Genomic DNA, 115,343 nt, shown 5'->3' with positions numbered 1-115,343 from the left:
AACCAAAAGTCAGCTGTGAAAAACGAGATAACGCACGTGGGAATACTTTTCACATCTAGTTGTGTCACTTCGAACCTGGGCAAGCAGCCATACGCTGTACGAACAAACTGCTCAAACTGATCCAGATCATGACTTTCGCAAATAATATCCAGATCGCTTTGCGCAACGTCAATGTCCAATGGAATGGTTCCGGCAAGCACTGGACGGTAATCGGATAGTACTTCCATGATATGCGTCTGTTGAATCACTTCCCACGCCGCTTTTTGGCGCATCGATCCTCTGCCCAAGTATGAGAGATCATGCCAATTTCTCATGAGACTACCTCCGTGTCTACTTTCTTTTAAAATAGTTTAGACAAAAGTAAATAAGTACGCAACGAAATCGGTAATCACTCGTATACCTAAAGGAAGGGAGTGTAGTAGATGGAAATATTTTTGTGGGTCGTAGTTGTGCTATTGTTCTTGCTAAGCATCGCAGGAATTTTCTTGCCCGTTTTACCTGATACGATCTTGCTGTGGGCGGGCTTTTTGCTCTATCACTTTTTTATTGCAGATCCTGGAGCGGGATTGCCAGCATCCTTTTGGTGGGGAATGGTCGTTCTAAGCATTCTGCTTTACGGTGCTGACTTGCTGACGAACATGTACTTCGTGAAAAAGTATGGAGGGTCAAAGTGGTCGTCCGTTGCTGCTGCGGTCGGAATTATCCTCGGGATTTTCGTTTTCCCACCGTTTGGTATGCTGATCTTGCCGTTCGTATTCGTCGTTCTCGTAGAGTTGATGGTGCAGAAGCAGTCGATGGAGCGAGCAGTGAAAGCAGGGGTAGGCTCACTGATCGGATTTTTGGGCAGCGCGGTCGTAAAAGTCATCTTGCAACTTGCGATGATCATCTGGTTTTTTATTGCTAGATAACATATAGAAAACAAAAAGGACAGCAGAGGCTGTCCTTTTTTATGTGGAAACTAGTGAATGAGGCGATAGACGCCGATGACTTTGCCGAGAATGGTGACATGCTCCAGAATGATTGGTTCCATCGTGGCATTTTCCGGTTGAAGACGGAAGTGGTTCTTTTCTTTGAAAAATCTTTTGACGGTCGCTTCGTCTTCTTCTGTCATGGCTACGACAATATCACCATTGTTCGCTACGTGCTGTTGGCGAACAATTACGTAATCTCCGTCGAGAATCCCGGCATCAATCATACTGTTTCCGGAGACGCGCAGCATGTAGACCTTGTCAGAAGTCACGATATTGTCCGGAAGCGGGAAGTATTCTTCCACATCCTCAATGGCAGTAATCGGTTGTCCAGCGGTTACTTTTCCGATTACGGGCACACGGACGACAGAGTCTTCGAAATTGTCTTGAAAACGATCTTCATCTGATAACAATTCGATGGCGCGAGGCTTGGTAGGATCTCGACGAATGAGGCCTTTTTTCTCTAAGCGTGCCAAATGACCATGTACTGTTGAGCTGGAAGCTAGTCCGACAGCCTCTCCAATTTCACGTACAGAAGGGGGATACCCTTTATCACGAACTTCCTTTCGTATGAACTCGATGATGGCTTGTTGTCTACTCGATAATTTTGACATAGAAAGACACCCCTGATTTCTCGAACATATTTTCCTATATTATACCATGGGAGCTTGCGTTCGACAAACATAAGTTCGATTCTTTGTTGACATGAACATATGTTCTCATTTATCATGAGGTTACAAATGATCAGAACGTATGTTTGTGAGGGGGCCATTATTATGAATTCATCAACAGTACGTAATCGTTTCGACAAAAAAGAAGAACGTCGTGTTCGTTTTGGTATCACGAGAGGACAAGCTCTCTTGTTTCTTATTACATTTACTCTCTTTTTTTACTTGTTGACCGAACTGGTGTTTGCTTCTTCGCCAATGGAGGAGCCACAAGGTGTAGAAGTAACCGTACAATCTGGAGATAGCCTATGGTCGTTAGCTGTTCGCTACTCAGATCAGCATACAGATGTTCGTGACTATATCATAGAAATCAAGGAAGCGAACGGTTTGGATAGCAACAGGCTTTACCCGGGTCAGACTCTGATCATGCCTGACATGCCGTAAGTGTTCGGTTGTCTTGCGGGAACATTCGAATGTGGTATAATAAAGCGGCACTACTACAGAGTGGGAGGAACCAGCAGTGGTATCTGACGCAGAAATTAAACGCATTAATGAATTGGTCAAAAAATCTCGCGAAGAAGGTTTGACTGAAGAGGAAAAGCTCGAACAAAAAGCATTGCGCCAAAAGTATATTGACGCCGTTAAGCTTTCATTGAGAGCAAATTTGGATTCCATCCGTTATGTGGAAGACCTTGAAGAAAATAAGCCAAAACAGTAAGATAACAATTACTGATACGACAGACATCCTCGCTTGACGCTAGGGTGTCTTTTTCTGTGACATACATAACGCTTTGATAGCCAGGGAGGGAAAGCGATGGCGTGGATAGCTGTGGCGGTTGGAGGAGCAGTTGGCTCTCTTTTGCGCTACCTATTGTCTTTGTTCGCAAATCAGCCGGGATGGCCGTGGGGAACCTGGATCGCCAATGTTTGTGGATCTTTGGTCATCGGCATCTTGTTCGTGCTGGGGAAAGAACGTGGTTTTTTATCTCCGACACTCTATCTCTTATTTGCAACGGGTGTCATGGGAGGATTTACGACTTTCTCTAGCTTCTCCTTGGAAGTGGTTACTTTTTGGGGAGAAGGCCATCTGTTGCGTGGCACTTTGTACGCTCTTCTCAGTTTGGGAGTCGGTCTCCTTTCTTGTGCGGTTGGAATATGGCTGGCGAGGCAATGGTCCTGATACATTCAATAACACGATACATGTGAGGGGGAATGAATGTGAGTACACAGCATCGTGATTATGAACTGGAACAAAAAAAGCTGGATGAAACCATTTCAGCGATCGACGAAGAAATGGAGCAGCTTCGCAATGATATTCGTGAGGCAACAGATGACTATGTGAAGCAGGTCGTTAACTTTAAAAAGGCAAAGGATTTGCGCTATCTGGAAGATCAGGGTCGAGAGAAGCCTTATTTCGGCAGAGTGGATTTCTTGAAGGATGAAATCTATGAGCTGGACCAGGTCTACATAGGGAAACGGGGAATTGTGCGCAGTGATACATTTGATTCTGTCGTCGTGGATTGGCGTGCACCTATCGCCAGTCTCTATTATTCGGGTGAAAGCAAAGACGCGTTCTATCGGATGGGACGCGAGATCGTGCGTGGTGAAGTTCGATTAAAGCGTAATTTTGCAATTGAAGACGGAAAGATTGTTGGCATCTATGATGGAGCAGTAAAAGAAACGATTAACCGCGAAATGGGGCATCCCGATGAGTTTTTGCAAGAGGGCTTCATCGATGAATTTTTGGCAGCCAATCTGAATCAGGCCAACGATAGCAGACTAAAAGACATCGTCGCTACGATTCAGTCCGAGCAAAATGATATTATTCGAGCGGAAAAGGAACGACCCATTGTTGTGCAAGGAGTAGCGGGGAGCGGAAAAACGACCATTGCGCTGCACCGACTCTCCTATTTGATTTATAACTACCAGGATTCCATGATGTCCAAAAAGTTCATGGTGTTTGCACCCAACCGGATGTTTCTTACCTATATATCCGAGGTTTTGCCAGAGTTAGGCGTCGATGACGTTCAACAGTCTACCTTTGTAGATTGGGCAGCGCGTCTTGTAAAGCCTCTGCTACCTAAAGGATGGAGAATCGTGAGTCCCGATAAGCCTCTTCAATTGTTCTTCGAGGAGGGGCAGGATGAGCGCCAGCAAGAAATGACGAGAAACAGGCTTCGCTTCAAAGGATCGCTTGCTTGTCGGGAGGCGCTGGAGCAATACATTCGGTATATCGTTGAAACGAGAATCCCTTTTAAGAAGCTCAGCTTTTTATACAACAAAACCAAGCAAGTCTTTACCATTCCGGGTGATTTTATTCGCCAATGCTTCCTGGAGCAATTCGCCAATATGCCGTATCATCGACGGGTAGAAGCGCTTCGCAAGCATTTGAAACAAGAAATGAACAAGCAATTGTTTGCCCATTTGCGAGAACGAAAAGTCGATTTGGACAAAGAAGGCTTGTACAAATTCGAGAAAATGCTGGAGCAAATATTGGATACGTACCTGACTGCGTTTCCCAGACTGGAAATCTTCGCAGCTTATCACGAGTTGATTGCTGACGAGGAATTACTGCGCAAGCTCGTACCTGCTGACATTTCAGACGAGGTTGTGCGTGATGTGGCTCAGTCAAGTGCTGCGTTATTTGCAGAGGAGAGATTGGAGCCGGAAGATATCGCGCCATTGCTATACTTGCAGCATATTGTTGAAGGAATGAACAAAGCGGAGCATTTTGATCATACGGTCGTAGATGAAGCGCAAGACTTGAGTGCGTTGGAAATAGCAGTCATTGCATTGGCAACGAAGCGAAACTCACTAACAATCGTGGGAGATATTGCGCAAGGCATTCATAGCTACCGGGGGATTCATGCCTGGGAAGAGTTGACGAAGGGGATATTTGCACAGCTGTTTCCTTCTTATTATACGTTGTCGCAAAGCTATCGTTCGACAATTGAGATCATGCGCTGTGCCAATGAAGTGTTACGGCAAATTGAATTGCCCGAGACGGTATTGGCAAAACCGGTTTTGCGTCATGGTGAAAAACCAATCATGGTCAAGGCTCGTTCGCGAGCGCAACTGTGGGAGGACATCTCTTCGCGTGTGGCTGCCTACAAATCTGAAGGCTTCAAAACGATTGCGATCGTAGCGAAAACCATCCAAGCGAGTAAAAAAGCACATAAAGGCTTGCAAGACAAGATAGCTGATCTGACTCTGTTAGGCAGCAAGGATAACCAATTTCCGGGTGGCGTAACTGTCATGCCTGCTTTTTTAACAAAAGGCTTGCAGTTCGATGTGGTCATTATACTGGATGTGGACGCCTATCAAAATAATGAATGGGACGCAAAACTGTTGTATGTCGCGATGACGCGTCCGGTCCATCGGCTTGTTATGACGAAGGTTGATGATGTTTCTTCACCGTTGCTGAAAGATTTACCGGCAGCGCTGTACACCATGGCTCCTGACGAATAAGAGAATCTACTCATCAAAGAAAACCCTCTGCCTGTAAAAAGCAGAGGGTTTATCTGTATCTTGCTTAGTGGTCGCCTGTGTTACCTTTTGAAGGGTTGGTAATTACAAAACCTTCTTGCGGCAAGAAGAGATAGTCAATGACGACGCCATCCAGCAATGGCTCATCTTTTTTCACGATCACATCAATCTCTTTGTCAGTCGAGATCACAAGATCTTCTTCTGTTGGCTTGTCCAGAGCGAGCCCGTAGTGTGCATGATCGCCGTGAGCGTGAGTAATATAAACGCGCAGTTTCAATTCTTTGTCTTCTTCTTGCTCGATGATTGGAGCCAATTGCTTAGCAGCGTTACGCGTGATTTTTAGTTTCACAGGTCAAATCCCCTAACTGTATGTAAGTTACCCCTCCATCTTAGCAAGAGGGAAATCAGGATGCAATGTTGAAAGTGTTACGATATGTCTAGAGAATAACAACAGGGTGGAAGGGGAGTCATCTATGAAAATCGATTTGCGCAGCGATACCGTTACGAAACCAACCGAGGAGATGCTTCGAGCAATGGCCGGTGCGGAGGTTGGTGATGATGTTTACCGAGAGGACCCAACTGTCAATCGTTTGGAAGCGATCGCGGCTGAAATACTCGGAAAGGAAGCTGCCCTGTTCGTAACAAGTGGCACACAAGGCAATCAGGTGGCTGTTTTGACGCACTGTGTCAACGGAGACGAGGTCATTGCAGAAGCGGATTCGCACATTTTTTACTATGAAGGCGGAGCTATGTCGGCATTGGCCGGCGTGCAAACACGGACGTTGGTTGGCGAACGTGGTGCTTTGCGTGCAGAAGATGTAGAGAGGGCGATTCGGGGCAACAATATCCATTTTCCTCGCACAAAATTGATTTGTCTCGAAAATACACATAATCGCGCGGGCGGGGCGGTAATCTCTGTCGCACAAATGAAAAGTGTCTATGATATCGCACAGAAACACAGGATTCCCGTTCATTTAGATGGTGCTCGTCTCTTCAATGCGGCTGTTGCCCAGGGTGTTGCAGTCAGTGAGCTAAGCGCTTTTGCCGATACCGTTCAGATCTGCTTGTCCAAAGGGCTGAGTGCTCCAGTTGGCTCCATTTTGGCTGGAGATCGTTCATTTATCGAAGAAGCGAGATGGTGGAGAAAAAAATTAGGCGGCGGGCTGCGTCAGGCAGGGTATTTGGCAGCACCGGGCATCATCGCTTTGACACAGATGACCGAACGATTGGCAGAAGACCATGAACGGGCTCAGCAATTGGCAAAAGGCTTGCGCCAGCTATCACTTCAGGTCGAGCAAGTCGACACGAATATCGTGCTTGTGAATACAGACTCGATTGGACAAACAGCTGTTGCCTTCTTGGAACGGCTGGAGGAAAAAGGAGTGCTCGCTGTTGATTTTGATGAGTATGTCATTCGCTTTACGACGCATCGACACATTAGCGATCCATGTATCAAGACCGTTGTGGAAGCAGTAGAGGAATTATTGAATACGTTGTAATCGTTTCGTTTCAAGATTTTTAGCCAGTCAAAAAAGGGACTGGCTTTTTCTTTGCTGAAATAACGAATTCAAAATAATTAGACAATTTGTACAAAATATGGGTCTTTACGCGATCAGTTTTTCGCCATACCGTCGGATTTGTTTCGTCTACACTTACGTTATCATGGTAGTGTGATGAAGTGAAAGCGCTTACTTTTGTATGGAATCAAGGGGGATGGACTAGATGAAAAAGAGGATGAGCTTCATTTTGAGCTGTTTCTTGCTGCTTCAAGCTTTAACGGGATGTAGTACAAGTGAAACGGGGGCGAATGATCAGGCATCTCAACCAACGAAGCCAACGGGAAAAGAGATGGTATTGAATTGGAACGCTGACGGTGGAGAGCCTCCGACAGCAGACCCCGGACTAGCTTCCGATGGCACTTCCTTTGATGTCATTACTGCCTGTTTTGAAGGACTGACTCGCTATGGACCGGATGGGAAAATAGCCAACGCAATCGCCGATAGTTATACGGTATCCGAGGACTTGACGACGTACACGTTCAAATTGAAAACGAATGCACTATGGAGCAACGGAGATTCGGTAACCGCCCATGATTTTGAGTTCGCCTGGAAAAGAAATCTCGACCCGAAGACAGCATCCGAATATGCCTATATGCTTTATTTCATTAAAGGGGCAGAGGAATTTAACACAGGAAAAGGATCGCATGAAGACGTAGGGGTCAAGGCACTAGACGATTTTACACTAGAGGTCAAGCTCAATTCGCCAGCTCCGTTTTTTTACGAGCTAACGGCTTTCCCGACATTGTTTCCTTTACATAAAAAGACCTTGGAAGCACACCCGGATTGGGCGGCGTCTCCAGACAACTACGTGGGCAACGGCCCGTTCAAAATGGAACTGTGGGAGCATAAAAACAAAATGGTTCTTGTGAAAAACGAGAAGTATCATGACAAAGATGCCGTGAAGCTCGACAAGATCGTCTGGAGCATGATTACCGATACCAACACTGCTCAAGCATTGTTTGATTCTGGTGAATTGGATTGGGGAGGGCATCCAAGCTACGTGTTGCCTGTCGATGTGATCCCCGCTTTGCAGGACGAAGGAAAAATCGTAATGGCGCCGTATCCGAATACAGTTGCAGTCACCTTTAATACAACCGTGGCCCCTTTTACGAATAAAAAGATTCGACAAGCCTTCTCGTATTCAATACAGCGGCAGCCTCTTGTAGACGGAATCGTACAGACAGGGGTACCTGCGGCTTTTGCATGGGTTCCTCCCTCGATGCAACTCAGCGGAAATAACTATTTCCAAGAGGATGTAAACAAAGCAAAACAGTTATTGGCTGAAGGGTTAAAGGAGCTTGGGCTTTCGACGATGCCTGAAGTGACCTTCACATATGGTTCAGGTGACGATCGTCAAAAAAAGCTGGCTGAAGCTCTTCAGGATCAATGGAAAAGAAGCCTTGGTGTAGATGTGAAAATCAGTGGCTTGGAGGAAAAAGTTTTTTTACAGAACAAGCGCTCCAAAAACTATCAGTTTGCCTACCGAAATTGGGGTGCTGATTTTAACGACCCCATCAATTTCCTGGAAATTTTCAAGGACAAAACAGTGGGCACGAACGACGCTGCTTGGGAAAACGACAGATACCGGGAGCTAATCGTCCAGAGTTACTTGGAAAAAGACCCGGCGAAGCGTAATGCGATCATGCGTGAGGCAGAGACCATCTTAATGGAGGAAATGCCGATTGCCCCTGTGTATTATGGTGCAAGACCGTATATAAAAAATGACAAAGTCAAAGGATTTTTGATCAACCCGTTTGGTGGTAGAGACTTTAAATATACAACCATTGAACAATAAAAAAGAGTCTTGCCGTGTCCGGAAACTTGGAGAGCGGCAAGGCTTTTTTTGGTTCCATTCGGTTGACTCACTTGCGTGTAATTCAGACCCGCCAATGAAATACTATAGCTATCCAACATAGGGGAAAAGAGGGATGGATATGATCTCGGCCAAAGAGCGAGAACGCATTCTCAATCAAATGAAACGGGACGAGAGCAAGATTGTCAACATCGTCCTAAACGATTCCAATCAGGTAGCGGGCGAAATTGAAAAAGCCAACCACCAAGGCATTTTCTTGGTGGATGGCCGGTACTACGGGTACGAGGACATCAAAGAAATCAATGGCTCGTAATGGTTACAGACGGGGAGGCGGGAAGAAGTAGCGCAAGGCGTCAGGCAGCTCTTTTTGCCACAAACCCCAGACGTGATTCCCCGGTTTTTCTCGATAGGACAAGGTTGCTTGCTTGTCCTCGAGAATTTGTTTTGCCTCGCGATTCCATTGCACGAAATCGAAGGTACCCGCACTTGTTTCCACAGCCGTCTCATCGAGGCCAACGACCATCCAGATTCGTAGCCAAGATAGACTAGATTGATTCAAAAGCGGGTCGAGCGTCGTCTGGAAAAACGCCCCGGACAGCGAGAGTACTTGTGGAAAGAGGTCGGGGTGTTCCAATGCGAGATGCAAAGAAACGGTTCCACCTAAAGAGTCTCCAGCCAGTACACGTGAAGCAGGATCACGGCGCACAGGATAGCGCTCCTCAATGTAAGGAATCAGCTCTTCGGTGAAAAAACGCTGATAGGCTGCATTTCTCGACCCCGAAGGAGAATACTCGCTGGTGCGCTTGTTGCGATCGACGGAAACACCTACGACGATGTAGGGTTCGATACCTTCTTCCAGAATCAATTGATTGGAGATGGTAGCGATTCGACCCATCGTAAAAAAGTCGTTTCCATCCTGGCAATACACAACAGGGTAAGAAAGAAGCTCATTGTACCCCGGCGGCAGGTATACTTTGACCGAGCGGGGAGTGTCCACGTGGATGCTGGGCACTTCTTCTTTTATAATGGTTCGCTTTACATAGTCAGACATCGATTACACTCCCTGTATGCTCAAATGAAAAACTAAGCCTTGAAAAAAACTGATACAGCTTATATAGTAAATGATAACAGAGAGGAAATAAACCCTGTAATATCAATACTGTAACACATTAAACAGGTATTTTGACTGCAATATAACAGGGTGTTGCAAACGGCGCTGTAAGCCCTTTCTTGCACCATGCAACTTTCTTCTGGTTTGTATCAGGGTCACTTCCGCCGCGAATTGCTTTTTCGCTTATCGAGCAGATGCTCAGATTAGGCGACAAAGAGCAACGCGGGAAAAGGAAGTCCCTTATTCTAGTGACGAGGTGAATGTGATGAGCGTATCCACTGCTGTTGAACAAACAGAGAACAACGCCCCGCTGCAAATTCTTGCCCCGGATGGTACGGTTGTTCGTCCTGACTTGATGCCTAAGCTCTCCGATGATGAATTGCGTGAACTGATGCGTAAAATGGTATTTACCCGTGTATGGGACCAACGCGCAATCAGCTTGAACCGCCAAGGTCGTCTTGGTTTCTATGCACCAGTCGCTGGTCAAGAAGCAAGCATGATCGGTTCCGAGGCTGCTCTTTCCAAAGAAGACTTTATCCTGCCTAGCTACCGTGATATTCCACAAATGGTATGGCACGGTTACCCAATGCACAAAGCATTCCTGTACTCCCGCGGACATATCGAGGGCGGCAGAATTCCTGAAGGTGTAAATGTATTGATGCCACAAATCATCATCGCGGCTCAATGTACACAAGCAACAGGTATTGCAATGGGTTACAAGCTGCGCGGTGAAAAGAAAGTGGCGATCAACTACTTTGGTGATGGTGCGACCTCCCAAGGTGACTTCTACGAGGGTATGAACTTTGCAGGTGTATACAAGCTGCCTGTTATCTTCTTCTCCCAAAACAACGGTTATGCGATCTCTCTGCCGTTCGAAAAACAAACGGCTTCTGAAAATATCGCAGTCAAAGCAGTTGCGGCTGGTATTGCTAGCGAACGCGTTGACGGTATGGACATTCTCGCCGTTTACTACGCAGTTCAACAAGCAAAAGAGCGCGGCGTGAATGGCGAAGGTGCGACTCTGATCGAAGCAATGACGTACCGTTATGGTCCTCACACTATGGCTGGTGACGACCCAACTCGTTACCGTACAGGTGAAGAGCAAAGCGAGTGGGAACTGCGCGATCCACTGATCCGCTTCCGCAAGTTCCTCGAAGCAAAAGGTCTCTGGAGTGAAAAAGACGAAGAAGCTGTCATCGAAGAAGCGAAAGCTGCTGTTGCGGACGCAATCAAAAAAGCGGACGAAACACCTAAGATGAAAGTTAGCGAACTGATCGATGTAATGTTTGAGACACTGCCGCCTGCACTCGAAGAGCAAAAGGCAGAATTCCTGGCGAAGGAGTCGAAATAAGCCATGGCACAAATGACAATGGTTCAAGCCATTACGGATGCAATGCGCGTAGAGTTGAAGCGCGATGAAACCGTTCTTGTCTTCGGTGAAGACGTAGGTAACAACGGCGGGGTGTTCCGTGCAACAGAAGGTCTGCAAGCTGAGTTCGGCGAGCAACGCGTTTTCGATACGCCGCTCGCTGAGTCCGGAATCGGCGGTTTGGCTGTTGGTCTTTCCGTAAACGGCTTCCGTCCAGTAGCAGAAATTCAGTTCTTTGGTTTCGTATTTGAAACGTTCGATGCAATTGCATCTCAAGCTACTCGTATGCGTTACCGTTCCGGCGGTCGCTTCACGAGCCCAGTTACATTCCGCTCCCCATTTGGTGGCGGTGTGAAAACGCCTGAGCTGCATGCTGACTCTTTGGAAGGCTTGATGATGCAAACTCCGGGACTGAAAGTGGTTATCCCTTCCAACCCTTATGATGCAAAAGGACTGTTGATCTCCGCGATTCGCGACAACGATCCAGTTGTATTCCTCGAGCACATGAAGCTGTACCGTTCCTTCCGTCAAGAAGTTCCTGAAGGCGAGTACACCATTCCACTCGGCAAAGCAAACGTAGTAAAAGAAGGAAGCGATGTTACCATCATCACCTATGGTGCGATGGTGCATACCAGCCTGAAAGCAGCAGAAGAAATTGAGAAAGCGCGTGGAGCAAAAGTAGAAGTAATCGACCTGCGCACCATCAGCCCACTCGATATCGATACGATCGTGGATTCTGTGAAGAAAACAAATCGTGCGATTGTGGTTCAAGAAGCACAAAAAACGTCTGGTGTTGCGGCGGAAATCATCACGCAAATCAACGAACGTGCAATCCTGCACCTCGAAGCGCCAGTGCTGCGTATTACAGCACCAGATACCGTTTACCCGTTTGCACAAGCAGAAGATGTGTGGCTGCCTGACGTAAAACGCGTAGTAGATGGTCTGACTCAAGTCCTCGATTTTTAATTGAGAAACGGACATAATGGCGGAAAAGTTGAAAGCTTTCCGCCTTCTTTTGGGAAATATAGGCTTACTACTATGGCGAAGTGTTATAAGGAGGAGATACTGTGAGTCGTTTTACATTTAGACTCCCGGAGCTCGGCGAGGGTATCCATGAAGGCGAAATCGTCAAATGGCACGTACAGCCCGGAGATTCCGTAGAAGAAGACCAAGTCATCATGGAAGTACAAAATGACAAGGCGGTTGTAGAAGTACCGTCGCCTGTTAAAGGGAAAGTTATCGACCTGAAAGTAACCGAGGGTACGGTTTCTGTAGTCGGCGATCCACTGATCGAGTTTGACGTAGAAGGCGAAATTCCGAATTTGCCAGACCATGGTCATGGCGATTCCCACGCTGCTGAGGCGGCACCAGCGCCTCAAGCTGAGGACAAAATGGAGCCAGGCTGCGACATCGGTTCCCAGGTGAGTGCAAATGCGAACCAAACTTTGGAAACGCCAATGGCACAAGCAACGGCTACAGCAGTAGTTGCACCAATTGACCGTAAGCATGTGTTGGCTACACCTTCCGTTCGTAAATACGCTCGCGAAAAAGGCGTTCAATTGGCTAACGTACCTGGTACAGGCAAATTGGGTCGCATCACACGCGAAGACGTAGATCGCTTCGTATCTGGCGGAGCAGCAGCGCCAACTGCACAAGCGGTTGCAGCTCCAGTAGCAACTGAAACTTCTGCAGCAGCTACAGGTGTAGCACAAGCAGCAGCGGCTCCAACCGTTCACCACACACCTCAAGCAGGCGAGCTGGAAGAGCGCGTTCCGCTGAAAGGTATGCGTAAAGCAATCGCAAAAGCAATGGTGAAATCTGCTTACACAGCACCACACGTAACGATCTTCGACGAAGTGGATGTTACAGCGCTTGTCGCAATGCGTAAAGATGCGAAGCCACTTGCTGAAGAGCGTGGTGTGAAGCTGACTTACCTGCCTATGATCGTGAAAGCAGTTGTAGCTGGTCTGAAGAAATTCCCAGAACTCAACGCTTCTATCGACGATGAAAAACAAGAAATCATCTTTAAAAAGTACTACAACATCGGTATCGCTACCTCGACAGAGGACGGCTTGCTCGTTCCAGTTGTGAAATCCGCTGACAGCAAATCCATCTTCCAGATCGCAGGCGAAATCGGCGAGCTGGCGAAGAAAGCACGCGACCGCAAAGCGACTGCTGACGAGCTGAAAGGTTCTACTTTCAGCATCACAAACATCGGTTCTGCGGGCGGTATGTTCTTCACGCCTATCATTAACTATCCAGAAGTAGCTATTCTGGGTGTTGGCCGCATTAGCGAAAAGCCGATTGTGAAAAATGGTGAAATCGCGGTAGGTCAAATGTTGCATCTGTCTTTGAGCTTTGATCACCGCTTGGTTGATGGCGAACCTGCACAGCGTTTCGTCAACTACGTGAAGCAGCTCCTCGAAAACCCAACGCTGCTCGTCATGGAGGGATAAGAGACAATGGTAGTAGGTGAATTTACTACAGAGGTTGACGTACTCGTAATCGGTGCTGGTCCAGGTGGATATGTTGCAGCGATTCGTGCCGCTCAACTTGGTAAAACAGTAGCTATCGTGGAAAAAGCTGAGCTGGGCGGCGTGTGCCTGAACGTAGGTTGCATCCCTTCCAAAGCAATGATCCACGCTGCACACACATATGAGCACACACAACATACAGAATCCATGGGTATTACCATGGAAAATGTGAAAGTTGATTTTGCTAAAGTACAAGAGTGGAAAAGCGGCATCGTGAAGCAACTGACTGGTGGCGTAGGCTCCCTCTTCAAAGGCCACAAAATCCAGGTAATCCCTGGTGAAGCTCTGTTCGTAAGTGAAAATGAAGTACGCGTATTCCACGGTTATGATGTCAACCGTTATCGCTTCCAGCATTGCATCATTGCAACTGGTTCGCGTCCGATCGAGTTGCCTGCATTCCCGTTTGGCAAACGCGTAATGTCTTCTACTGAAGCGCTGTCCTTGACTGAACTGCCGAAGAGCCTCGTGGTAATCGGCGGCGGATACATCGGTATCGAGCTCGGTACAGTGTTTGCGAAGTTTGGTACAAAAGTAACGATTTTGGAAGGTTCCGATCAAATCTTGCCAGGATTTGAGCCAGACATGCCGCGTTTGGTGGAACGCAAGCTGAAGAAGCTCGACGTTACCATCCATACAAAAGCATTGGCACAAGGAATGGAAGAGACAGAAAACGGCGTGATCGTGACTGCAGAAGTAAAAGGCGAGCAACAAAAAATCGAGGCGGAATACGTACTCGTTACTGTTGGACGTCGTCCGAATACTGATGAGCTCGGTATTCGCGATATCGGCATGAACATGACTGACCGTGGGTTGATCGTTGTTGACAAGCAAGGCCGCACGAGCATTCCTAACGTGTACGCGATCGGGGATATCGTAGCAGGTCCTGCGCTGGCTCACAAAGCTTCCTACGAAGGTAAGGTTGCTGCTGAGGCGATTGCTGGTCATCCAGCAGAAGTAGACTACAAAGCGATTCCAGCGGTTGTATTCTGCGATCCAGAAATCGCAAGCGTTGGAATCAATGAGAAAGAAGCAAAAGAAAAAGGCATTGATTACATTGTAGGTCGTTTCCCATTCGCAGCAAACGGTCGCGCTCTGTCTGTAAATGCAGGCGAAGGCTACGTGAAGCTGATTGCAGAAAAAGAAACGAATCTCGTATTGGGTGCACAAATCGTTGGTCCAGAAGCATCCAACATCATCGCAGAGATCGGATTGGCGATCGAAATGGGCGCAACACTCGAAGACATCGAGCTGACCATTCACGCACATCCAACACTGGGTGAAGTAACAATGGAAGCTGCTGAATTGGCTCTGGGTCGTCCGATCCACGTCATGAAATAGGAAGCGGGAAAAGCCTTGTGCCGGAAATGGGTACAAGGCTTTTTCTTCCACATCTTACCCTTTCCACCAGTTCTTAAATAATGTAAAATAGTGGGAGACAACGTTAGGTGGGGGCCTGCAGCATGGAAACGATGAGTAAGATGATTGATGACTTGCGACTAAAGCTAGAGCGCGCAGCAAAAGATGCAGGTTACAATTTTCTCGACCCTGAAATCGTGAGAATCAGTCAACAATTAGATAAACTAATTGTCGCACATATGCAACATGAAAAACGCCCTTCATGAGGGCGTTTTTGGTTGAGTGGGTCCTTCCGAGATGGAATAAAGCAAATGGGCATTACAGCCTTTTTTCGTAAGTGTGGGTTCTTGAGCATAATAATAGCTCGGATATAGAATGAGATGCTGCGCATCATAGCTAGGACCATTACTCGGACAGGTAAGCCGATGAGTTTCAGTGTCATAGGTAATTACGGGAGAAATGGATTGCAGATAGGCAGTAAGGGATTCGATTCCTTGTAACGAGTAATAAATCCGTTCTGCTTCACGCACAAATTTTGGAGCAATAGCCTCCCAATTCGCCTCAAAAAATAGCTGCCAATAAGATGATACGAACAGGCTGAAACGGCCTTTCACATAATCGGCATCCTCTTCTAAATCGAAGGCAACTTCAGGAGCATCGTGATGCAGTATCCACTCTTCCAAGATCGGTTTTATACTACGCATAAAATGATCGGTGGGGAGTGTTACGAAGTACTCATATTGATCATCGACAGCCATCACGCCTTTTGTATGTAGGGGGTCAAATGAGTCAGGGATCCCATATCGAAAGAGGGGCACAAAATAGCCCCATTCTTTTAAAAGACGGGCAGACTCAAACTGCTCTAACTTTTCTTCGGTCCAATACGCAAATCGCTCGGGAGGTGTTTCTTGGGCGAGTGTATACAAACTGGCAGCCATCTCGTACAGCGGTGAAACACTATAGCTGATCAAATTGGAAAGAGGGCTATGGTTGCCCGGAAGTGGAATGGTGATCATCTTCACTTAACCTCCATCAAGGATACTAAATTTATCATAGTGCATCCTTGTGGGACAATTCAATCTTTTTTGATGTAAAAAAAAGGAAGAGCAAAGACACCCGACTGCAATAGAGCCGGGTGCCATTCATTATCCTTCTCGTGTTCGAATCGCGCGCGAATGATTTTGCTGTTTCACTTTTTTAGAGCCGGACTGGGGTTCGCCAGTCTGTTCCAGCGGTCGAGCTACATTATTGTAAGTTTGATGCGGATTTTCATCAAGAATATGATCCTTTTCCATAAAATCAACTCCTTCTTTACCTAGTTTGGCGTAAACACATGATGACGAATCATAGGAAATGCTGGTATTCTATAATGAGGTTGTTCAAAAAGTCGTCTTTTGATCACGATGTTGTTCTGTAAGAAGCTTACTCGACATCGAAAGTGGCGTTCACCTTCGAAGTCCGGTGCTCATGTAGGTACCCTACACTCCGCTCCTCCTTCATCAGGTTCTCGCCACTTTCTTGGTGCTGAAAAGACGACTTTTGAACTTGTATGGTAAGGAAGCATGTCCACATTTAGAAGGAATTGATATGTTGTCAAAACTACAGAATGGCACGATACTGTTTATAGAACATAATATTTATTATGTAAACAATAAACGAGCTCTGCTGGTCTGGAAGGAGCGAGAACTATGCCGGTCTTAATCGCCCCCGTATTCAATTCAACAACAGCACAGCCCGTTCGGATCGATTTGCCTAATTCGTACACGCTCATATCAGGCGCAAAGAGGCCATATGAGATCGCGTCACGCTTCTTGCGCAATGAGATGGACGAGAACAAGCGAACCTTTGATTTGCGTGTAGATCCCAGCAGTTTATTTTTAGTTGGGGATCACGAAGAGATGAAAGTAACGGATGATCGGGTGTGGATTGAAGAAATCGAAAGTAAGCTGAATCTAGCGTCCACGACAGGGACTTGTTCGATTCCTTACATTATCACAGTCAGTGGAAATATGTATGGCATTACGTATTTGAAGCGATCGCTTGATGGTGATAAGTACACATTTGATGATGGAACGGCGGGCATTTTTACTTCATTAGTCGAACAGAAGCTGCCATCCCTTGCTTTTCGTCGCTATGCGCTTTCGCTGGAGCGGAAAAATTACGAGGATCAGCTGTTGGATTTGTGGATTGCATTGGAATCATTGTTCGTTCCCGATGGCAAAAAAGGCGAGATTACCTATAAATTGCGTGTCCGAATGGCGTACTATTTTGGAGAAACCGCCTTGCAGCGTGAACGGATTGCACAGTTCGTAAAAAAATCGTACAATCATCGCTCAGAGATTGTGCATAGCGGCAAGCTGTTCGATGACAAGCTGGCTACAGAAGTCACTATTCTAAGGGCTATGACACGAGCCGCGATTTTGAACATCGCCGGGGAAAGTGTCAACCTGCAGGATATGCGTGTCCGGCTAGACGAATTGGTATTTACGGGCGAATCTTATGTGGCACGGTACGCCCCTACTTTTTTTGAAAGAATTTTGTTGTAAGCCTCATAGAGGAAACAGATCAGGAGGAAGAATCGAGCATGAGTGTTTTGATTGTAGAGAATTTGTCCCATGGTTTTGGGGACCGTGTTTTGTTTCGCGATGTGTCTTTCCGTTTGCAACCGAATGACCGTGTAGGACTCGTAGGTGCAAATGGTACCGGAAAATCAACGATGATGGGGATTTTGACAGGCCAAAACTTGCCTGATAACGGTCGTGTTGAATGGATGCCCAAAATCGAGTACGGATATTTGGATCAGCATACCAAGCTGCAAGCTGGTAAAACGATTCGTGACGTACTCAAGGACGCCTTCCTGCCGCTTTTGGAGCAAGAGGCTGAACTGATGACGATTGGTGAAAAGATGGCCGAGGCATCTCCAGAGGAACTGGAAGAATTGCTGGAGCGCATGGGCGAAATTCAAGACAAGCTGGAAACAAGCGGCTTTTATTTGATCGATGCAAAAGTAGATGAAATCGCCAACGCTCTGGGTTTGAGTGCAATCGGTTTGGAACGTGACGTTGCCTCCCTCTCTGGTGGTCAGCGTACCAAGGTTCTTTTGGCAAAATTGCTGCTGGAACAACCAACTGTTCTTTTGCTGGATGAGCCGACTAACTACTTGGATGAAGAGCATATCGTGTGGCTGAAAAACTACTTGAAGGAATATCCTTATGCCTTCATGCTGATTTCCCATGATACGACCTTCATGAACGAAGTCGTAAATGTGATTTATCATTTGGAATTTACCAAGCTGAATCGTTACACAGGGAACTACGAATCCTTCCTGGCACAGTCTGAGATGAAACGCAGTCAGCACTTTGACGCATTTGAGAAGCAGCAGGAAGAAATCGCAAAAATGGAAGACTTTATTGCCCGCAATAAAGCACGTGCGTCTACTACTGGTCGCGCGAAGAGCCGTCAAAAGCAGCTCGATAAAATGGATCGCATCGACAAGCCGGAAACAGCTGCGAAACCATCGTTTATTTTTAAAGAATCCCGGGCGAGTAGCCGTTTTGTCATTGAGGCTGAAAACCTGGAGATCGGATATTCCCATCCATTGCTGCCGAAGCTTAGTGTGAAGCTGGAGCGCGGTGAAAAAGTAGCGATTGTCGGCATGAACGGTGTTGGTAAGTCTACTTTGTTGAAAACGTTGCTGGGTGTGATTCCTCCGCTGGGTGGAAAGCTGGAGAAAGGCGATTTCCTCCATCCTGCTTACTTCGAGCAAGAAGTAAAGGCGAAGCCAATTACTGCACTGGATGATGTATGGAATGAATTCCCTTCCATGAATAACCATGAGGTTCGCGGAGCGCTGGCACGTTGTGGCTTGAAAAATGAGCACATCAATCGTAACTTGAATGCTCTGTCCGGGGGCGAGCAAGCAAAAGTTCGTCTCTGTAAATTACTGCAGCGCGAAAGCAACTGGCTGGTATTTGACGAGCCGACGAACCACTTGGATGTCGTCGCCAAGGAAGAGCTTAAACGTTCCTTGAAGGAGTTCAAAGGGACCGTCCTTCTCGTATGCCACGAACCTGAATTTTATGAGGATTGGGTTACACAGACGTGGGATGTTGAGAAATGGAGCTTGGAGCAGGCAAAAACTCCAATTAAATTGTAAAAGCAAAAACAGGCAGCCGCCCATTGAGGGAGACTGCCTGTTTTTTATGTGAGCGACGCATTCCGCATGCGGATCATAGAAAAGTGCAAACTGCTTTGTAGCAATGAATCTCGGAGCGGCAACAGCGAAGGAGTGATTCGCAATTCAACATCTGCTTGGCTAAGGCAGTGTACGAGGTCTCCTAACGGCCTTACGTCTAGTGGCGTAACGGTTTCCTCTGACAAATAGTAGCCTGCACCTTCGTCCCAGCAATAAAAAGATTCTGGAGAGAAGGTATATTCATACAGCGTTGTTTGTGTAAGCGCGGGATACCATTTGCTTTCGATCGCAATAACCATTTTGGCGTTTGTCAAGCCAAGAAAGCGTTCGACGTCTGGCTGCACAGAATCTGCTTTTTTGTAAAAGCAAATCCTCGGGCAATCACGCGGTAAATAATACATCGGCGCTCGTTCTTCATCAATCGCCCATACAACCGGAGCGAGTGTGGCGTGGGAGGGATGTGCCCGAGGCTGAAAAATCGTAATGGCCGGATCTTCACTATAGTGAAACAATTTGTGCAAGAATTTAAAAACCTCCTCTAAATCACCTTAGTCGTTCTTTAAAAAACAGCCCACGCATTTGGCAAATAACGACCTCGATGATACGGAGAAGACGTTTTGGTGATAGCTTCACCATTGTGCAGCATCATGGAGCTGGAACCCCCGTCCATAGCCATTGCCGTAACCACACCACGCTCATCCAATATTTCCGCCATGTCGTTCATGCTTGCGCCGATGGAATGGCCAGGCTGGCGTCCGTCAATGACAGCAAATACGATCGTCCCGTCTTCTTTTTGTCCAATTGCGGTACGCGGTTGAATGCCCCAGCTTTTTGCAGGCTTACCTTCAAACATATTTTTCCCGTTAACAATCAATTGCGGACGGAAGCTGACAGCGTCACGCACACCCATTTTAACGAGTTGTTCAGCCGAGTAGCTGCCCGTAATCAGTTTACCGTCATAGGTAAGCCCTAGTGCAGTTTCTCCGCTTCTCGGATTGTAGCCCTGCAAAATCTTTCCGTCGTGGATGACGACGCCGTAGGCTCGCGCTCCTTTGCCGTAGCCGTCTGGGTCAGCGAATCCGCTCGCATTGACAATTCCGATGGCTCCTGTTTTCTTTACAAACTCATCGAGCAAATCTCCGCGGTCCTTGCGATTCGTGACGACGAGTCGTACTCTGCTCGGGTCGCTAATGTACATGATTTTTCCTTTAAAATAATAACTGCCTTTCGAGACGTCAATTTCCTCGATCTCGATCAGCTCTTTTGGTTTCTCCGGGAGTGTAACAGTTACCAGATTCGTTTTCGCCGGAATCGCAGGTCCTGCCGTGGCTGAGCCTGTATCTTCAGAATTGATAACGGTCGGATGTGTAATTTGCTGCTTTAGTTCTTTTAGTTTTTCATCAGGTAAAAATGTATAAGGAGCCCAGTAATCGTGCTGGGTTGTCAGCAAAGTACCTGCCGCCCACTCACGTAATTCTACTCCGTTTTTCGTTCCAAATAAAAAAATAATTCCCAGTAGCGCTAAGGTTGTGCAGGTCAAGGCAGTACCGAGCATCCACTTCTTAACCCAACGCCATGGTCTTTTACGCTTGGCTCGCTTGCGTGTGCGAGTGCGCGACAACGTCTCCATTCACTATTCACATCCATTTGACAAATTGTACAAGGGTTATCACTCCTATAGGAGAAGACGCATGACCGGGAAAAAGGTTTCAGGAAAATAATATGTGATCACCCTGGTCAAAATAAAGGACAGGGGGTGAAAGGTGTGCGTGACTATGATGAGGCGTTTCAAAAGGAAGTAGAGGAGTACATGGAAAGTCCAAAAGGGACACGTAACCAAACCACCAGCCGGGACCGTCAAGACCAGGGTGAGAAGCAGGAAACCCGTTTCGATTCCAATAACGGGTAGATGGAAGGTCAGGCGAAGTCCAATGCGGATTTCGCCTGTTTTTATCTATCTCTAAATGGACCTTACCTCACGAGGACTGGCTTACCTCTGTATTCTACCTGCAAAGTGTGGTAAGCTTACCCAATGCACGACTTTATGCCAGGAGGGTTTTTGTGAGCACCACGTTTGCAGATTTACAAATTAGCGCACCGCTGTTGACTATATTGCGAGAGCGAAAAATGGAAACACCTACCCCTGTACAGAGTGAAGCCATCCCGTTGATAATGGCTGGTCGAGATGCCTTGATTGAATCACCGACAGGGACAGGCAAGACGTTTGCTTATCTACTGCCGATTTTATCGAAAATCAATATGGAGCAAAAAGATGTACAGGCTATTGTACTCGCGCCGACGCATGAGCTTGTTGTGCAGATTGCGCGGGAAGCTGAAAGCCTTCTGCCAGGCAAGGACACGGCCGTGATGTCCATTATTGGCGGTGTCGATGTGAAACGCCAAATCGAGAGACTGAAAAAGAAGCCTGTATTGATCGTAGCAACACCAGGCAGACTACTGGAGCTGATTGATCAGCGCAAGCTGAAGGTCCACGAAGTGAAGACTGTTGTTGTTGACGAGGCAGACCGTATGCTGGATGCGGGCTTTGGCAAGCCAGTCCAAGAGGTCATGAAAAAAACATTGCGTGATACACAACGACTGTTATTCTCAGCGACTATCGCAGAGGAAGTCGTACATACGGCTGAAATTTTTACCAGAGATGCTGCAGTTATTCGCGCAGCAGCACCAGAAGGCGCTGCGGGAGTAGCTCACATGTATTTGGTCACCGATCCACGCAAAAAGGTGGATACGCTCCGTCGTTTACTGCGCCTCGTCAATGTTCGCTCCTCAATTGTTTTTGTCAATCAAATCGAAAAAGTGGACGAGATTGTATCGAAGCTCAATTACCACCATTTGCCGTGCAGACTCCTGCACCGTGATGCTACGAAAGAAGAGCGTGCCCGCACCTTGCAACAATTTCGGGATGGAGCATTCCCCGTGCTGATTACGACAGACGTATCGGCACGTGGCATTGATATTCCGGGTGTGGAATGTATTGTGCATTACGATCCTGCATCGGATGCAGACACGTACATTCATCGCAGTGGCCGAACTGGGCGAATGGGGCGTGCCGGGCTGGTATTTTCGATCATTACGACACAGGAACGTTTCATCATCCAAAAATTTTCCAAGCAAACAGGCTTGCCGATTGCTGAAAAATTCATGTCGCACGGAGCACTGGAAGATCCGCGTCCTGTACGAAAGCCTGCGCCAGCACAAAAATCAGGCGCTCCAACAAAAAATGCGAGCCCTGCCAAACGGAATCAAAATCGCGCACATAAGAAGGGCAGCTTTGGAACAAAGTAGGACAAGAAGTACACAACTTGTCTGCAGGAGGTTTCCATGCGCAAAGATCGGTTATATGAAGAGGATTTGCTGGTAAATGGCACAGTTGGTGGAGAAGTTCTGACGAAACACGAACGACAAGCGCTGCGCCAGGAAGCAGGGGAACTGAAGGAAAAGATAGAACAGGCGAAACAAGAGCCGATTGCAGAATGAAGGACGAAGAAGAGCAGGGAGAATCCGTGAGGTCTACGGATGCCCTGCTCTTTTTTCTTGGTAGTGGATCAAATAGCGGTCCAACTCTGCTAGCCAATCCTGTACGCTCTCATAAGGGGTGTCCATTTGCAACAAACGCCGAATCATCATGCGAATGGGAGGAGATAAAGAAAGCTCTTCTTCCCAGCTTCTTTCAGGTGCGTCTTGTTCCGGTTCGTATCCGGAATAGAGCAAAAATAGAAAGAAATGTCCCAAAGCGTACAAATCACTGGAAGGAGCAACTTCTCGCTTTAATTGTTTTTCAGACGGGTAGGCTGAAAGAGCATCAGCCGTGTAAGTAGGCCGATCACCAACGAACCGAGCGAGGCCAAAATCAATCAGGTAAGGCTTGTCCTCTTTCCAGATGACGTTTGGGATGCGTACGTCGCGGTGAATGACATTTTGCTCATGGAGGTAGGCCACGAGCTCTCCGATTTGGCGGATCCATTCGGCGCATTTTTGCTCATTAGCCACGATGTTTTGATCAAATAACATGTCTTCGAGTGTCGGGCCTGCTATATAAGTCATGACCATAAACGAGTCTTTCCGATAAGGGAAGGAATCCAGACAGCGAGGGATTTGCGGATGCGAGAGGGACATCAGCACCTTTTTTTCATATGCCTGCATGGCTTCTCCTTTTGGTGTGTGACGCAGGCTTGGTTTCACTTGCTTCAGCACAACCTGATTACCTGTAGGGTTGTGAGTAGCGAGATATGCGATCCCGTAGCTTCCCATCCCTAGTACTTTTGTTATTTCATAGTGGCCTGCCAGGTGACCGGGCCGATATGGTTTATCGCGTATCGTTTCGTTCCACCATGATTTTATACGAGTCCACATTGTCTGATTTTCCCCTCCTCCCTTCATCTTATCATGATTTGAAAAAGCTGACCTTTTTTTCAATAGGTTTGCTATAATCAGTTCGTTACATGCAGACAGGAGCGAAGGGTATGAATTTTACAATTGATTGGTTATCCTTTTATCTAATGGAACAGCCTGAAGAAGAGGATGGCATAAAACAAGTGCGGATGACGCGCTATTTGGGTCATGATGAATATCAGAAAAGCGAGCTGAAAGATTTTCTCGATGGGGAATTCGCCCGGATTGCAAAAAGAAAAGTCGAGATGAATCCGAAGACAGAAGGCACCCCTACAAAACTGGGTCAATTTGTGCTGGAGCCTGGACATCCATTGGACTCGAACCCCAACTATGCCCTCTTGAATCGATTGTTGGCAGCGGAAACGCCAGGGGAGAGCAAGGAGCCTTGTCAGGAGTTGATTCAGTCGTATTTGCGAACCTCTCAGGTGAGAGGCGGGGTCATGATTGTGGTGCGGACGAGGCTTGATCTAATTGATGAGCGCTATGTCTTTATTTTAAAATGCGATTTTGAACAAAAAACAGCGGTCATCACAGATGAGAAGAGCCTCATATCGAATGTACGCATGGCGATCAATGCCAAAAACATGAAATCGCTGATGTACCCGTATATGATCGAATCGGGGATGAATGATCCTTATCACGTGAAAATTCATCAGTTCTCCCACGCGCGGTATTTCGAGGAATTTCTGCGCTTTATCGAGTATCCACAGACGATGACGCAGATCGTTTCTGAAGAAGTCATTTCATTGGCGAGACAGCACATCGAATATACGTATCCCGAAGAGTCGGAAGAGCGGATTCGGGAAGAGGAAGCCATCGAACTCATTGCCGCAAGTCCTAAGCGGGAGCTCGCAGAAAAATGGGAGCATGAGACTGTGATGGAAGCGATGCAAATCATTACAGATCGCCAACCAGAGGTCGAGCTGAAGTTCAAGCTGGATCATATGCAGATCCGCACATTATTGGCCGATTACGGTACCAGCCTGCATATCGCCAAAGTAAACGGGCGATATTTGGTATTATTAGAAGGTGAGCAGCTACAGTTCGAGCGTGGCATGTCCCCCGTTGAGTTTTTAAAGCCAAAGGCATTGACGGACATCGTGAAAGAAATCGAAGAGCGAAGCCAAAACGTAGCGTATACCCCAGTGAGCACGCCAACGGAGGACGACGATAGTCCACCTTGGTAATAAACGAAGAAGGGAGTGATGAAGTTGGATCGACAACTAAAGGTAAACGGTCAAGAACATAACATTTACCCGGTATTGCGTCATGCCTCCATGATCAACAAGTACCCGGAGAGGTGGGTTGTGAAGGAACATACAGCAGATACGTACGTTCTGTATGCGCTAGATCAAGGTGAAGGCTACGCATTGATAGAGAAGCGGATGTTGCAGGAATCAGGCTGGACGACCGAGCAGCTTCATTCATACGCGATGGAAAACTTGCGAAAGCTCCCCTTTTCAGTAAAGTCGCAAGAGGTTGGAGGTCAGCGCATCCATTTTATTAGTCCGACAGACGGCTACGCGGCAAGTCGAATTTTGCTGGATTCATTTCTAGCGGAGATGGATCAGAAAAAGCAAGGAGACGCGCTTGGTGTCGCGATTCCGCATCAGGATGTGCTGATTGTGGCGGATATGGCAGGAGAAGCTGGAGCCCATCTGTTAGCTCGTCTCACGTATGATTTTGCATCCAAAGGGCAAGTCCCGATTTCTGTCTTGCCTTTTTACTGGGAGGAAGGGGAATTGACCCCATTTCTCGTGGTGACGCACGACTCGGGTACGAAAATTGAAAGAAAGTAGAGCAAGCGCGGGGAGAGGCTTCCCGCGTTTTCTATCCCGTGGGAAAATCGGAGGAAACCCTCGAATGAAAAATTTCATGATTGGTCAATATGGAGGTTTTGATCAGGCAAAATACGCACGAGATTTTAAGGAGGGCTTTTACGGAATAGAGGCATGCTTGTTTGATTCGGAGGAGGATATCCAAATCCTCCAGCGTGAATCTCAAGCAAAAGGATTTGCGGTTGGTGTTCATTTTCCGCTGCGTGCGGGCCAATCTGAGCTGCGGGATGCTTTATTCATGGATATTCATGATCAGACAAGAGCCGAGGCATTCGAAAGGATAGAGAGGGAACTGGCGTTTATGGCATTCATTCAGCCAACCTATGTCTTATTCCATTATCCGAAGCCTGTCATTTTGGATGAGCGCGTGGACTGGAATGTATGGCGCTTTCATGATTCTCGAGACTATGTATGGGAGCGTGTCTACACAGAAGCAGAGTTTCAATATCGGAGTGAGCAGATGTTTGCCTGGTTGGCTGAGAAAGGCAAGGAGTTTCACTTCACGCCAGTCCTTGAATTCGATGCACTCAATCGATATGTCTATGAGTCAGAATTTTTAGAGTGCTTGCTGCAAAAATATCCAACGATCAAGCTCTGTCTCGATACCGGTCGATTATTCCTGCAAGAAAAAATCGACCCATTTTTCAATGCGCGTCACGTCATCCAAACGTATACGAAATATGCGTGGAGCATTCATTTGAAGAGTATGAAGGTAACCGCTGATAAGGTTAATTTCATTCATTTTCCCGTTCTTCCCGAATGTAAACCGGAAGAAGGGTGGGCTCCGATTGAAGACTACCTGACGATCATCCGAAAGGAGAACCCACACGTAAAGATCATGTTCGAGCATCGTTCCGACCTGGTAACAGACGAACAACTTGAGCGTTGCTATCATTGGGTGGAGCAACTCTTATCTGAACGTCATGAATCCAAGTTCAGTAATAATTCAATATAGCGTCCGGCATCTTGAATGAGCCAGTACGGGTACCTGGGACCGTGTATGTACAAGTCTGTGGCGGTCACGAGCATGGTCTTCACCCGTGTTTTATCACCCATCAACTGCGCGCATACCCCCATCGTCATCCAAGGATATAAATCACCAGTCTGAAACGTATCAAAATGCGGGAATGTGTCTGTGATCCTTTGGTAGAGCAGCGAGGCCGTGTTGGCATCTGTCATGCTGTAGACAATGGGAAACGCTTGGGAAGTCACGTCCGGGTACCATTTTCGCCAGCCGGGGTACGTACGATCATACATGGCGTACGACTTGCGAATTCGACTGTACATTCCACTGATGCCGAGCTCACAGGCTTTCGCACGTGAAGCCGCTTCCTCAGCAGCCTCCACATCACCGATCAACGAAAATAAATAGGAAGCATCTGCCAGCCCCTTGGCCACCTCGCAATTGTCCATCAAATATTTAACCCGATACGAATGCTTTGCCCAAGTCAAACCCTCCTTCTGTTGAAGGCGGGCAACTGCTCGGAGAAGGGACAAAAGAGTAGCGTGGTTGGCATGCAGCCACTCTATATGCCCTGTCGCTCGTATCCATTCCGCAAGCAGGCTGAAATAAGTGGTGTGGTAGCTATCTTCGCTGTCATTTGTGCCGGTATCGATTTCTTTGCCCTGTTCAAGACGAAAATCATTGATGTAGCCGTCCGCATTCAGGTTTTGCAAATACCAATCGAGATGACCGCGAACAGCCTCTACCTCCTTCATGCGGACGAGGGAAATAATTCCGAGGTTAGTAAAGTACGGATTGATTTGATCACGTTGGGGGCCGAGGCGAAAGGTACCGCTCGGCAATTGGCAGGATAGCAAAAAACGTGTTTGATTCAACGTCATTTCTTGCATCCATTTTTCCATGAGATTGGCCTCCTCTCCAAGCTACGTGATTGCTGAGACGAGTTTGACTCCGTATTCGATCCATTGCAGTGAACGCACATAAGAATTACTGTCGATGGAAGGCAGTGAAGCAGGCTCTTTTACGACCTTGTGCCATTTTTCATCTCGAAACCAATCTACCCCATCTGCCGGATCATGTCCATAATCAGCCCATGCATCTTGAAGACGTGGGCTGTATATCTTCGGACTTCCTTCTAGCAACTCGTGTCCATCCAATCGCAGCTGGTATTCATCGTCTGTGGTAGAAGGAGCATGGTGAGGTGTGAACAAATGCGGCCAATAATCCGCTCGTGAGCCCGTGTGAGGAATACGAGAGCAGTAGGACAGTATTTTCTCGAAGCGAAGACGATCCCCAAACAATTGCTGATACAACGTCTTTCCGACCTGAATGCGGTTTTTGACGTCGGGAAAATGATGGACATTCAACCCGATCAAGCTAAGTCGGCGGTCAGTAGCGTGCGCTTTATAAGGAATGAGTACTTGATTCATCGAGAGAGCAGATTGGGCGACGAAGGCAAACGAAGCAAAAATACGATTCAGTGTAAACGGCTTCTGTACAACACGTTGTTCGATATATTGCTGTTCATTGACGATGAGTGCATGTGTAATGTTCGCACTGTCTTTGGATGCGAGGAACTCTTTCCAATACGATTGCATAAAAACTGAAACACCAAGTGGTACCAAAAGCTTTGTTAAATCTGTACCCGTTCGTTTCATCTCCGCATACAGAAGTAATTGCGGATAGGCATCGTGAAAAATCAGCCAGTTACATCTTTCCAAAAACCAAAAAAACGGCTCGATTGCTTGTGCGTCCATAATAAGCGGTAGCCATTCTCCTTTTAAATCGGTCATGTTCCACCCGCCGTTTCGTGAGACCAGATGGGCCAATAATGCCCAGTGAACCTCTTGGTGCTCGAGATAAAAGGCGAGGTATGCTTGTGTGCGGGTGACATTGTTGCGATTGGCTTTGGCTGTTGCTTGTCTGATTTGAGCAACCAGATGCTGCTCGGCCATTTTCATTGTTGTCGTATCTGTCATGGGTATGGGAAGCTCCTTGTTGTTTTCACATGGAAAAAAGCAGGTCCATTGGGCGACCCGCTTTTTGCTTAACCAATCATTTCTAGTACGAGAAGCCGAACGAGTAGTTTTTCCTTGGCTTCCTCCCACGTGTTCGCAAAAATGACAACGTGCTCCGATTGGAACTCCGTTTCAGCGACAAAAATCCCATCTTGTTCGTAGATGTTCATAGATGATCGTCCTTTCTGCTGCCTTTCAAGCATTGTATGCTATCATGTAAGAGATGATGCATCCAGCATGCTGGAAAATCATGAGAAGGGTGGCACCAAATATGATAGTAAAAGTGACAAAAGAAGCTGTAGAACGCATAGCCAGTACGGACAAGCCCATTCGGATCAACGGGGAGCTAGTCGGTGGCTGCGGGATGAATGTAGAGTATGCGTTGTGGTGGGATACCCAAGGTCCAGAAGATGAAGTCTACCAGGTCGATTCTTTGACGTTTCTGATAGATCGCGAAACGATCGCCTACATCGGGTCTGATGTACTTACGATTGATTATCGTGCGCAGCAAGGCTTCCGTATGGTTACACCACAGCAAATTTTGGCCTATGGCCTTCAGCTGAAAGAGCGCTGGACCTAATCACTTGGGAAGAAATTGCAAAATAAAGGCGAGAATACCTGCCGCAATTAAAGGACCGACTGCAACACCACGGAAAAAAGTGACACCAGCGATTGTACCTAGCAGCAGTCCAGTAACGATCAAAGGATTTTGGGTCATTAAGGCCGTTCCTTTTCCTGCTAGGTAAGCCACAAACATACCGACGGCGACGGCCAGTAACGAATGCCAATTTGTAAAAATCTCCAAGATGGACGAAGGATTGATTTTGCCGCTTGCAAGCGGAGTCATGATGCCAATCGTCAGTATAATGATCCCGAGCTGTAATCCGTGCTGCTCGAGTAGGGGGAAATATCGGTCCAATGACAGGAGCCTCATTAAGAGAAGGATCGCAACTGCAATGGAGACGGTTGCATTGTTGCCAATGACACCGAGCGCCAGTAGTACCAAAAGGATGATAGAAATCCAGTCCATATGCGGGTTGGCTCCCTTTCGTTTTTCTTAGTATATCCATGCTGCAACGGCATGTGCCCGGGCAAGAAAAAAGAGATCAGCATGCACAAGAGTGCGAGTGCCGATCTCTTTTTCTAGTCAAACCACAGTTCCAGCATTCCTACTGGAAAACCTGTCTGTTCATCCGAATCAGGGAAACGTCCCCATGCAAAGACGCCGTTGAAATAATCGATTGTAAACGGCTGATCGTAATCAGGCACGCTGTATTTGCTGCCGATTCGGAACTCACCCGTTCCTAAATAGTACGATTTCGCCATAAAGTACTTTTGTGTAATGATCGCAAGCTGTGAGTGATCACCAAGCTCCTTTTTCTCTTTCGCTTCTACGTGCAGGCGCTCCATTTCCTCCTGCAGCTCGGCGAGTGTCATCTGACTGTACAAACGCAACGGACTGCCCCCTTTCCATACAGGTATATTGTAGCAAAAGACAAGGGAAAAGGCGATGGATGCAGAATCCTCTAAGGAAACGAAAGGGGAGTCGGTTCGAAAATGACACGTTTTGATTTGCATGGAAAGAAAGCAATCATAACAGGTGCTGGAAGAGGGATTGGGAAGGCACTTGCGCTGGGAATCGCAGAAGCGGGGGCGGAGGTTGCGGTAGTCTCGCGAACAGCTTCTGATTTGCAAGAGGTGGTATCAGAGATTGAAGCAAAAGGCGGAGTGGCTTTTCCTGTCGAGGCGGACTTGACTGTGTCTGATGCAGCGGACCGTGTGGTGAAGCAAGCACTTGATGGGCTAGGGGGTGTTCATATCCTGATCAATAATGCAGGAATGAATATCCGCAAGAAGGCTCATGAGGTAACGGAAGAAGAATGGGACAGGGTAGTGGATTTGAATTTGAAAGCAGCGTTTTTCATGAGTCAAGCTGCAGGGAAAATCATGTGCGAGCAGCGCTATGGAAGAATCGTCAATATTGCTTCAGTCGCAGGTGTAGTAGCGCTTCGCACGGGTGTAGCGTATGGTGCCAGCAAAGCAGGGCTGATCCAGATGACGCGGGTGCTGGCATTAGAATGGAGCAAGTTTGGCGTCAACGTAAATGCAATCGCACCGTGGTATTTCCGTACGCCATTAACGGAGAGCTTGCTTAGTGACGAAGCGTTCGTCCAAGAGGTGTTGCAGAGAACGCCGAGTGGTCGAATTGGGGATGTGGAGGACTTGGTAGGACCAGCGATTTTCTTGTCCTCTGATGCTGCTTCATACATATCAGGGCAAACCATTTCGGTTGATGGCGGTATGTCTGTATACGGGTTTTAAAATAAAAAAGGGGCATTCCCAGTTGGGAATGCCTAATTATTGGGGGCGATTGAGAAAAAGTACGACTGATTGTTCTATGACTGATTTGCTCTCACCCAAACCAGTCAATCAATCAAAGCTATTAGCGTAGGCATACTCAGATTGATTGATCGATCTAAACATGCTTACGTTAAAAAGTCATCCAAAGAAGATAATCGAACCTTTTCTCAATGCGTTGAAAAAGTGCTTACATCTACAACATAGCAAGCAAAAGTAAAACATCAATAAAATAAAAATAAAGTATTATTAAATATTTTTCTGTAAGTAGCGCGTTAACGAGCAAAACGATGGTTACCGATCTCAACCGTTACAGGACGTGACCAAATCCACTTGGATGTAGCCGTATCCGGATTGAAGAAGTAGAGGGAGCCGTTGCTCGGATCCTTACCATTCACCGCGTCCCGAACCGCTTTTCTCGTACGCTCATTTGACTTATGTGTCAAATTGCCGTCATGGACAGGCGAAAACGCATTGGGAGCATAAATAACCTCCCGTACCGTATTTGGAAATTTATGTGAAGCAACCCGATTCAATACAACGGCAGCAATCGCTACCTGTCCTTCATATGGTTCTCCCCGGCCTTCCGCATACACCAACCGGGCGAGCAGTTCCATATCCCTCTCCGAAATCTTCACTTTTCCATTGCGAACTACTTTTGGGCGACTATCGCGACTAACCTTCACAGACTCACGCTTTACTGGTGCAGCAGATGTGGCTGTTTTCTTTTCCTTCTTCGAATCATGTTCCAATGGTGCCTGTGCACTACTGAGAACAGGGAGTATTTGTATGGGCTGTGGTGCCATTGCACTTGTCGGTGTGACAAATAAGCATAACAGCATCAAGGCAATACTGTTCAAAAAGAAGAAAAAGCGCGTTGGCGCTTCTCGTCTCAACATGGTGTGAACCACTCCTTTTCGCTTTTTGCGTTTTGATTGCGGAAGCGAATCAGGTCTTTAGCAAGTCTATCGGTCTTATCGGAGTGGTTCAAGAGGTAATTGGTTCCATAGAACTATTTACAAAAATATGAGATTTGTGAAAGTGTTTTCACAAAAGGATGTTTCTTCTATTAAAAAAGCCACTTTCCCATTGAGAAAGTGGCTTTCAAGTGCAGTGTGAGGCTGCTCTTATTTTTCCGTAATCGTAATGGATTTAATGGTAATTGTTTGCTCAGGAACACTTGGTTCACCCGTTTGTGGGTGTTTCTTTACTTTTGTTCCTGCAATTTTTTGAACAATATCCATGCCACCCGTGACTTTTCCGAAAATCGTGTATTTCGGAGAGTTGTCCAAGCCTGTCACGTCAGGTCCAGAACCAATGAAGAATTGGCTACCATTCGTGTTTTTACCGGAATTCGCCATGGCAACCACGCCTGGTTCATATTTATGACCATTTTGCAATTCGTCTTCAAACGTGTAACCAGGGCCACCCATGCCAGATCCTAATGGATCACCTGTTTGAATCATAAAGTCTTTGATAACGCGGTGGAACGTGATGCCGTCATAGAACTTGTCCTTTGCTAGGAAAACAAAGTTATTGACAGCAATTGGGGCATCTTTTTCAAACAGATCGATCGTGATGTCTCCCATGGAAGTAGAGATTTTTGCTTGATAGTCCTTTGCTTTGTCAATCTGCATAGCCGGAGCCTTCTCGTATTTCTTCTCTCCGGTTGGACCCGGTGGGTTAGCTGGCTCTTTGGATGCTGGTTTCTCTGCTGGCGCAGTCGGTTGATTAGGAGCGGCTTCATTGCTTCCTGTAGAACAACCCGTAACCAAGGCGATTGCCGTCAGACATGTGAACAGAGTTGTCATCATCTTTCTCATCTTATGCACCTTCCTTTGTTTCATACTATTGGGTGGTTCGGTTTCGAATTATAACACAAATAGTCGAGCTTTTGCCAATCCGCTAGTTTCCTTTCCAATCTCGCATGGTATGATTGGGAGAAAAGGGTGATCAATGTGGCAGAGCGATTTGAGACTAAAACGGTACATATCGGACATGACCCTTTACGGGGAGTAAAAAGCAAAACGACACCGATTTATCAAACCTCTGTTTTTGCCTTCGAAGGGTTGGAAGAAGTAGAGCAGTACTACGTCGGCGAAGGAGAATACTTGTACACCCGAAATGGGAATCCCAACCAAGCCGAACTGGCTCGAGCGATCGCTGTTTTAGAAGGCGCAGAGGCAGGTGTCAGTGCTGCCTCCGGTATGGGAGCGATCATGGCGGGTTTACTTGCCGTTCTTTCCCCTGGCGATCACGTTCTGGCTTCCCATGAAATTTATGGCGGTACCTATGCTCTCCTGCACAAGGAGCTGTCGCGATTTGGGATCGAGCTTGAGTGCATCCAGCTCGGTCAAATGACAAAGCTTGCTGATCATGTTCGCCCAACGACGCGGCTGTTTTTCGTGGAGACCATCACCAATCCGCTGTTGACTGTTGTGGATTTGCCTTACTGGATCAAGGAAGCAAAAAGTCTTGGCTTAACCGTTATGGTGGATAATACGTTTGCGACCCCGTATTTGGTACAACCCGTTCTATTTGGAGCAGATCTCGTGGTACATAGTGGAACCAAATACATAGGTGGACATAGCGATGTGACTTCAGGTGTTCTGGTTGGATCACAGGCGACAATCAAGCGTGCCACAGAGATCGTAGCCAACTACGGTGCATCTCTCAGTCCCTTTGAGGCCTGGTTGACATCACGCGGTTTGAAAACATTGGCTGTGAGAATGGAGCGTCAATGCGATAATGCCTGCCAGATCGCTTCGTTTCTTCGTGATCATCCTGCAGTTGGACGAGTGTATTACCCAAGTCCTACGGATACCTTCTTTTTTTCAAGGCAAAAACAGGGGGCAATGGTATCCTTTGTTCTGGCAGACGAGACGAAGATTTATGACTTTTACCGGGCACTTGACTGGATCAAGCTGGCTCCGTCTCTTGCAGGTGTGGAGACGAGTGTATCTCATCCAGTTACGACGTCCCATCGTGCTTTTTCTGAAGAGCAGCGCAAGGAAACGGGAATCACGATGGGACTGATACGGTTATCGGTCGGAATCGAGGCTGTGCAAGACATTCAGATAGCATTAGATGCCGCATTAGGGAAATAATTCAAAAAACTTTGCCACATTATGAAACTTTCTTCCTAAGAAATACGTATTACTTAGTTAGAGTAGTCTCAGAATGCAGTGGAGAAAGTCCATTCTGAGAACATGCTTCAGTCTGGAAGAAACCGAGGAAAACGCAAATGGGAATGGCTATGAAGCAACCATCGGGGCCATCATCCGGAGATTATTATGAATCTCGTCCATTTACGGAACTGTATGACGAATATTTTGATCGCGTCAACCGGTATTTACGATGCCGGGTTCAAAGTACGTGGGATGCCGATGATTTGACCACCGTGGTCTTTTTAAAAGCGCTAGAAAAATTCGAGCAATATAGCAGAACAAGTCCTTTCGCATCATGGATTTTTCGTATTGCTCACAATACATATGTGGATTTTATGCGGAAAAACAGGGAGCTACCGGTTGACCAGGAAGATTTTCTTGGAGCAGAACCGGACGACACATGGCAGCCAGAACGACAGGCGCTGACGAATGAAGAGATTCGTCTGCTTCGTGATCGTCTGGACTTGTTGTCTCAGGATCAACGAGACGTGTTGATGCTCCGGTACTTTGCTGACCTCAAAATCAGTCAGGTAGCTGAGGTGCTCGGCAAAACAGAATCGAGTATCAAAATGATTTCTTATCGCGGCTTACAAAAACTTCAGAAGATGTATGAGAGGGGGGACTCCGAATGAGAGAAGAGGAGAAGCACCCCCAGGATCATCAATCGGATGATCAGACCGTAACCCAACTCCTAGCCCATTTAAAGCAGATGCGCGGATCGGTTCCCGTCAATTATCAGTTAAAATCAGATCTCAAAAAGCAATTGCTCCAGAAAATGAGAGATCTCGAAGCCAAACAGGCAAAAGCCCCAAATGTCGCACCCAAAAAGCTTGGGAAGTTGGTTTGGAGCGGAATCGCTGCTGCTGCTCTCACCCTTGCCATAGGCGGATTTGTGTGGTGGAACATTACCTCTCTTGCCGTTCGAGAGCATGAAGTACTTAAGCTGCCAGCACAAGCAGCCGTGGAGCTTGTTGATATTGATCGCAAAGCCACTCAGCTAGCTTATATCAATAACAATACAGAGCTGAAGACCATTCCAATCGACGAAGAATTAAAGCCAGTCACGATCAAGCTGCCGCCAACGGAAGGGAAATACACGGGGGTAGCGTGGTCAAATTATGGAAAGCAAATCGCTGTCGTCGAGCAGGTTAAAAACTTATCGCGGATATGGATTGTGGAGATGCCAACGACTTACAGCATGGGAAGCAGCCGATTGCTGAAGGAAGAAGATGGAGTAGTATACTCTTCACCAAGCTGGTCTGAACATGATGATTCGCTTGCCTTTTCCCGCTCTAAAAATGGCGTCGAAGAGATTTGGGTGAGCAGCACAGTATCGTTCCAAGAATGGAAGCTTGTTGAAGGCTCTCAGCCTGAATGGTCACCAGATGGAAGCTTGCTTGCCTTCAATAAAGCCGGAGAAGTACAGCTAATGGAAATGCGGACGGGGAAAGTTACCTCGCTTGCATTGGGACAGTGGGCATCGTGGAGCTCCGATACGCGATTGACCTTTACACATCCAAATGGAACGCTGATGGAAGTGAACGTGAGTGAAGAGCCTTTTGTGACACGCGAGCTACCATTGCGAAACCAGTCATCTGAAGAGCTGATCAAAGGCAACTGGGCAAACAAAGGTAAGGACTTACTGCTTATCTCACGCCATGATCAGCTGCAACAACTGGTTATCTCTTTGGCGTCACGAAAATGAGCGGAGGAACAAGCATGAGATGGAAATGGGTGTTAATCTTTGTCATCACATGGCTTAGCTTTTCGATACGCCCAGCTATGGCAGAGAGCAACGTAGACATACAATTCGAAATTCCTTTAAGTGGGATCGTCAAGTATGAATCATGGATGAGACTAAACGTAAAGGTAACCAGCCAAGAACAGAATTTCACAGGAGCTGTAGAGTTATCACAGCGAGAAGTCAAAAAAAATAATGAATTTAAGCTTCGGCGTCCAATAAAGCTCGAGCAAGGGAAGAGTACAACCGTATACTTTGATATGCCTTCGCAAATATTGCTCGATGATTGGTACGTCCAGGTGACGCAAAACGGTCAAGTTGTCAAAAGCGAAAAGCTGCGTATCTCATATCCAACAGACGGGCGCACCATTGGGGTAATCAGCGAGGAGGGCAATGCGTTTCATTTCCTTGCCGTTAATCAATCACAATCCAAAATGAATCGCCCCTTGTCCGTACAAAATCTCACGGAACAAATGTTGCCTGACCAATCATGGATTTACGAAAACATAGACATGTTAGCGCTGGCGGGCAATAGTGGTTCCACAATTAATGATCAACAGATGGCAGCGATCAAGGAGTGGATCCAGCTGGGAGGGATCGTGGTTGTTTCCGCAGGTCCCAATCAAGATGGAATGATCCAGCGGTTTGCTGATATTCTCCCAGTGGAAGCCGGAAAAGCTGGTAATATTGAGCTACAGCAAGCATTGCATGAGTATGACATTGCAAAAGTCGCGCCAAATGGCAGTATCGGTGTATACAACCGCGACTTGCCCTTATTTGTGTCAAAATCGTACGGCAGAGGGTTGCTGCTATTTGTCAACTATGATGTGACTGCTGAGCCGTTGGCATCGTGGCAGTTCAATCCACAACTGTGGCAAAATGCAATGACCCAGCATGGCGCCAAGAAGATTTTTGAAGAGAAGCCGTATATGGATCAAATGACCAGACCTTTTCTTGACTTGAGCAAGAAGATTCCTGTAGTACAAACTCCTCCGCCAATCTGGATGGTGACGTTGTGGGGCGGATATGTAATTGTGCTCGCCCCATTGACATACTTCGTTTTAAAAAGAATGAGAAAACCTGAATGGGCGTGGGGAGTCATCCCGGCAGGAGCAATTTTCTTGACCGTCGCTATATTCGCGGTTGGAAAGCCTGCTGTTGTGAAAACGAGTACGAGTTACGCCGTAACCAAGATCGATATATTAGATGAGTCTCTGGCTCATGTTCGCTCAGCCGCAACGTTTTTAGGGGTGGATCAGAACCAATACGATGTTCAGCTTGAGCCTTCAATCGCTGCACTGCCCTTGACAGTCGGGCGAAATGATTATCGACCGGAGGGGCTAATGGGTGGCGATGAGGTTCTCTCTTTCCGCAATGTCCCCTATTTGACACCGAAACAGGCAATCGGTATCGGGGTTAAGCACGACATGGGGGCTTTTGATGCTTCGTTGCAAATCAATGAGAATCGTCTGCAAGGGCACGTGAAAAACAATACGGAGTTTGCCTACGATCAGACTTATATTGAAATTGGTTTTCAGCGAATTCCGCTTGGGCCATTGAAAAAGGGGGAAGAAAAGCAGGTTGACAGTGTGCTTGAGCCCCTGTTTATGCCAAGAAAACCACAAGCACCAAAAGAATTGCAGACGATAGAAGAACGAATCAAAGAAATGCAGGAAAGAGTCGTTGAGTATGAAGAGGGGAATCAAGTAAGTATCATCGGCATAACGACAGAGCCTCTTCCTCTGATGACAATGCAGGTGCCTCACCAAGCGCATTATTGGAATGTTATTCAGCAGCCTATTCAATTCCAGCCGAATGAACAAGGTCTAGTGACTTTTCCTTATGGCCTGCTTGATGCCGAGATGTATGAAATGACTGGAGACTTTGACAGTACCGGGTATATTTGGCAGCTTGGAAAGGGCAGCATTACGTTTGAGCTGCGCACAGACAAAGCCGCGGTCAATATGAAGCGAATAACGGTACCGCTGAATCACAGTTCATTCAAGCCTTTCCGGATAGAATACTTCCACCAAAAGAGCGGCAGGTGGATACCTGTTGCGCGAGGGACGAGACTTGTCCTCGATAAAGAACTTCAGCAAGTATTGACGCCAAATCAATCGTTATTGCTTCGTTTTTCCCACAATGGAACGTCGCGATTAGCTCTACCAGAGCCAATTTTCCAGGTAGAGGGGGTGCGGAAATGGTAATCGAAACCGTTCATTTAGGGAAAAGATACGGTAATTTGCAAGCATTGTCAGATTTGAACCTCTCGATTGAGCAAGGAAAGGTATTCGGCTTTATTGGTCCAAATGGTGCCGGGAAATCTACTACGATGCTCATCTTGTCTACCCTTTTGGAACAGAGTGAAGGAGAAGCGTTTGTCTGTGGCTACAATGTGCGAAAAGACCCTGCAAGTGTGCGCCAGTCTGTTGGCTACATGCCTGATTTTTTTGGGGTATATGACAATTTGACAGCGGTGGAGTATTTGGAGTTTTATGCAGGAGCATACAAAATTCCAGCCTCCAAGAGACGAGCGCTCGTCGGTGATCTTTTAGAACTGGTGAATTTGTCTCACAAAGCAGATGCTTTCGTCGATTCTTTATCTCGAGGCATGCAACAGCGTCTGGGGTTAGCTCGTTGTCTCGTACATGATCCGGCCGTGCTGATTTTGGATGAACCCGCGTCAGGACTGGACCCGCGAGCTCGTATCGAGTTGCGCGAAATTATGAAGCAACTACGCGAAATGGGCAAAACGATTATTATCAGCTCCCATGTTTTGCCTGAGCTAGCCGAGCTGTGTGATGATATTGGTGTCATTGAAAAAGGAAGATTAATTGCGTATGGGTCTGTTCACGAGGTCAGTAATCGGGACACTGGGCAAAGCCGCATGCAACTAAGAGCCCTGCGGAACTTGGACAAAGCGGGACTTCTGTTAGCGAGCTCTCCGTATGTGCATCAATTGTCGGAATATATGGGAGGCTTTCGCTTCTACTTTCAAGGGACGGAGCAACAAAAAGCTGAATTGCTTCAAGAACTGCTGGATGAGCAGGTCGCAGTCGTCTACTATGGCGATTCCAAGAAAGATTTAGAAGACGTCTTCTTAGCGATTACGGAAGGAGTCGGTATGGAGTGAGCGACTTCTTGTTCAATCCACTTTTGGTAAAAGAAATGCGGGAAAGATTCCGCTCGAGAAAGACCATGCTTATATTAGCGATTTACTTATTAGTCATGGGGGGAATACCGATGGGCTTTTTGCTCATGGACCCCCTAAAGGCTGAATCGTTAGGGGATAACCGCGATCTGTTTCTGATATCCGCGGGGATACACTACGCGATGGTTTGCTTTGTGGCACCTGCCCTGACTGCTGGAGCGATCAGTGGGGAGAGAGAACGCCAGACCTTGCATATTTTGCTGACGACCCAGTTGTCGACGCGCACGATTATTTTGAGCAAGCTCATTACGTCTTTGGCTTTCTCCACACTGCTTTTGGTTGCCTCGATGCCTTTGTACAGTATCGTGATGCTGTACGGTAGCGTCTCCCCGGAACAAATGGCCCAGCTCGTGCTTTTTCTCGCAGTGAATATGTTTTTTCTCGGGTCGCTGGGATTGTTCTGCTCTACTTGGATTAAGCGAACATCGATTTCGACGGTCACCACTTACGGCATTGCCTTCTTTTTTGTGGTAGGTACTGGCTTGCTGTTCTTTTTTATCGGTGAGTCCTTGCAACAGGCATATCCGGAACGGTACGTCAATTCAAATGTCTGGAGCATGTATGAGCTACAGATGTTGGCAGGGATGAATCCTATCATCGTGCTGGTGGATATTTTAGGCGAGTCGTTCGATCAATCCAACGACATCACCTTCGCACCGTGGTTGTTTTTCTCATGTGTGTACGTCGTTCTTTCCTTTGTGCTCGTCATCTGGAGCGCTTATTTATTACAACCAATTCGCCGGAAATGGTGGAGTTGGAAGAAACGACCTGTTCGTGTACAATGAGAAAGGTGTATGGGAAAAGGGAGGTTTTTTTGTGAGCGATCAACAAGTGCAGATCATTGATTTTGAAGAACTGCTTCGTGCGATTGAGAGCCGTCTGGCATCCGCTGGAATGTATGTCAAACGCGAAGCGATCGTGACCATTCTTCAGGCAGAAGAAGCATTTTTGCTTGAAAAAGGTGTTCTTGAAGAGTATAGTGAGTAATCAGCTAACAACCTGCCAAACGTGGTAGGTTGTTTTTCATGGACAGGAAAGGCACAGAGTTATTCGCCTGTTTGCTTCTCCCGGAAAAAAACGGTATGATGGAACCGAGTACGAATATCAGCATAAGGACGTGAACACATTGACAGAAGAGAACAAAGACCTCGAGTTGGGCGATATCATTACATTGGATGACGAAAATGGTGAGCCGTTGGGGGATTTTGAAGTATTGGCTATGTTCGACCTGAACGGTAAAGAATATATTGCCTTGGCTGAAGCTGTGGAAGATGAGGAAAGCGAAGAAGATGAAGAAGTGGATATCTTCGTATTCCAAGTGGACGGCGGCGAAATGGTACCATTGGAAGAAGATGAGGAAAGCACTGTTTACGCGAAGCTGAACGAAGTGCTGGAAGGCATCGAACTCATTAAAGAAGACAAGTAATCCCAGTGTATGAATGAAACAAGCCACTGCTGGCGTTAAAACCCAAGCAGTGGCTTTTTCTTGCGGTCGATCAGTCATTCATTTTAATAATGTTATCCTTAAGGTCTCGTACAACGAGAAGGCATGTATAGTCGGTTTCTTGCAGTTCCCGAACCAAAGCAGAGCACTCGTCTTTCGTAAGACCTAGCTTTTCGAGACGGGTACGGAGTTCTTTACCGCCATTGTCAAAGAAATGCGCCATGCTGTCAATGTGACCGACGGCACTTTCAAAGTGGGTACTGTATTTATAAAAATTGTTTCGCTGATTGGAGTGATTTTTATCAGGATTCCATTTCAAAACCCAGATGTCGTCACTGTTGTATCCGGCAGAATTTAACGCGTGAACGTCAGAAGCTAGCTCAGCATCATACTTATGGAATTTGACAAACGGCTTGGTAGCACTGATCAAAAGTATTCCCCCCTTTTTCGCCTCAGGAATCGATGCCTTACTAGGATGCCCAAAGCAAAAACGCGGATGAATGGAAATACCTGAAGCACGGCGATAAATGCTATGTAAGAACAGTTGACATATTTTCCTTGATCGTAGCAGGATTTACGCTGTGGGGGAAGAAATAGAAAAAGGGAAACAAATGTTTTGGTTTTTCGTTTTGACCAATCTTCACCATTAGTGCTACACTAATTAATGGAATATGCATGTCATGTACAGAACGAATGCGAAACGAGGAATACTGAGAAGAATCGGCCATCTCGCTAGGGGCGAGGTGGCTTTTTTGCCCCATTTTGCTACTGGCGTTGAATACTATGGGAACCATACGGTACAATAGCGATTAAGTGTTCGCTTTTATTAGGAAAACGTTCCTCTAATGGGGATTGAATCATCTCGGCGTTTTTCAAAAAAGGTGAATACGACCCTAGCCATCAGTAAAAAAGGCATGATCGTTTTTCTACGTGTCCGAAGAGTAGAGGGGAGAGCGCGATTGAAGGAAACAGAAACACAGCAAACATTAACGTATACGGAAGAAGATATTCAGGTCTTAGAAGGCTTGATTGCCGTTCGAAAGCGCCCTGGAATGTACATAGGCTCCACGGGCTCGCGTGGCCTGCATCATCTGCTGTGGGAAATTGTAGATAACGCCAAAGACGAGGCGCTTGCCGGCGTTAATGATAGCATCATCGTCACTTTGTACAAGGATGGCAGTGTTAGTGTAGAGGACCATGGACGCGGAATTCCAACGGGTATGCACAAGACTGGCCGACCGGTACCAGAGGTTATTTTTACGACGCTCCATGCCGGTGGTAAATTCGGCGGTGGCGGATATAAAAAAAGTGGTGGCTTGCACGGGGTAGGCTCCAGCGTCGTTGTTGCCTTGTCCAAATGGCTTGAGGTCGAAATCCACCGGGAAGGCAAAATTCATAAGCAACGCTTTGAATATGTAGTGGATGCAAATGGAACTGAGCACGTCGGTAAACCCGTTACCGGTCTAGAAATCACAGGGAACACCAAACGCACAGGAACAACGGTACGTTTTCTGCCGGATGACGCGGTGTTTGGCCATGCTCGCTTTGACTATGAGACGATTCGTGATCGTTTTCGTGAGACGGCATTCCTTCTGAAAAAGCTGCGCATGGTTTTGATTGACGAGCGTGGACCTGAAAAGAAACGGGAAGAGTTTTACTTCGAAGATGGCTTGAAATCATACGTTTCTTACTTGAACGAGGGGAAAAATACGCTGCATCCGATCGTTTACTTCGAAGGGGAAAAGGACAATATCTACGTGGAGCTGGCTTTTCAGTACAATGACGGCTATGCAGAGACACTGGTGTCCTATGTCAACTCGATTGTAACCACCGATGGCGGAACCCATGTTACGGGCTTCCGTAACGGGACGACCCGGATCTTTAACGAATTTGCCCGGAAAAAAGGGTACTTGAAAGAAAAGGACCCGAACTTGACTGGAAACGATTTGCGGGAAGGTTTCCTCGGTGTATTGTCATTGCAAATGGCTGACGTCCAGTTTGAGTCCCAAACAAAAGACAAGCTGGGGAACGAAGAAGCACGGGCAATCGTAGAACAGATTGTTTCCGAAAAGCTAGGCTTCTTCCTCGAGGAAAATCCGGAAATAGGCAAGCTGCTGATTGACAAGGCATTGCGCTCTGCTGAGATTCGCGAAGAGCTGCGCAAACAACGCGAGGCCCTGCGCGGCGACAAGAAAGGCAAAACCGCGAAAAAGCGCAAATCGATTTCGGAAAAGTTCACTCCGCCGCAATACAGAGATTCCAAGCGCAATGAGCTCTTCCTCGTTGAGGGGGATTCTGCGGGTGGCTCTGCAAAACAAGCGCGTAATTCAGAGTTCCAAGCCTTGTTCAGCCTCCGCGGAAAGCCGTTGAACACGGAAAAAGCAAAGCTATCCGAGGTATTGGCGAATGAAGAGTTCCGCACGATCCTAGAGGTGCTTGAAACCGATATTGGTGAAGAGTTTTCCATTGAAAACTGTGCATTTGACAAAGTAATCATCATGTCCGACGCGGACGTTGACGGCTCACATATTCAAACGCTGCTGCTGACCTTCTTCTTCCGATACATGCGCCCGATGATTGCAGCTGGTCACTTGTATATTGCCCAACCGCCACTGTATCAGGTGAAAAAGCAAAGTAAGGGCAAGCAAACAGAGGCGATTTACTGTTGGAGCGATTACGAGCTGGAACAGGCGTTGAAAAAGGCTGGACGCGGTGCTGAAGTGCAGCGCTACAAAGGTTTGGGTGAGATGAACGCCGATCAGCTCTGGGAAACAACCATGGACCCTGAGACGCGCAAGCTCATTAAGGTTGAACTGGAAGACCTCGCTCACTGTGAGAAGCTGGTAACGGTTTTGATGGGTGACAAAGTCCCGCCACGGCGTGAGTGGATTGAGAACCACGTCACCTTTGAAGTGGGGGAGGATGAATAAGCATGCTGTCCAATCAAATTATTAATCAGAGCTTCGCGGAGATTATGGGAAAGCGCTTTGGGGACTACGCCAATCTGGTTATTCTCTCACGCGCGATCCCAGATGCTCGCGATGGACTAAAACCGGTACAGCGCCGGATTTTGTATGCGATGTACCAAGAAGGCAACACGAACGATAAACCATACCGTAAATCTGCGAAAACGGTCGGGTACGTGATGGGTACCTATCACCCGCACGGTGACTCGGCGATTTACGAAACGATGGTGCGGATGGCGCAATGGTGGAAAATGCGCCAGGTGCTCATTCAAGGCCATGGAAACTTTGGTAGCTTGGACGCAGACCCGCCAGCCGCTATGCGTTATACCGAATCCAGATTGTCGGCATTGGCCAATGAGCTTTTGCGTGATATTGAAAAGGATACGGTTACATTCATCCCGAACTACGACAACTCCGCTCAACAACCGGCAGTATTGCCTTCACGGTTTCCTAATCTTCTCGTGAATGGAGCTGCCGGGATCGCGGTTGGTTTTGCAACGGACATCCCTACGCACAATTTGGGGGAGGTCATTGATGCAGCTGTTGCACAAATGAAGAACCCGAATATCTCGCTGGATGAGTTGATGCAGCACGTCAAAGGTCCAGATTTTCCGACAGGCGGCATTGTTCAAGGGTTGTCCGGAATTCGCAAGGCGTTTGAGACAGGCCGTGGCCAATTCATCATTCGCGGGAAGACGCATGTAGAGGAGCCAAAAGGCGGCAAGATCAAAAAAATCGTCATTTCCGAAATCCCTTACGAAGTGGTCAAGTCGAAGCTGGTCGGCCAGATCGATGAGCTCGTAATGGAGCGAAAAATCGAAGGGGCACTGGCGGTTCGCGATGAAACCGGTCGCAAAGAGGCCGAGCAGAAAAAAGTCCGTATCGTAGTGGATATTCGCAAGGAAGCGGATGAGCAGGCGATTCTCAACTACCTGTACAAAAATACGGATCTGCAAATCTATTACAATTACAACATGAATGTGATTCATGAGGGGACCATCCGCCAGATGGGACTCAAGGCTTTGCTGGGGGCGTACATTGACCACCAAAAAGAAGTCGTCACGAATCGCTGCCAATATGATCTGAATCGAAAGCAAAGCCGCGAGCATATCGTGGAAGGCTTGATTCGTGCCAAGTCTATTTTGCGTCAGATCGTCGATACGATTATGGATTCGGAAGACCGCGCAGATGCTAAGAAAAACATCATGGAGAAATACGGCTTCACCGAAAACCAAGCAGATGCGATCTTGAGCATTCAGCTCGCTTCTTTGACACGTTTGGATATCGTCAAGCTGGAAAAAGAATTGGCTACACTGGCAAAAGAAATCGAGGAACTGAAATCGATTTTGGCAAGCGAGAAAAAGCTGATTCAAGTCATTACAGGCGAGCTGAACGAGATCAAGAAAAAATACGCAGAAGAGCGTCTGACAGAAATCCAGGGCGAGATCGAGGAAATCAAAATCGATATCGCGATGCAAATCAATGCCGAAGATTGCATTGTTACCCTCACAAACGAAGGATATATCAAGCGGACGAGCCCGCGCTCCTTCAAATCAGTGGGGGGAACGCTGGAGACATGTGGGGTAAAAGAAGGAGACCGTGTCCGTTATTTCATGGAGACGAATACGTCTCACACAGCTCTTTTCTTTACCCAGGACGGTAAATACTTCGCCACACTGGTTAACGCCTTCCCGGACGATAAGTGGAAGGATATCGGTTCGGCCCTCGTCAACATCATCCCGTTGGAGAAGAATCAGCGGATCGTTGGCTTTACGATCGTAGAAAACTTCAAACAACCGCTGTATGTATACCATGTAAGCAAAAATGGTTTGATGAAAAAGACGGCGTTGTCCGAATACGAAACGAATCGTTCCAGTGCGTTGGTAGCTGCAAAGCTAAAAGGCGACGAAGACGAGTTTGTGAATGTATTTGTGGCGGACGAAGCTGGGGCGATACTCGGTGCGACGAAAGATGGCATGGGCATTCGATTCCAGCGCAGTGAAGTCAGCGCTACTGGTAGAGCGTCGAGCGGGGTAAAAGCAATCGCACTTGCTCCTGGCGACGACGTCATCACGATGCTTCCGATTGAAGAAGTCGATTCTCGTGCCTTTAGCTTGTTGACCGCAGAAGGGGTAGTAAAACGCACAGCTATTGCTGCGATCCCACTCCAGGCTCGCGCAGGCAAAGGCGTACAGTTGATTCGCAAACGAAAAAACAATCCGCATGAGCTTGTAGCGATGTTCATCGAGGAAACGGTTTATGCCTGGACGTCCCAGAATGAATGGACCCTTGTTGAGACAGAGCAAGTGATCGTCAACGAGCAAGGTGGCATCGGCCGACAACTTGTTGAGGGTGGGGTAAAAGCAGTTGCTTTTGAAACCGTTTTGCCGACAGATGAACCAAAGGACGAAGCGACTGCAAAAGGCTCAGGAGACGGAACTGGCCCAGCAGGACAACAGAAAACGCCGAATGTCCAGACTAACCTGTTCAATGGAGATCACCGTGAATAAAAGGAATGATGAATAAATGGCTTTTGAAGCCTTTGTTTCACCGCTAAGCTGGCAGCAGGTTTCTCTGCTCCTCGATACTGTGCAATACTTCGAAGATGCGCCGAAACTGCTCTCTCTTCCACAAGAGCAAGGAGCAAGTGTGCCCGTGCCGATAACATCAGACACATTGAAGACGATGCTTGGTTGTCTGGATGAAGAGGAAGCATTTAGCCGCAAATCTTTTTCTTTGAGTTGGGAAGCAGCTGAGGACGAAGGAAGTGGCTATCTCGTTGTCGAGCTCCCGAATGGAGACACCGTGAGACAGCCAGCCGTGCTATCCGCTTTTTCTCCGGTTTAACAAAAAACGCTTTGGTGACGCACTTGCATTCATGACAGGATGTGAGCCGCTTAGCCAAAGCGTTTTTTTGCATACAAAAAGATTGCCAGCGAATTGGAATATGTGGTACATTTTGAACACGGGTTGTTATGTAATAAAGTTAGTAACTTACTAAATTCGCATACTTACTACTGGAGGATGGAATCATGGGAAAAGTTATCGATCAAAAGGCTTTTATGGACGTCATTCGGGAGCGGCGTTCCGTACGTCATTACGATCCAACAGCAAAAATCTCGCGGGATGAAATCAAGGAAATGCTAAAGGAAGCAACCTTGGCACCTTCCAGCTCCAACCTCCAGCCATGGCGGTTTTTGATTATCGATGAACAGCCATTGATGGAGAAGCTTCTCCCCATCGCATTCAACCAAAAGCAGGTGGTAGAGGCTGCGGCGATTATTGCAGTCCTGGCTGATTATGAGGGCTACAAACAAGCCGGAAACATTTACAAAAAAGCGGTAGAAGCAGGCTACATGACAGAGGAAGTAAAAGCTACACTCATCGACAACATCAACAAGCGTTATGAGAATCGGGATCGAGCAACTATCAAGGAAATTGCTTTGGTAGACGGAGGTCTCGTCTCGATGCAATTGATGCTCGTTGCCAAGGCAAGAGGGTATGACACAGTACCAATGGGAGGCTATAACAGCGAGAAATTCAAGGAAGCTTTCCAAATCCCAGATCAATATGAAACGGTTATGTTGATTGCAGTCGGCAAAGCGGCAGAGCCTGGTCATCCGACTACTCGCCTGGATGTGGAAGAGATTACGTTCTGGAATGAGATGCCGAGTAAATAAGCATGGAGATATGGAAAAGCCTTGGCCTGATAAGATTTTTGGGCCTGGGCTTTTTCACGTTTGCAAGCTTTCGAGGGACACACATGCTGGTAATCAGATGAAATGGGGCGTACAATAGAGAGACATGTCGGTAACGAAAGAGAAGCCGCAGACGAGCGAAAGAAGGGTGTAGGATGAAAAGATTGTTGGCAATCAGCGATATTCATGGGGAATTGGAGAAACTGGAATCGTTGATGGAGAAAATTCAGTACGATCCACAAAACGATCAATTGATCCTGCTAGGTGATTATATAGACCGTGGACCAGAGTCGAAGGGGGTCGTCGACAAGGTTAAACAGCTCCATGCAGAAGGGGCAATCGTGTTGATGGGCAACCATGATCATATGATGGTTAAATCATTCGAGCAAGATTCTGTCTTTATCGAACGATGGTTCCGAAACGGCGCACAAAAGACGTTGGCGAGCTATGGTCATGCCGCAGCCGATACGGAGTCTGGCGCACCGGAGGCCTTGGAAATCACCTCGTCAATAAAAGAGCATCTGGAATTTTTGGCTGGCTTGGACTGCTTTTATGAAACCGATGATTATATTTTTGTTCACGGGGGTGTACATCCCGAGACTCCGGTCGCGGAGACTGACCCGTACCTGCTGATGTGGATACGTGATGAATTCCATAAAGGCTACCAGGGGGAAAAGACCGTTGTTTTTGGTCACACGCCGACCAGTTATTTGCACGGTAAACATGATGTGTTTTACGGAGAAAATAAAATCATTGGCATTGACGGAGGTGCTGTATACGGCGGCCGTCTGCATTGCTTGGAGCTGCCCAGCCAAAAGGTTTACTCGGTAGAGTAATAGAACTAGAACGAAAGGCTTTCACCTCTCTTTACAAAGAGTGGGTGAAAGCCTTTTTGATAGGAGTCAAGATAAGTTAAGAGTAATATTGTAATGAAATTTATTTAAATAAATTGCAAAAATTAATAATTAAAGGCTTGTCTTCTAATATTTGGGATAGTAAAATATTCCCAACTCACTCATATTTTTATTCTTTACTATCATATTAGCCCACGTGAATATTTGCTAATCAATGACCAATTTCCCCTGCCATACTCGCTGTAATGTGACCGTTACTCTAATCGTCGACCTTATTCCACTACTAAAAAAGACAAAAGAACTAGCTCATTTTGTCGCTGGTTTCTTACTGCTTGGAACTTCAAAAAAAATCAATTAAAGGGAATATAAGTAAAAGTGTTTATTTGGTCGCTTTTTCTTCCGGGTAAGTGGCGCTATCATTTTTGGTTAAAGGTTCCTAATATTCAGAACGAAAAGCTATTTTCTCAGTATCAGCTTGCGTTACCCGGAAAAAGATAGTGGGAGACAGGCGATTCATGCAACGAGTCACAGCTTGGGGATAATCACTTCTCTTGTATCACGTGGGCAGAGCAACGAAGGGCTCTATGTATTCGGTTTTACAAATGCAAGAGGGAGCATTTTGAGTGGTTATGCTCACCAGACAAGCTAGAAACTATCAAACACGGGACAAGGGAGGAACAACGCTTTGCATTTTGTTCAGACATTAGTAGAAGCGCTGGAATTGCGGAAGAACGAGGACCATAAAGGCGTTACCTTCATTTTGGGAGACCAGAATGAGGTGTTTGTTTCCTATAAAGAATTGTATGAAGAAGCCCTCGGCTATTTATTTGTCCTTCAAAATAATGGAATCAAGCCAGGAGATGAGGTCGTCTTTCAAATTGAGGATAGTAATCTCCGAACATTTGTCTGCCTTTTTTGGGGATGCTTACTCGGTGGAATGATTGCTGTTCCGATCTCTGTAGGGGATAACGAAGAGCATCGTCTTAAGCTGTTAAAGGTTTGGAAGACATTAATCAATCCGTATCTCATTACGACGGACAGCGTCTGGAAACGACTGGAGGATTTCTTTAGCAAGCACAACTACGTAACAGAAATGGAATCATTAAAGTCGAAGTCCTTCCTGCTTAATGAGACCGGGAAAAAAGAAGAGAAGGGCACAATCTATTATCCTACTGCAGATCAAGTGGCCTTTATTCAATTTTCATCCGGTTCTACAGGAGATCCAAAAGGGGTTACCTTGACCCATGAAAACCTTGTCCATAATGTGCTTGCGATTAATAACAGACTTGGAACGACTGAGTCTGACTCATTTCTAAGCTGGATGCCCTTAACTCATGACATGGGGATGATCGCGTTCCATTTATCCCCGTTGTATGCAGGAGTTCAGCATTATTTTATTCATACCTCACTATTTATCAGGCGGCCTACGCTATGGCTGAAGAAAGTAAGCGAGCACAAGGCGACGATTTCTTCTTCCCCGAACTTTGGGTATAAATATGTGTTGTCCAGGTTTAAACCGGAAGTGGCAGAAGAGTGGGATTTGTCTACGCTTCGCACGATTTTAAATGGAGCAGAACCGATTGCTTCAGAATTAATCCATCATTTCTTGGATCAGATGAGCCCTTATGGATTGAAGAAAACGAGCATGCTCCCGTGCTATGGATTAGCAGAAGCCTCTGTGGGAGTATCGATGCCTGATCAGAATCAGCTTTTTACAACGCTTTCTCTAGATCGTAGGTTTATCCAGATAGGGAAGCCAATCAAGATGACGGATCATACAAATCCAGAGGCTCTCACACTGGTAGAAGTCGGTTACCCCATCGATTTTTGCGAGGTAAGAATATGTGATGACGAGGATCATGAGCTGCCAAGCGAAACGGTTGGCCATATCCAGATTAGAGGGAAGAATGTAACCGCTGGATACTACAACAACCCTACTGCCACCGCAAATGTAATGACGGCTGATGGATGGCTCAGAACAGGGGATCTGGGTTTTATGCGAAAGGAACGCCTTGTCATTACGGGGCGTGCGAAAGACATTATTTTCGTGAATGGTCAAAACGTTTATCCGCATGATATTGAGCGGATTGCTGAAGAAGTCGAAGGAGTCGAGCTTGGGAAGGTCGTTGCTTGCGGAGTATTCAACGAGGAAAGCAAAGAAGAAGACATTCTTGTGTTTATCCTTCACCGGAAAAGTGTAGACGAGTTCATTGAGCTTTCCAAGAAAGTGAAAACACATTTGAACGAGCGAACTGGATGGAGAATAAGCGAGGTCTTGCCGATTCAGCGCATCCCCAAAACAACGAGTGGAAAAGTTGAACGTTATAGAGTGGCTAGGGAGTATCAGTCTGGAGCATTTCGCGATGTTTCCGAGGAAATGCAACGCCGAATCACCGAACAGGTAGAAGAAAGAACTGATAAATCACCCCACTTGCGCGAAGAAATAGAAAAACAAATGCTTGCCATTTGTCGCGAGGTGCTTCAATCAGACAAATTGGGACCAAACGACAGTTATTTTGATGTAGGCGTGTCCTCTATGCAGTTGACCCAGTTAGCGGGGCAGATAGAAGAGGAGATGGGGATCACGTTGGCGGTAACAGATTTGTTTGCCTATCCGACAATCTCCAAGCTTGCTCGCAGTCTCTTCCACGACGATCAGGCGACTGAGCGCATAAAAGAGACAGATACGAGCCAACAGAAACAAAAGGATATCGCAATTATCGGGATTTCCTGTCGGTTCCCGCAGGCTGAGGACGTGGATCAATTTTGGCAAAACATCCGGGGTGGAAAGGATTGCATTCATGAGCTTCATGGTCAGAGACGAAAGGACGCAGAACAATATGTTTCGCTGGTAAGAGGCGAGCAGGGTAATCCTAACCTTGTGGAGGGTGGATATTTAGAGGAGATTGACAAGTTTGACTATTCGTTCTTCTCGATCACCCCGAAAGAAGCGAAGCTAATGGACCCCAACCAAAGGCTGTTCCTCCAGAATGCTTGGAATACGCTAGAGGATGCGGGCTATGGCGGGCACAGGCTTTCAGGGGAAAAAGTAGGGGTGTATGTCGGCTTCTCCAAGTTGGGATACGATTACGAACGCCTTTTGTCAGTCGTAAGTCCCAAGGATTTACCCTCTTATGTAGTAGGCAACCTTCCTTCCATTATTGCAAGCCGCATTTCACACCTGCTTGATCTACGCGGCCCTGCAGTCACCGTTGATACAGCTTGCTCTTCTTCCTTGGTTGCGGTTCATATGGCGTGCAAGGCTATCCAAAACGGTGATTGTGAAATGGCATTGGCAGGGGGAGTCAAAACCATTCTGCTGGCGCTGAAGGCTGGAATTGGAATGGAATCCTCTGACAACCGTTCAAGGGCGTTTGACGATCAATCTGATGGAACGGGTTGGGGTGAAGGCGTAGCTTCTGTTCTGTTAAAACCTTTGGACAAAGCCATCGAGGATGGGGATCACATCTATGCCGTGATTAAGGGAAGTGCTGTTAATCAGGACGGTGTTACAGTCGGGATTACCGCACCGAACTCACAGGCCCAGGCAGAATTAATTGTAGATGCTTGGGAGGATGCGCAAGTCGACCCTGAAACGATTAGCTATATAGAGGCTCATGGAACGGGTACGAAGCTGGGGGACCCTGTTGAGCTGGATGGAATTCAGAGAGCATTCCGACAATATACACAGAAGAAACAGTTTTGTGGAATCGGCACTGTCAAAGCGAATATTGGACATTTATATGAAGCGGCGGGAATCGCTGGCTTGATTAAGGCTGCTTTGCAGTTAAAACATAAAGAGCTGCCGGCCCTCGTCCATTTCCAGAAGCCCAATCGGAATTTCGCATTTGAAAAGTCCCCAGTCTATGTGCAGAACAGATTGGAAAAATGGGAAACAGATGGACATCCGAGGAGATGCGGGGTTAGCTCGTTTGGGTTTAGCGGTACTAATAGCCACGTTATCTTGGAAGAGTATGTGCCAGCTAATGAAACGGAGATGACCGTCTCAGACGAGGTGCAAGTGTTTACCTTGTCGGCTAAATCCGAGTCAGCCCTTCAACGTCTGATTCAAAAGTATCGGGAGTTTCTTTCTTCCAGTGGACCGCTTTCTTTGTCTGATGTGTGCTATACGGCAAACACCGGGAGAGAAACGCTTCCCTATCGGATTGCGCTTATTTTGCATAGCCGCAGCGATTTTGAACAAAAGCTCGACCGATTGGCGGTCCGGCTTGAAAATGATCGTGATGTTTTTGTTTACTCACCTGGTAAAAAGCTGGTTCCAGAAGAAACCGTTCATCTATTGAGTCAATCCGCTCGGGATGTACAGGACAAGTACCGAATGGCGAGTACAGAAATGAAGTATTCGTATGCAACGACATTATGCGATTTGTATGTACAGGGCGCTATGGTTGACTGGGATGAGTTCTACAGAGATGGCAAAAAGAGAAAAAGAATGCCATTGCCGGTCTATCCTTTCGATCAGCATCGCTCTTGGATTACAGATGATGTAAGCAGTATCATTCCAGAACAGATGAATACTATAGGCGGAAACAGAGGTGCTACTGTGTCAGAGATAGGAACTGCGCCAATCGCAAAAGTTCTGATAGAGTTGGTTCATCATGCTTCAGGTTTTGCTGTAGAAGAAATTGATCCATCCCTTCATTTTCTGGAGCTAGGCTTAGATTCTATTATGCTTGTACAAATCAATCGTGAAATTCAGGAAAAGTTTGGAGTGGTTATTCCGGCTCAAGAGCTGTTTGAAACCATTACCAGCGTTGATATGCTCGCAGCGCACATCGCTCAGGAGCTATCCAGCAGCCCGGCTGTAGCTTCTGCCAAACAAATGGAATGGATGGCAATCGAGCAACCGAAAGCAAACGAAGTAGTGGAACAAAATGAGGTTCAGAGCATTCAACAATCAGAGCCGAGAGAACAAACTTCGAAAATGCCAGCCTCGATAAACACAGGGGCAGTTGAAACCATTATCGAAAAGCAGATTTCGCTCTTATCTGAACACCAAAACCAAATGGCTACGTTGTTACAAAAGCAATTGGAGCTGTTGAATCAAGAACAAAGCTACGCACCAAAACAACACGTCGAATCTGTGCCAGTTGCTCCAGAGATCAAAAAAACTGAGGCAAAACCACCAGTCAAGGTCAAGGTGAATGAAGAGGAACGCCAGAAGCCATTTATACCGTATCAGCCACTGATGATTGGAGAACGAGGCAATTTTACACCGAAACAAAGAGAGTATCTGAATGCATTTATTCAAAGCTATACGGAAAAGACAAAGCAATCCAAGAAGTATACGCAAGAGCACCGATTTGTTCATGCCAACAATCGCAATGTGTCTGGATTCCGTTCTTATTGGAAGGAAATGGTTTACCCGATCATTACGCAAGCATCAGCTGGTTCCAAAATGTGGGATCTGGATGGGAATGAATATGTCGATCTGACGATGGGTTTCGGTGTAAACCTGCTCGGTCATAATCCCGCATTTATCATGAAAAAGCTGGAGGAGCAGATTCAATCTGATCTGCCTCCACTCGGTCCTATGTCGGATGTAGCTGGAAGAGTTGCGGAATTAATCAGCGAGCTAACCGGCGTGGAGCGTGTCGCCTTCTACAATTCGGGGACAGAGGCAGTAATGGTGGCACTGCGCCTGGCCAGAGCTGTTACAGGCCGTTCAAAAATCGCATTATTCTCCGGTTCCTATCACGGTACATTTGATGGCATTCTGACTGTTGCTGATCCTGAGTCCCAGGACGGGAAGGCCATACCGATGGCACCAGGTATTACCCAGCATACAGTGGATGACGTCCTGGTCCTAAACTACAACCATCCAAAATCAATCGAGCTGATCAAAAAACATGCACATGAACTGGCCGCAGTGTTGGTCGAGCCTGTTCAAAGCCGCCGTCCAGATTTGCAGCCGGTGGAATTCTTGAAGGAAGTCAGAGAGATTACCAGCCAATCAGGCACTGCGCTTATTTTTGACGAGATCATTACGGGATTCCGTATACATCTTGGTGGCGCACAGGCATGGTACGGAATAGAAGCAGACCTCGTTACGTATGGGAAAGTTCCGGGTGGCGGCATGCCGATCGGTGTTGTAGCCGGGAAAGCTGCGTTCATGGATGCAGTAGATGGGGGGATTTGGAATTTTGGAGATCAATCTTACCCGGTAAATGCGGAGAAAAAGACGTTTGTGGGCGGAACGTTTTGCACGCATCCACTGACAATGCATGCTGCGATCGCTACGCTGGAATATTTGAAGGAGCAGGGGCCGAAGCTTCAGGAAGCGTTAACGCAAAAGACTCTCTACTTGGTAGAAACGCTTAACGCGTATTTTAAGAACGAGCAGATTCCAATCCAGATGATTAATTGCGGTTCCTTGTTCCGCTTCGTATCGTTTACCGATATAGAATTGTTCTTCTATCATCTGATCAGCAAGGGAATTTATATATGGGAGGGCAGAAATTGCTTCCTTTCCACTGCTCATTCTGATGAGGATATCGAGCGACTGATCCAAGCGGTGAAGGAAAGCATTGATGATCTGCGTCGAGGAGGCTTTTTGCCGGAGCCACCTCCCACTTCTCCAAATGGAGGGCGCAAACAAAATCAAGTCGTCGAAATGACAAACTTTACGAGACGGGATGGGCAAAAGCCTGAGGCAACGCTTGTGGAAAGGGTGGGGGAAGAACTGAGGCTTCCCCTTAGCCCGGAACAGAAACAAATGTGGTTTGCAGTCAAATATCGCGTGGAAGCATCCGCCGCTTTTAACGAGACCGCCACACTTCAGGTCGAGGGTGAGCTAGATATCCCAGTGTTTGAGCAGGCAGTCCAAGCCATGGTGGATCGCCATGAAGCGTTGCGAACCATCATTGATTCCAACGGTGAGTATCAGGTGGTACTGCCCAAGAGGGACATATGTGTTCGATTCGTGGATTTGAGCCATTTTTCATCTGAGGAGCAGGAAGAAAAAAAGAATCAGCTTTTGGAGGAACAAACAGGCACGCCATTTGAGCTGTCTTCCGAGGACCCACTGTTTCGGGTAAGTGTCATCAAGCTGGCTGCCGCCAAATTCCTAACCTCCTACACCTTCCATCACATGATTGCGGATGGATGGTCCATGGCTGTTTTTATCAAAGAGCTGGATGATATCTACTCGGCTCTTACGCAAAAACGACCAATATCGCTAGAGCCTTCTACACCGTTTTCTGCTTACCGAAACTGGCAAGAAGATCAGATGCAGAAACCAGCGTTTGAGGAAGCGCTCGCGTACTGGAACGAAAAATTAGCTGATCCAATTCCCAAGCTCGTTTTTCCTTTGGAGCAACGGGAAACGGGAAAACCATCTTTTACAGGCGAGAGAATCACTTTCAAGATCGACAGCAGCATCACTAGGAAGGCAAGAAAAAGAAGCATTCAAAACAAGAACAGTCTGTTTATTACCTTACTGGCTTCTTTTAACCTCTTCCTGCATCGTATTTTTGGAAATAAAAAAATGGTGGTTGCGATTCCTACTGCGGGTCAATCCCATATCGGCAAAATGTCCTTGATCGGAAACTGCGTTAATCTTTTGCCGATTTGCACGGAAATTGACGGGAATGATACGGCTGCGGATTATTTGTCCCGAGTGAAACAGGCGGTAGCGGAGATGGAAAAACATCAAGCCTACTCCTTTGCAGCATTAGCTGAGAATTTGCCGCCTCAAAACTTGCCGGAGCTTTCTGTGTTGTTCAATATGGATCGACCGCTTCACAACCTGACTTTCGCTCAAATGAAGGCTACGCTGTTGCCCAATCGGATCATTTACAGCAAGTACGATCTTTTTGTAAACGTGACAGAAGTGGGTGGAGAGCTTGTCGTTGATGTGGATGCACGAAGCGGAGTAGTGACCACGGAGATTCTTCGCCAGTGGGGCGTCTACTTTGCCAATCTTTTGCATCGCATTGCCGAAGACGACCAGGAAAAAATTCGTGCACTATCACTTTTACAGCCCGACGAGATGGAAAAAATGAAACGCGAATCCAGCGGCAACCTGGGCAAATATGCAGCGGATTGGACAGAGCTTTTGCAGGATATGCCAGATGATCAGGTAGGACCAGCTTCCCTCTATGTCCTGGATCAGTATGAGCAATTGGCTCCTGTGGGTGCGGTCGGACAGGTGTATCTGGCTAATGGGGGATTCGAGCATGCAGATCCGTCTCATTGGCAGCGAACTACGAAATCTGCTGTTCCCCTAGGAAATGGAGAAATCCACATTATCCATTCATCCGATGGGCGTGTAGGCCAAAGAAATACGAGCGGCAGAGAAGTAGAGCCGGCTGGAACGGTGACCGAAGAGACCATCAGGGTCATTTGGCAGGAAATCTTAGGAAGCTCCCCGATGTATCTGGATGATAATTTTTTTGAACAAGGCGGGAACTCCTTACAAGCGACTGTCATGCTCAGCAGAATCTACAAGGAATGCCACGTGCAAATTCCTTTGCATCAAATTTTTCAATCGCAGACGATACGTGAATTAGCCAAATATGTAGACTCTTCAAAGCATCAAGCTTTTACACCCATTCGTTCATGCGAGTTGCAGCCATACTATAAATCTTCTTCCGCACAGAAAAGAATGTACATCCTCCAAGGTCTGGATGGGGGAACCGCCTATAACCTATCCGGATACTTACAATTGGATGGGGAACTGGAACTTGATCGTCTGATTCACTCTTTGCGACAAGTTATACAAAGACATGATTCTTTCCGGACCAACTTTGTCATCAAAGATAATGAGGTCGTGCAAGTTTTACATGACGATTTGCCATTGGATATTGAGGTTGAACAGCTGGCCGAAGAGGATGTAAATGAGGCGATTCGGACTTTTATCCAGCCATTTGATCTCAGTAAAGCACCGCTTATTCGGGCGAAAATCTTCCAAATATCAGCCAAACGCTTCATTGTGGCGGTGGACATGCACCACATTATTTCGGACGGCTATTCGGTCTCTCTGTTTATCCGTGAGCTGCTCCATACGTATAGAGGAGAATCTCTGCCGGAGCTCAGCGTGACGTATAAAGATTTCGTGGCATGGGAGCAAGAGAGGGAGCAGTCAGAACAGCTCTTGGCTCAAAAGGAGTACTGGCTGAAGCAATTTAGCCAAGGAGAGCTTCCAGTACTGAAGCTTCCCGTTGATTACCAAAGACCGCCGGTTCAATCCTTTGAAGGAGACCGCTTGACGGTGGGAATCAGTGAGGAAGTCAGAAAGCAGTTGCTCCAATTGGCTAGGGAAACTGACACGACGTTGTATATGGTGTTGCTGGCTGCTTACAATGTATTGCTTTATCGATACACCGGGCAGGAGGAGCTGATTGTCGGTTCTGCTGTGGCGGGAAGACAACACCCTGATTTGGAACGAATGATCGGCATGTTTGTAAATACGTTGGCGATCCGTAACTATCCAACAGGAAGCAAGACCTTTAAGGACTTCCTGAAAGAAGTGAAAAATCAAGCCATCCTTGCCTTTGAAAATCAGGAATACCCATTTGAAAAACTGGTTGATTCTCTGCAACTAAACAAAGATTTAAGCCGCAATCCTCTTTTTGATACGATGTTTGACTACCATTACGAATCCTTTGACGACGTGGCCTCAGATGATTTCAAAGTCACGACGTATGAATATCCAAAGGGCGAGTCCCTCTTTGATCTCAGTCTTGATGTCCATGACGATGGGACAATGCTCACTTGCCAATTTGATTACAGCACTCATCTGTTTAAACGTGATACGGTTGAGCGAATGGCTAATCACTTTGCCAAGATTCTTCACTCCATTGTGCAGTCTAAAGAGAGCTGCCTAGCTGATTTGGAGTACTTGTCCAGCGAAGACGTCAAGCAGGTAGTTTCCGATTTTAATCAAGCGAGAAAGCAAATCCCCGCTCCTCTCCATCCAACGTTCTATGAATGGTTTGAGGCAGAAGCCATACGCCATGCAGAGCAAGCTGCTGTCTCTTACGGGGAAGAGCAGATCAGCTATCAGGAACTCAATGCAAAAGCAAATCGTCTGGCCCGGACGCTGCGTGATCAAGGTGTAAAACCAAACAGCTCCGTTGCGATTTTGGCAGAACGCTCGATTAACATGGTCGTTGCCGTTCTGGCAGTCATGAAGGCGGGTGGAGCCTATGTTCCGATTGATCCTCAGTATCCGAAGGACCGCATTTCGTTCATGCTGGAAGACAGTCAGGCAAAGGTCATGCTGGTCAATCAAAATGGCCAGAGCGGAGTAGACTTCAGCGGCGCCATTATCGATCTGGACGCTGAGGCCAGTTACGGGGAGGATTCGTCCAATCTCGACGCCATCTCTGGACCGAGCGATCTCGCTTATATCATTTATACATCCGGCACTACTGGCAAACCCAAAGGGGTCATGATCGAGCATCGCAACCTGGTGAGTGTAGCCAATACATGGCGGTACGAGTACGGACTTGAACAGATGAATGTGAATCTTTTGCAGATGGCGAGTTTCTCATTTGACGTGTTTGCAGGGGATTTGTGCAGAGCTCTTTTGCATGGTGGGCATTTGGTGATTTGTCCAAGTGATGTAAGGATTGATCTTCCGGCTCTTTATCAGTGGTTGACCCGGTACGAAATTTCCTTGTTTGAATCGACACCCGCTCTTGTTCTTCCTTTTATGGAGTACATTTATCAAAATGGATTGCCGCTCGATCATCTGAAGCTGCTGATTCTTGGTTCAGATACATGCCAAAGCGAAGCGTTTGTCCGCTTGGCCGAGCGTTTCGGGCAGATCAAAATCATCAATAGCTATGGGGTCACGGAGGCTGCTATTGATTCCAGCTACTTCGAAATGGCTGGCGATACCGAGATGACAACCGGAAATGTTCCGATCGGAAAACCGCTGCAAAATACAGAATTTTATGTGCTGGATTCCCAATTGCGGCCACAGCCGGTAGGCGTGTACGGTGAACTATATATCGGGGGAGCAGGTGTTGCGCGGGGGTATCTGAACCGAGAGGAATTAACCCGTGAGCGCTTCATCCAAAATCCTTTCCGTCCTGGTGAGACCATGTATAAGACCGGCGATATTGTGCGCTGGATGGCAGATGGAAATATGGAGTTTGTTGGTCGTTCGGACTACCAATTGAAGATTCGTGGATACCGTGTGGAGCTGGGCGAAGTCGAAAATCAGCTGTTACGTCATGAAAAGGTTCGCAATGCCATTGTGCTCCCGAAGACAAAGGGAGATGAATCCGTTGTGTTGTGCGCTTATTACACGACGGATGAGGGAGTAAGTCCATCCGAAATCAAGGGGTTTTTAGCCGATTCCCTGCCCGAGTTCATGGTTCCGACCTTTATCATCCAATTGGCAGAGTTGCCTGTGACGCCAAACGGCAAAATCGATCGCAATGCGTTGCCTGAACCCGATCTGTCTAAGCTGGTATCAGAGGAATTCGTAGCGCCTGCGACAGAAAATGAAAGAAAACTTGCAGGAATATGGCAAGAGGTTTTGGGGCTCGAACGAGTTGGCGTTCTGGATCGATTCTTTGAAATCGGTGGACATTCCCTGCATGCTGCTATTCTTCTTGCCAAAGTAAACAAGGAGTGGCAGGTAGAAATTCCGCTGCGCGCCGTTTTCCAAAATCCTACCGTCAGGAGCTTTGCCCACGTCATTTCCGAAGCAACTCAAGCAGAAATGCCGTTGATTCAGACGGTTGGAAAACAAGAGCATTATGAGCTCTCTCCTTCACAAAAAAGGATTTTCACGGTTCAATCACTCGATGAAACGAGTGTGGCCTATAATATGGCGGGCGCTCTGGTTCTTTCCGGGCAGTTGGATTCTGTGGCACTGGAAAACGCATTCCAGTCTCTCATCCAAAGGCATGAGGCGTTCCGTACGTCCTTCGACTACGTAAATGGTGAGCCGAAACAATTTGTCCATGACTCTGTCCGTTTTGCCATCGATTATGCTCGCGCAGAGGACAGCCCTCAGCATATAGAAAATCTCATTCGGACGTTCATCCAGCCATTCCAATTGAGCCAGGCACCATTATTGCGCGTCAAGTTAGTAAAACTGATGGAGGACAAGCATTTACTCCTGATTGACATGCACCACATCATTGCAGATGGAACATCTGTGAGCATTGTGATTGATGAGTTGAATCAATTGTATAACGGGCAAAATCCAGAACCACTCACCGTTCAGTACAAGGATTATTCGGCTTGGTTGAAACAGATCAAGACGACGGGGCAGTCGCATAAGCAGGAAAAGTTCTGGATAGATGAATTCAGCGGGGAATTACCTGTTATGAATCTGCCTACGGACTATCAGCGACCCCAGTTTCAGAGTTTTGAAGGGGGTACGGTCGAAAGTGAGATTGAGGCGGATGTATCCCGCAGATTGCACGCCTTGGCGAAGGAAGCAAACGTAACGGTCTTTTCGATTCTATTGGCGGCGTACAACGTTTTGCTGTCCAAATATACCGGGCAAGAGGATATTGTCGTAGGGACCCCAGTGGCAGGACGAAACCACACCGATGTTCAAAATGTAGTGGGAATGTTTGTAAATACGCTTGCCCTGCGAAACTATCCAGCAGGCAGCAAGACGTTCCGCGAGTTTGTCCGAGAGCTAAGTGAGAAGTCGCTATTGGCGTTTGAACATCAGGATTATCCATTGGAAGACCTGGTTGAAAAGCTTCAGGTTCGACGCGACCCAAGCAGGAATCCGTTGTTTGACACCATGTTCTCCTATGACAATGTGGCAGATACGGCCTTTGACTGGAACGGGGTAGACGTGAGCCTTTATCCATTCCAAACGAAAATATCCAAGTTAGACATCGTCATGAATGTCGAGACGAGAAATGATAGATTTTTTGTGGAGTGCGAATATAGCACCAGTCTATTTACGCCTGAAACGATGGAGCGTTTTATCAACCATTTTACAAACGTACTGCGTCAGGTAGCGGCGAACATGGATATTCTTGTGGGTGAGATTGACCTCATGTCTTCGGAAGAAGTGCAGTTTTTGGAGAAGCTCAGTAATGATACAAGGCGAGAGTATTCGGTGGTACAACCGATCCATGTTGCCATCGAGGAATCAGCCAAGCTTTATCCGAATCGAATTGCCGTTTCCTATCAAGGCTCGACAATCACTTACCAACAACTGAACGAGAAAGCCAACGCAGTCGCATCCGATCTTTTGAAGCGCGGTGTAGGAAAAGGCAAGTATGTACCTGTGCTTATGGAAAGAAGTCTGGAATTGGTCGTATCGTTATTGGGTGTAATGAAGACGGGAGCAGCCTTTTCACCACTGGACATTCAGTGGCCTGTCGATCGACTCCAGTCTGTCATTGCCGAGCTGGGTAGCGAGTTTGTATTCGTTGAATCTGACCATTCCTTTACGGAAACGGATCTGGGAGCCAAATGTGTCACTATTGATCTCGGGAACCTGACAACGGAAGCCGAAAATCCTAATCTGTCGGTATCGCTGGAAGACCCCATCTATGTCATTTTTACTTCCGGCTCAACAGGCAAACCAAAAGGAGTCGTCGTACCGCATAGAGGGATCGTCAACCGTTTTCTCTGGATGGATGATTACTTTGGACAAGACGCAGCGCAATCTGTCCTTCAGACCACCAACCATGTATATGACAGTGCCATTTGGCAATTCTTCTGGCCGCTGACCAATGGCGGAAAAACGGTCTTGCCTACTACGGGGATGACTGTATCGGCTGATTACATGGCTGGAATCATTGAAGACGAACAAATTACCTTAACTGATTTCGTCCCATCTGTTTTTAACGTGATCGTTAATCAGTTAGCTGAAAATCTCGAACTGCAGGGCAAATTACAATCACTTAAAAAGATCATTATCGGCGGCGAAGAAATTGTTCCGTCCGCAGTTTCCAAATTCCTGAAAATATTCCAATATGTATCGCCAACGAATTTGTATGGTCCGACTGAAGCAAGTATCGGATGCATTGCCTATCAAATTACGGGAGAAGAAGATCGCATCCCGATTGGAAAACCGATATACAACACGAAAATCCTTCTACTCGATGCCTACGGAAAACGAGTGCCGATAGGTGTCCCAGGAGAAATCTACATCTCAGGCATGCCGCTTGGATTAGGTTATTTGCATAACGAGCAGCTAACGAGACAGAGCTTTGTCGATAATCCATATGCGGAACCGGGCTACGAAAAAATGTATAAGACTGGGGATTTGGCTGTCTATTTACCGGACGGGAACATCCACTTCCTGGGCAGGAAGGATTTCCAAATCAAAATCAGGGGATATCGAATCGAGCCAGGGGAAATTGAAAGCAAGCTGCTTTCGCTGGAACAGGTAAAAGAAGCAATCGTGATCGCCAGAGAAGAAGAAAATGGAAGCAAGTACTTATGCGCGTATATTGTGACAGAGCATGAGCTTGCGGCTGACGAGTGGAGAGACCTGCTCGCTAAAGATTTGCCCGATTACATGATCCCGTCTTTCTTCGTTCGACTAGACGCTATGCCGATTACCGCTGTTGGAAAAGTGGATCGGAAAAAACTCCCTCTTCCTGATCGCTCTCTCTTGGTAGAGGAACACATCGTCGAGCCGTCCGATGAACAGGAACAAATCATGGTCACCATCTGGAAGGATGTGCTGGGGCTCGCGCAAGTAAGTGTGACCCACAACTTCTTTGAGCTTGGGGGAGACTCCATTAAAGCTCTTCAGATGATAGCGAGATTGAGAAGTCATGGATATGAGCTCCGATTGAAAGACTTGTTCCAAAACCCGCGTATTCGCAGTGCAGCCAGATATCTCCAGCCGCTGACCAGACAAATTGAGCAAGGGCCTGTAATGGGAGCAGTAGCGTTGACACCGATCCAGATGAACTTCTTTGAACAAAACCATCAGAACCCTCATCATTACAATCAATCTGTCATGCTGTACAGAAAAGCTGGCTTCGATCCAGAACTGGTTCAACAAGCATTTGCGAAGCTGATTGAGCATCATGATGCTTTGCGAATGAAATTCCAAATGAATGAGTCAGACATTGTCCAGGAACATCGGAAACCGGACGAGTGCCTGGTTCCCATTATGATCAAGGAGTTTTCGGCGCAAAACGTAGAGGAGATGGAGCAAGCTGCTCAGCTAATACAGGAAGGGATCCATTTGACGGATACTGCGTTGATAAATCTCGGTCTTTTCCGAACAGAAAATGGAGATCACCTGTTAATCGTGATTCATCATCTCGTTGTCGATGGTGTCTCTTGGCGGATTCTTCTGGAAGATTTCCATACCGTGTATGACTCCTTGCTGCAAAGAGAAGAGCCTGCTTTGCCTATGAAAACCGATTCTTATCAAACATGGTCAGAAGAATTGCAAAAATATGCGCAGGGAAGCGAAATTCAACAGGAAATCGGATATTGGAAGCAGGTAGAGGAAATCCCATTCTCTCCTCTGGTAAAGAAGGAAGTGATTGGGGCACCGCTCATGCAAGATACAACAGATGTCACCATCGAGCTTGATGAAGCCTACACAGAAAAGCTGCTGAAGCAGAGCCACCAAGCTTATAACACGGAAGTGAACGATCTGTTGCTTACGGCGTTGGGTTTGGCGGTAAAAGAGTGGGCGGGGATAGAGCATGTACTCGTCAATCTGGAGGGACATGGCAGGGAAGAGATCGTGAAGGGCATCGATATTTCACGCACGGTCGGATGGTTTACAGCCCAGTATCCATTCGTTCTGGATATGAGCCGATCGGAATCCCTTGGCTACCAGATCAAAATGGTGAAAGACAGCCTGCGACGTGTGCCGAACAAAGGTATTGGATACAGCATTTTACAATATCTGTCTGCGAGACAAGCCGATGTTGCGTTAACGTTCCAGATAAAGCCCGAGATCAGTTTTAACTACTTGGGCCAATTCGATACAGATTTGGAATCAGGAAGCATGACGACTTCCTCCCTGTCACCGGGCCGAGAAATCAGTCCGACCGCCATCCGATCCTTTGCGCTTGATGTGAATGGAATGGTCGTGAATCGCAAGCTGACACTTACTTTTACGTATCATCGTGAAGAGTTTGAAGAAGGAACCATTCAGCGCCTCGTGAATGCCTACCGAGATAAGATCGTAGAAATCATTACGCACTGCTTATCGAAAGAGTCAGTCGAGCAAAGCCCAACAGATTTCACATATGATGAGCTGTCCATTGAGGAATTAGATCATCTTTCTCAACTGCTGGGTGAAAAAATTCAATGATAGATGGTGATGAGGTTTGAATGGTGTTCAGATAAAAAATATATACCGCTTGACACCTATGCAAGAAGGCATGCTGTATCACTTTATCCTTCATCCTGAATCAGAGGTTCACTTTGAACAAACGGTGATTACGATGGAGGAGGCATTGCGGCTTGATCTCCTTGATCAGAGCTTTCGCGACCTCGTCGAGAGATTCGATATCCTGCGAACAGTCTTTCACTATAAAGAAAGCAAAAAGCCTCTGCAAATCGTGTTGAAGCAAAGAGAGGCAGCTATTCAGACCGAGGACATCTCTGACCTGACTCAAGATGAACAAGAAGCATTTATAGAGCAATTTCTTGTAAGGGATCGGCGCAAGAGATTTGATCTGGAGAAAGATCTGTTGTTTCGGATGACCGTTATGAAATTGAGTGAATCAAAATACAAGATGGTGTGGAGCTTTCACCATATTATTATGGATGGCTGGTGCTTGGGGATTGTCGCAAAAGACTTTTTCCATATCTACCGTTCGTATCTTCAAAATAAGAAGGCTGAGCTGGCTCCACCGTATTCCTTCAGTAGCTATATCACGTGGCTTGGCAAGCAAAATAAACAAGAAGGACTCTCGTTCTGGCGAGATAGTCTGGATGGGTTTGATCAGCAATCTCCTTTACCGGTTGAATACATTTCAACCGGTAAGGGGTACCAACGAGAATCGATCGTGTTCCGCATTGATCAAGTAACAACTGCCCGTCTAGAGCAAATAGCGAGATCAAATGATGTAACACTGAGCATCGTTTTTCATTCCCTCTGGGGATTGTTGCTGCAACGATACAATTATGCCAATGATGTTGTCTTCGGATCAGTTGTTTCGGGACGTCCTTCAGAGCTCGTTGGCGTAGAAGAAATGGTTGGGTTGTTTGTCAATACGATCCCCATGCGAATTCGCAGTGAAGGTAAACAGACATTTTCCGAGTTGCTCAGGCAGGTGCAACAATTCTTCGCAGCTACAAGCAGCTATCAATACTTGTCTCTGGCGGATATTCAGTCCGAAACCGCATTAAAACAAAACCTGATTCAGCACCTCATGGTCTTTGAAAATTATCCATTGACGGAGGAGGCATTCGAGGAAGATGGAAAAGGCGGTTTATTTGGAATCACGGATGTCCAAGGATATGAGCAAACCAGCTACGACTTCAACTTGTGCATCATTCCCGGAAAGGAATTAGAAATTCACTTTATCTATAATGGACTTGCCTACAGCGATGCCTATCTGCAAAAAGTCCGAGCGCATCTGAATCAGTTGATTGAGAGTGTCATCCGCAATCCTGACCAGCCAATTGCAAGCATGCAAATGGTCACGGACGAGGAGCAGGCTCTCATTCTACAACAATGGAATGACACGGAGATGCTGGTTGACCAAACGCGAACCATTGACCAGCTATTTAAGGAACAGGTCAAAAAGGGGCCGCATCACATTGCCGTGGTCGATCAGGAACGCACCTTCACGTATCAGGAATTGGATGAGAAATCCGATGCGCTGGCCCACGTGCTGCGTGAGAAAGGGGTAAAACCAGGCAGCATTGTTGGTGTGATGGTGGAGCGCTCTACCGCTTACAGCCTCGCCATCTTGGCTGTTCTGAAAGCGGGCGGTGCCTTTCTCCCTATTAGCACCGACCATCCGAGCGAACGGATCAGCTATATGATCGAAGATAGCGGGGCCAGCATTGTTTTGATCCATGATCCGACTGTAGCGTATGCAGAGCGTATTCTCCCATCAGCAATGTTGATCAATCTTGATGATAGGAGCGTATACAACGGCGCTGCATCTGATGTACAGAGCCTTCATCGTTCCAGTGATCTGGCCTATGTCATTTATACATCCGGGTCAACGGGGAAGCCAAAGGGGGTAAGGCTGCACCACGTCGGGATTGCCAACCTCCAGCAGTTTTTCATCAACGATCTAGGTATTACCCAAAATGACAAGGTGTTGCAGTTTGCCAGCATCTCTTTTGATGCCTCAGTCTGGGAGTTTACGATGGGGGTATTGACGGGGGCGAGACTGGTCGTAGTTTCAAAGGATGTCGTACTCGATTCGCAGGCTTTCAGTGAGTATCTGCTCCGGCATGAAGTAACAGTCGCGACGCTCCCGCCTACCTTTGTGACGTATTTGGAGCCGGAGAATTTTCCGAAATTGCAAACGTTAATCACCGCAGGTTCCGCAGCCAACTGGGAGCTCGTCCATAAATGGAGTGCGCATTGCCGCTACATCAATGCATACGGTCCCACCGAAACAACCATTTGTGCAACGACTTGGACGTATGAAGGACAAGAGGAGCTGCCGCAGCAAGTGCCAATCGGAAAGCCCATTGCCAACACAAAAGTATACGTGCTAGATGCGCATGGTCATTTGCAGCCCCAGGGACTTCCTGGTGAGTTAGCTATCGCGGGCATTAGCGTCGCTGATGGCTACATCAATCGCGAGGAATTGACGAACGAGAAATTTGTGGCAGATCCGTTTATTTCCGGTTCGAGGCTCTACAAGACGGGAGATATGGTGAAGTGGCTTGCGGATGGAAGTCTGGAATATTTGGGGCGAATGGACAACCAGGTCAAGATACGCGGTTTCCGTATCGAGCTTGATGAGGTTGAAAACGTGATCCTCTCCCAGGCAGGAGTAAAGGAAGCGGTCGTATTGGCAAAAAAAGAGCAGGGAGGAGATGCCTGCCTGATCGCTTATCTGGTCTGGGAGCAGCCTGATTGGAACAGAGATTTGCGTCAGGAGCTTTTGGCCACCCTTCCGGCCTATATGGTACCAACGTATATCCATGTACTTGAGAGAATGCCTGTAACACCGAATGGAAAAATAGATCGGAAAGCATTACCTGAGCCTGTCATGAACCGGGAGGCGAATAAGCAACTGAATCCCCCTGTTACAGAGCAGGAGATCAAGCTGGCGGATATCTGGAAAGAAGTGCTCGATCTGCAGGAAATCAGTGTGGATGACCATTTTTATGATCTGGGCGGGCATTCTATCAAAGCGATCCAACTGGTAGCACGGCTTCATAAGGAAGGAATAGAAGTAAAGATTCAAACGATCTTCCAATATGACACAGTAAGAGCGCTAGCAGGATATTTAGATACCGTTAACCGGATTCGCACCACTAAAGCGCAGGATAAAAAAGAGCTGGAAACCTTGATCTACGCTCATTTTCAAGTATGGAGCAATTATGTAGAGGTGCCCTATGGCAGCAAGCACCGAGCTGTTCTGTACGTAGAGGAAAATGCGCGGGACAAACATCAAGAGATCCTGTCCTTATTGCGTAGGTCTTGTGATCCTGCGATGCAGCCGCACGCTATTGAATATCTGGATCTCTCGCAAAAAGCATGGGAAAAAGAGAAGAATCATTTGCAAGAGGCTGCGCTTAATGAGAAGGAATCGTTGCCATGGCAGGAGCATCTCGTCAACGACTTGGATCAGAAGCTCCTTCGTTATTCGGAGGCGATCATTAATCAGCAGACTTTTATCAGGCAGCCACTGTCACCTTCACAGCGCTATCATGTACAGGAAAAGGATATTTCTGGAACAGTGATTCGCTTTGAGCGGATGATCGATCCTAAGACGCTGGAAAAGGCCTTTCTTGACGTTTTGAAGCGGCATCATTTACTGCGTTGCACGTTGGCTTTTGAAGAAGAAGAGCCATATTGGAAAGAGTATCCTTGCCCTAATGAGATTGCGCTCCCTATTGTTGATGTATCGGGCGATTCGGATGAAAGAAAAGAAGCAGTGCGCCATCTTTTACTGAGAGAATATTTTTATAAGCAGCATGACTCGATCGGCTCTTTGTCATACAAAGTGATTTTGCTGAAAGAAAGCGAGAAAGAGTACTCGTTCATATTCCCGGCCTCGCATCTCATTTTTGATTTGATCAGCAGTGAGGTTCTGCAAAACGACATGAACCTGTATTACGAAGCGTTGGAAAATGGCACAGACCTCTCGGAAACTGATCGAAATACGTATTGGGATTTCGTCCGGCAAATTACCAAGGGTCCAGTCGGAATCGAAGATCAGCAGCTTGTGGAGGAATTTGATCTTCACGGATTTGAGAATAGTCTTTTGTCCATAGAAAGACAGCTTCCCTCCTCATCCATTTTGGACGGATTCACGATTGTTACCTGCGAAGTAGATATGGACAACCCGCAGGAGACAGAAAATGCGCGTATTCCGATTGCTCTTTTAGCCAGATTTTGTGAAAGAAGTTATGGAGTCCAAAAGGCCCCCATCTTCCTTATGAACTTTGGCAGATCCTTTATGGGGAACCATTTCTTCGATGTGCTTGGTGAGTGCATCGATCATATTCCGCTTCATATTGATCCGGCGTGGAGTTTGGATGAGTTGGAAAGTTATGTGAAAGTTCGGTTGGATCTCGCAAAGGAGAGGAACATCCATTTTACCAATCTCGTGCAAAATCCTGACGCAGCGGAAAACTATCCTCTTTCCCAGCACTCCCTCATCCAATCCTTGCAGATGACACCTATTATTTGCAACTTTTTGGGTGAGCAGAACAAGAGTCAACCAAGTGAATACGATCACCTGTTTATCAAAGGAAAGAAGCGTATTCTCTTTGAGGCTTCCTATACATCCATGGGCAAAATGACTATTTTTATGGCTCTGCCATTTCGAGAGGATGAAAGGAAGCTGCGAGTGATCTTGGAGGAGGAAGCGAAAAAATTGATAGGGATGCCTCTAGTCATACGTTAAAGGTCGCCTAGGCATCGTATTGGAAATCGGCAGATGAATTCCGCTCTATTCCGGGTTTCTTGTCCGTGAAGTGTAGCGGATCATCTTGCCGAAATAAATCGTCAGCTAGAGGGATTACTATTCAGGGAGGTTAAGATGGGCAACCAATCATACGGATTAAATATTTTTCTCTTTTCTTTTACTCGTTTCATCACGGAATTAGGTAGCGGTGTCTACAAATTTGCTCTTGCCCTGTACATTGCGGATGTGACGGGTTCTTCCGCTGCATTTGCAACTGTTTTGGGCTTTTCGTACTTGCCAGGGGTGCTGATTAATATTTTTGCAGGCGCCTATATTGATAGACACAACAAGAAAACAATCATGGTTGTCACCGAGCTGCTAAGCGGTGCGCTCGTTCTTTTGTTTTTACTGTTTTTCCTCCAGTTTCCGACGAATCTATGGCTGTTTGTCGGATACGCCTTTGTGATCAGTACCATTCAGGCTTTTACGTATCTCGCTTTGCAAGCATCCATTCCTGAGCTGGTAGATGAGGACAGAGTGGGAAGTATGAACTCTATTTACCAAGCGATCAGCGCCATTCTCAATGTAGCGGGTCCTTTGGTAGGGGCGGTTGCCTATGGTTTACTGGGGATGAAAATGATCTTGCTGATTGATGGCCTTTCTTTTATCGGAGCAGGCATCTTGCAGATGTTCCTCCGTTTCCGCAAGACCGAGGCAGTACAGGAGACAACGCAAAGCTATACAGATACTATCAAGGAAGTCTTCCAATATATTCGTGAACAGGTTGTCATCAAGTACTTGTTCCTGATTTTCCTTGTGCTCAACTTTATTTTCCCTCCGCTCATGTATGTGGGGCTGCTGCATATTGCCTATCGAGTCGAAAAAGTATCGATGGAGCAATTCTCCTTTATTCAGTCCTCCTGGTTTATCGGGATTATTATCGGAGCGGCTGTTGTCTCTATGAAAAAAGTGAGCAAATACGTTGAGAATAAAATCTTCCTTTTGATTCAAGTGCAAGGGCTTCTCTTGCTGTCATGGGTATTTCCGATTTTTGTTCCAGAAACGAGTAACTCCTCATGGATCATTACCGGCGTATTTGTCGCGATTTTATTGGTCTCCGCCATCTTCAACTCCATGGGGAACATCCCGATCTTTACCTTTGTTCAATTAAACACGCCTGAGCATTTGCGTGCCAGCATGTTTGGAGTGGTCGGCACTTTTACTGGAGTGGCCGTACCTTTTGGGATCTGGTTGTACGGTATTTTACTGGAGGCCGTGCATTGGACGTATCTCGTGTTGGCATCGGGTGCCATCATTTTCGTGATCGCCTTGATCGCTCATCTGAACAAGCAAGTAAGTCAATACTTTAAGAAAAAAGAAGAACACGTGGTTGCAGACAAGTCTGCTTGAGCAAGGTCACGATAACGAGAGAGAATGGGATGTCAGTTTCATTCAAAAAGACAATGACAAAACTACTGGAGGACTCTACGTGAAGAGTATGCACTATGTCGTTTTGACAATTGTACTGATGTTCATCGCGGGATGTGGAGAGGAAGCGAAACAGGAAACGGAGCAAGCCAAACAAAAGATCGTACAAGTGCACACCGTAAAACAGACGGATTCCTTGCCGATACCACTTACTGCTTTCGTTGAATACAAACAGGAGAGCCATTTAGCCTTTGGGGCTTCTGGTACGATTGAAAGAATGAACGTAACAAAAGGGGCAAAGGTGACACAAGGCCAGGTGTTAAGTTCACTAAATACAAACTATTATCAAAAAGGGCTGGAAGCAGCACAAAGCCAGGTTCAAAGTGCATCGGCGTTGCGTTCAAAAACGTTGCAAGGAGTAAGCCCAGATCTCATCAGCAAACAACGCCTGGCAGTGGACAGCCAGGAAAAGCGCTTGAAGGATGCGCTACGGAAATGGGAGACAGCCCAGGAGCTGTTTAAGGGTGGCGCTATTTCACAGAGTGAGCTGGATAGTGCGCAGTCGGAAAAAGAGCAAGTCGAGATTTCGCTACAAGAGGCGAGAATTACACTGGATAAGTTGCTAAAGGGTGCAGAAATAAACGAGATTGCCAGTGCAGATGCCGAGTTGAAGCAAGCGGCCAGTGAAGTAGAGCTGGCAAAGAAAACCCTTCAAGAAACAAAACTCGTCGCCCCGTTTAGCGGTACGGTCATCGATGTAACCAAAAAGGCAGGCAGTCTTGCCCAGCCAGGTGAAAGTATCATTCACCTGGTTGATAGCTCGGAAGTGAAGCTGAAGGTCGATGTCCCATTGGATGTGATGGGAAACTACAAGCAAGGGGACACGGTGCCTGTGGCAGTGGAGGGAAAGGCTAAGAGTACAGGGACCATAACATTTATCTCCCCCGTTCTCAACGCGGAAACGGGAAAGTATCTTGTAGAGATAGCTGTTCCCAATAAAGACAGCGTGTTGATCGAGGGGATGGTCGCGACTGTAGAGATGTCACGTAAAGTAAACGGGATGCTCGTTCCCGTCCAAAGCGTGGGCGTTAAAGAATCGCAGCGCTTCGTCATGGTTGTCGAGAATGGTGTAATCAAGAGACGTGATGTGGAAGTGGGGCAAATCATTGGAAATAACGTCGAGATTTTATCTGGCCTACAGCCAGGCAATCAAATCTTAATCTCCGGCATAACGTACTATGCCGAAGGAGAAGTCGTTACGGTGAAAGGGGAGTAACCGGTGGACAAGGTCATTCTCTTTTTGCTGAAACGAAAAGTGATCCTCTATTTGTGCACATTCCTCATCGTGCTTACCGGAATCGGTGCTCTCTTTTCCTTCCACGTGGAGCTTGTACCGAAAACAAATTTGCCTTGGATTGAAGTGAATATTTCAGGGGGAGCGCTACCGCCTGAAGAGATGGTGGAAAAAGTCACAAAAAAAATAGAGCAGGAATTAAAATCTGTGACTGGGATTAAAAATTTCTCATCGAAAACAGGGACGGGGTTTTCTGGCATCTCGATCCTTGCAGAGGATGGGGAAGGTGAAAAGGTCAAGCAAGAGACACAAAATATTGTGAATCGGCTGCGCAACGAATTTCCTAAAGTAGTGGATACCGTAACCGTCACTCAAACGAATCTAGGTGATGAGGACTTAATCGACTACGCAATGGTTGGTGCCGATACACAGACCATGCTCACCTTGCTGAAGACGACCATTAAGGATCGAATAGAATCCATCCCGGGTGTGAAGGAAGTAGTCGTATCCGAGGACGGTTTTGAAAATAAGGTTGCGATAACATTTCGTCCTGAACGGCTTACTGCCTATCGAACAACAGCAGCGGATGTTGTGGGTCAGCTTCAGGGTGCCAATTGGAAAAAAGCCGTGGGGATATTGGAAAATCCCGGGTTTGACACCGTTGTCATGATTGACAACAGCTTGAAAAATGTAGAAGAGTTCAAAGCCATTTTGATCAAGACACCCAAGGGCAAGGTGGCACTCGAACAACTGGCAACGGTGAGTGACCTGCGCGGTAGCGTGAAGGACGCTATTTCCATGACAGAAGGAGACCTCTTTGTACAAATCAGTGTAAAGCGCGCTGCGGGGAGTGACTTGATCACCACACAGAAAAAAGTAGAGGATGTCGTGAGGCAAATCAATGATGAAGCGGGCGGAAATTACGAGCTAAGAGTCATGTTTGAATCTGTCTCCTTTATTAAAAAAGCGATCACCAATTTGAGTCGAGATGTTATCATCGGGGGAATATTGGCAATCCTCGTACTCTGGATATTCCTGCGAAATTGGCGTGTAACAATGGTCATTGCAACTACGCTACCTCTGTCTATCCTGATGACTTTCATCGCTCTGAAAGCTGCTGGTTATAACATTGACATGGTGGTATTGATATCACTGAGTTTGTCAATCGGATTGATTGTCGATGCCGCGATCGTTGTTTTGGAAAGTATTTATCATTTGAGAGAAAAGGGAATGCAACTGAAACAGGCCATCGTTCAGGGCTCAAAAGAGGTAATAGCACCTGTATTTGCTTCCCAATTAACCTTGATCGTTGTGTTTTTACCGCTAGTGGTCGCGGATTTTGAACAGTGGCTGAAGCCTATTCTTCATACCATTGCGTTTACCGTTACCTCTACGATTCTTGCATCAACGATTGCAGCTTTTCTGTTTGTTCCGATTTTTTCCGAACGTTTTCTCCAACATGATAAACAGTTGCAGCCCCGTACCGAGAAAGGGAAAAATGGGATTATTTCTCTCTTTCAGCGATTACTGCTGTTAACCCTTCGTCATCGAATTCTCACATTGCTGGTAGCTCTTGCGGTGTTTGTAGGAGCCTTGACTCTCTTCCCATTGATTAAAATGGGAAATGGCTTGAATGCCAATGAGAATCAAATTTTTGCCACGTTAACGATGCCAGATGGCACTAGCTTGGAACAGGCGCAAACAGTGGCAGTTGAAGCGGAAAAAGCGTTAAGAGAGCTGTCCGACGTGAATCAAGTCTTTTTTACGGCAAAGAAAGAGACTGTGGAGTTAAATATTACATTAGTAACCAAGTCGCAACGAACACAAGAGAAAGAAGCGTTTATGCAAGAAGTAAACGGTCGCTTGAATGCAATTGACGGTGTGGAACAAACAAGTATGACTTTTGGATTCTCTGGTCAATCGGCACCCATTGAGTTGCAGGTTGCTGGTGAAGATTTGGAGGTTTCGCGGTCGATTTCCGCAAAAGTAGAAGAAATGCTGGCGAGTATCCCAGGTGTAGTCAATATTCGGAATGACTTCGAAAGAGGGAAGGAAAAAGTAACACTGATACCGAATCAGGAGGCAATGTCTCAATTACAGGTTGACTCAGAATCATTGGACAGCCAAATCAGCCTGCTGCTTGGGGAGCAGCCCCTATCCACAATCAGTCAAAATGGTATCGAAACCTCGATTGTGGCCAGGTTTCCGGAGACATGGGTGACACATCCTGACCAGCTCCAGCAGATTATGATACGAACAGAAACAGGCTCGCAGGTGCCGTTACATGAGCTGGTCGATTTCCATTTCAGCAAATCTCCGATTACGATCAAACATGAAAAAGGAGAACAAATCATCACGGTATCAGCAGAAGTGCTGGGCACGGATATTGGTACGGCGGGCAGAGAAATAAATGAGAAGCTGGGTACAGTGGAATTGCCCGCTGGTTACAAGATCGAGATCGCTGGCGATTTGAAGGAACAGAATAACACCTTTACGCAAGGAATTATCGTCCTGGTAGCGGTCGTCTCCCTCATCTACGTGATTATGGTGGCACAGTTTGGGAGGTTATCTCAGCCATTCATTATCATGCTGTCGTTGCCAATGGCCTTGGTGGGAGTCATTCTCGGATTCGTGGTCACGCAGCGAACCTTTGGTGAGATGGCGATGATTGGGCTCATCATGCTGATAGGCATTGTTGTTTCCAATGCGATTTTGTTAATTGACAGAATTAATCTGCTCCGCTCACGAGGGATGGGGTTGGAAGAAGCGATTGTACAGGGCACGCGAGATCGTGTTCGTCCGGTGATCATGACCAAGCTGACAGCGATACTCGGTATGCTACCGATGGGACTCGCTGTTGCGGAAGGAGCGGAACTAGAAGCACCGCTTGCTACCGGGGTAATTGCGGGGTTGATTTTTCACACGCTCGTAACGCTTGTATTGGTTCCCGTGCTTTATTCGATTTTTGAGGGAATTCGCGAAAAGAGGTTAGCGCGAAAAAAAGCACATCGCACTGCTGATTTGTAGAAAAGGGAAATGGGGTACGGCGCTGGAGAACCAGCGTTGTGCCCTCTAACCACTTCATTGAGCGAATCACATTACGACAGGTGATTCGGCAAGGGTTAAACACAAGGGAGGAGCAATCATGAGCATAAAAGTAGGCATTATTGGCTGCGGTTCCATTGCAAACGAACGGCATGCGCCGGAGTATCACCATCATCCAAATGTCGAGCTTTTCCTTGTGTATGACCCGAATCCAGATCGTGCTCAGAAGCTGGTTGCCAAGCATGGGGGCACGGTAGCTGCTAGCTGGCAAGAGGTCGTTCATCATCCTGAGGTCCAAGCGATCAGCGACTGCTCGACGAACGAAATGCACCATATCATCTCGACAGAAGCATTATTGGCGGGAAAACATGTCTTGTGTGAAAAGCCGATCGCGACGACAAGCGAAGGTGCACAGGCTATGCTTGCAGCTGCCAAGGCTACGGGAGCGATTCTCATGGTCGACCACAATCAACGGCTGGTTATCGCCCATCAAAAAGCGCGTCAGATCATTGATTCAGGTGAGCTGGGGCGCATCTTATCCTTTAAAACAAGCTTTGGACATAAAGGGCCTGAGCATTGGAGTATCAATAAAACAAACGCCACATGGTTTTTTAAAAAGAACCGTTCTGCACTCGGTGTTGCTGGAGACTTGGGCATCCATAAAGTAGATCTGCTGCGTTATTTGCTTCAGGATGAAATCGTGCAGGTCAGTGCCTTAACAGCTGTTTTGGACAAAAAAGACGAGGACGGCCTACCAATTGAGGTATGCGATCATATGGTATGCCTTTTACGAACACAATCGGGTGCGGTGGGGACTGCTTCCTTTAGCTGGAGCTACTACGGTGAGGAGGACAATAGTACAATTCTTTACGGCGAGCGTGGGATCATGAAGATTTTTGCTGATCCAGAAAAGGATATCGAAATCATAGCAGCTACGGGCGAAAGAAGAGTAGAGCGAACTGGAGCGATACAGACCAACGATCATCAGACGAACAGTGGGGTAATCGATGCCTTTATAGACGCGATCCAAAATCAAAAAACGCCAATCGTCACAGGAAAAGATGGGCTTATCGCTCTTTTGATTATCGAAGCGGCCATGGAGTCAGCTGCAACGGGGAAAACGATTTCTTTGCAACAAAATATTGGATGATTGCCATGTTGCTTGGTCACACTAAGGTGGGAGGTGTAACCATGGAACGAACCATTCAGGTCAATGGTGAGGATTATCATTTCGAATCAACGTATGATGGGGATTCCCAGTATAATGTACAAGTGCGATGCGGCAAGAAAGTCGTATCGAGTTTCAAAATCTCGGTCGGATCGGAAAGTGAAGTGTTTGAGGCTGCCCGTGCTCATTTCAGTGCGGATAAGGAATTGGGCAATCTAAATGGATAGAGACCGATCTCGGAACGCAGCTTGCGAATGCAGGGCTGCGGTTTTTTCTTGCACAAAAGGAAAACTCATGATAAAGTGATTTCGTTTCCAAGGAAACAAAAGTCGAACTAGATGAGGAGCTGATGCTGCATTGGACCCGAAAAAGAAGCTTTGGAATCGATGGATCACCTTTCTGCATAAACAGGAGGAGCGCAGCAAGCTACGTGAAGAAATGCTATTGCGCCAGATTAAAATCAGCGTACCAGATTACGATAAAGTTGGAAGGTTATCCGTAACAGAGCTGCACGTCCTTCAAGAGGTAGGGAGGAAGGATCGAGTCAATGTTACGACAATTGCACAGCATATTGGGGTAACAAAGAGTGCGATATCCAAAATAACAGTCAAACTTTTGAAGAAAGGATTACTCGAGCGCTATCAGCTCGAAGACAATCAGAAAGAAGTTTTTTTCAGGCTGACATCAGCAGGAGAAATGGTAAACGAGATTCACGAACACTACCATCAACGCCTGGAGAATGACGTGTACCGATTCTTGGATAGGTATACTCCTGCTGAATTGGCATTTTTGGAAAAGGTCATAAGAGAAGCAACAGAAGATTAGGGGAAACAAACAACTGGTGTTCATTATTTTTTTTATGAAAATTGTTTCCAAGGACACAATATTAAAGAGATAAGAGGAGAGCAACCATGAATCCAAAAAAAGTACTATACCTACTTGGGATAACGCTAATGCTAGGTATGTTCGCGCAAAATTTGTTCATGCCTATTTTACCAGCCATGCAAAAAGAGTTTCAGACGAGTGCAACCATGATTAACTGGACGGTTTCAATCTTTACTGTCATGCTCGCGATTATGCAAATCATCTACGGACCATTTATCGATCGGTTCGGCCGAAAACGTGTCATGATACCTGCCCTGATCCTGTTTGCGATCGCGTCGATCGGATGCTATCTGGTCGATTCTATTTATGGGCTACTATTTTTCCGGGCTTTACAAGGAGCAGGGTTTGCTGCCATTCCGATCGTAGCCGCAACGATCATTGGAGACTTATTTACAGGAATCCAACGTGCATCTGCGATGGGTACTTATCAGATGCTGCTTGCGCTCAGTCCGGCAATTGGTCCATTGTTGGGAGGCTGGATTGGCGGTATCGGCGGACATTCAGCGGTCTTTTTGTTTTTGGCAGTCTGCGCAGTCTTTCTCGTCGGCATCAATGCTACGCTGCTACCCGAAACGAAAAAGGCTCAAGCTACATCATCAGGCGGTTTTACACGAGGGTCTTTCCGTAATATATTACTCCACCCAGTTGGTGGATCTGTCATTTTGATCGGTTTTAGCCAAATGTACGCCTATTATTGCTTTCTGCTGTTTCTCCCGGTCCAATTAACGAACCACTACGCAGTCTCCGTTGAAAGAATCGGATTGGTTTTCTTGCTCGTGTCAGTTGTCTTTATTATCAGCAGCAAGCTGTCTGCTTTCCTGCAAAATAGATGGGGAGCACGTAAAACATTACTGGTGACGACCGGTTCAAATGCTTTGGCGATGTTTCTTTTTATGACTGCGGCTGATGTTTCTTTTCTTCTGCTTGTCATAACAAGTACGCTGTTTGCCTTAACCTTGGGGGTGGGTATGCCTGCACATACGATTTTGCTATCCGAAGTATTTGAAGCAGAGCGTGCAACGTCCATTGGTGTGTACAATTTCATCCGCTATACGGGGATGGCTGCAGGTCCAGTTGTAGGTGCGATGCTGTTAGAATGGGGAGGGGTCTGGTTTGAATTTGGTATGGCCGGTATCCTCATTTCTTTGGCGGCTTTATTCGCACGACAAAAGGTGAAAAGAACCGCAGTGAATATGCAAGGGGAGCTCTAATGTTCGGACAGACTTTTCATGTTCGGCTAAATATGCTACAACAGGGATGAAACAATGGAGCGGGAGGAGCAATATAAAGATGCAGCATCAAGAAGAACGGGACCCGAGGGTACTGATTGCAGGTTTTAGCGAAAATCCGTCCAGCATCCAGTCACTATCCGAAGGCGAATGCCTGACATTCCTGCAAATGCTCCAACAGTATCGCCAAGAACATCCAGGCGAAGAGCTTGATTTGATGGAAGCGATGGTGTTGACGCGGATGTCTGCTTTGCGGATACACAAAACAGGAGGTCATACGCTTGCAGCTGAATGGGTAGATCGTGCGCTTCAAATAGCCCCTGATTATCCCTACGCTGGGGAAGTTAAGCTCGAGCTATACTTTACACAGTTGCGATCCCATGCCTTTCTCACTGAATTCAAGTCCGTGCGTGAAACGGATAATGTCGTCATGCGCAGGAGAACAGTAGAGGTGCTGGAAGAGCAGGCAACCAATGAACTGGCTGAAATTACAAAGTGGCGCTCTCTTGCGGAGGAAACGCTACTGGCAGCGCGACAGTGGAACGATTCGGAGGCGGAAGCTACAGCTGCTGGCCTCGTGGTGTTATACACGGAACGAGAAAACTTATTAATACAATTGCAAGAACGTGTTCAAGCATATGGAGCGTCTTTATCTGGGGTCTTTTACTCCAGTGAAATGCTCGTCCAATTGCAAGAGACGATTCGCGCTTTAACGAACCAGCAAGAGCAGAAAGAAAAGCTCCTGCCGCAAAGGAACGAAAGGGTAGAAGATCGCGAGAAAGCGCCTCAGCAAGATAGGAGTGCTTTAGAGCAATTGGAGCAGTTGATCGGCTTGGACGAGATCAAACATCGGGTTCGGCAGTTGGCGCAATTTCTTCACTACCGCCAGCTGCGGGAAGAAAAGGGCTGGCATATGAAAGACCAGCTCCCCCTTCATCTCGTACTAATGGGGAACCCAGGCACGGGGAAGACGACTTTGGCTCGCTTGATTGCCAAGCTGTATCATGAGCTCGGGTTGTTGGCAAAAGGACAGCTCATCGAGATGGATCGTTCTCAGCTGGTCGGCGCTTACGTGGGACAGACCGAGCAGCGCGTCATGGAAGCGATCAAGCAGGCAGACGGCGGTGTCCTGTTTATCGATGAAGCATACAGCTTGAAGCGTCCAGATAGCTCCGGCAGTGATTACGGGCAAGTGGCGATAGACACGCTTGTATCCGCTATGACGAGTGGAGAGTATGCAGGACGCTTCGTCGTGATGCTGGCGGGCTATCCCGAAGAAATGCGTCATTTTTTGTACGCCAACCCTGGGCTTAATAGCCGTTTTCCAGAGACAGGCCACTTTTTGCTGCCGGACTATCAGGCAGACGAGCTGGTACAAATCGCAGAAGAAGTAGCCGTACGGAACGATTTTACTCTGACAGAGGCGGCAAAAGTTACGCTACGCCAGCGCATTGAAAAAGCACAAGTAGATGAGACGTTTGGCAATGCACGGGCAGTCACGAATATCGTGCTCGATGCTATCTTTGCCAAAGGACGCGAGACAGACGGTAAGGAACTGAAATGGGATGACTTTACGATTCTGAAACCCGAGGATGTACGTAGCTTCGATCCGCCACAAAAAGAAAGAAATGCGGAAGCTCGACTGCAAGCGTTGATTGGTCTTGCCCAAGTGAAGACGGAGCTGAAAAAAATCGCTGCGTATGTGTCCGTCCAGCAAGAACGCGCAGCAAGAGGAATGCCGAAAAGTCCGATTGAGCTGCATGCCGTCTTTACGGGAAATCCAGGCACAGGGAAGACGACAGTTGCCCAGCTGTATGCGCAGATTTTGCAAGAAATCGGCTATTTGAAACGCGGTCATCTTGTTACGGCGAGTAGAGCCGACTTGGTAGCAGGGTATGTCGGTCAGACCGCAGCGCTTACTCGCAGAAAAGTTCGAGAAGCATTGGGTGGCGTTTTATTTATCGATGAAGCGTATTCCCTGCTCGGTGGGGGAGAGAGGGATTTTGGGCAGGAAGCGGTTGACACGCTCGTAGAGGAGATGACCAAACACGAAGAGAATCTGGTCGTGGTCCTCGCAGGCTACCCACTCGAAATGAATTCATTACTAATGAGCAACCCTGGACTTTTGTCACGGTTTAAAAAATATATTGCGTTCCCCGATTACACGGTGCAGGAACTCGTGCACATTCTTGAGCAGGCTGCATGTCATGTGGGGTATGTGATTGAGAAAAACGTGCTGGAAATGATCTCACTGTCCTTGGATAAAGCAGCCAGTGATCATCGATTGAATGGCAACGGTCGTTTTAGCCATAACCTTTTGCAAGAGGCGATCCAAAACCAGGCTGTGCGACTAATGGATATTCCGAAGCAGGAATGGAATCAGGAAATGCTAATGCAGTTGGCATGGACCGATTTTCAACCGCTATTACAGTGGACGGTAGAAGAGGATGGGACAAAAAATTAGTTTTTGTCCCATGTCTATGCCATCTTACTCTTTTGACAATTCACCCTTTCTCTTATAATGGATAGAAATGGTTTTATTATGCCATGGGGGGAAGGGTGTTTGGTTTGCGAAAAAAATGGCAGGCAGCTTTATGCACGACACTTGTTCTGACACTTTCGCTGGAGGGCATTCCGGCGGATGCCAAGCAGGAGGGAGAGCGTCGGGGCAATATCCAGATCGAAGCAGATAAGGGTCTTGCACTGGACAAGCTATCGTCGAAAAAGAGAGAGTCTGAGCTCGTCGTTATTCAGTTATCTGGTCCTGTTCGTGAGGAGTGGAAAGAAGAACTGGAAGATATCGGCGTCACGCTTGGTGATTACATACCGGATTATGCATTCATCGCAAAAATAGAGGATGAACAGGTAAGAAGGGAAGTCGAGGAGCTTACCTTTGTCGAAGATGTGATGGCCTTTACACCGAAGTCCAAGGTATCGTCCGAGCTTCGCTTTGAAGGAGGAAACAGAGAGCGGGTCGATGTTGCCGTCATTGGTTTCAATCAACGGGTTGACATGTATCGAACAATGACGAAAATGACGGAGGATCAAGATATACGAGACATTCAATCACCAGAGGATGCTCCGCATATATCAATCGCTAAGATGGATCAGGAAACGATTGAACAAGTGATCGAATCAGATGATGTCATTGCGGTTGTCCCCGTTCCAGAAAACAAGCTGCACAATGATGTGGCAGCTACCATCATTCATTCGGACAAGCTGGCTTCGACAGGGTACACGGGCAAGGGACAAATCGTCGGAGTCGCCGATACCGGACTTGATACTGGGAAGCTCCAAACGATGCATCCAGATTTTAAGGGCCAGATTGAGAAGCTCATTTCACTTGGCCGACCGAATGATGCAAGCGATGTCCATGGTCATGGTACGCATGTAGCAGGGTCCCTTGTAGGTACAGGTGAAGCATCAGATGGACAGTATAAAGGAACGGCACCGGGTGCCAAGCTCATATTTCATTCCATAGAGAACGCGAAAGGGAAGCTCGTTACGGATGTCGAGACCATTTTGCAGGAAGCATACGAAGAGGGAGCCCGCATTCACTCTAATTCATGGGGGGCGGATGATAAGGGAGAGTACAGCCTGTCATCGCTGCTGTTTGATCGCTTTTTATGGGAGCATCCAGATATGACGGTGCTTGTTGCGGCTGGAAACGACGGCGAGAAAGGCTATAAAACGATCGGGAGCCCAGCCACGGCTAAAAACGTCATTGCCGTTGGCGCTACGGAAAATGTTCGTCCCAACTTGGGGAAGAACTCCGATAAAGCGGACGATGTGTGGGTATCGAGCAGTCGCGGTTTAACAGGCGACGGGCGTTTAAAGCCCGATATTGTCGCGCCTGGTACAGCGATCTTGTCCACGCGCTCTTCACTGGCACCGAGCAAAAATTTCTACAAGCGTTTTAATGAACATTACGCCTATATGAGCGGCACGAGCATGGCGACACCGATTTTAGCGGGTGGTGTGGCACAAATCCGAGAATTTTTGCAAGAAGAAGGGGAAAAAAATCCGAGCGGTGCATTGGTAAAAGCTATGCTGTTGACGAGTGCAGACAACTTGGATGAAGACATACGAGAGCAAGGCTTCGGGCGAGCCAATCTGGCGAATGCGATTGAAACGAGCTACAAGGACGAGAAGGATGGTATACGCACGCGTGAAAAAGTTACGTATAAGGTCAAGGTCTCAGATGATTCCAAGCCTTTGGCCATTACGCTTGCGTGGACGGATTATCCGGCTGCCATTGTCGCAAAGCGTGCACTCGTCAACGATTTGAATCTGAAGGTGACGACACCGAGTGGAGAAAAACTGAATGGCAACGACTTTTTTGAGGCCCCGTACAACGACGAAGTGGACAACCTCAACAACGTCGAGCAAGTATGGATTACCGAGCCGGAAGAGGGGACCTACACCGTGATGGTCGAGGGCTATAACATCCCAAAAGGACCTCAGCCGTATGCGCTGGCAACAACGGGAAAATGGCAAAAGACCGATGACGAGGAAGAGGAGGAGCCACCGGTTGAAGAGGAGCCTTTCCGAACAGGAAAGCTGACTAAAAAGAAGAAATACATGGACTATTCCATTCGCGTCAATGAGCCTGGGGATTTGGAATTGTCCGTAGACTGGAAAGAGGATGCAGATGTTGATTTGTACGTGTATAACAGTCGTTCAAAAGAGCTTGCGTCTGCCACAACGTCCGACAATCCTGAGCAACTAACCGTGAATATCGAACAAACCGGCCTGTACAAAATTCGTGTCATGCTAAAGGAAGGCAAAGAAGCGAAGTATCGCTTGTATATGAATAAGCCACAAAAATAAATCAAAGACACAACCTCCATCTTCTGAACAGATGAAAGGTTGTGTCTTTTTTTAGTGCTGCTCTTCCTTGCTTAACCAGTCCCGCGCTCGCATGGCGATTTCCAAGCAAATCCTGTTTTGCGTTGCCGTGAAATCCTTACCGAGAATTTCTTCGATTTTTTCCAAGCGATGATAGAGCGTTTGACGATGAATGAACAGTATTTCCGCAGCTTCCTGCTTGGACAGGTTACTATCCAAATAGACACGCAGCGTATGAACGAGCGAGGAGCCATGTGCTTGGTCATGGGCTAACAGCGGGCCGAGGTAATCGCTTATGAAGGTCTTTAGCACTGGCTCACTAGGGATGTGGAACAGGAGTCGGAACAACCCGAGATCAGCGAAAAACGGACTCGATGATTCCTGACAAAAAGCCAGTGCCTGTTCCGCCTCGGCGAGGTGCCGTCCAGCGTCTGACAACCGTTTTCCGGCTCGACTGATGCCCATCCTGATTTGAGCATCTGCTCCTAGCATTTGCGTCATGATTCTTTTGACATCGCAAAAAGCTTTTTCCAGGGTGTGCCGGGAATCTGTAAGCGGCCGTTGCTCGATCAGCAAAAAGTAAAAGCGATGGCCCATGCAACGTATGAAAGGACGAAAGTGATGACGGGTCAAAAGTGAACGGAAGATAGCGGTCAGATCGTGCGGCGGAAGCGAGTCCTCGGCCACGTTCTTCCGCTTCTCAAACGATAAAATGATGATGTGATAGGCAGAGGTTTTACCGCTGCCCGTGATACCGAGCAAGGAACGCATTTGTTCCTCTGTTATGGAGCGGTTGGCGATCAGATCATCAAACAGCCGATTTTCGGTAGCAAGCGCCTGTTCTTCCACAAACATTTTCCGCATTAAAATTTGGGCCATCGCGCTGACCGTATTGTCTAAGGTCAGGAGCAAATACTCATCCGGACTGCGTTCATACAAAACAATGCCGACATAAGCGAGCACGTGTCCCATTGCCATCACGGGTTGATAGGCAAGCTGCCTGGTCGCAGATAGAGAAAGGAAGCGGACGCCAGCTTCACTACTGTCCAGTCGCGAAAAATGAGAGCGCATCAAATCGCTCATCTCCACTGCCACATCATGCGGTACCACTGGAGCAAATTGTGTCGAGCCATCTGGTGAGTAATAGAAGACCTGCGTCTGAACTGCCACCTGAAAATGCTGCAATAGCTTGAGTATGCCCGCTGCCTGCAAGCTGAGCTGTTGCAAACTGCGAGAGTAGGCTTCGAGATTGCGGAGTGCTTGCATCTGTGCATGGATCAAATGCTCGTGCAAATCTTGCGTGATGTCCACAAAGCGGACAGGCTGATGAAAAACGAGCAATGGAAACTGGTGGTGGTTCGCCAACTCAATCATATCTTCAGGGATGGAGGGGATGTAACGTCCCAGCTCGATGCACAGCCCGACTGCTTTTCGCCGAATCAGCTCTGTTAAATACGCAAGTCGCTTTTCCTTTTCTTCGCCAAATCCTAGTCCGGTTGAAAGGATCAGCTCGCCGCCATTTAAAAACTGTCCCGTATCGGCAGTCTCCAAGACGTGAACCCAGCGAACAGGACGGGACAGGCCACGATGCCCCGCCACGACTTGGGCATGCTGAAACAATGGACGCTTGATGATTTCTGCAATGGTCAGGCGCAAATCGTTGCTCATCAGGATCACCTCTTCTATTTACACTCTGTAAGATTAACCCTACGTAATGCGTTACGCTTTGTCTAGTGCTGACAGGCATTATTTTTGGATAAAATGGAATTGTCAATCAATTGAACGTGAGGAGTTGAAGGGATGAACATAGCTATCGTTGGAAATCCATTGAAAAACTACATTGGGGGACAGTGGGTAGATTCACTAACGACACGTTTTGAGGATGTACCCAATCCGGCAACAGGAGAATTGTTGTCGCGCGTGCCACTGTCGACAAAAGAAGATGTGGACAAGGCTGTTGCTGCTGCAAAGGAAGCGTTTGTGAGCTGGAGTGCTACCCCTGTTGTGGATCGTGCGCGCATTATGTTTCGTTTTCATAGTCTTCTCGTAAAGCACGAGGATGAACTCGCCCGGATGATCACCATGGAGAACGGGAAAAATCTGCCTGAGGCACAGGCGGAGCTATTGCGCGGGTTGGAAATGGTAGAGTTCGCTTGTGGGATGCCGACATTGATGATGGGAGAAACATTGCCTAATATCGCAAACAGCATCGACAGTCAGGTGATCCGCTTTCCTTTGGGGGTAGTCGGCGGGATTACACCGTTTAACTTCCCTGTGATGGTCCCGATGTGGATGTACCCGATAGCGATTACCGCAGGAAATACGTTTGTTCTGAAGCCCTCGGAGCGTACACCGCTGTCTTCGATCCGGATTGCCGAACTGCTAAAGGAAGCAGGGCTGCCAGACGGTGTATTCAACGTCGTAAACGGAGCGCATGATGTCGTCAATGGTCTGTTGGAGCATCCTGACGTAAAAGCGATCTCGTTTGTCGGCTCGCAGCCGGTTGCAGAATACGTGTACAAGACAGCAGCGGCGAATGGGAAGCGCGTGCAAGCACTGGCTGGGGCGAAAAATCACCATTTGGTCATGCCTGACACGGATTTGAAGCGCGCGGCAAAAACAATTACGAGTTCAGCATTCGGCTGTGCAGGAGAGCGGTGTATGGCAGCCAGCGCTGTAGTAGCTGTCGAGGAGATTGCCGATGAGCTGATCGCTCATCTGATCGAGGAAGCGAATATTCTCGCGATGGGGAATGGATTGGAGGAAGGCGTCGATCTCGGTCCTGTCATCCGTGATTCGCATTTGTCCAAAGTACATGACTATATCAAAAAAGGTGTCGAGTCTGGTGCCGTGCTGGTACGGGATGGTCGCGAGGATGCGAAAAAGCTGCCAGATGGCTACTTCCTCGGGCCAACGATTTTTGACAAAGCAGATGCAGAGATGGTCATTGTCCGCGACGAGATTTTCGCGCCTGTCCTGAGTGTCATGCGTGTGAAGGACTTTGAAGAGGGCTTGGAGACGATTAGCCGCTCGCGTTTTGGCAATGGGGCGACCATCTACACGAACAACGGAAAATGGGGAAGAGAATTCGTTCAGCAAGTGGAAGCGGGGATGGTCGGTGTCAATGTGGGGGTGCCTGCTCCGATGGGCTTCTTTGCTTTCTCGGGTTGGAAACAGTCCTTTTACGGTGATTTGCATGCAAATGGAAAAGATGGCGTCCTCTTTTTCACGAAGAAAAAAACGGTCACATCTAGATGGTTTGAAGATGGCGATACCAGCATAGGCTCGCAAAAAGTGTTTGTAAAATAACCACTTACGAAAAAAGAAGGAGGATTGCGCGATGGAGCACGAACAAGTGACAAAAGATTTCGATAAAGAGAGCTTGCTGGATGCCGACCGTTCGCATATGTGGCACCATATGTCCCCCTACAACCCCAATCCGATGATCGTAACGGAAGCGAGCGGATCATGGATCACCGATATCGACGGGAACCGCTATCTGGATGGGATGTCTGGCTTGTGGTGCGTCAACGTTGGCTATGGCCGTCAGGAGCTCGCAGAAGCCGCTTACGAGCAGTTGAAGCAATTGGCATATTTTCCACTCACCCAAAGCCACGTACCCGCTATTCGTCTATCCGAGAAGATCAGCGAATGGCTTGGGGAGGAGTATCGGGTTTTCTTTTCTAACAGCGGCTCGGAAGCGAACGAGGTCGCATTCAAGATTGCCCGACAATATCATCACCAGAACGGGGAGCCAGGCCGTTACAAATTCATTTCGCGCCATCGCGCTTACCACGGGAATACGATGGGGGCTCTCGCTGCAACTGGTCAATCCATACGAAAGGAAAAATACGAGCCATTGGCACCTGGCTTCCTTCATGTGCCGCCGCCTTACTGCTATCGCTGTCCAGCTGGAAAATCGTACGGCAAATGCAATCTGGAGTGCGCCGAATACTACGATCAAGTGATCAATTGGGAAGGCGAAAGGACAGTGGCTGCCGTCATCATGGAGCCGACCATTACCGGGGGAGGCGTCCTCGTTCCTTCGCCGGAATACATGCCAAAAGTGCGGGAAATCTGCGATAAGTACGGTGTGTTGATGATTGTAGATGAGGTCATCTGCGGATTTGGCCGCTCCGGTCAAAAATTCGGGCACCAAAACTTCGGAATCAAGCCAGACATTGTGACCATGGCCAAAGGTATTACGAGCGCCTACTTGCCACTTTCCGCAACAGCTGTGCGGGCTGAAATCGCAGACAAATTCAATGAGCAGGGGAATAATCTGCATTTTCGTCATGTCAATACGTTCGGCGGCAATCCGGCGGCATGCGCACTGGCCCTGAAAAATCTCGAAATTTTAGAAGAGGAAAAACTGGTGGAGAGAGCTGAGGAGCTCGGTGCAGAATTGCGTGTCAAGCTGGCGTTTCTCGCAGATCATCCATACGTTGGAGACATCCGCAGCTTCGGCTTCCTGATGGGGATTGAGATGGTAGAGGATCGTAAAACGAAGGAACCTGCGGCGCCAGCGAAATTGACACAGGTGATTGCCGAGTGCAAGAAGCGTGGGCTGATCATCGGGCGTAATGGCGACACCATTCCGAGCTTCAACAATGTGCTGACACTGTCGCCACCGTTTACGACGACGAGCGATGATATCGATTTTATTGCGCAGGTTATGAAGGAAGCCTTTGACACACTGGAGTAGGGGTAGCTTGGACGAAAAGAACGAATAGATGAAAGCAGCGGCAGACTAGGAGATGCGAAAATCCTAGTCTGCCGCTGTATTTATTCAACGATGGAGCTGATAGCGCTTTTGCAGCTTTGCTCGATGAGCTTCCAAAATCTCTTCAAAAGGAACCTCGTATTGATTGGCCAGCAAGATTAAATTCCCGAGTACATCGCCCAGCTCTTCCACCAGCTCCTGCCGAGCTTCCCCAGCGAGTTTTTCCCCTTCATCAGGACGATCTCGCCCAATTTCAATGGTTCGAACAGCTCTTGCCAACTCGCCAGCCTCTTCCATCAGAAAACCTACACGAATAAACGGGCCGTACTCTGTCCATCCGCGTTCTTGATAAAAATCTCCAACCCATTTTTGAAACTCGGTTATATTCACATATATCTGTCCCTTCCTGATTTTAGTATAATTATATTACACGCAAAGAAATTCAGGGAAACATTCTACTTCAACAAGTTTTGGGAGGATGACATGAAACGTATTTGTGTTTATGCAGGTTCCAATCCGGGTGTAAACCCACTTTTTGAGCAGTATGCACAGGAGTTGGGAAAAGAACTGGTCGCTCGTGGTCTTGAATTGGTCTATGGTGGTTCCAGCATGGGACTGATGGGGCGCGTTGCAAATGCAGTACTGGAAGGCGATGGAAAAGCGATCGGTGTCATGCCGACAGGACTGTTCCGTGGAGAAATCGTACATAAAGGGCTGACAGAATTGCATGAGGTCCTGACGATGCACGAGCGAAAAGCGAAAATGATCGATCTGTCTGATGGCTTCATTGCTTTGCCGGGCGGATTAGGTACCTTTGAAGAAATTTTTGAAGTCGTGAGCTGGGGCCAAATTGGTATTCACCAAAAGCCAATCGGACTGTTGAACGTGGACGGCTACTATACGCCATTGATGCAAATGGTGGAGCATGCGACTGAAGCCGGATTTATTCCCGCTATGCAGGGAGAATTGATCCTGTGCGAAAGTGATCCCGCTGTTTTGCTAGATCGGATGAGAGATTACACACCGCCAGTGAAAGTGAACAAGTGGTCGGAACTGGATAAATAAGAACGTGAAAAATAACCCGAAGCTCTCCATTTCTAGGAGGATTTCGGGTTATTCTAGTTATTGACAGGATGAATGCAGGAGTGTTAATGTAGTTGATTATATACCTAGTAAACATATAGGAATAATATTAATATGACTCATCTTCATACGTCAGGAGGATTCTTCATGAACAGATCAGCGAAATGGCTACAACTCTCCACTTCAGCAGCCGTACTCTCTGCGGCGCTCGTTTTTCCAACCGCAGTCGGTGCAACAACGAAAACAACGGTAGAAGCGCATGTAGAGTGGAACAGCTTTTTGCAGCAGCAATACGGTGTGACTTTTGACAAGACGGTAACTCGCGAGCAATTTGAAAAAGCATTGGTCAAGATCGTATCTACTTCCACAAGTATATCGGAAAAAGACTTGTCAGCCAAAACTTTCTTGCCTGCAACCAAAGATGCCTCCAAGCTGGTTGTATGGGAAGCAGTCAGTGCTGCCGCAAAAGCTGCTGAGTTAAAAGAGCTCGGGTATACATATAGCGAGGAAAAAGTAGCGGCTGCCTTGAAGAAAGCAGGGATTTCGTACAAAAAAGGCGGCGCGCTTACCTTGCAGGCTGCGCAAGAACTGGCTGTAGCCATTGACACGGGACTTGTGTCCGCTAATGCGTTGAAGTCTGCTTCTGTAGAAGGGGCCGTATCCGCAGAGCTTGCGAGTCAATTGCTAGCCAAAGTAGCAGAGTTCCATGGCTCTGCCAAAAACTATTTGGGCACAATCGCCGATGAAGAGATTTTTGGCAAGCTCGTACAGGCGTGGAACGAATCGCAAATCATCAAAGCCGGTGAGTTGCAAGAGCTCGTAGACAAAGGTTTGAAGCAAAACCTGATTACTGGCTACAATCTGAAGGATGCCGCATTCGATCCTCATTTTGATCCACAGCGCACGATTACGTATGGGCATAGTGATATCGCTCACGCCATTCAATTAGTCGGCCTGTTAAAAAGTGAAGGCGTCAATGCCAAGGTTCAATTTGAGCCAAAAACATCTGCCTTCATTTACTTGAAGGAATGGGGAGAGCCCGTTCAAACAGCCGATTATGAGGTCGTTCAGATTGAAAACGGCAACTACATTGCGTATGCCAAGGAATATGATCTCAGCCTGGAATTCGACAGCGTAAAAGAGAAAGAGAAGTTCCAGCCACTTGTTTTGAAATATGCCAAACGAGATCAAGAGGACATGACTGGGTTGCTCAAGGCTTCTTGGTGGCAGCCGCTTTATCATTCCCGTACGGAGCTGGTTGATTATGCTGTCATTACGAACAACGTGTTGAAAGATGGTCGTTATGTCGTGCAGTCGTTCTCCCTGAATGAAGAATCACCAAAAGTCGTGGAAGGCTTTCACAAGCTGAATGACAAAGTAAAAGTAGAGACATACAAATTTTGGGTAGATCAACCGTTCTTCAATTATCTCAACGGTGAATCGAAGTAAATATCGTGCATCGAAAAGCGTCCTTCCCTTCACAACTTCAGGGTAAGGACGCTTTACTCTTTTATATTGATCATGGATGAAAAATTCCGTTTAGCGGATTTTGTCTATTTCTGGTATAATTTAGGGATAACCGTTGTTTTATGGCGATGGTTGTATAGTTATGCTGATAGTTTGGGAGGGAATGAAGTGGAAAAGAAAGCGATAATGCTACTGTTGTCCTGCTGTTTGTTCGCTTCGACAGCATTCGCAGCAAGCGCATCAACGACAATGCCAATCAAGCCGCAAAGCGGTACTGGAACATCCGTGCAGGCACCAGCAGATTTGTCAAAAGAGCTGCTCGTGAATACCTTCACTTCCCATCAGTGGAAACAAGATTCGCTTACGAAGCTCCTGGGGAAATCCGTGAAAGAATTTGATGATTATGTGTATTATCCATCGGGAATCAGTTTGAAGTGGGACGAAAACAACCAAGCGTTTGCCGTTCTCCTTGAACCTTCCTATAAAGGCGAAATAGTAAAAGGGATTACGACCTCCAAAAGTAAAGAGGAGATCATCCGAGTCTTGGGGAAGCCACATTTTACTGATGACAAGCTTTCGGTGATTGGCTATGCAGAACAGGGCTATCACATGTTTTTCACGTTTGCGCAGGATAAAGTAAAAGCCATTTCTATTTATCGTCGTGATCAGATCGCCGATACAAAAGCACTTGTTGATATGGCTAAAAATTTACAAGACTATGGTGAAAAATTAGGGGCACCCGCAGAATATGCTGATTTCTCTATCTTTGGTGCTTGGGGTAAGCCGGATTTTTCGTACCACCTCAGAGGAATCGGTACATACGCCTGGGAGTATCCATCCAGAGGCATCGCCTACGATGGTATGCCCGATGACGCAACGCTAACCATCTACAGTAATTTTCCGAGCAAAGACAAGCTCGCAGATTTGAAAAACGTAAAGAACATCGTCTTTTCCAAAGAAGATTCCCTGTTTTTGATTGAAAAACTGAGGATCGAAAACGAAAAAGAAAAAATCGAATTGGCGAAAAAAACTGGAATCCCATCACCAGACAAGAAAAAAATCGCAGTGATTGATTCAGACAATTTGTACAATAACGCGAATATTCGTTTCTACCAGCCAGATTACACACCACAAGCCCAACTGTTTCCAGGTTATTTTATCGATGAAGTAACATGGCTGGACAACAACTGGATCTTGTATCAGACAATGATGGGGGTGGGAGTTTATCACGTCGCTACCCATAAAAAGATAGAAATTGTAGGGATGGAGAAAAAGGCAAACGAGCCGTTTGATATGCTGGATGTCAATACAGTCAAGCCTGATCTGACGAAAAAAGCAATTGTGTTTGAAATCATCGCGAAAGAGAAGAAACAGACTTACACGGTACGCTATCAAATCACGGGCGACAAAATCACGTTTACTTGGTAAAGAGCACGGATTATCGTTCTTTTTTGGTGCTGATGGGCGAGCTGGCTGCTTCCTTCTCAGCCAGATACGATCGCATGCCTCGAACGAACAACTCGCGAAGGACTTCCTGCTGCGTTTTGCTGCTGACGAGAGAGCGAATGAGCTCCAGCTCAGCTGCCAATTCTGAATCAAGGTGAAGGTTGACAGTCTTCCCTTTGATTCGAGGGTGCAGCTCGTAGTACCCCGTTGATTTTTTTACGATTCCTTCGAAGCCAACAGCTTCGTCCAGCCACTCCCGGTCGGGGATATACAAGCATGGTGCTTCTAAAATAATATGGGTCAGTTCTTCGCTAAATCGAATGGCGAGGGTCTGGCCCTTTTTTTTATGCAAGTCGCGGATTTGTCTTGATCTCTCTTGATTGGCAACTGTATTTTCCAGCGTGATTACGGCCAGTTCCATAGTGCCTCCTTATGGGATAAGCAGTTCTTCTTCTGGTACCTCCAACAATACTTCTCCCGTTTTTTCCAATTGAACTTGGTAGATGAAGTGCTGATCGCTTCGTTCGATGGAGGTGATGATCCCCCAGCAGCAAGTGCTCTCTCTTGTGAGCTGGACACGATCCAATACCTCGTAGCTCGGGCGAAGATACCCTTTTTTATATAGATAAGTGAGTACGGATTCTCGAGGAAAAAGAAATCGTTTGTTCCCTTGTTTACTGACCAAAAGGGGGAAGGTCTCCCGTTCGTCTATCCAATCCCCTAAATAGCCTTGATCTGCCCAGCGTTTGACGGTAGCCATACTGCCGACACGGCCAGCTTTTGTCTCCAGGATTTCGAGTATTTCGCGCGAAGAGAGAAACGCTTTGCGCCTTTCGAGTTGCGTCAGGTAGTTTTTGCGCTCAGTTTCCAATTGTCTGAGAAGCGCATGTGCTTCCACGATTTTTTGTTTCAATACCCTGATCTCCAGGTCGTAATCCTTCATACGGAACGGCCCTTTCTTCCTTGTTTGTTTTTATCCTATTCGAATATGAAATCATTCATGTCAATCCAAGTAGATTGATTTCGTTTCCTCACTAGCCAAATACGAAATGTAACAATCATAAAAAAGCGATTTCACACATTGATTAATAGCAAGCATGTTTAGATCTGGTGAGGAGGTTATGGACAGATGAGCATTCCCAATGAGCTCGCGAAAAAATTCGCGGAAGTCGTGCCTGCCCTAAAACCGATGGAAGCCATCCATGAGGCGAATCGTTGCTTGTATTGCTACGACGCACCCTGTATTAAGGCTTGTCCCACGTCGATTGACATCCCTTCCTTCATCAAAAAAATTGCAACCGGGAACTTGTTCGGATCAGCCCGGACCATCATGGAATCGAATCCCGTTGGGGCGAGCTGCGCGCGCGTATGTCCAACTGAGGAGCTGTGTGAGGGTGCCTGTGTGCTAAATTCAGCTTCCAAGCCAATCATGATCGGGCTTCTCCAGCGTCACGCGACAGACTGGGCAATCCAAAATCAAGCAACGCTTTTTTCAAGAGGCGAAGCAAATGGAAAACGGGTAGCCATCGTCGGAGCGGGCCCGGCGGGATTATCAGCAGCGCGTGAGCTTGCACGTCTCGGCTACGCGGTTACGGTTTTTGAAGCCAAAGAAAAGGCGGGAGGATTGAACACGTACGGCATCGTCTCGTTCCGTCTGCCGCAGGAAATTTCGCTATGGGAAGTAGAGCAAGTAGAGGCTTTGGGGGTAGAGATACGTACCAATACGCGAATCGGCGTGGATGTAGCGTCAGAAGAGCTATTGGACCAGTATGATTCCGTCCTGTTGGCAGCCGGTATGGGCAATGTCCCTCAGCTGAATATCCCGGGAGAAGAACTGGAAGGTGTCCTCGATGCGATTGCTCTCGTGGAGGAGACCAAGACCAAGCCACTGTCAGACGAAATGCTCGGCAAAAAAGTCGTCATCATTGGTGCGGGGAATACGGCGATTGACGCTGCCACCTGTTCCAAACGGCTGGGTGCTGACAACGTCCAGATTTTGTACCGCCGGACGGTTCAGGAGATGTCCTGTTATCAGTTTGAGTACGAATTCGCCAAACAAGATGGCGTTGAATTTCGCTGGCTCGTTGCCCCAACCCGTGTACTCGAGGAAAACGGTCGGGTGAAGGGATTGGAACTGGTACGTATGGAGCTGGGTGAGCCGGATGAGAAAGGAAGAAAGCGTCCAGTAGAAATTCCGGGCAGTCATTTTGTCATCGAGGTAGATTATGTCGTCAAAGCGATCGGACAAAACAGACATCTGTCTTTGATTGAAGCGTTTGGGCTCCAGCATCGCAATGGGATTGTTGAGGTCGAGGAGGGCACCTATCGAACCTCGCATGTCAAAGTTTATGCGGCGGGCGATGTGATTTTTGGTGGAGGCAAGACTGATGCGATGGTAGTCGATGCAGCCAATCACGGGAAACGAGCGGCTCATGCTATCCACCAATCGCTCCGTGATCAAAAACAGCCAGTATAAAGGAGGAGACCTATCATGGCAGATCTCAGCATTAATCTGGCGGGGATCCAATCCCCGAATCCATTCTGGTTGGCCTCTGCGCCGCCGACCAATTCAGGCTACCAAGTACAGCGTGCTTTTGAAGCGGGCTGGGGTGGCGCGGTCTGGAAGACACTCGGAGAGCCGATCATCAACGTCACCTCTCGCTTTGCTGGTCTGAACTTCGGGGGACAGCGCGTCTTTGGTTTCAACAACATTGAACTGATTACGGACAAACCGCTTGAGGTCAATCTGAAGGAAATGGATGAAACAAAGCGCCGTTTTCCAAAGCACACTTTGATTGCTTCGCTCATGGTTGAACATAAACGGGAAGCTTGGCACGAGATTGTCAAAAAAGTGGAGGCAATCGGTGTGGATGGTCTGGAACTGAATTTCGGCTGTCCGCACGGCATGGCAGAACGCGGGATGGGCTCTGCGGTCGGTCAGCATCCAGATTTAATCCGGCAACAGGTCGAATGGGTAAAAGAAGTCGCCCAAACTCCGGTCATCGTCAAGCTCACCCCAAACATTACGGACATTCGCTTTACTGCACGCGCTGCGAGTCAGGGGGGAGCCGATGCCATCAGCATGATCAACACGATAAATAGCTTGATGGGGGTTGATCTCGACAAATGGCTGCCGATCCCACACGTGGATGGAAAAGGGGCGCACGGCGGCTATTGTGGACCAGCAGTCAAACCAATCGCCCTGAACATGGTTGCAGAATGTGCACGCGATCCCAAGGTTGGTCTCCCGATCTCTGGCATTGGAGGAATCTCTGATTGGCGCGATGCCGTTGAATTTTTGCTGATGGGAACAACGGGTGTTCAAGTATGCACAGCCGCCATGCATCATGGATTCCGGATCGTGGAAGACATGATTGATGGGCTTACCAATTACCTGAATCAGCGCGGAATTGCCTCCGTGATGGACATTGTCGGAAAAGCGGTGCATACGTACTCGGATTGGGGCCATCTGAATCTGAATTACAAGGTCGTGGCGCGTATCCATGAAGAGACCTGTATCAATTGCAACAAGTGTCATATCGCTTGTGAGGACACCTCGCATCAATGCATTGATATTGTTCCTGATGCAGCAACTGGCAAAGAGCGCTTGGTCGTAAGAGAAGAAGATTGTGTAGGCTGTAATTTGTGCTCTATCGTTTGTCCAGTGGAAGGAACAATTGAGATGGTCGAAATCCCGAGCAACAAAGCCCCTCTTAGCTGGAATCAGCGGCAGGCTGCTTTGGCTGCGGGTGGCAGTTGCGAGCTGTAAACCAGTCATGTTTACGGCGTGGGGAGCATAGCGTGTACAAGAGAAGGCATGTCTACTCGGTGACGGGTTGAAGGGGAGATGATCATCGGATGAAAAAATGGATTCGAAATGGCACAGTCGTGACAGCGTCAGACACGTATCAGGCGGACATTTTGATCGAAGGGGAGAAGGTAGTCGCAATCGGCTCCAATCTGGATGTGAAAGATGCCGAAATGATCGATGCTACCGGATACTATGTTTTCCCAGGTGGGATTGACCCACATACCCATCTCGATATGCCTTTTGGCGGAACGGTTACTTCCGATAACTTTTATACTGGCACGAAGGCCGCGGCATTTGGAGGGACGACGAGCATCATCGATTTTTGCCTGACGAATAAAGGGGAGCCATTGCATTCATCCATTTCCACCTGGCACGAAAAGGCAAGGGGCAAAGCGGTCATTGACTACGGCTTCCACCTGATGGTTTCGGATGCGAACGATCAAGTGCTCGAGGAATTAGGAGCAGTTGTACGAAATGAAGGAATTACTTCGCTCAAAGTATTCATGGCCTACAAAAATGTGCTGATGGCCGATGATGAGACGCTATTTAAAACGTTGGTTCGGGCTAAGGAACTAGGTGCCCTTGTACAGGTCCATGCAGAAAATGGAGACGTTCTAGATTATCTGATTAAGCAGGCGATTGCAAAAGGGCAGACAGACCCCGTGTACCACGCCTACACTCGTCCACCTGAAGCAGAAGGAGAAGCGACGGGACGTGCGATTGCACTTACTGCACTGGCAGATGCCCAGTTGTATGTCGTGCATGTATCGTGTGCAGAGGCAGTGCGCCGGATCGCAGAGGCTCGCGAAAAAGGATGGAATGTGTACGGGGAGACATGCCCGCAATATTTGGTGCTCGATATTACGGACCTACAGAAGCCGGGCTTCGAAGGGGCGAAGTACGTCTGGTCCCCCCCTCTCCGGGAAAAGTGGAATCAGGACGTCCTGTGGAGCGCGTTGAAAAACGGCATCTTGCAAACGGTTGGCTCTGATCATTGCTCCTTTAATTTTTCCGGACAAAAAGAATTGGGGTTAGGGGATTTCACGAAAATCCCGAATGGCGGACCAATCATTGAGGACCGGATGCGCCTCCTCTTCTCGGAAGGGGTAGCAAAGGACAAGATCAGCCTCAATCAGTTCGTCGATATGACCTCAACAAAAGTAGCCAAACTGTTCGGGATGTTCCCGCAAAAAGGAACGATTGCGGTAGGCTCGGACGCAGATATCGTATTGTTTGATCCAACGGTGAAGCGTACGATTTCCGTTGAAACTCACCATATGAATGTCGACTACAATCCATTTGAAGGGATGGTGGTGAATGGCGATATCATCTCGGTGCTTTCGCGCGGCTCGTTTGTCATTCGCGATCAGCAATTCGTCGGTCAAGCCGGGGCTGGGCGCTTTGTAAAACGATCAACCTTTGCAAGACCGTAATAAGGGAGAGCGTAAAAAGGCGAGGAGGGCGTTTATGGCAGATATCATTCGCATCGGCTTGATTCAGGCGAAAAACGATGTCCACGGAGACGAACCGGTTCATTTGCACAAAGAAAAAGCCATTGAAAAGCATGAGAGGATGGTGCGGGAGGCGGCAGCCAATGGGGCACAAATCATCTGTCTGCAAGAAATTTTCTATGGCCCGTATTTTTGTGCCGAACAGCAACCGAAATGGTATGAGTCAGCGGAAGAAGTTCCAAATGGACCAACTGTGCAACTGTTCTCTTCCCTTGCGCGTGAGTTAGGAACCGTACTCATTTTGCCTGTATACGAACGCGTCGGGATTGGTACGTATTACAACACTGCCGCTGTGATTGATGCGGATGGCACGTATTTGGGCAAATATCGCAAGCAGCATATTCCGCATGTTGGTGTGGGCAGCAGCGGGTGCGGATTCTGGGAGAAATATTACTTTAAGCCCGGCAATCTCGGGTATCCCGTTTTTGAAACCGCTTATGCCAAGGTCGGGGTCTATATATGCTATGACCGCCATTTTCCGGAAGGCGCACGATTGCTTGGCTTGAACGGAGCAGAGATTGTATTCAATCCGTCTGCAACGGTAGCTGGTTTATCCGAATACTTGTGGAAGCTCGAGCAGCCTGCTCATGCCGTAGCCAACGGTTACTATGTGGCTGCGATCAATCGGGTAGGGACAGAAGCACCGTGGAACATGGGAGAGTTTTACGGACAATCGTACTTGGTCGATCCGCGCGGGCAATTTGTCGCTATGGGGAGCCGGGATCAAGACGAGGTCATTCTCGCTGAAATGGACCGCAACAAAATTCATGAGGTGCGGGATACGTGGCAATTTTATCGGGATCGCCGACCGGAGACCTACGAAGATATGGTAAAGCTTTTACCTTAATACAAGAGTGAGGGAGGTGCCGGAAACGCGCCTTCCTCCTTTTCACATCATAGGAAGAATTCCATCAGAGTCAAAAGGAGCGTTCAGGGATGAGGCAGATTGTATACCGAGGGGTCGAATACGGCGAGGGACTTCGCGTCGTGAAAGCGCAAAAGTATGAAAGGGCAGAACGGCGTCATTTTACAAACGGTGCCAGTGCAAAGGCAGTGTTTGGCGCTGGTGTTTACCTGGTGAGCAATCCGGAAATCGCCGCACAATATGCGATTTGTCATGCAGAGACCAATGGGGAGAAGGCAGTCGTGCTGAGCCAGCAGCTACAATTGCAGGGTCTCGTTTGTTTGGACGAGCGCTACGGGGAAAATGAACTCCGCATCGATGCATTGCGTGCTGCTTTTTCCGAAGAGGAACTCGAACAGAGACAAAACGAAATGGGCTATGAAGAGTGGCTGGAATGGACAGGGGATAAGGTTCGAGCGTATTTGATTGCCTGTGGATACCGGGGGATTCGGTATCGGATCAGCCCGGAGCTAACGTATTACATTTGCTATGAGCCTGACGTTCAAATTGAAGAGATTGCGATTTTATCTGTGCTCGATGTGTGAGAAAGAGACACCAAAAGTTGACGTGATTACTGGAATTGCTCCCCAAACGAATATGCTGGCGCAAAACGCAAACGAAAGACTGGCTGCCCCGTTGGGTTTGCCAGTCTTTTTTGGTAGCTTGCTATTAGGAAGCAATCGTTTGTTTGTTGTTTGCCGTGATTTTCTCGTAATCATTGGCACTCAAGATCGAGCCATCATTTTTCATCATCCACGTGTAAATCACGAGTGAAATCAATAGTCCGACAGTCCAAGCGTTGTCCCAAATAATGGTTAAGCCCGGAATGTATTTGCTTATAAAAGGAATCGCAATCCCGATTAGCATCGCCCAGATGGCTCTGCCATTAAAGCCCGTTTTGTAGGTGTAAATTCCGTTTGTTTTGTACAACTCTGTTAGATGAATGCGCCGCTTGCGCACGAGCCAATTGCAGCGATGGCTATTCCATCGATCGGGCCTAGCAAGGCTCCGTAAGTTCCGAGCCATAAAAAGATGTAGTTGCCGAAGTTCTCTAAAATGTACCATGGCTGCATCAAGAGTGACACGACCCCGGCGATGATGGCGCCAGCTTCATACGAGAGACGGCGAGGGGCCAGATTCTCCACTGCTCGGGCGGGAGCAACGATATTGGCCGCTACGTTGGTCGTCAATGTGGCAAGAATAATTCCAATCGTTCCAAGGAAAATGGCGAAAGGCGAGAATTTGGCCAAGACGGCGGCAGGGTCCCACAACGCTTCTCCGTAAATAACAACGGTTGCAGAGGCGACGGCAACTCCTATGAACGAGAAGAAACCCATCGTGGTCGGCAGCGAAGAGGATTGTCCGATGACTTGGGCTTTTTGACTTTTGGCATACCGACAGAAATCCGGAATGTTGAGGGCCATCGTTGCCCAAAACGCAATGGCTCCCGTCAATGCTGGGAAGAAAACCTTCAGGAAATCTGCAGTGGAAGTAAATTTTGAAGGTGCCGAGAGCATCGGTCCCCAACCGCCTGCTTTCGTAAGCGCCCAAACGAGGAGAGCCAAGCTCATAATGATTAGGACGGGAGCAGCCCAAGCCTCCATTTTTTTGATCGTTTCTGGACCGCGGTAAGCGACCCATACGTTTAACAGCCAAAAGCCGAAGAAGGATATCCAGAGATGTCCGGGAACATTTGCCCAGCCTGTCATCGACATGAGGAGTGTATCGATGGCAGCACCTCCGAACCAACAGTTGATGCCAAACCAGCCAGCACCAATCAAACCGCGTGCGACAGCGGGGATGTGCGCTCCTTTGGAGCCGAACCAGAGGCGCGCAAAAACTGGATACGGAATGCCAAATTTCGTCCCGGCATGAGAGTTGAGAAGAATGGGAATAAGGACAATACAGTTACCGAGGATGATCGTCAAAATGGCCTGCCACCAGTTCATACCCAAGGAAATTAACCCTGCCGCCATCGCATACGTCGGCAAACAAATCGACATACCGATCCACAAGCTGGCGAAGTTGTAAGATGTCCAGGTGTGTTCTGCTGTCCTCGTCGGCCGAAGACCTTCATTATAAAGCGGACTGTTCTTGATTGTTTCTTCGCCTTCTTTCGTCAGGGTAACAATTCCATTTGATACCGTCTGCGTCTTCACTTCTTTCCCTCCTTTGCTTTTCAAGATGTCTCGTATTCGGACAAGCGCCCTAGTTTGTCTTGAATACAAGTTGTAACATTATATTGGGGGAAAGAAGGCCTAATACCTGATTTTTCGTCGTAAAAAGACAGCCTGCAACGACAAGCTTCGCCATTGACATTGGGAATGATTCTACCTTTTTACCTAAGTGGGATGGTAAGATGAAGCAAGGGGGGAGCCAGCTGTGACGACAAGAAAAATCCAAATGTCTTTGCAAACGAGAATGATCTTATTGATTACTATCGTCATTATTCTGATTGTTTCGTCAATTGGAGCGGTGTTTTCTTCCATTGTTGCGTCTTCAATTGAAGAGCAGGTGGGCAAAAAAGCATTAAGTGTGGCGAAGGTTGTTGCCAGTGATCCTGAGCTGCGCAGTGCTTTTTCAAGCGATTACCCTCCTGCGCTCATTCAACCTATCGCTGAAAACGTCCGTGTGCAAACCGGAGCAGAGTTTGTGGTCGTGGGAAACCATGAGGGAATTCGGTATGCGCATCCGATTCCGGATCGGATTGGAAAGGAAATGGTCGGAGGAGATAACGAGCCGGGACTCTCGCATGGTCAATCTTACATATCAAAGGCGGTCGGCAGCATGGGACCATCATTGCGAGGGAAGGTGCCGATCAAAAATGATAAAGGGGAAATCATCGGGATCGTTTCCGTTGGGTTCCTGCTCGAAGATATCGAGGAGGCTATTGACCTCTACCAAGACCGCATATTAATTTTGACTCTTCTCGCCTTATTATGTGGTGTTGCTGGTGCCATTGCACTCAGTCGTTATTTAAAGCGCTTAATTTTGGGATTAGAGCCTGAAGAGATTGCATCTTTGTACGTAGAGAGAAATGCAGTACTGGAGTCAGTTCGCGAAGGTATTGTGGCGATTGACCGCAATAAACGGATCACGATGATGAACAAGGCTGCTATTCGTATTTTGAACTTACCGGAAGAAGAGTTTCATCGCAAAGAAATCGTTGAAGTGCTTCCAGACAGCCGCATGCCCGAAGTGCTGGAGTCAGGTGAGCATCAATTAGATCGCGAGTCCATCATGAGCGGAAAAGAAATTATTGTGAATCGACTTCCAATCAAGCTCGGAGGGAAGGTCGTAGGAGTAGTCAGCAGCTTTCGTCCCAAATCGGAAATTGACCAGCTAGCTTCTGAATTGTCCCAAGCGAGGCGTTATGCAGATGTACTTCGCGCCCAAACACATGAATTTCACAATTTGTTGTATACCATTTCCGGTTTGTTGCAGCTTGGCTCTATTCAGGAAGCAGTCGAGTTGATAACGAGTGAAACGTCCGCACAGCAAGAGATGATTTTGTTTTTGGCGAAGCAAATTCCCGATCCGTTAATAGGTGCTTTGTTGTTAGGCATGCACAATCGAGCCAAGGAGCTGAAAATTCAATTTGTCATCCATCACGACAGTCACTTGAAGGAGCTCCCCCCGACTATCAACCGACAGCAGATCGTGGTTTTATTGGGGACCCTTATCCAAAATGCATTGGAAGCTGTTAATGAACCAAGTGTCGAGCACAAAAGAGTGGAGTGTTATTTGTCTGACACGGGTGATGAGATCATGTTCGAAATTGAGGACTCAGGACCGGGAGTTGGGGAAGAACTGCGAGAAAAAATATTCGAGCACGGTTTCTCAACGAAAAAAGGCGAAGATCGTGGAATTGGTCTGGCCAAGGCGCATGGAATTATTAACGAATTGGACGGCTATATTCTCGTTGGCAAAAGCGAGCTAGGAGGCGCGCTTTTCACAGTATCCCTACGCAAAAGAATGGAGGTGGCGTCTTGAGGAAGCTGGAGGTTCTCATCGTAGAGGACGATATGCGGATTATCGATATCAACAAGCGATTTGTCAGCAAGATTGAAGGTTTTGAAGTCATTGCTACAGCAACGAATGGGACGGATGCCAAAGAATTACTGTCTTGTACCCGCCCTCATCTCGTTTTGTTGGATGTGTACTTGCCAGACATGCTGGGAACGGAGCTGGTCTGGTATATTCGTCAACATTACCGTGAAGTAGACGTGATCATGATCACTGCAGCCAAGGAAATGGAAATGGTCCAGGAAGCGCTGCGCGGCGGAGTATTCGATTATATCGTCAAGCCGCTGGTTTTCGAGCGCTTTCGTGAACGGTTGGAAAGCTATCGCAAGCATGTCATCCAGACGAGAGAAGCTGTCGAGGTAGACCAGGAAGTCATTGACCAAATGCTGACCAGAAGATTAGTCGCGCCGAGAAATCGGGATGTGCTTGCACCAAAAGGAATTGATCTTTTAACGCTGGAAAAAGTAATCGAAGCGATCAGACAGACGGGAGACAAGGGGGTCTCGGCGGAGGAGATTGGCCGCGAGATTGGAACCAGTCGAACAACGGCCCGAAGGTATTTAGAATACTTGGTCTTGGAAAAAAAGGCGCGTGCTGACTTGATTTATGGCACCGTTGGCAGACCGGAAAGAAAATATCGCTATCTTCCGTAATGTTCCATGAACAATATGAACAAAACGTGATTAATTTTCAAAATAGACCTTATGCACGAAAACTATTCCCCCTACCTTCCGCGATGGTACATTATGTGCAAGCGTGATAGCGCTTACAAACAAGCGGGTTAAGGGGGATATTTGTTTGATGAAAAGAAAAAAAGTGCTAATTACAGTGTCTACTTTTCTTACACTAGCATTGGCTGCTTGTGGTGGAGGTGCTGGAAATACGGGAACGGCAAGTCCAGGAGCGCAACCAGCTCCATCGACGCAGCCTGCCGCAGAGGCATCCAAATACCCAGAAAAGCCGATTGTGTATGTAGCTCCATCCGGTGCAGGTGGGGGCTGGGATAAGACAGCTCGCTCGGTAGCAAAGGTGTTGGCGGAAAGCAAGCTGGTGACAGAAACCATCACAGTAGAAAATAAGCCGGGTGGCGGGGGAACCGTGTTCTTGGCTGAGTATGTAAGCAAAGACAAGGGCAATCCTTATAAATTATTTGTTAGCTCTCCTCCTATCTTGATTAACAATAACAAAAAAGAAGGGAACAGCCCATTTGGCTACAAAGATGTCACACCATTGGCGCAAATGACGAAAGATTTCGGCACGCTCGTTGTGAAAGCGGATTCATCACATAAGGATATCAAGAGCGTGCTGGACGCGATCAAGGCTGACCCAAGCAAAATTACGCTGGCAGGTGGCTCTGCTCCAGGATCGATGGACCATCTGATCGGCGTATTGCCAGCAGCTAAATACGGAATTGATCCGAAAAGCGTCAAATACGTTTCGTATGACGGCGGCGGGGAAGCAATGGCCGCCTTGTTGGGCGGCAATGCGGACATCATTGCAACGGATGCTTCCAGCGTGGGGGAATATTTGAAAGCAGGGAAAATCCGCGTACTGGGCGTTACTTCTGATGAGCGTCTCGGTGGCGATCTGAAAGATATTCCGACGTTAAAAGAGCAAGGTATTGATGCGACGTTCACGATTTGGCGCGGTGTTTTCGGACCAGCTGATATGCCAGCAGACGCAAAGGCTTACTGGGATGCAAAGCTGAAAGAACTTTCCACGCACGAGGCATGGACAAAAGAATTAGCTGCAAACGGTTGGGAAAGCGAGTACAAGGACGCGGCTGCTTTCTCAGCATTCTTGGACGAACAAGATAAGCAGGTCAAAGAACTGTTGACATCACTTGGGATGTCGAAGTAGGGAGAGGAGGGGCATCCCCTCCTTTTTCCACACCTTAGGAGGTATACATGAACCTGATGTTTGATCGTATCGGCAGCCTGATTTTTGCGCTAGTAGGTGCACTCTTTATCGCTGAAAGCCAAAATATTTCGTCTAGTGCATACGGAAGCCAGGTTGGGCCAAATATGTTTCCACTCGGACTTGGTGCCATCCTGATCTTATTGAGCTTGCGACTGTTATGGGAGACCTATAAGAAAGGCGTGGGTGCTTCCTCATCCGAGTCACAGAGTCCACTGCGATACAAGCGGTTTTTATTTATTTTGGCTGCGACAGTCTTGTATGTTTTGTTGTTAGAGAAACTCGGTTATGTCATCTCGAGCTTCGCTTTTCTTTTGTACGCCTTCACCATGATGGGAAGTAAAAGCGTCCTGAAATCGGGAATCGTTGCCCTGCTGTTTTCAGTAGGCGTTTATGTCATCTATGTGCATGTACTAAAAGGTACGCTTCCAGGACTACCTGCCTGGCTAGGCGTCTAGGGAGGGGGATAGATTAGCATGAGTGCCTTGCAATTTTTGGCGGATGGTTTTCTCGTTGCCTTACAGTGGCATAATCTTGTCTTTGCCTTTATTGGCGTCCTGATCGGTACTGCGGTAGGGGTTCTTCCCGGCATCGGTCCAATGAGCGGCGTCGCGTTATTGATGCCCGTTACGGCTTCCTTGACCTCTGGCTTACCTCCTGAAAGTGCGGCGGCTAGCGCACTGATTTTGTTGGCAGGCGTTTACTATGGTGCGATGTACGGTGGTTCCACAACGTCTATTTTGTTAAATACGCCGGGGGAATCCTCATCTGTCGTTACGACATTGGACGGTTATCAAATGGCCAAACAAGGACGTGCTGGTGCAGCGCTGTCGATTGCGGCTATCGGATCTTTTGTTGCAGGGCTCGTAGCATTGATTGCCCTCGTGTTTTTGGCTGATCCATTATCAGATCTGGCTTTGAAGTTCGGCCCTGCTGAGTATTTCTCTCTCATGCTGCTGGGCTTGTGTGCCGTAAGCGGACTTGGTGGAAAATCCATGACCAAAGCCCTCATTATGACAGTCATGGGGCTCTTGCTTGCGACCATAGGGATGGATACCGTATCGGGCGTGGCGCGATTCACCTACGATATTCCTGATTTGTATCAAGGCCTAGAGTTCCTTACGATAGCGGTTGGTTTGTTCGCTCTAGGAGAAGTGTTCAAGACAATTTTAGAAGACGATCAATCGACCAAGGAGATTATTAAAGTGGGGCGAGTACTCCCTACCAAGAAAGATTTGAAAGAAAGTGCCGGACCGATTACACGCGGCTCGTTACTCGGATTTTTCATTGGTGTTTTGCCTGGTGCTGGCGCTACCCTCGCATCCTTCTTTTCGTATATTTTTGAGAAAAAACTGAGCAAAGATCCTAGTCGTTTTGGAAAAGGAGCGATCGCAGGTGTAGCAGCTCCGGAGTCTGCAAACAATGCTGCTTCTGGCGGTGCGATGATTCCACTGTTGACGTTGGGCATTCCTGGCTCCGGTACCACTGCGATTTTGATGGGGGCATTATTGATGTATAACGTACAGCCGGGGCCACTATTGTTTAGTGATCATCCGCAGATTGCTTGGGGATTGATTGCAAGTATGTTTATCGGCAATGTCATGCTGTTGATTTTGAACATGCCATTGGTAAAAGTATTTGCCAAAATTATTGAAACACCATCCCATTTCCTGCTTCCTCTCATTATCGCGATATCCGTTTTCGGTGTGTACGCTGTGCAAATCAGTACGTTTGACTTGATTTTGCTTCTGATTTGTGGAGTAGCTGGCTATTACCTGACGAAAAACGATTTTCCGCTGGCACCGCTCGTCCTCGGCCTTGTGTTGGGACCGATGATTGAAAATAACATGAGAAGAGCGTTGACCACCTCGAATGGTGACTTTTCCATCTTTTTGACAAAGCCGCTTTCCGCTGCTTTTCTGGTTTGTGCGCTTCTGTGGCTGCTAATTCCTATCTTCTTAAAGCGCAGAGGGAAGCAAGTCATTATTAGTGAAGAAGCGTAACATCCTGTTATTTGTCTTGACAGTGTCCTCGCGAGCCCGTATCATTGGAAAAATTTCGGGAAGCTGTTCTGCTTGATAGATGAAGCAGAACAGTAGAGGAGAGACAGACATGTTAAATATTGAACCTGTAATCTTGGAAGGCAAGCTGGTCCGATTGGAGCCGCTTAGAATGGCCCATGTGGACAGTATCTGGAAAGCAGGCGCCTATGAAGAGATTTGGCCGTATATGTCCGTTACCATTCGAACAAGAGAAGATGCTCAGGCTTTTATCCTGCAGGCTTTAAAAAATGAACAAGCCCAAGTGGAATTGCCATTCGTTATTATTCGCCAAACAGATGAGCAGGTTATCGGGAGCACGAGATTTTTAGGAATAGCGAAAAAGGATCGCGGATTGGAAATCGGGTTTACATGGCTGACCCCATCCGTCTGGAAAACGGGCGTCAATACGGAATGTAAATGGCTTCTCCTGCACCACTGCTTCGAACAGCTAGGGTGTATTCGCGTACAGCTCAAGACAGATTCGCGAAATTTGAATTCGCAACGTGCCATCGCTCGAATCGGTGGCATTAGAGAAGGAGTCCTGCGCAATCATATGGTGATGCCAGACGGATACATTCGCGACTCGGTATACTTCAGCATACTCGATCGTGAATGGCCAGAAGCCAAGCAAAAGCTGCAATTGTTGCTGTTTGGTGAATAAAGGCTTGGATTGATTGAAGGGCGTTCAGAGCATGTGTACAATAGGGGTGAACCAAGAGGGTTTACTCTGACAAGACCCGGAAAAGAGGGTATACATGAGACTGCGTTTGTCGACACCGGGCTATTTATTGTTGCTCGGGGATCTGATCGCCTTTGTGTTTTTTGTTTATTACGGAAAAATCATTCATAACTACCCTGTCACGGTCATGGGGATTATCGAAACATTAGCACCTTTCCTCGTGGGATGGATCATCGCGATTCTGCTTTTCAAGAGCTACGGACAGCGAACGTATGAATCTGCGGGTCGACAATTATTGTCGGCGCTGCTTACGTGGACGCTAGCAGCACCGATTGGCTTGCTGATTCGCTCTTGGTGGACTGGTGTACCGACTACGCTTATTTTTGCAGGTGTGACTTATTTCATTACCCTGGCGTTTTTGCTCGGGTGGCGTGTACCGTTCGCCATCGGCTACGCGATCTACAAACGAAAGAGACTACTCCCAACCAGCTAATAAAGTGACCCGAATTGGTTACGCTATCCTATGAATGACCTAGGAGGTGAATCAATTGGGAAAGAACAACAACAGCAAAGACCTCGGGAAAAATCGTGGTAAAACGCTGGATGAAAATGATCGCAACACAAATTTGCGACAATCGAACCATAATGATCGAAATGAAGGAACTGCAAAAGACCGCTGAGCAATCAGCGGTTTTCTTAATGGATACAGGTCATGATGTGATATAATAGATTTTGTTTTTCTAGCGAGTGGAGGGAAACGTATGACGGAACCGATGCAGAATGTACAGCCGGTGACCTTGTCGTCACAGGCGTTTTTACTTTTGTGTAGACTATATGATGGCTGCTATGACGAATTGAAGCAAAATGAGCAGGTTCGCGAACTCGTGGAGTCCATCGGTGATATTTTGTTGGCGGGTGTAGAGACATTGGAGAAACAGGAAACCAAGCCGAAAAATATTACTTTTCCACTTACCGTGCAACAAGCTTTTTTCTTGCGTCGGCTCGTGATTGAGCTGTTGGCTCAGTCGCCGACGGACAAAGAAGACCGAACGACTCAATGGCTGCAGGAATGTGTGACAGCACTCGCTGGGGGCGGTGTCCAACCTGATGTCAAGCACTCGTGAGCTGCATGTGATTACGAGCGGTCGGCATTCGCTTGATGATGTATTGCGAATGGCAGAAGCTGCTTTTGCAGGTGGTATGAACTTTTTACACATACGGGAAAAACAGCGTACCGCAAAGGAATGCATGGACTGGGTAAAGGCATTGGCGAATGTCATCCCCCTTTCGTCCTTGATCGTGAATGATCGGGTGGACGTGGCAGCTGCGTCGGGTTGTGCTGGTGCTCACCTGGCATACCATAGTCTGTCTCCTATGGAGGCGAGAATGGTGCTGAAGACTGGTCAAAAAATAGGGCGTTCCGTCCATTCCGTGGAGGAAGCACAGCAAGCCATTGCCGCAAAAGTCGATTATTTGCTCTACGGGCATATTTTTGCGAGTGGTTCGAAGCCTGGTCTTGCACCAAGAGGGACAATTGAACTCGCGCAATTGACGGCAAAATGGCAAGTGCCGATTATCGGACTCGGCGGAGTTACTCCGGATCGGACTGCGCAAGTTTTGGAAGCAGGTTGTGCGGGCATTGCTGTCTTATCGGGGATCACCGATGCAACTGATGCCAAGTCAGCAGCCAGCGCTTATCGAGAGGCATTGGATCGTTGGGAGGGAAAATAAAGCATGCGAAATATACAAAGACTTCGGGAAAAGATGGGTGTCTACTTTGTCGTTGGTACGCAGGATTGCGGGTATTCCAGCGAAAAGACCGTGCAAATTGTGGAAGCAGCATTACGCGGAGGAGTGGGCACGCTTCAGCTACGTGATAAAGGAAGCAAGCTGACTGCTCGGGAACAATATGAGCTGGGCAGACAGCTGCAACAGCTATGTCGTGACCATGACACTTTATTTTTTGTGAATGACGATGTGGATCTGGCGATTCGCTTGCAGGCAGATGGCGTCCATGTCGGGCAAGATGACATGGCGTTGGCAGATGTAAGAGCCAAAGTTGGTTCCGAGATGTACATCGGTGTTTCTGCAGGTACGGTCGATGAGGCGCTCGCTGCCCAAAACGGTGGCGTCGATTGTATCGGTGTAGGGGCGATGTTCGCGACACGTTCCAAGGCAGATGCTGGAGAGCCTATCGGACCAGCGGGGCTAGCGGAGATCCGTAAGGCAGTCGGGAATGATTTGCCTATCGTCGGGATTGGTGGCATTACACTGGAAAATGCTGCTGAAGTGCTTGCTGTTGGAGCGGATGGGGTCGCGATTATCAGTGCGATCAGCCAGGCCGAATCACCTGAAGAAGCATCGCAAGCGCTTCAGCGGATTGTACGATCCCGTTAGCACGGACAAGGCGACGATTACATATGGTAGGGTAATAGAAACAAACCAGTGATGCAATAATGGCCAACAAAAGGAGGTGAAGCCGATGAAAAATCGGATTTACCGCATCGGATATGAATGGGTGAGCAAGCGGGAATTGCTCGAGCGATTGCTCATGACCGACTGTATTCTTATCGAACACAAGCGAATGCATCCTCCACAGGAGGATCAAGATACGGAATTGCCACCAGAGAAGGAAATTCATGCTGTTTTGGTTCGCAGCCAGCGCCGCCCGGGCGAATGGGTGACGTTTAACGGACTATACGAAATACAGACGAGAGAGCCCATTCCCTGGATAGATTCACCGCTGGAGTACCATCAATTCGGAGTAGAATTGGTTCCTGGTAATATTCGCAGGGAAAAGGCGCCTCAAGGGAGGATACCAGCGCGAACCAAGCTGCAAATCGCAGCCGTGCGACAAGATACAGTCTTTGTCACGGTTCCTGGGCATCCATCTCGGCGTTACGAAATGTCGTTGGCTCACGCGCGTTTTGCCAAGGATAACCCGACAGAATTGGAAATGAAGCTGCAAGTATACGCTTTTCCTCCACGTAACGATATTTTTGTGGATTGGTTATTGAAAGAAGGGCGCAAAACAGGAATCATTACGCGCCCTAATCAGGAAAGGGTAGAAAAATCAGCTTTTCAGGTGTGGGAAGATCTACGCCAAGAATACGGCATTAGTGTCAGCGCGGCATTGATTGCGATTAAACAGGCACTCATAGTTCTGGATCGTGCTGGTGTCGAGACAGACTTCCCTTACCCGCCTCAAGAGCGATCGGATATATCTTTGTTCAGCGAATCGGAGCGAGATGCCTTTTATTCCTACCAATCCGTTCGATGTGCGATGGCTGCTGTCGCTGCCCTGCTGACGGTAGACCCGAAAGATCCGTTGCAGGATACACTTTTGATGGATATCATGCTCGAGCAACAAATTAACCGCAGGCGCGAATAGCGTTTGCGGTTTTTAGGTTTTTCGGCAAAGTAGTAGTATAATGGGAGATGGTAGATAAACCCAATGAAAAGGACGTGTGACCATCATGTATGTATCCATGAACAGACTGACTGTACCAGCAGACTACCAATCCCATTTGGAACGTGCATTTGGTAATGGAGGAGAACGGATGAAGGAGGTTCCTGGTTTTTTGGAGTTCCTTTTCCTGGCACCTACGGAAGGTGACGAATACATCGTCTTTACGAAATGGACAGATGAAGAATCGTTTAAAAATTGGACAGAAAGCGAGGCTTTCAAGCGCGCGCATACAGGAACCAACCCTAATAGTCCGGTTAAATCGGATTTGCGCAACTACGCTGTCAAAGCCCATTCATAAAGTGAAAGCATTTGTCTCTACGGGGGCAAATGCTTTTTGGATGGTTGAATAATAAACATCCTTGACCTTTTTATGCTCGATCGTGATATGATAGAAAATGTTGGGAAAGCGGTTTCAGTCAAACACGTTCAGGAGGTGAGGGTGTCCGAAAAAGGAGATAAAAAGCGCGTGATCATAGGATGCTAGCCGAGATTGTTTGTCTGTAAGGATAAGAAGAGAACCTGATTGGATGGTGTCATTCCCTGCACCAGGATATCATCAAGCCGCTTTACATCTTGTCTCATTTACGTCCATAATAGAGCCTATACATACTTGGAAAAATAGCCTCAATGAAGCACGGAGAAAAGGAGCCAGAGTGTTTTGAAAAATCGAATAAGTAAGTATCTTACTCATTTGGTCCCTGCGGCGGTGGCCAAGACGTTTTCCTTTCTTTCAGATCATCATTACTCTGCTTTGCTTCTAGAAGACCGCGAAAATACAGAGGCTTTGTTTGTTCAACAAATCACGAAATGGATTGAAGTAGTAAAAGTAGTCGACACGTATGCATTCGAGCGAGAATGGAGTGAAATTGCGTACAAATTTTCGTTGGTCGGAATGAACCTTACGTATATGCAGCAATTTCTGCGCAAGTGTCGAGACGTTATTATTGAAGAAATGAATAACAACGCATTTTCTCTTGCCTCGACGGATATGGAGCGAGTAGAGCTTTTACAGGCACAGATTCGTCTCTATCAATCGATGGACTATATTTTGCATCAAATGGACGATGTCTTCAACAAAAACTCACATCAATTTCCGGTTGAGAAAACAGCATCTTCTCTTACAAGTTCGGCTAAAGGAGAAGATGTTACAATGCTCGCTGAACAGGAGCTTGTCCAATTGGTTTTGCAGTCCAGTGACATTGCCGTCTTGATGATCGACCGCCAGTTCAGGGTCATTGAAGCGAATTACGCTGTCTGTCATTTATTTGGCGTAGATCGGGATCAACTCATTGGTCAAAACATTGATCATGCCCTTCGTCCTCATGTAAGCGAGCGTTTTGTCCAGTGGGTGATTGAACGCGGGCAGTCTGGCCATTATGTTGCGGAATACAGAGGCAAATGGACGACAGTGAGTACGAGTCCCATTTATTACGGCACAGAGATGTGGGGAGCAATCGCCGTTCTTCGGAATGTTACGGAAAGCAAAAAGTACGAAGAAGAATTGAGCAAGCGTGAAGCGCTGGCAGCAGTTGGACAACTTGCTGCTGGGATGGCACATGAGATTCGCAATCCACTGACAGCCATCAAGGGCTTCATCCAGTTGTTGAGGGAGCAAGGAGAAGCAAATCGCAGTGAATCTTATTTTTCTGTTATCTTAACGGAAATTGAACGCATTGATGGGCTATTGAACGATGTCCTTGTTTTGGCCCGGTACAGGGATGATAAAATCGTATCGGAACGTTTCTTAGTGATGGACGAATTATATGGCGTCATTCGTTTACTGGAGCCAGAAGCAAATCGAAGAGGAATCAAGCTGGAGCTGGACATTGCACAAGGCGAGTGGCATGTGTTTGGTCATCGTTCACGAATCAAGCAAGCCATCCTGAACATCTTGAAAAATGCGCTTGAAGCATTGATGACCCAAGGCAACCTCGTTCATGTGAAAGTATACTCATCTCTCAATCAAGTAATCATTGTTGTGGAAGACAACGGACCTGGTCTGTCAGATTCTTGCCTGCAAAATTTGTTCGTTCCTTTTTATACGACCAAACAAGAAGGAACGGGGTTGGGTTTGTCTACGACACAACGCATCATCGCGGATCACGGTGGCGAACTCTATGCGGAAAACTCTCCGAAACTGAAAGGAGCCCGCTTTGAGATTCGTTTACCTCTTTCCATTTCCTAAAAAATACAATAGGGAATGTGACTGTAGACGGATCGAATATCCGTCTTTTTTTATGTTCGAATGAGTGAATAGTCCTATTCTCGAAAAAGTTGCAAGTCTTTCGAATCAATCTTTTTGTAAGCTGTTGTCAAGGTCTGTCGATCAGTGGAATAATTTACAAAACGGTTACAATTTGAACGGAGTTGAACAACGGTGATTCGGATGCTGAAAAAAAACGAAACGAGGTGGAGCTACTGGGAGGTTTGGTATGAGGAATCAGAGCACCTTTATACCGTTCATTACGGAAATGTAGGGGAAATTGGCGACTATTTTGCTGTAGTAGCGGAGCAGATCGAGGGAAGGCCTGATGAGGTTTTTCAGAGCTGGGCAGAAGAGATGAAAGAACAAGGATATCAAGTTATGAAAGAGAACGATTTCCACCCAATGATCATTCGCTTTCCCCATTTGTGTGAATCAGAGATTGAACTGCGCTATTTGATTGAACAGCTGTTGGACGAATGCTTGGGAAAGACAGGAAACGGTCACAGCGACGGTGGGGAAGACAGTGAGAGGACGTTGGCAGTGATTTGCCGGGTGATCGATGCGAAGAAAGCGGCTGCTGCCGTATTTGAAGCGATGTCCAGCGCACAGCTGGGCGAAGAGGTTTTCATCAGCATAAAGCAGGAGGATGGAAACTTGATTCCACTTAATCCTCCTGCCTAAAACTGTCTGATTTATTTCACGATTTTGTGCCGCAGAGCTTTTGCCACTGCCTGGGTACGATCCTCGACGCCCATTTTTTGCAAGATCCGATGCACGTGCGTTTTTACAGTGCCTTCGGATATGAACAAGTTTTGCGCAATCTGATCATTTCGATAGCCGTCTGCGATCTGTTGAAGTACATCCAGCTCTCGATCCGTGAGCTCATCTAGCAAGACTGATGGGGAGGTGGTAGTCGAATCAGGTGTCTCACGTTGACCTTGCAGAGCTTCGGCAAGGGCTTTTGCAGCGGTAACGGTATGGAAGAGGGCTTCTCCCTGGTGTGCTCTGCGTATTAGATCAAGCATTTCCTGAGAGTCAGCATCCTTTAGCATATAGCCAACGGCTCCAGCACGAATTCCTTCCACCACATAATTGTGATTGTCAAAAGTGGTAAGAATCAATACCTTCGTGCGAGGATGCTGCTGCATGATTTCTCTTGTGGCCTCAATACCCGACTTGTTGGGCATTTGAACATCCATCAAAACGACGTCGGGTGCAAGGGCGCCAATCAGTTCGACAGCTTCTACGCCATCAGAAGCTTCCCCAATTACTTCCATATCAGATTGCATTTGAATGACATAACCTAACCCTTGGCGAATCATGGTTTGGTCATCTACTAGGACCACGCGAATGGCTCCTTCTTTTTGTTTACCGGTCATGTTCGCATGCTCCTTTCAGGTTCAGTCTGGCGAATCGGAAAGCTGAAATCGAGTTGGAATCCGTGGGGCTCTCGAATGCGATACGCGAGAGTTCCGTTTAATAATTGAATCCGTTCAGATATGCCAGTTAGGCCAAAGCCAGGTTTGATTTTTTGGTCACTCGTGATGCTTCCATCGTCTCGGATGGACAACAAAAGGATGTCCTTCTTTTGTTCGATGATGACGAGAATTTCTTTTGCATCAGAATGACGTAGGGAATTGGTAATCGCTTCTTGCAAAATTCGATAAAACGTTATCGTCATTTCCTGAGAGAGCGGGACGTCCAGATCGGAGCATATTAGCTCCATCTTTATTCCTGTATGCTTTTGAGCCTGAGACAATAGTGCTCGCAGAGGCGTAAGCCCCAAGGAGGTTTTATCCAAAGCCAGAGTATGGACAGACGTGCGAATATCCTCCAGACTTTGCTTGGCAACACCGAGCATGTTGCGCACGGCTTCTTGGGCGTTGTCAGGTCCATCCTGCAACATATACTTCAGGGCATGCAGCTGGACAATGAGTGAAGTCAAACTGTGACCCAATGCATCGTGGATATCACGGGCAATTCTCGTTCGTTCCTCAAGAACCGCTACTTGAAGGGAATGGAGCGCCGCTTCTTGAAGTTGTAAGTGTGCCTCTTGCAACTCTGTATGAGCTTTTTGCAGCTGCTCCAGGTGCTGTTGGTTGGTTTCATATGCTTCTGTTTGAATCCGATAGCCACGTGCGCCGATATAGCACCCCACATACGTAAGAATATAAGAGATAATGTGCGTGAATTTCAGGTTTTCTTCAAAATATAAAAAAAGCGTACTACACGTACCAAAAAAAGTAGCATAAGCCAACGCACGGCGTCCATGAACGTGAAAACCGATAAAAACAGCGAGTGGGAGCATCAAGCCGAAACCCTCTCCCCCCAAGATGAGGGACTTTAGTATGGAAACGATCCCAAGCACAACTGTCACTAATTCGAATTGGAAAGGCTTCCATTTTTTCTTGGAAGTCCAAAATACCACAAGGTAACAAATAAATAGTACAATGGTAAGGGAAAATTGCAACGGAGTTTCCCTTTTAAATGAATCAGGAAGCAAAGCTAATACAATTAAGATGGAAAACCACATGATCAGTAAACGTTTTTGTATGGCTTTCATCATTATCTTCAACAATGAGAAGTCCTTCTTTCTCTGCCGGATAATCACTTAACTTCATTCTAGCATGCGTTGTCGTCTATCTCCAGATAGATAAATCCTTGTCAGAAATCTACCCCTGGGTAGACTTCACTACATATACATTTCAGTAGAATTATTTTTGGGAAATAAACGATTAGTATGGGTGTGAAGTGGTTAAGTAAGGATGGCAAGGGAGGTTCTTATGAAAGAACTGATTCAGTTGGCAAAACTCCTGCAAGAAGCCAGTGTTTTGTTTACCACGATTTCTGAGCAAGAACTGGATACAAGTGATGTAACCTGGCAACAGGTCTTGATTCTAGAGCAGCTTGGAAACGGGCCAAAAACGATGGGGGACATAAGTAAGACTGTCGGTCTTTCATACAGCACAACTTCCGGTCTTATTAACCGGTTGGAGCAGGAAAACCTGGTACGCAGGTTCCGAGACCAAGCAGATCGACGAGTTGTGTGGGTGTCACTGACAGAGCGTGTATACCAACAGCAAGATGTGAAATGGGGAAATTCACAAACCGTTTAAAAATGGTTTCACCCCTTTATATTTCGTTAAACGAAATGTTACTGTGAGTTTCATCTTATTCATTTCGTTATGCGAACTATTTCTCACAAAAATTAGCAGATATATAAAGAAGAGGTGAGTGGATTGAATCTTTCTGAACTATCGATTAAACGCCCGGTCACCATGATCATGTTGACTCTGGCCATGCTGATTTTTGGTTTCGTCTCACTGCCTCGCTTGGCGATTGATCTCATGCCGGATCTTAACTTCCCGGTTGCTGTCGTGGTTACATCTGTTGATGGCGGATCTCCGAGTGAGGTAGAAAAACTGGTAACGAAGCCGATCG

General features: G+C 47.3%; 97 protein-coding genes and 1 pseudogene (2 of these 98 only partly in view). 74 read left to right on the top strand and 24 right to left on the bottom strand.

Features of this window, described 5'->3' with window-relative positions; all coding sequences use genetic code 11:
* Positions 1–314, bottom strand: partial view of a DUF4269 domain-containing protein gene (locus C7R94_RS10535; protein ID WP_106780763.1) — the 5' portion only. It extends 256 nt beyond the left edge of the window; only the first 314 of its 570 coding nucleotides appear in the window; its start codon is at positions 312–314; its stop codon lies off the left edge, out of view.
* A gap of 108 nt (positions 315–422) precedes the next feature.
* On the opposite strand from C7R94_RS10535, the gene C7R94_RS10530 reads away from it, so the two are divergent.
* Complete coding sequence (locus C7R94_RS10530) at positions 423–908, top strand: DUF456 domain-containing protein (RefSeq protein ID WP_106780760.1); 486 nt, start codon at positions 423–425, stop codon at positions 906–908.
* Positions 909–958: 50 nt separating this feature from the next.
* Here the strand turns inward: C7R94_RS10530 and lexA are convergent, their stop codons facing one another.
* The gene (gene lexA / locus C7R94_RS10525) at positions 959–1,582 is read right to left on the bottom strand and encodes a transcriptional repressor LexA (RefSeq protein ID WP_007718939.1); all 624 of its coding nucleotides are present in this window, start codon (positions 1,580–1,582) and stop codon (positions 959–961) included.
* Between the two features lie 162 nt (positions 1,583–1,744).
* Between lexA and yneA the strand changes: the two genes are divergently transcribed.
* The 4 genes from yneA to C7R94_RS10505 all read left to right on the top strand — a co-directional run bounded on the left by yneA (position 1,745) and on the right by C7R94_RS10505 (position 5,104).
* Positions 1,745–2,080, top strand: coding sequence for a cell division suppressor protein YneA (yneA, locus tag C7R94_RS10520; RefSeq protein ID WP_106780758.1), 336 nt, complete (start codon positions 1,745–1,747; stop codon positions 2,078–2,080).
* Between the two features lie 76 nt (positions 2,081–2,156).
* Positions 2,157–2,354 carry a DUF896 domain-containing protein gene (locus C7R94_RS10515; protein ID WP_007718933.1) on the top strand — a complete coding sequence of 66 codons (198 nt, stop codon included), beginning with the start codon at positions 2,157–2,159 and terminating at the stop codon, positions 2,352–2,354.
* Positions 2,355–2,450: 96 nt separating this feature from the next.
* The gene (gene crcB, locus C7R94_RS10510; RefSeq protein WP_106780755.1) at positions 2,451–2,816 is read left to right on the top strand and encodes a fluoride efflux transporter CrcB; all 366 of its coding nucleotides are present in this window, start codon (positions 2,451–2,453) and stop codon (positions 2,814–2,816) included.
* Positions 2,817–2,854: 38 nt separating this feature from the next.
* Positions 2,855–5,104: a HelD family protein gene (locus C7R94_RS10505; RefSeq protein WP_106780752.1), complete on the top strand. Its 2,250-nt coding sequence runs from the start codon at positions 2,855–2,857 to the stop codon at positions 5,102–5,104.
* A 64-nt stretch (positions 5,105–5,168) separates the two neighbouring features.
* Here C7R94_RS10505 and C7R94_RS10500 read toward each other — a convergent pair whose 3' ends face one another.
* The gene (locus C7R94_RS10500) at positions 5,169–5,471 is read right to left on the bottom strand and encodes a HesB/IscA family protein (protein ID WP_047067652.1); all 303 of its coding nucleotides are present in this window, start codon (positions 5,469–5,471) and stop codon (positions 5,169–5,171) included.
* Between the two features lie 124 nt (positions 5,472–5,595).
* Between C7R94_RS10500 and ltaE the strand changes: the two genes are divergently transcribed.
* The 3 genes from ltaE to C7R94_RS10485 all read left to right on the top strand — a co-directional run bounded on the left by ltaE (position 5,596) and on the right by C7R94_RS10485 (position 8,807).
* Positions 5,596–6,621: a low-specificity L-threonine aldolase gene (ltaE, locus tag C7R94_RS10495; protein WP_106780749.1), complete on the top strand. Its 1,026-nt coding sequence runs from the start codon at positions 5,596–5,598 to the stop codon at positions 6,619–6,621.
* 223 nt (positions 6,622–6,844) lie between these two features.
* A complete protein-coding gene (locus tag C7R94_RS10490) occupies positions 6,845–8,476 on the top strand; it encodes a peptide ABC transporter substrate-binding protein (protein ID WP_106780747.1) in 1,632 nt (543 codons plus the stop codon).
* Between the two features lie 133 nt (positions 8,477–8,609).
* Positions 8,610–8,807: a hypothetical protein gene (locus tag C7R94_RS10485; protein WP_047067647.1), complete on the top strand. Its 198-nt coding sequence runs from the start codon at positions 8,610–8,612 to the stop codon at positions 8,805–8,807.
* 3 nt (positions 8,808–8,810) lie between these two features.
* On the opposite strand, the gene C7R94_RS10480 is transcribed toward C7R94_RS10485, so the two are convergent.
* The gene (locus C7R94_RS10480; RefSeq protein WP_106780745.1) at positions 8,811–9,545 is read right to left on the bottom strand and encodes an alpha/beta hydrolase; all 735 of its coding nucleotides are present in this window, start codon (positions 9,543–9,545) and stop codon (positions 8,811–8,813) included.
* A gap of 325 nt (positions 9,546–9,870) precedes the next feature.
* Here C7R94_RS10480 and pdhA point away from each other — a divergent pair, with 325 nt between their 5' ends.
* The 5 genes from pdhA to C7R94_RS10455 all read left to right on the top strand — a co-directional run bounded on the left by pdhA (position 9,871) and on the right by C7R94_RS10455 (position 15,130).
* The gene (pdhA, locus tag C7R94_RS10475; protein ID WP_106780743.1) at positions 9,871–10,956 is read left to right on the top strand and encodes a pyruvate dehydrogenase (acetyl-transferring) E1 component subunit alpha; all 1,086 of its coding nucleotides are present in this window, start codon (positions 9,871–9,873) and stop codon (positions 10,954–10,956) included.
* A gap of 3 nt (positions 10,957–10,959) precedes the next feature.
* Positions 10,960–11,940 carry an alpha-ketoacid dehydrogenase subunit beta gene (locus C7R94_RS10470; RefSeq protein WP_047067643.1) on the top strand — a complete coding sequence of 327 codons (981 nt, stop codon included), beginning with the start codon at positions 10,960–10,962 and terminating at the stop codon, positions 11,938–11,940.
* 101 nt (positions 11,941–12,041) lie between these two features.
* The gene (locus C7R94_RS10465; RefSeq protein WP_106780740.1) at positions 12,042–13,430 is read left to right on the top strand and encodes a dihydrolipoamide acetyltransferase family protein; all 1,389 of its coding nucleotides are present in this window, start codon (positions 12,042–12,044) and stop codon (positions 13,428–13,430) included.
* Between the two features lie 6 nt (positions 13,431–13,436).
* On the top strand, positions 13,437–14,846 hold the full coding sequence (gene lpdA / locus C7R94_RS10460; RefSeq protein ID WP_106780737.1) for a dihydrolipoyl dehydrogenase: 1,410 nt from the start codon (positions 13,437–13,439) through the stop codon (positions 14,844–14,846).
* A gap of 122 nt (positions 14,847–14,968) precedes the next feature.
* Positions 14,969–15,130 carry an aspartyl-phosphate phosphatase Spo0E family protein gene (locus C7R94_RS10455; RefSeq protein ID WP_048033329.1) on the top strand — a complete coding sequence of 54 codons (162 nt, stop codon included), beginning with the start codon at positions 14,969–14,971 and terminating at the stop codon, positions 15,128–15,130.
* Here the strand turns inward: C7R94_RS10455 and C7R94_RS10450 are convergent.
* Together C7R94_RS10450 and C7R94_RS10445 are read right to left on the bottom strand one after the other, a co-directional pair.
* Complete coding sequence (locus C7R94_RS10450) at positions 15,125–15,880, bottom strand: hypothetical protein (RefSeq protein WP_106780735.1); 756 nt, start codon at positions 15,878–15,880, stop codon at positions 15,125–15,127. The two genes, C7R94_RS10455 and C7R94_RS10450, sit on opposite strands and share 6 nt — an antisense overlap.
* A gap of 129 nt (positions 15,881–16,009) precedes the next feature.
* The gene (locus tag C7R94_RS10445) at positions 16,010–16,159 is read right to left on the bottom strand and encodes a small acid-soluble spore protein P (RefSeq protein ID WP_047067635.1); all 150 of its coding nucleotides are present in this window, start codon (positions 16,157–16,159) and stop codon (positions 16,010–16,012) included.
* A gap of 393 nt (positions 16,160–16,552) precedes the next feature.
* Here C7R94_RS10445 and C7R94_RS10440 point away from each other — a divergent pair, with 393 nt between their 5' ends.
* Positions 16,553–17,410 (top strand): HEPN domain-containing protein, encoded by an 858-nt coding sequence (locus C7R94_RS10440; RefSeq protein WP_106780732.1) that lies wholly within the window; start codon positions 16,553–16,555, stop codon positions 17,408–17,410.
* A gap of 38 nt (positions 17,411–17,448) precedes the next feature.
* Complete coding sequence (locus C7R94_RS10435; protein ID WP_106780730.1) at positions 17,449–19,020, top strand: ABC-F family ATP-binding cassette domain-containing protein; 1,572 nt, start codon at positions 17,449–17,451, stop codon at positions 19,018–19,020.
* 44 nt (positions 19,021–19,064) lie between these two features.
* On the opposite strand, the gene C7R94_RS10430 is transcribed toward C7R94_RS10435, so the two are convergent.
* Both C7R94_RS10430 and C7R94_RS10425 read right to left on the bottom strand, forming a co-directional pair.
* Positions 19,065–19,580 (bottom strand): DUF6886 family protein, encoded by a 516-nt coding sequence (locus C7R94_RS10430; protein WP_106780728.1) that lies wholly within the window; start codon positions 19,578–19,580, stop codon positions 19,065–19,067.
* A 38-nt stretch (positions 19,581–19,618) separates the two neighbouring features.
* The gene (locus tag C7R94_RS10425) at positions 19,619–20,689 is read right to left on the bottom strand and encodes a phosphodiester glycosidase family protein (protein WP_106780726.1); all 1,071 of its coding nucleotides are present in this window, start codon (positions 20,687–20,689) and stop codon (positions 19,619–19,621) included.
* 135 nt (positions 20,690–20,824) lie between these two features.
* Between C7R94_RS10425 and C7R94_RS30250 the strand changes: the two genes are divergently transcribed.
* The 3 genes from C7R94_RS30250 (at position 20,825) to C7R94_RS30245 (ending at position 22,557) form a co-directional block, all read left to right on the top strand.
* Entirely contained in the window at positions 20,825–20,968 is a 144-nt protein-coding gene (locus C7R94_RS30250) for a hypothetical protein (RefSeq protein ID WP_162837736.1), read from the top strand.
* Between the two features lie 152 nt (positions 20,969–21,120).
* Positions 21,121–22,365: a DEAD/DEAH box helicase gene (locus C7R94_RS10420; RefSeq protein WP_047067626.1), complete on the top strand. Its 1,245-nt coding sequence runs from the start codon at positions 21,121–21,123 to the stop codon at positions 22,363–22,365.
* 36 nt (positions 22,366–22,401) lie between these two features.
* On the top strand, positions 22,402–22,557 hold the full coding sequence (locus C7R94_RS30245; protein WP_199197930.1) for a hypothetical protein: 156 nt from the start codon (positions 22,402–22,404) through the stop codon (positions 22,555–22,557).
* A 33-nt stretch (positions 22,558–22,590) separates the two neighbouring features.
* On the opposite strand, the gene C7R94_RS10415 is transcribed toward C7R94_RS30245, so the two are convergent.
* Positions 22,591–23,433: a serine/threonine protein kinase gene (locus C7R94_RS10415; RefSeq protein WP_106780723.1), complete on the bottom strand. Its 843-nt coding sequence runs from the start codon at positions 23,431–23,433 to the stop codon at positions 22,591–22,593.
* Positions 23,434–23,543: 110 nt separating this feature from the next.
* Here C7R94_RS10415 and C7R94_RS10410 point away from each other — a divergent pair, with 110 nt between their 5' ends.
* The 3 genes from C7R94_RS10410 to C7R94_RS10400 all read left to right on the top strand — a co-directional run bounded on the left by C7R94_RS10410 (position 23,544) and on the right by C7R94_RS10400 (position 26,265).
* Positions 23,544–24,659 (top strand): DUF3900 domain-containing protein, encoded by a 1,116-nt coding sequence (locus tag C7R94_RS10410; protein WP_047067622.1) that lies wholly within the window; start codon positions 23,544–23,546, stop codon positions 24,657–24,659.
* An 18-nt stretch (positions 24,660–24,677) separates the two neighbouring features.
* On the top strand, positions 24,678–25,271 hold the full coding sequence (locus tag C7R94_RS10405; RefSeq protein WP_106780721.1) for a DUF1444 family protein: 594 nt from the start codon (positions 24,678–24,680) through the stop codon (positions 25,269–25,271).
* A 64-nt stretch (positions 25,272–25,335) separates the two neighbouring features.
* Positions 25,336–26,265 carry a hypothetical protein gene (locus C7R94_RS10400; protein ID WP_106780719.1) on the top strand — a complete coding sequence of 310 codons (930 nt, stop codon included), beginning with the start codon at positions 25,336–25,338 and terminating at the stop codon, positions 26,263–26,265.
* Here the strand turns inward: C7R94_RS10400 and C7R94_RS10395 are convergent.
* The 3 genes from C7R94_RS10395 to C7R94_RS30240 form a co-directional block, all read right to left on the bottom strand.
* Complete coding sequence (locus C7R94_RS10395) at positions 26,232–27,176, bottom strand: hypothetical protein (RefSeq protein ID WP_106780716.1); 945 nt, start codon at positions 27,174–27,176, stop codon at positions 26,232–26,234. The two genes, C7R94_RS10400 and C7R94_RS10395, sit on opposite strands and share 34 nt — an antisense overlap.
* A 21-nt stretch (positions 27,177–27,197) precedes the next feature.
* Positions 27,198–28,253 carry a DUF2515 family protein gene (locus tag C7R94_RS10390; protein WP_106780714.1) on the bottom strand — a complete coding sequence of 352 codons (1,056 nt, stop codon included), beginning with the start codon at positions 28,251–28,253 and terminating at the stop codon, positions 27,198–27,200.
* Between the two features lie 68 nt (positions 28,254–28,321).
* Positions 28,322–28,462, bottom strand: a complete 141-nt coding sequence (locus tag C7R94_RS30240) for a hypothetical protein (protein WP_007718846.1) — start codon at positions 28,460–28,462, stop codon at positions 28,322–28,324.
* A 101-nt stretch (positions 28,463–28,563) separates the two neighbouring features.
* On the opposite strand from C7R94_RS30240, the gene C7R94_RS10385 reads away from it, so the two are divergent.
* Positions 28,564–28,872, top strand: a complete 309-nt coding sequence (locus C7R94_RS10385) for an iron-sulfur cluster biosynthesis family protein (protein ID WP_047067612.1) — start codon at positions 28,564–28,566, stop codon at positions 28,870–28,872.
* Here the strand turns inward: C7R94_RS10385 and C7R94_RS10380 are convergent, their stop codons facing one another.
* Positions 28,873–29,322 carry a DUF441 domain-containing protein gene (locus tag C7R94_RS10380; RefSeq protein ID WP_047067610.1) on the bottom strand — a complete coding sequence of 150 codons (450 nt, stop codon included), beginning with the start codon at positions 29,320–29,322 and terminating at the stop codon, positions 28,873–28,875.
* A 113-nt stretch (positions 29,323–29,435) separates the two neighbouring features.
* The gene (locus C7R94_RS10375) at positions 29,436–29,747 is read right to left on the bottom strand and encodes a YfhH family protein (protein WP_047067608.1); all 312 of its coding nucleotides are present in this window, start codon (positions 29,745–29,747) and stop codon (positions 29,436–29,438) included.
* Between the two features lie 102 nt (positions 29,748–29,849).
* Between C7R94_RS10375 and C7R94_RS10370 the strand changes: the two genes are divergently transcribed.
* On the top strand, positions 29,850–30,614 hold the full coding sequence (locus C7R94_RS10370; protein ID WP_106780712.1) for an SDR family NAD(P)-dependent oxidoreductase: 765 nt from the start codon (positions 29,850–29,852) through the stop codon (positions 30,612–30,614).
* Between the two features lie 311 nt (positions 30,615–30,925).
* On the opposite strand, the gene C7R94_RS10365 is transcribed toward C7R94_RS10370, so the two are convergent.
* A complete protein-coding gene (locus C7R94_RS10365) occupies positions 30,926–31,549 on the bottom strand; it encodes a cell wall hydrolase (RefSeq protein WP_106780709.1) in 624 nt (207 codons plus the stop codon).
* A gap of 228 nt (positions 31,550–31,777) precedes the next feature.
* Positions 31,778–32,473, bottom strand: a complete 696-nt coding sequence (locus C7R94_RS10360; RefSeq protein ID WP_106780706.1) for a peptidylprolyl isomerase — start codon at positions 32,471–32,473, stop codon at positions 31,778–31,780.
* Positions 32,474–32,599: 126 nt separating this feature from the next.
* Between C7R94_RS10360 and C7R94_RS10355 the strand changes: the two genes are divergently transcribed.
* From C7R94_RS10355 to C7R94_RS10320, 8 genes are all read left to right on the top strand, one after another.
* The gene (locus tag C7R94_RS10355; RefSeq protein WP_106780704.1) at positions 32,600–33,757 is read left to right on the top strand and encodes a trans-sulfuration enzyme family protein; all 1,158 of its coding nucleotides are present in this window, start codon (positions 32,600–32,602) and stop codon (positions 33,755–33,757) included.
* Positions 33,758–33,894: 137 nt separating this feature from the next.
* On the top strand, positions 33,895–34,449 hold the full coding sequence (locus C7R94_RS10350) for an RNA polymerase sigma factor (RefSeq protein ID WP_047067599.1): 555 nt from the start codon (positions 33,895–33,897) through the stop codon (positions 34,447–34,449).
* Positions 34,446–35,522, top strand: coding sequence for a TolB family protein (locus C7R94_RS10345; RefSeq protein ID WP_106780702.1), 1,077 nt, complete (start codon positions 34,446–34,448; stop codon positions 35,520–35,522). The genes C7R94_RS10350 and C7R94_RS10345 overlap by 4 nt, the downstream gene beginning before the upstream one ends.
* 14 nt (positions 35,523–35,536) lie before the next feature.
* Entirely contained in the window at positions 35,537–37,765 is a 2,229-nt protein-coding gene (locus C7R94_RS10340) for a hypothetical protein (RefSeq protein WP_106780700.1), read from the top strand.
* Positions 37,759–38,691, top strand: a complete 933-nt coding sequence (locus C7R94_RS10335) for an ABC transporter ATP-binding protein (protein ID WP_106780697.1) — start codon at positions 37,759–37,761, stop codon at positions 38,689–38,691. Before C7R94_RS10340 ends, C7R94_RS10335 begins: the two co-directional genes overlap by 7 nt.
* Positions 38,688–39,554, top strand: coding sequence for an ABC transporter permease (locus tag C7R94_RS10330; protein WP_106780695.1), 867 nt, complete (start codon positions 38,688–38,690; stop codon positions 39,552–39,554). Before C7R94_RS10335 ends, C7R94_RS10330 begins: the two co-directional genes overlap by 4 nt.
* Entirely contained in the window at positions 39,544–39,756 is a 213-nt protein-coding gene (locus C7R94_RS10325) for a hypothetical protein (RefSeq protein ID WP_047067590.1), read from the top strand. Before C7R94_RS10330 ends, C7R94_RS10325 begins: the two co-directional genes overlap by 11 nt.
* A gap of 139 nt (positions 39,757–39,895) precedes the next feature.
* Positions 39,896–40,195 (top strand): DUF1292 domain-containing protein, encoded by a 300-nt coding sequence (locus C7R94_RS10320; protein ID WP_007718819.1) that lies wholly within the window; start codon positions 39,896–39,898, stop codon positions 40,193–40,195.
* Positions 40,196–40,265: 70 nt separating this feature from the next.
* Here C7R94_RS10320 and C7R94_RS10315 read toward each other — a convergent pair whose 3' ends face one another.
* On the bottom strand, positions 40,266–40,643 hold the full coding sequence (locus C7R94_RS10315; RefSeq protein ID WP_047067585.1) for a YflT domain-containing protein: 378 nt from the start codon (positions 40,641–40,643) through the stop codon (positions 40,266–40,268).
* Between the two features lie 529 nt (positions 40,644–41,172).
* Between C7R94_RS10315 and C7R94_RS10310 the strand changes: the two genes are divergently transcribed.
* From C7R94_RS10310 to C7R94_RS10235, 16 genes are all read left to right on the top strand, one after another.
* Positions 41,173–43,143, top strand: coding sequence for a DNA gyrase/topoisomerase IV subunit B (locus C7R94_RS10310; RefSeq protein WP_106781275.1), 1,971 nt, complete (start codon positions 41,173–41,175; stop codon positions 43,141–43,143).
* A 2-nt stretch (positions 43,144–43,145) separates the two neighbouring features.
* Entirely contained in the window at positions 43,146–45,689 is a 2,544-nt protein-coding gene (parC, locus tag C7R94_RS10305; RefSeq protein ID WP_106780691.1) for a DNA topoisomerase IV subunit A, read from the top strand.
* Between the two features lie 16 nt (positions 45,690–45,705).
* Positions 45,706–46,026 (top strand): hypothetical protein, encoded by a 321-nt coding sequence (locus C7R94_RS10300; RefSeq protein ID WP_106780689.1) that lies wholly within the window; start codon positions 45,706–45,708, stop codon positions 46,024–46,026.
* Between the two features lie 185 nt (positions 46,027–46,211).
* Positions 46,212–46,859: a nitroreductase family protein gene (locus C7R94_RS10295; RefSeq protein WP_106780687.1), complete on the top strand. Its 648-nt coding sequence runs from the start codon at positions 46,212–46,214 to the stop codon at positions 46,857–46,859.
* 173 nt (positions 46,860–47,032) lie between these two features.
* A complete protein-coding gene (locus C7R94_RS10290) occupies positions 47,033–47,713 on the top strand; it encodes a metallophosphoesterase family protein (protein WP_106780684.1) in 681 nt (226 codons plus the stop codon).
* 703 nt (positions 47,714–48,416) lie between these two features.
* Positions 48,417–63,980: a non-ribosomal peptide synthetase/type I polyketide synthase gene (locus tag C7R94_RS10285; protein WP_106780682.1), complete on the top strand. Its 15,564-nt coding sequence runs from the start codon at positions 48,417–48,419 to the stop codon at positions 63,978–63,980.
* A gap of 16 nt (positions 63,981–63,996) precedes the next feature.
* Positions 63,997–68,721: a non-ribosomal peptide synthetase gene (locus C7R94_RS10280; RefSeq protein WP_106780680.1), complete on the top strand. Its 4,725-nt coding sequence runs from the start codon at positions 63,997–63,999 to the stop codon at positions 68,719–68,721.
* 135 nt (positions 68,722–68,856) lie between these two features.
* Complete coding sequence (locus tag C7R94_RS10275) at positions 68,857–70,131, top strand: MFS transporter (RefSeq protein WP_106780678.1); 1,275 nt, start codon at positions 68,857–68,859, stop codon at positions 70,129–70,131.
* Between the two features lie 88 nt (positions 70,132–70,219).
* Complete coding sequence (locus tag C7R94_RS10270; protein WP_233220534.1) at positions 70,220–71,425, top strand: efflux RND transporter periplasmic adaptor subunit; 1,206 nt, start codon at positions 70,220–70,222, stop codon at positions 71,423–71,425.
* A 3-nt stretch (positions 71,426–71,428) separates the two neighbouring features.
* On the top strand, positions 71,429–74,470 hold the full coding sequence (locus tag C7R94_RS10265) for an efflux RND transporter permease subunit (protein WP_106780676.1): 3,042 nt from the start codon (positions 71,429–71,431) through the stop codon (positions 74,468–74,470).
* Positions 74,471–74,588: 118 nt separating this feature from the next.
* Entirely contained in the window at positions 74,589–75,638 is a 1,050-nt protein-coding gene (locus C7R94_RS10260; protein ID WP_106780673.1) for a Gfo/Idh/MocA family protein, read from the top strand.
* Positions 75,639–75,679: 41 nt separating this feature from the next.
* Positions 75,680–75,883, top strand: coding sequence for a hypothetical protein (locus tag C7R94_RS10255; protein ID WP_233220518.1), 204 nt, complete (start codon positions 75,680–75,682; stop codon positions 75,881–75,883).
* Between the two features lie 130 nt (positions 75,884–76,013).
* Positions 76,014–76,481 carry a MarR family transcriptional regulator gene (locus tag C7R94_RS10250; RefSeq protein WP_106780668.1) on the top strand — a complete coding sequence of 156 codons (468 nt, stop codon included), beginning with the start codon at positions 76,014–76,016 and terminating at the stop codon, positions 76,479–76,481.
* Between the two features lie 86 nt (positions 76,482–76,567).
* A complete protein-coding gene (locus C7R94_RS10245) occupies positions 76,568–77,752 on the top strand; it encodes an MFS transporter (RefSeq protein WP_106780665.1) in 1,185 nt (394 codons plus the stop codon).
* Positions 77,753–77,831: 79 nt separating this feature from the next.
* On the top strand, positions 77,832–80,234 hold the full coding sequence (locus tag C7R94_RS10240; protein WP_106780663.1) for an AAA family ATPase: 2,403 nt from the start codon (positions 77,832–77,834) through the stop codon (positions 80,232–80,234).
* A 95-nt stretch (positions 80,235–80,329) separates the two neighbouring features.
* A complete protein-coding gene (locus tag C7R94_RS10235; RefSeq protein ID WP_106780660.1) occupies positions 80,330–82,600 on the top strand; it encodes a S8 family serine peptidase in 2,271 nt (756 codons plus the stop codon).
* A 51-nt stretch (positions 82,601–82,651) separates the two neighbouring features.
* Here the strand turns inward: C7R94_RS10235 and C7R94_RS10230 are convergent, their stop codons facing one another.
* Positions 82,652–84,286, bottom strand: coding sequence for a PucR family transcriptional regulator (locus tag C7R94_RS10230; RefSeq protein WP_106780658.1), 1,635 nt, complete (start codon positions 84,284–84,286; stop codon positions 82,652–82,654).
* A gap of 132 nt (positions 84,287–84,418) precedes the next feature.
* Between C7R94_RS10230 and C7R94_RS10225 the strand changes: the two genes are divergently transcribed.
* Positions 84,419–85,927 carry a CoA-acylating methylmalonate-semialdehyde dehydrogenase gene (locus tag C7R94_RS10225; RefSeq protein ID WP_106780655.1) on the top strand — a complete coding sequence of 503 codons (1,509 nt, stop codon included), beginning with the start codon at positions 84,419–84,421 and terminating at the stop codon, positions 85,925–85,927.
* Positions 85,928–85,958: 31 nt separating this feature from the next.
* A complete protein-coding gene (locus C7R94_RS10220) occupies positions 85,959–87,323 on the top strand; it encodes an aspartate aminotransferase family protein (RefSeq protein WP_106780653.1) in 1,365 nt (454 codons plus the stop codon).
* Between the two features lie 84 nt (positions 87,324–87,407).
* On the opposite strand, the gene C7R94_RS10215 is transcribed toward C7R94_RS10220, so the two are convergent.
* A complete protein-coding gene (locus C7R94_RS10215; protein WP_106780650.1) occupies positions 87,408–87,731 on the bottom strand; it encodes a MazG nucleotide pyrophosphohydrolase domain-containing protein in 324 nt (107 codons plus the stop codon).
* A 93-nt stretch (positions 87,732–87,824) separates the two neighbouring features.
* Between C7R94_RS10215 and C7R94_RS10210 the strand changes: the two genes are divergently transcribed.
* The 3 genes from C7R94_RS10210 (at position 87,825) to C7R94_RS10200 (ending at position 91,319) form a co-directional block, all read left to right on the top strand.
* Positions 87,825–88,406 (top strand): LOG family protein, encoded by a 582-nt coding sequence (locus C7R94_RS10210; protein WP_106780648.1) that lies wholly within the window; start codon positions 87,825–87,827, stop codon positions 88,404–88,406.
* 165 nt (positions 88,407–88,571) lie between these two features.
* Complete coding sequence (locus tag C7R94_RS10205; RefSeq protein WP_106780646.1) at positions 88,572–89,873, top strand: hypothetical protein; 1,302 nt, start codon at positions 88,572–88,574, stop codon at positions 89,871–89,873.
* A 186-nt stretch (positions 89,874–90,059) separates the two neighbouring features.
* Positions 90,060–91,319, top strand: a complete 1,260-nt coding sequence (locus C7R94_RS10200; RefSeq protein ID WP_106780643.1) for a hypothetical protein — start codon at positions 90,060–90,062, stop codon at positions 91,317–91,319.
* 10 nt (positions 91,320–91,329) lie between these two features.
* Here the strand turns inward: C7R94_RS10200 and C7R94_RS10195 are convergent, their stop codons facing one another.
* Both C7R94_RS10195 and C7R94_RS10190 read right to left on the bottom strand, forming a co-directional pair.
* Positions 91,330–91,758, bottom strand: a complete 429-nt coding sequence (locus C7R94_RS10195) for a hypothetical protein (protein WP_106780640.1) — start codon at positions 91,756–91,758, stop codon at positions 91,330–91,332.
* Between the two features lie 9 nt (positions 91,759–91,767).
* A complete protein-coding gene (locus C7R94_RS10190; RefSeq protein WP_233220517.1) occupies positions 91,768–92,250 on the bottom strand; it encodes a hypothetical protein in 483 nt (160 codons plus the stop codon).
* A gap of 216 nt (positions 92,251–92,466) precedes the next feature.
* Here C7R94_RS10190 and C7R94_RS10185 point away from each other — a divergent pair, with 216 nt between their 5' ends.
* From C7R94_RS10185 to C7R94_RS10165, 5 genes are all read left to right on the top strand, one after another.
* Complete coding sequence (locus C7R94_RS10185; protein ID WP_106780635.1) at positions 92,467–93,813, top strand: NAD(P)-dependent oxidoreductase; 1,347 nt, start codon at positions 92,467–92,469, stop codon at positions 93,811–93,813.
* Between the two features lie 15 nt (positions 93,814–93,828).
* Positions 93,829–95,106 (top strand): NAD-dependent dihydropyrimidine dehydrogenase subunit PreA, encoded by a 1,278-nt coding sequence (preA, locus tag C7R94_RS10180; RefSeq protein WP_106780633.1) that lies wholly within the window; start codon positions 93,829–93,831, stop codon positions 95,104–95,106.
* 89 nt (positions 95,107–95,195) lie between these two features.
* Positions 95,196–96,581: a dihydropyrimidinase gene (hydA, locus tag C7R94_RS10175; RefSeq protein WP_106780631.1), complete on the top strand. Its 1,386-nt coding sequence runs from the start codon at positions 95,196–95,198 to the stop codon at positions 96,579–96,581.
* Between the two features lie 34 nt (positions 96,582–96,615).
* Positions 96,616–97,506 carry a nitrilase-related carbon-nitrogen hydrolase gene (locus C7R94_RS10170; protein WP_106780628.1) on the top strand — a complete coding sequence of 297 codons (891 nt, stop codon included), beginning with the start codon at positions 96,616–96,618 and terminating at the stop codon, positions 97,504–97,506.
* An 89-nt stretch (positions 97,507–97,595) separates the two neighbouring features.
* A complete protein-coding gene (locus tag C7R94_RS10165; RefSeq protein ID WP_106780626.1) occupies positions 97,596–98,108 on the top strand; it encodes a hypothetical protein in 513 nt (170 codons plus the stop codon).
* 124 nt (positions 98,109–98,232) lie between these two features.
* On the opposite strand, the pseudogene C7R94_RS10160 reads toward C7R94_RS10165, so the two are convergent.
* Positions 98,233–99,722, bottom strand: a pseudogene (locus tag C7R94_RS10160) (NCS1 family nucleobase:cation symporter-1).
* A gap of 223 nt (positions 99,723–99,945) precedes the next feature.
* Here C7R94_RS10160 and C7R94_RS10155 point away from each other — a divergent pair.
* The 15 genes from C7R94_RS10155 (at position 99,946) to C7R94_RS10090 (ending at position 112,583) form a co-directional block, all read left to right on the top strand.
* A complete protein-coding gene (locus C7R94_RS10155; RefSeq protein ID WP_106780624.1) occupies positions 99,946–101,556 on the top strand; it encodes an ATP-binding protein in 1,611 nt (536 codons plus the stop codon).
* Positions 101,553–102,242: a response regulator gene (locus C7R94_RS10150; RefSeq protein WP_106780622.1), complete on the top strand. Its 690-nt coding sequence runs from the start codon at positions 101,553–101,555 to the stop codon at positions 102,240–102,242. Before C7R94_RS10155 ends, C7R94_RS10150 begins: the two co-directional genes overlap by 4 nt.
* A gap of 148 nt (positions 102,243–102,390) precedes the next feature.
* A complete protein-coding gene (locus tag C7R94_RS10145; RefSeq protein WP_106780619.1) occupies positions 102,391–103,449 on the top strand; it encodes a tripartite tricarboxylate transporter substrate binding protein in 1,059 nt (352 codons plus the stop codon).
* A 47-nt stretch (positions 103,450–103,496) separates the two neighbouring features.
* Positions 103,497–103,964, top strand: coding sequence for a tripartite tricarboxylate transporter TctB family protein (locus C7R94_RS10140; protein WP_106780617.1), 468 nt, complete (start codon positions 103,497–103,499; stop codon positions 103,962–103,964).
* An 18-nt stretch (positions 103,965–103,982) separates the two neighbouring features.
* On the top strand, positions 103,983–105,509 hold the full coding sequence (locus C7R94_RS10135) for a tripartite tricarboxylate transporter permease (protein ID WP_106780614.1): 1,527 nt from the start codon (positions 103,983–103,985) through the stop codon (positions 105,507–105,509).
* 109 nt (positions 105,510–105,618) lie between these two features.
* The gene (locus C7R94_RS10130; RefSeq protein WP_106780612.1) at positions 105,619–106,209 is read left to right on the top strand and encodes a GNAT family N-acetyltransferase; all 591 of its coding nucleotides are present in this window, start codon (positions 105,619–105,621) and stop codon (positions 106,207–106,209) included.
* A 94-nt stretch (positions 106,210–106,303) separates the two neighbouring features.
* Positions 106,304–106,720 carry a DUF3054 domain-containing protein gene (locus tag C7R94_RS10125; protein WP_106780610.1) on the top strand — a complete coding sequence of 139 codons (417 nt, stop codon included), beginning with the start codon at positions 106,304–106,306 and terminating at the stop codon, positions 106,718–106,720.
* Between the two features lie 55 nt (positions 106,721–106,775).
* Entirely contained in the window at positions 106,776–106,907 is a 132-nt protein-coding gene (locus C7R94_RS30820; protein ID WP_255413062.1) for a hypothetical protein, read from the top strand.
* A gap of 81 nt (positions 106,908–106,988) precedes the next feature.
* Positions 106,989–107,351 (top strand): hypothetical protein, encoded by a 363-nt coding sequence (locus C7R94_RS10120; RefSeq protein ID WP_047067516.1) that lies wholly within the window; start codon positions 106,989–106,991, stop codon positions 107,349–107,351.
* Positions 107,335–107,958: a thiamine phosphate synthase gene (locus C7R94_RS10115; protein ID WP_106780607.1), complete on the top strand. Its 624-nt coding sequence runs from the start codon at positions 107,335–107,337 to the stop codon at positions 107,956–107,958. Before C7R94_RS10120 ends, C7R94_RS10115 begins: the two co-directional genes overlap by 17 nt.
* Before the next feature lie 3 nt (positions 107,959–107,961).
* Positions 107,962–108,624 carry a thiamine phosphate synthase gene (thiE, locus tag C7R94_RS10110; protein WP_106780605.1) on the top strand — a complete coding sequence of 221 codons (663 nt, stop codon included), beginning with the start codon at positions 107,962–107,964 and terminating at the stop codon, positions 108,622–108,624.
* An 85-nt stretch (positions 108,625–108,709) separates the two neighbouring features.
* Entirely contained in the window at positions 108,710–109,618 is a 909-nt protein-coding gene (locus C7R94_RS10105; RefSeq protein WP_106780603.1) for a hypothetical protein, read from the top strand.
* Between the two features lie 85 nt (positions 109,619–109,703).
* Positions 109,704–109,994 (top strand): antibiotic biosynthesis monooxygenase family protein, encoded by a 291-nt coding sequence (locus C7R94_RS10100; RefSeq protein ID WP_047067507.1) that lies wholly within the window; start codon positions 109,704–109,706, stop codon positions 109,992–109,994.
* A 360-nt stretch (positions 109,995–110,354) separates the two neighbouring features.
* A complete protein-coding gene (locus C7R94_RS10095; protein ID WP_106780601.1) occupies positions 110,355–111,881 on the top strand; it encodes a two-component system sensor histidine kinase NtrB in 1,527 nt (508 codons plus the stop codon).
* Between the two features lie 192 nt (positions 111,882–112,073).
* Positions 112,074–112,583 (top strand): hypothetical protein, encoded by a 510-nt coding sequence (locus C7R94_RS10090; RefSeq protein WP_106780598.1) that lies wholly within the window; start codon positions 112,074–112,076, stop codon positions 112,581–112,583.
* 11 nt (positions 112,584–112,594) lie between these two features.
* Here the strand turns inward: C7R94_RS10090 and C7R94_RS10085 are convergent, their stop codons facing one another.
* Positions 112,595–113,281, bottom strand: a complete 687-nt coding sequence (locus C7R94_RS10085) for a response regulator (protein ID WP_047067501.1) — start codon at positions 113,279–113,281, stop codon at positions 112,595–112,597.
* On the bottom strand, positions 113,278–114,513 hold the full coding sequence (locus tag C7R94_RS10080) for a sensor histidine kinase (RefSeq protein WP_106780595.1): 1,236 nt from the start codon (positions 114,511–114,513) through the stop codon (positions 113,278–113,280). The genes C7R94_RS10085 and C7R94_RS10080 overlap by 4 nt, the downstream gene beginning before the upstream one ends.
* Before the next feature lie 172 nt (positions 114,514–114,685).
* Between C7R94_RS10080 and C7R94_RS10075 the strand changes: the two genes are divergently transcribed.
* Both C7R94_RS10075 and C7R94_RS10070 read left to right on the top strand, forming a co-directional pair.
* The gene (locus tag C7R94_RS10075) at positions 114,686–115,018 is read left to right on the top strand and encodes a MarR family winged helix-turn-helix transcriptional regulator (protein ID WP_233220516.1); all 333 of its coding nucleotides are present in this window, start codon (positions 114,686–114,688) and stop codon (positions 115,016–115,018) included.
* A 123-nt stretch (positions 115,019–115,141) separates the two neighbouring features.
* A protein-coding gene (locus C7R94_RS10070) for an efflux RND transporter permease subunit (protein WP_106780591.1) crosses the window boundary here: on the top strand, positions 115,142–115,343 show its start. It continues 2,936 nt past the right edge of the window; 202 of the gene's 3,138 nt are visible here — the first part of the coding sequence; the start codon lies at positions 115,142–115,144; its stop codon lies beyond the right edge, outside the window.

The sequence above is a fragment of the Brevibacillus sp. NRRL NRS-603 genome (assembly GCF_003013445.1).
Classification (GTDB): Bacteria; Bacillota; Bacilli; order Brevibacillales; family Brevibacillaceae; genus Brevibacillus; species Brevibacillus formosus.
Note: the sequence above shows the minus strand (reverse complement) of the source record. Positions and strands in the feature narration are given on the sequence as shown.

Excerpts from the sequence above, each read along its gene's own strand:
- C7R94_RS10530 (WP_106780760.1), top strand. The coding sequence starts at position 423 with ATGGAAATATTTTTGTGGGTCGTAGTTGTGCTATTGTTCTTGCTAAGC.
- lexA (WP_007718939.1), bottom strand. The coding sequence starts at position 1,582 with ATGTCAAAATTATCGAGTAGACAACAAGCCATCATCGAGTTCATACGA.
- yneA (WP_106780758.1), top strand. The coding sequence starts at position 1,745 with ATGAATTCATCAACAGTACGTAATCGTTTCGACAAAAAAGAAGAACGT.
- crcB (WP_106780755.1), top strand. The coding sequence starts at position 2,451 with ATGGCGTGGATAGCTGTGGCGGTTGGAGGAGCAGTTGGCTCTCTTTTG.
- ltaE (WP_106780749.1), top strand. The coding sequence starts at position 5,596 with ATGAAAATCGATTTGCGCAGCGATACCGTTACGAAACCAACCGAGGAG.
- C7R94_RS10490 (WP_106780747.1), top strand. The coding sequence starts at position 6,845 with ATGAAAAAGAGGATGAGCTTCATTTTGAGCTGTTTCTTGCTGCTTCAA.
- C7R94_RS10485 (WP_047067647.1), top strand. The coding sequence starts at position 8,610 with ATGGATATGATCTCGGCCAAAGAGCGAGAACGCATTCTCAATCAAATG.
- C7R94_RS10480 (WP_106780745.1), bottom strand. The coding sequence starts at position 9,545 with ATGTCTGACTATGTAAAGCGAACCATTATAAAAGAAGAAGTGCCCAGC.
- pdhA (WP_106780743.1), top strand. The coding sequence starts at position 9,871 with ATGAGCGTATCCACTGCTGTTGAACAAACAGAGAACAACGCCCCGCTG.
- C7R94_RS10470 (WP_047067643.1), top strand. The coding sequence starts at position 10,960 with ATGGCACAAATGACAATGGTTCAAGCCATTACGGATGCAATGCGCGTA.
- lpdA (WP_106780737.1), top strand. The coding sequence starts at position 13,437 with ATGGTAGTAGGTGAATTTACTACAGAGGTTGACGTACTCGTAATCGGT.
- C7R94_RS10455 (WP_048033329.1), top strand. The coding sequence starts at position 14,969 with ATGGAAACGATGAGTAAGATGATTGATGACTTGCGACTAAAGCTAGAG.
- C7R94_RS10450 (WP_106780735.1), bottom strand. The coding sequence starts at position 15,880 with ATGATCACCATTCCACTTCCGGGCAACCATAGCCCTCTTTCCAATTTG.
- C7R94_RS10445 (WP_047067635.1), bottom strand. The coding sequence starts at position 16,159 with ATGGAAAAGGATCATATTCTTGATGAAAATCCGCATCAAACTTACAAT.
- C7R94_RS10440 (WP_106780732.1), top strand. The coding sequence starts at position 16,553 with ATGCCGGTCTTAATCGCCCCCGTATTCAATTCAACAACAGCACAGCCC.
- C7R94_RS10435 (WP_106780730.1), top strand. The coding sequence starts at position 17,449 with ATGAGTGTTTTGATTGTAGAGAATTTGTCCCATGGTTTTGGGGACCGT.
- C7R94_RS10425 (WP_106780726.1), bottom strand. The coding sequence starts at position 20,689 with ATGGAGACGTTGTCGCGCACTCGCACACGCAAGCGAGCCAAGCGTAAA.
- C7R94_RS30245 (WP_199197930.1), top strand. The coding sequence starts at position 22,402 with ATGCGCAAAGATCGGTTATATGAAGAGGATTTGCTGGTAAATGGCACA.
- C7R94_RS10415 (WP_106780723.1), bottom strand. The coding sequence starts at position 23,433 with ATGTGGACTCGTATAAAATCATGGTGGAACGAAACGATACGCGATAAA.
- C7R94_RS10410 (WP_047067622.1), top strand. The coding sequence starts at position 23,544 with ATGAATTTTACAATTGATTGGTTATCCTTTTATCTAATGGAACAGCCT.
- C7R94_RS10405 (WP_106780721.1), top strand. The coding sequence starts at position 24,678 with ATGAAGTTGGATCGACAACTAAAGGTAAACGGTCAAGAACATAACATT.
- C7R94_RS10400 (WP_106780719.1), top strand. The coding sequence starts at position 25,336 with ATGAAAAATTTCATGATTGGTCAATATGGAGGTTTTGATCAGGCAAAA.
- C7R94_RS10395 (WP_106780716.1), bottom strand. The coding sequence starts at position 27,176 with ATGGAAAAATGGATGCAAGAAATGACGTTGAATCAAACACGTTTTTTG.
- C7R94_RS10390 (WP_106780714.1), bottom strand. The coding sequence starts at position 28,253 with ATGACAGATACGACAACAATGAAAATGGCCGAGCAGCATCTGGTTGCT.
- C7R94_RS30240 (WP_007718846.1), bottom strand. The coding sequence starts at position 28,462 with ATGAACATCTACGAACAAGATGGGATTTTTGTCGCTGAAACGGAGTTC.
- C7R94_RS10385 (WP_047067612.1), top strand. The coding sequence starts at position 28,564 with ATGATAGTAAAAGTGACAAAAGAAGCTGTAGAACGCATAGCCAGTACG.
- C7R94_RS10380 (WP_047067610.1), bottom strand. The coding sequence starts at position 29,322 with ATGGACTGGATTTCTATCATCCTTTTGGTACTACTGGCGCTCGGTGTC.
- C7R94_RS10370 (WP_106780712.1), top strand. The coding sequence starts at position 29,850 with ATGACACGTTTTGATTTGCATGGAAAGAAAGCAATCATAACAGGTGCT.
- C7R94_RS10365 (WP_106780709.1), bottom strand. The coding sequence starts at position 31,549 with ATGTTGAGACGAGAAGCGCCAACGCGCTTTTTCTTCTTTTTGAACAGT.
- C7R94_RS10360 (WP_106780706.1), bottom strand. The coding sequence starts at position 32,473 with ATGAGAAAGATGATGACAACTCTGTTCACATGTCTGACGGCAATCGCC.
- C7R94_RS10350 (WP_047067599.1), top strand. The coding sequence starts at position 33,895 with ATGGGAATGGCTATGAAGCAACCATCGGGGCCATCATCCGGAGATTAT.
- C7R94_RS10345 (WP_106780702.1), top strand. The coding sequence starts at position 34,446 with ATGAGAGAAGAGGAGAAGCACCCCCAGGATCATCAATCGGATGATCAG.
- C7R94_RS10340 (WP_106780700.1), top strand. The coding sequence starts at position 35,537 with ATGAGATGGAAATGGGTGTTAATCTTTGTCATCACATGGCTTAGCTTT.
- C7R94_RS10335 (WP_106780697.1), top strand. The coding sequence starts at position 37,759 with ATGGTAATCGAAACCGTTCATTTAGGGAAAAGATACGGTAATTTGCAA.
- parC (WP_106780691.1), top strand. The coding sequence starts at position 43,146 with ATGCTGTCCAATCAAATTATTAATCAGAGCTTCGCGGAGATTATGGGA.
- C7R94_RS10300 (WP_106780689.1), top strand. The coding sequence starts at position 45,706 with ATGGCTTTTGAAGCCTTTGTTTCACCGCTAAGCTGGCAGCAGGTTTCT.
- C7R94_RS10295 (WP_106780687.1), top strand. The coding sequence starts at position 46,212 with ATGGGAAAAGTTATCGATCAAAAGGCTTTTATGGACGTCATTCGGGAG.
- C7R94_RS10290 (WP_106780684.1), top strand. The coding sequence starts at position 47,033 with ATGAAAAGATTGTTGGCAATCAGCGATATTCATGGGGAATTGGAGAAA.
- C7R94_RS10275 (WP_106780678.1), top strand. The coding sequence starts at position 68,857 with ATGGGCAACCAATCATACGGATTAAATATTTTTCTCTTTTCTTTTACT.
- C7R94_RS10270 (WP_233220534.1), top strand. The coding sequence starts at position 70,220 with ATGCACTATGTCGTTTTGACAATTGTACTGATGTTCATCGCGGGATGT.
- C7R94_RS10260 (WP_106780673.1), top strand. The coding sequence starts at position 74,589 with ATGAGCATAAAAGTAGGCATTATTGGCTGCGGTTCCATTGCAAACGAA.
- C7R94_RS10255 (WP_233220518.1), top strand. The coding sequence starts at position 75,680 with ATGGAACGAACCATTCAGGTCAATGGTGAGGATTATCATTTCGAATCA.
- C7R94_RS10245 (WP_106780665.1), top strand. The coding sequence starts at position 76,568 with ATGAATCCAAAAAAAGTACTATACCTACTTGGGATAACGCTAATGCTA.
- C7R94_RS10240 (WP_106780663.1), top strand. The coding sequence starts at position 77,832 with ATGCAGCATCAAGAAGAACGGGACCCGAGGGTACTGATTGCAGGTTTT.
- C7R94_RS10230 (WP_106780658.1), bottom strand. The coding sequence starts at position 84,286 with ATGAGCAACGATTTGCGCCTGACCATTGCAGAAATCATCAAGCGTCCA.
- C7R94_RS10225 (WP_106780655.1), top strand. The coding sequence starts at position 84,419 with ATGAACATAGCTATCGTTGGAAATCCATTGAAAAACTACATTGGGGGA.
- C7R94_RS10220 (WP_106780653.1), top strand. The coding sequence starts at position 85,959 with ATGGAGCACGAACAAGTGACAAAAGATTTCGATAAAGAGAGCTTGCTG.
- C7R94_RS10210 (WP_106780648.1), top strand. The coding sequence starts at position 87,825 with ATGAAACGTATTTGTGTTTATGCAGGTTCCAATCCGGGTGTAAACCCA.
- C7R94_RS10205 (WP_106780646.1), top strand. The coding sequence starts at position 88,572 with ATGAACAGATCAGCGAAATGGCTACAACTCTCCACTTCAGCAGCCGTA.
- C7R94_RS10195 (WP_106780640.1), bottom strand. The coding sequence starts at position 91,758 with ATGGAACTGGCCGTAATCACGCTGGAAAATACAGTTGCCAATCAAGAG.
- C7R94_RS10185 (WP_106780635.1), top strand. The coding sequence starts at position 92,467 with ATGAGCATTCCCAATGAGCTCGCGAAAAAATTCGCGGAAGTCGTGCCT.
- preA (WP_106780633.1), top strand. The coding sequence starts at position 93,829 with ATGGCAGATCTCAGCATTAATCTGGCGGGGATCCAATCCCCGAATCCA.
- hydA (WP_106780631.1), top strand. The coding sequence starts at position 95,196 with ATGAAAAAATGGATTCGAAATGGCACAGTCGTGACAGCGTCAGACACG.
- C7R94_RS10170 (WP_106780628.1), top strand. The coding sequence starts at position 96,616 with ATGGCAGATATCATTCGCATCGGCTTGATTCAGGCGAAAAACGATGTC.
- C7R94_RS10165 (WP_106780626.1), top strand. The coding sequence starts at position 97,596 with ATGAGGCAGATTGTATACCGAGGGGTCGAATACGGCGAGGGACTTCGC.
- C7R94_RS10145 (WP_106780619.1), top strand. The coding sequence starts at position 102,391 with ATGAAAAGAAAAAAAGTGCTAATTACAGTGTCTACTTTTCTTACACTA.
- C7R94_RS10140 (WP_106780617.1), top strand. The coding sequence starts at position 103,497 with ATGAACCTGATGTTTGATCGTATCGGCAGCCTGATTTTTGCGCTAGTA.
- C7R94_RS10135 (WP_106780614.1), top strand. The coding sequence starts at position 103,983 with ATGAGTGCCTTGCAATTTTTGGCGGATGGTTTTCTCGTTGCCTTACAG.
- C7R94_RS10130 (WP_106780612.1), top strand. The coding sequence starts at position 105,619 with ATGTTAAATATTGAACCTGTAATCTTGGAAGGCAAGCTGGTCCGATTG.
- C7R94_RS10125 (WP_106780610.1), top strand. The coding sequence starts at position 106,304 with ATGAGACTGCGTTTGTCGACACCGGGCTATTTATTGTTGCTCGGGGAT.
- C7R94_RS10120 (WP_047067516.1), top strand. The coding sequence starts at position 106,989 with ATGACGGAACCGATGCAGAATGTACAGCCGGTGACCTTGTCGTCACAG.
- C7R94_RS10115 (WP_106780607.1), top strand. The coding sequence starts at position 107,335 with ATGTCAAGCACTCGTGAGCTGCATGTGATTACGAGCGGTCGGCATTCG.
- thiE (WP_106780605.1), top strand. The coding sequence starts at position 107,962 with ATGCGAAATATACAAAGACTTCGGGAAAAGATGGGTGTCTACTTTGTC.
- C7R94_RS10105 (WP_106780603.1), top strand. The coding sequence starts at position 108,710 with ATGAAAAATCGGATTTACCGCATCGGATATGAATGGGTGAGCAAGCGG.
- C7R94_RS10100 (WP_047067507.1), top strand. The coding sequence starts at position 109,704 with ATGTATGTATCCATGAACAGACTGACTGTACCAGCAGACTACCAATCC.
- C7R94_RS10085 (WP_047067501.1), bottom strand. The coding sequence starts at position 113,281 with ATGACCGGTAAACAAAAAGAAGGAGCCATTCGCGTGGTCCTAGTAGAT.
- C7R94_RS10075 (WP_233220516.1), top strand. The coding sequence starts at position 114,686 with ATGAAAGAACTGATTCAGTTGGCAAAACTCCTGCAAGAAGCCAGTGTT.